An 86,915-nucleotide genomic window follows, 5' to 3' on the forward strand; every position below is an offset into this window, starting at 1 on the left:
CTGCGGGCAGCCCCGCCCGCAGCACACCCGGCACCCGGACACCGACCCACGCCCGCCCAGGCCCCGTCCCAGCGCACCCCGCACCCGGCCGCTGCCCGAAAGCGCAGCCCCCGCTTCCCCCGGGCACGGCCCCGTCGCCCTCCCGTGTGACGCGCGCGCGGGCGCACAGTGGCGGGGCACACCCTGGTGTCCCAAGACTGCGAGGTGGACCGTGAACGGCAGCGCTGGCCCCGGCGGGGAGCGCCGGCTGGGGAGATTCGGTGCGTCGCTGCTCCTGCTGGTCCCGCTGCTCGCGGTGACGGCGGCCGCCGGGCCGGACAGAGCCGAGGCCCGGCCGCAGGCGGCCGCCGACGCCGCCACCCGCATCGCCTACGCCGGCACCGGGCACCGCAGTCTCGGCAGGGTGGTCGGCACCAAGTCCAGCGAGCCGCTGTTCGGCGCGGGTCCGGCGCACTACGACGTCGAGCCGTCGGCGCTCGGCGACACGATGGTGTTCGCGAGCCGCCGCGACTCCAAGAACCCGCAGATCTACCTGCGCGCCCCCGACGGCTCGGTGCGCAAGCTGACCAGCGGCCGGGACGCGGCGCATCCCCGGCTGACCCCCGACGGCCAGGCCGTGGTGTTCGACTCGGCGGAACCCGGCGGCCCGAGCGGCAAGAAGCAGCGCGACCTGTGGCTGGTGCGCACCGACGGCACCGGGCTGACCCGGCTGACCGACACGCCGTACGACGAGGAGAGCCCGACCGTGTCACCGGACGGGCAGCGCCTGGCGTACTCCAGCGACAGCAACGCGGTGCTCGGGTTCCAGATCTATGAGCAGCCACTGGCCGGGGGCACCGCGACCCGGCTCACCACCGTGGTCGGCAAGGCGACGGAGCCGGTCTGGAATCCGGTGAACGACGCGGCGCACCGGGACCTGATCGCGTACACCTACACCTCGGACTCCTCGACGGGCCCGCGGCTGCGGGTGACCGGCGGGCCGGCCGGGGACCAGGTGCTGCTCACCAAAACCTCGATCTACTGGCGGACCCATGGGGCAGCCTGGATGCCCGATGGGGAGGGCGTGCTGTTCCTCAGCCCCGACCGCAGCTGTGGCTGCGAGGGCGACTGGGACCATGTGTACCGGGTGGACAACCGCGCACAGGACCCCCAGTTGGTGCTCATGGAGGACCGCGCGGTCGGCACGCCGACCTGGGTCGGCCCGCAGAACGGCGGTTACGTCGTGGTGGACCGCACCACGGCGAAGGTCCCCGACCCGCCGAACGGCGTGCACGGTCCGCACGTGGTGACCCTCCAGGACGTCCGGACGGACGGCGCCGACCCGCGCGACCTCGGCCTGACCCTCCTGAACGAGGACCCGGCGGCCGACACCAACACCGATCCGGCCAAGGATCCGCTGTTCAACCCGGCGTCCGGATACGACCCGTGGACCGAGCGGCAGAACTACACACCGGACGGCCGCCGCATCGTGGTGACCCGGTTCGAGGGCAGCCCGGACAACAGGATCGAGCGGATCTGGACGGTGGACGCCGACGGCTCGAACCCCGCGCCGATGCCGCTGGCCGGGCGCGGGCCGAAGGACTGGGACACCGACCCGACGTTCTCACCGGACGGCAAGTACCTTGCTTTCACCCGGACTTCGCCGGGCGGTGTCGGATCCGCGTCCGGACCGGGCCGTATCCTCGTCGCCGACGCGACGACCGGGGCGATTGTCCACGAGATCGTCCCGCCGGCGGGACAGCAGACGGGCGGCGACGCCCAGCCCACCTGGTCCTCCGACGGCACCACGCTCGCGTTCACCCGGAACATGACGATCGGCGGGGGCGGCGGCAACAAGCACATCTGGACCGTGCCGGTCGACGCCCTCGACCAGCAGCGCGACCTGAGTGCGCGGATCTGCCCCGGCGACTGCACGGTCATCGACGACAGTCCCGCGTTCTCCCCGGACGGACGCCGGATCGCCTTCAACCGCAAGGACGGCGGCGGCCGTGTCAACGAGCGCAACGGGCTCCTGCTCACCTCCGTGTCCGGCGCCGGCTGCCGGGTGCTGCTGCCCGAGTCGGCCCACTCCACCGAGGACGCCTGCCACCAGCAGCTGCCCGACACCTCCGGCACCGGCCCGCACCAGCCGCGCGACGCGGCCTGGACGGCGGACGGCAACGGGATCGTCTACAGCTCCCGCACCGACACTCCGCCCAACTGTCCTGAGAAACTCCACCTGTTGAACATCACGACCGGTCACCTGACGCCGCTCACCCTGGAGCTGCCGGGACGTCAGAAGGAGCCCAGCGTCCAGCAGTCGGTCGACTTGGCCGTGCACGCGCCGGGTACGGTGCCCGCGGTCACCGTCGGCCGCTCCACGGACATCCGCGTCGACGTCGTCAACAACGGCCCGGCCGCCTCCCCCGGCACCCGGCTGACCGTCGCCCCGCCGGCCGGTGTCTCCGTCACCCGGATCCGCCGGCCCGGCGGCACCTGTGACGCGGCCTCCCTCCAGTGCGACCTCGGTGTGGTGCCGCCCGGTACGACCGTGCCGGTGACCGTGACCGTGACCGGGCGCACCGCCGGCGAGCAGCCCGTGGACTGGTCGGTCACCGGCAGCGTCATCGACCCGCGGCCCGGCGACAACGCGGCGCGGACCGTCGTACCGGTGCACAAGGCCGCCCCGCCGGCCCCCAGCCCGTCCCCGACCCCTCCGGCACCCACACCGCCTCCCACACCGCCGGCACCGAAGGCCGGCCCCGGGGTCCGGGTCACCGCCCAGCCGAACCCGGGCTATGTCGGGGGCCGGGTCGTGCTGACGTACACCGTGCGCAACGGCCGCAACGCGCTGGCCACCGGGCTGCGGCTGCGGATCGGGCTGCCCGCCGGGATCCCGGACGGCGGGCCGCCGGCGGGGTGCGACAGCGGCTGGGTGTGCGCGCTGCCGGACCTGGCGCCGGGGGACAGCACGGTCGTCCGGGTGGTCCTCGCCCCCGACCACGCCACGACCGGCCGGGCCACCGGCGTGCTGACCACGACCGGTACGGACGCCGACCCGACCGACAACCGGACGCGCACCACGCTGCGGATCCTCCAGCCGAAGATCGTCGCCGTGCCGCCGATCGGCAAGCCCGGCTTCGTCACCTCGGTGCGCGGCAAGGACTTCCCGCCGGGCGTGCCGGTGCGGTTCACCTGGCAGCCGGGGATCACCGCGGCCGCCGCGCCGACCGTGCCCGAGCCGGACGGCACGTTCATCGGGCAGCTGCTGATCCTCGCCAAGGACCAGACGGGTCCGCGCACCATCACCGCGCGCGGCCCCGGCTTCTCCCCGGTGAAGACCGGCTTCCTGGTGGTGAACGGCAGTGTGCAGCCGCCCGACGAGGTGACCCGCCGGTGATCCACGAGGTCGACGAGGCGCTGCGCGGCCTGCTCGGCGAGTCCGGGCTGGCGGCGTCCGGGGTCGAGATCGTCTTCGACGCGCCGACCCGCGACTGGGCGGCCCGCCGGACCGCCCCCACCGTCTGCGTGTTCCTGTACGACATCCGGGAGGACGCGACCCGGCGCGGCAGCGGCGCCGGGGAGGTGTACGACGCGGACGGGTATGTGGTGGCGCGGCGCACCCCACCGCGCTGGTACGAGCTGACGTACCTGGTCACGGCGTGGGCGAGCCGTCCGCAGGACGAACACCGGCTGCTGTCGCAGGTGCTGGCCCTGCTGGCGGCCGCCGACGCGCTGCCGGACCGGCATCTCACGGGCTCGCTCGCCGAACTGGGCCTGACCGTGTCCCTGGACACCGCGGGAGCCACGCTGGACGCGCCCGCCGCCTCCGACGTGTGGTCGGCACTCGGCGGCGAGCTGAAGGCGTCCCTCGGCGTACGGGTGCGCGCGCCCCTCGCCGGGACGAGCAGGGCCGCCGCGCCGCCGGTCACCGAGGGGCTCGTGGTGCGTTCCGCGCAGGGACGGCGGGACGGTGGGGACGGGGCTCCGGTGCCGGGGCGCCGGCTGCGATACGACGGGGTGAGCGACCCGGGGCCCGAGGAGGGGTTCGCCGGTCCGCGCGAGCGGCGGCCGGCCCCCGCGCGCCGCCGCCGCGGAGGCCGCCAGCCGTGACGTACCTGGAGGAGACGGTCAGGGACATCGGCGCGGACCCGCTGTGGGCACGGCTGCGCCTGGTCGAGGAGCGGGTCCGGTACGCGGTGGCGGCCCGGCGCGCCGTCGATCCCGACCCCGACGATCCGTACCGGGGGCAGTACCTCACCCCGGAGGCGGCCCAGCGGATCCTGGACGGGCCGGGCGGACTCGACGTACCGGGCTACGACCCGCAGCCCCCGCCGCCCGGTTCCCCGCTCGGCATCCTGGCCGAGCGGTTCGGCCTGGCGCCGCTCGACACGGACCTGCTGCTGATCGCCCTGGCCCCGGATCTGGACGCCCGCTTCGAGCGGCTCTACGGCTATCTCAACGACGATCTGACCCGCCGTCGGCCGACGGTCGGGCTGGCGCTGGAGCTGTACGGGCTCGGGCCGGCGTCGGCGGCCCGGTTCCGGTTCTCGCCCGGGGCGCCGCTGGTCGCGGGCGGCCTGCTGGAGGTCACCGAGCCCGAACGCCCGCCGCTGTCAAGGGTGTTGGCGGTCCCGGACCGGGTCACCGGACATCTGCTGGGCGACACCGCGCCCGACGCCCGGCTCGCCGGAGTCCTCGGCACGGCCGTGGCGGACCCGACGGCGGAGCCGGACGAGGTCCGGCGAGCAGCCCGCGCGGTCCGGTCCGGGCCGGGCCTGGTGCACCTGCTGGACCGGGGCGGGGACGCGCCGGGACTGGCCGCCACGGCGCTGCGCGCGGCCGGACTCGGCACGCTGGTCCTGGACACGGCGGCACTCGCCCGGCGCCCCGCCGACCTGCCCGTGCTCGCCCGGGTCGCGGCGCTGGAGGCCCGGCTCACCGGTGCGGGCGTCATCCTCGGCCCGCTGGAGGACCTGCCGTCCACGCCCGCCGAACGGGCCCGCAGCGCAAGCGAGTTGTGCGCGGCGCTGCGCGACATCCCCCTGTTCACCCACGGCACGGACGGCTGGGACCCGTCATGGGCGGCCGACACCCCGATCGTGCTGCCGGTCAACCCGCCCTCCCCCGCACGACAGGCCGCGCGCTGGCGCCACGCCCTCGCCCTGGCCGGCGCCGACACCTCCGCGACCGGCGCCACGCTTCCCCTGCCGGGGACACCGGTGGACAGCATCACGCTTCCCCTGACCGAAGCCCCCATGAACGGCGACACACTCCCCCAGACCGAGGCCTGCGCGGACGGCGAGGCACTTCCCCCGGCTCGCGACTCCCCGGACGGTCGGACAGCTCCCCCGATCCGTGACTCCCCGGACGCCGACGCCCTCCCGCTGACCGAAGCCTGCATGAAGGGCGACACGCCGCCGCCGGCCGAGGCCTCCGCGGACGGCGAGGCGCTTTCCTCGACCGGCACCCCCACGGCTGGCGATGCCGATGCGCTGGCCCGGGCGGTCGCCGCGCATCGTCTCGACGGCGGGCAACTTCGGCGCGCCGCCAGTGCCGCCGTGCGCAGCGCGGGGCTCGCGGGGCGTCCGGTCTCCCCGGGTGATCTGCGCGCGGCCGTACAGGCGCAGAACGGGGCGGGGCTTGCGCGGCTGGCGCGCAGGGTGGAGCCGGACGTCGGCTGGGACGATCTGGTGCTGCCCTCACCGACCCGGCGCAGGCTGCGCGAGCTGGCCGTACGCGCGCGCCATCGCGATCAGGTACTCGGGCAGTGGCGGATGCGACCGGGCGGCGGCCGGGGGCGCGGGGTGATCGCGCTGTTCGCGGGCGAGTCGGGCACCGGCAAGACCATGTCCGCCGAGGTGGTCGCCGCCGACCTCGGCATGGACCTGTACGTGGTGGATCTGTCCACGGTCGTGGACAAGTACGTGGGCGAGACCGAGAAGAACCTGGAACGGATCTTCACCGAGGCGTCCGCCGTCAACGCGGTGCTCCTCTTCGACGAGGCCGACGCGATCTTCGGCAAGCGCTCGGAGGTCAAGGACGCCCACGACCGGCACGCCAACATCGAGTCGGCGTATCTGCTCCAGCGCATGGAGTCCTTCGACGGGATCGCCGTCCTGACCACGAACCTGCGGGCCAACCTGGACGAGGCGTTCACCCGCAGACTCGACGTGGTGGCCGAGTTCCCCGTGCCCGACGCGGCCCAGCGCCTCGCCCTGTGGGAACGCTGCCTGGGCGAGCGGCTGCCGCGCGCCGCCGACCTCGACCTCCGCTTCTGCGCGGACCGTTTCGAACTGGCCGGCGGCTCCATCCGGGCGTGCGCGGTGACCGCCGCCTATCTCGCGGCGGAGGCCGAAGGACCGCTCACCATGCGGCAGTTGGTGTCGGCAGTGGTGCAGGAGTACCGCAAGCTCGGCCGGCTGGTACTGGAGAGCGAGTTCGGGCCGTATCTGGCGGACGTCCTCGGCGCCTGAAAAGGCAGCGCGGTTGCCCCCGGCAAGGTACCCACGCACCTGTCCGTGAGCCGGACCCGCCTCGGAGACTCGGCATCGACGCAGGTGACCCGATGGAACGTGAAGGAGCGAGCATGCCGACGTACCTCACCCCGGGCGTGTACGTGGAGGAGGTGCAGTCCGGTGCCCGCCCCATCGAAGGGGTCGGCACCGCCGTCGCCGCGTTCGTCGGGTTCGCCCAGCGCGGGCCCTTCCACGAACCGACCCTGGTCACCAACTGGGACCAGTACACCCAGCTGTTCGGCGGCTTCACCGAGGGCACCTACCTCGCGCACGCCGTCTACGGCTACTTCTCCAACGGCGGCGGCGCGGCCTACGTGGTGCGCATCGGCGCCTCCGCCGAGGGCACGTCGGAGGGCGGCCGGGGCTCCCGTGAGGTGCGGACGGCCGAGCCGATCGCGCTCGGCGGGTTCCAGATCACGGCCCGGCCCGGCATGTCCGGCCTGTCGGTGGAGATCGCCGACGCCGACGGCGAGAACCCGCCCGAGGACCGCTTCAAGCTGCTGGTCCGCCAGGGCGAGCAGGTCGTCGAGACATACGACGTCTCCACCCGCAAGAACGTCAAGGGCTATGTGGTCAGCCAGCTGCGCACCTCCAAGCTGATCGAGGTCACCGAGCAGCGCGACGCCGGCCAGACCCGCCCGGCGAGCCAGACGGTGGCCGTGCCCGACGCGCCGGCCGCGCCCGCCGTGCCCGGCTCCGGCGCGGCGAACCGGCTCGACCCGGCCGAGTACGTCGGCGACGCCGCCGCTCGCACCGGGTTCGCCGGGCTGGAGGCCATCGACGAGATCACCATGGTCGCGGTGCCCGACCTGATGGGCGCCTACCAGCGCGGCGACATCGACGCCGAGGGCGTGCGCACCGTCCAGCTCGCGGTCATCTCGCACTGCGAGCAGATGGGTGACCGGGTCGCGGTCCTGGACACCCCGCCCGGCCTCACCGCCCAGCAGGTGCGCCACTGGCGCAACGAGGAGGCGGGCTACGACTCCCGGTACGCCACCCTCTACTACCCGTGGGTGCGGGTCTTCGACCCGGCGGCGGGCCGCAACACCACTGTTCCGCCGAGCGGTCACATCGCGGGCGTGTGGGCGCGCAGCGACGCCGAGCGCGGGGTGCACAAGGCGCCCGCCAACGAGGTGATCCGGGGCGCGGTGGACCTGGACATCCGGCTCAGCAAGGGTGAGCAGGACCTCCTCAACCCGATCGGCGTGAACTGTGTCCGCGCCTTCCCCGGCCGGGGCATCCGGATCTGGGGCGCCCGCACCCTGTCCTCCGACCCGGCCTGGCGTTATCTGAACGTGCGCCGCCTCTTCAACTACCTTGAGGAATCCATCCTGTTGGGCACCCAGTGGGTGGTCTTCGAGCCGAACGACGACCGGCTGTGGTCGAGCATCCGACGCAACGTCACCGCGTTCCTCACCGAGGAATGGCGCCGGGGCGCGCTCTTCGGCCGCACCGCCGACGAGGCGTTCTACGTCAAGTGCGACCGCGACAACAACCCGCAGACGTCCATCGACCAGGGCCGGGTCGTCTGCGAGATCGGTGTCTCCCCCGTCAAGCCCGCCGAGTTCGTGGTGTTCCGGCTGGCCCAGTTCTCCGACAGCACCAGCCTCATCGACGAGTGACCCGCGGGTCGGACAAGGAAAGGTGACAGGCAGTCATGGCAGAGGGCGATGCTCTTTCCACACACGTCTTCGGTGTGCAGCTCGGCGGGTACATGGTCGAGTCGATCCAGGAGATCAGCGGGTTCTCCGTCGAGGAGGAGGTCGTCGAGGTCAAGCAGGTCACGTCGACGGGCAAGCAGATCATCCGGAAGCAGCCCGGGGCACGGCAGGCCGGCGAGATCACGATCACACGGGGACTCGACAAGAGCAGTGAGTTCACCAAGTGGATCAAGGAGACACTCAACAACGGTGCCGTCGACACCGCCCGGCAGAACCTGACGATCGAGATCAAGGACACCAAGGGCGACACGGTCCGCCGTATCCAGCTGATGAACGGCTGGGCCTCCAAGTGGGAGGGCCCCTCCCTCAAGGCCGGCGAGTCCTCGCCCGCCACCGAGACCGTCACGATCGTGTTCGAGGAGATCGTCGTCGAATGAGGCGCCGTACCGTCACGGCCGGCAACCTGGAGGAGCTCCTGGAGGTGACGTCGCCCGCTCAGGCAGCCGACCAGCCCCAGGCTCAGCCTCCGGCACCGGCCCCCGGCCCCACGCCACCGCAGGACCACGGGCTGCGCACGGAGTTCGAGTTCGAGCTGCCGCGCGGGTACGTGGACGAGGCGGGCACCCTGCACCGGCACGGCGCGATGCGCCTGGCCACCGCCCGGGACGAACTGCGGCCCCAGATCGATCTGCGGGTCAAGGAGAACCCGGCGTATCTGAGCGTGGTGCTGCTGAGCCAGGTGATCACCCGGCTGGGCACCATCACGGATGTGCACGCGGGGATCGTGGAGCGGATGTACGCCACCGACGTCGCGTTCCTCCAGGACTTCTACCGCCGCGTCAACAGCGAGGGGCACACCCGCGCTGCGGTGACCTGCCCGCACTGCGAGGGCGCCTTCGAGGTCGACCTCTCGGGTGGGCGCCTGGGGGAATCGTGACGTACGCACTCCCCCGGCTGCGGGAGGAGATCGCGTACATCGCCTACCACTTCCACTGGCAGCGCGAGGAGATCCTCGACCTCACCCACGCCGAACGGCGCCAGTGGGTGACCGAGATCGCCCGTATCAACACCCGTGTGAACGAAGGTGGTTGAGCACATGGCATGGCGGGACAGGCTGCGCCGCCGGGCCCCGGCGCGGACCCCCGCGCCCGGCTCTCCCGCGGGTACGTCCGCTTCCGGTGCGGTCGCCTCCACGGGTTCCAGCGCGGAATCGTCGGTGCCGGGCACGGCGGGTATGTCCTTGTCCGTGCCCGGCGACTGGGACGGCGGCTGGCGCCGCACCGCGCCGCCGACGCTGACCGTGGCCCGCGCCCCGCTCGGCGTGAGCGACGGCCTCACCTTCCGCGCGGGCCTCGCGTCCTGGCAGAACCCCTCCTTCGATGCCGGCCTCGGGCACGCACTGCTGCCGTCCGCGCCGGTGGGCCTGATCCATGGCGTCACCGGGCGCGCCGTAGCAGGTGGCACGTACGCCGACGGCGGACCGCTGCTGTTGCGGGCGCTGCGGACGGATGCCGAGGAGGGCGAAATCCCGGCCGTGCCCGACCGTCCGGCCCCTGCCTCCGCGGAGAGCCCTGCGGGCGACAAGGGCAGCAAGGGGAACAAGGGAGACAGGGGAGACGACGAGGCGGCACGTAAGCGGACTTCGGCTCCGTCACACAGATCCGGGCGTTCTCCCGCCGCGGCCGGCATCCCGTCCGTCCAGCGCTCGGTGACCGCGTCCGCGCCCAGCCGTGCGCTCGTGACCACGGATCCCCTCGTGCCGACGGCCGCGCCAAGGACGCCGGTTCAGCGGGCCGGGGCCGAGGGCGACGCCGCCCGTCCGGTCCGGCCCGCCGATCCCGGCCGCCCGGCACGGGGGCCGGAGATTCCCGTGGTGCGGCGCATTGCCGTGGTGCCGGACACATCGGGCGGCTCCGCTGAACCCGGGGCTCCGGCCGGCCGCCGTACCGCAGCGCAGGCCAAAGACTCCGCGCGGCGGGAGCGGTCGGCGGACGGCCCCGTGCGCCCGGTGGCCGTCGGCCCCTCGCTGACCGTGGCCCGGCGCATGGCCACGCCGGTACGACGGATCACCGCGCTACGGCCCGCTGCTCCGCCCACCGAGGCACCCCCTCCCCCTGCCGCGGGCAAGCACGCGGCATCCATCGGCGTCACCAGTGAGGCTCCTGCACCCACACCCGCTGCGCGGCACGCCGCCGCCCCCGCACGACCCGGCACCCGGCCACCACTGGGCGCGCCCCTGCCCGAACTCCCCTCCAGCGCCCGCCCCTTGCCCTCCCATACACCGGATGCGACACGACCTGAGAACGTCCCACACCCGGCTCCCGGACCGGCACTGCCGATCGTGCAGCGCCACGTGGACACCATCTCCGCTTCCGCTCCGGGCTCGTACGGCAGCGGCCTCGCGACGCCCAGGAGCGAGGAGAGGCCGGCCGCCGCACCGACCGGACCCGAGCCGGCTCGCCGTGCCGCCCCGCCCCGCCCGTCCGACGACCACCCGTCCGACGACCGCCCATCCGACGGCCGTCCGTCAGGACCCCGTCCGTCAGGCGCCCGGGCCCGTGGCGGCCTGGGGGCACCGCTGCCCGCGATGCCACCGACAGCGGACGTCCCGCGCCCTGCCCGCCCCGGTGGCCGGCCGCACATCCCGGCCGATCCGCCCGCTCCGCACCTCCAGCGCACCCCCGCGCGCCCGGACCGGACCGCCGCAAGCACTCCCGAGTCCCCCGCGGCCACCTCCCCGCTGCTGGGCGCAATGGACACCGAATTCAGCAAGCCAGACGTCAGCTCCGTTACCCCACAGTCAACTTCAGCCTCGGCTCCGTCCGCCGCCCCGACTCCCGCCACACCCCTGGTGGCTCGGTCAGCGCCCTCCGCCGGACCCGCGCCGGAGGCCCGAGCGGCCTCCACGGACGGGCCTACGACGCCGGCCGGCACAGCGGCGAGGGCTGTGCCCGCCTCCGCGAGCGGATCGGCGGCACCGGCACGGACGCAATCCGGCGGAGCCATTCCGGTCGTCGTCGCCCGGGCCGTCGGCGCGCCCGTCCACTCCCCCGCCCGCGTCCCCGTCCCCGGCCGACCCCCGGGCACCACCGGCGACCAGCCCTCAGGTGTGATCGGCGTACACCCCCTCACGCGACCGCGTCGGCCGGCGCACCGCAGTCTTTCCCTGCTCCCCGCCCGCCGGCTCACGGTCAACACCCGTGTACCGGAGGGCGTTGCGTCTCCTGCCACGGTCCGCTCCACCGAGCGTCCGGTCGTGGCCGCCTCCTGGCGACGCGACCCGAACTCGCCACCGCCACCAGCACCAGCACCAGCACCAGCACCAGCACTGACAGCGGCACCGGCACCGGCACCGGCACCAACGTCGTCCGCTCCCTATGTGCAGCGAAGCAGCGTCTCCCCGCCGGCGTCGACGACGTACGACTCGCCCTCGCACAGTCCGAGTTCTGCGCAACCTCGCCGCGCTGTCCCCGTCGTACGCCCGAATCCCCCCGTCCAGCGGGCCACACCCATCAGGCCGCAGGCACTGCCGGTGACCGATCCGCAGGCGCCGCCGATGCAGGAGCGCCCGGCGAGCACGGCCTGGCAGACCGGCCCGTCCGTGCCCGTGGTCCGCGCCGCCCGTGCGACGGCCGGGATGCGTACCGGCACCGCCCCCGCCCCGGCGAGACCCGTCGTCCAGCGGGACGTGGCCGGCGCCGGTGGTGTTCCCCCCGGTGTGCCGGTGACCGCCGTGCCCCCGAGGCCGGTGCAGCGGACGCCCGACAAGCCACCGGGGGCGGCAGGGAAGGCCCCGGGCAAGGACACGGTCCGGTCGGCCGGAGCGCCCCAGGACCCCGGGATCGATCTGGACGAGCTGGCGCGGCGGCTGCTGGATCCGCTGGCCCGGCTGCTGCGGGCCGATCTGCGCAGGGGCCGGGAACGTGCGGGCCGGCCGTACGACGGACGGCGCTGAGGAACAGGGAACGGATGGCCAAGGGATGACGGACAACATCTTCGCGACGAGCGTGTTCTTCCGGCTCGCGATCGGCGGCAACGACCTGGGTGCCTTCCACACCTGCTCCGGGATGGGGGCGGAGGTGGAGATGGAGACCTATGCCGAGGGCGGCAACAACGGCTTCACCTGGCAGTTGCCCGGCCGGGTGACCTGGTCGAACATCACGTTCACCCGGCCGGTCACCGCCGACACGGCGAAGATCGGGCGCTGGCTCGACCAGACGCTGCGCCGGGTGGAACCGAAGGACGGGGAGATCGTGGCGCTGAGGCCGGATCTGAGCCGGATCATCAGCTGGCAGGTGCTCGGCATCGTGCCGGTGCGCTGGCAGGGGCCGTCGTTCGATCCCTCGTCCTCGCAAGCCGCCGTGGAGACGCTGGAGATCGCGCATGAGGGACTGAGGCCCTCCTGATGACCACTGTGCGCACCAGCCGGGCCAGGGCGCAGCTGACCCTGAAGGAACCTCCGGCGGCGGTGGGCGCGAAGCCCGGTGGGACGATCGCGCGGCTGGCTCTGCAGTTCAATCCGAACACCCTCCAGCTGCGCAAGACCACCGAGTGGCGGCGCACCCCGTCGCGGATGGCCGGGCAGTCGGCGCTGCCGGAGTTCGTGGGCAGCGGGCCTCGGGAGCTCAGTCTTGAGGTCTTCCTCGACGCGACGTCGACGCATGACAATTCGGTCGAGCAGGCCGTGGAGACGCTGATGAAGGCGTGTGTGCCGAGTCCGGCGAGCCTCGCGCGGAAGAAGCCGGCCAGTCCGTGGGTGCGGTTCGAGTGGGGTACGGCCCGGACGACGTCGTTCGACGGGGTGCTGTCGAGCCTGTCGGTGACGTACACGCTGTTCGACGTGGACGGCAAGCCGCTGCGGGCGACCTGTGCGCTGTCGGTGGAGGAGGCGAGCGTCGACCCGCCGGGGCAGAACCCGACGTCCGGTGCGCGCACCGCCCGCAGCACGCACACGGTGGTGGCCGGGGACAGCCTCGCGCTGCTGGCGTGGCGGGAGTACGGCGACGCGACGGCCTGGCGGGTCATCGCGGAGGCGAACGGGATCGACGACCCGATGGCCCTGGCACCCGGTACCGAACTGGTGGTGCCGGCGCTCGGGGAAGCGGGCGGTGAGGAGGAGCGGTGACCACACCCGAGGCGCGCGGCGGCCGGTCGTTCGCGGCGGACCCCGTCGTGGAGGCGCCCGGTGAGCTACCGCAGATCTGGGCAGCGCAGCTGGTGAGCTGCGTGGTGGACGAGAACGTGGGTCTGCCGGACACCGCCGTGCTGACCTACCGCGATCCCGACCACGAGTTCCTGAGGTCGACCGGCATCACCCTCGGCACCCCGCTGCGGGTGTCGGTGGTGACGGTCGCCGGGCAGGCGCGCGAGCGGCTGTTCAACGGCGAGGTCACGGCCGTGGAGATCGACCGGGACTCCACCGGGTCGTTCACCGTCGTACGTGCCTACTCGGTCGCGCACCGGCTGCAGCGCGGCCGGAAGGTGGTGGCGTACCGCAACATGACGGCCGCCGCCATCGTGCGCAAGGTGGCCGCCGGGGCGGGGCTGCCGTGCGGGAAGGTGGAGGCCGCGCCGGTGACGTACCAGCAGCTGTCGCAGGCCAATGTCTCCGACTGGGACTTCCTGCAGTATCTGGCGGGCGAGAGCGGTGCGCTGGTGCGGGTGGACGACCAGGGGGTGCTGCAGTTCACCAAGCCCGAGAAGGCCTCCGGTGCGCCCGCGCCGTCGACGCCGGCCACGCAGAGCCCGATGGTGCTGGAGTACGGGCGGAATCTGCTCGCGCTGCGGGCCGCGCTGTCGGGAGCGGACGGTGCGGCCCAGGTGGAGGTGCGCGGCTGGGACGTCACCACGAAGACGCCGCTCGTGGCCCGGCAGCAGTCGGTGACCAGCGACACGGTACTGCCCGGTCTGGCCCCGGAGTTCGGCGCCCGGTTCGGGAAGTCGGCGAAACTGACGGTGACGGACACGCCGTACCGGACGCAGGCCGAGACCACCGCGGCCGCCGCTGCCATCGCCGGTCAAGTGAGCGCCGGATTCGGTGAGTTGGAGGCGTTGGCCGAGGGCAATCCGCGGCTGCGGGCGGGCCTGCCGGTGGCGCTCGGCAATGTGGGGCCGGCGTTCTCCGGCCGGTACACGGCGACGGCGGTGCAGCACAGCCTGGAGCCGCACGGCGGCTACCGGACCACGGTATGGGTGAGCGCCAGCCCGGACCGTTCCCTGGCGGGCCTGGTGACCGGCGCGAACGCACCCGGGCGCGGGCCGCGCATGCCGGGTCTGGCGATCGGCGTGGTGACGGACGTGCGTGAGCCGGGCGGCGCGCAGAGCGGCGGGGTCCGGCTCACCTTCCCCTGGCTGGACGACACGTACGTGACCGACTGGGTGCGAACCGTGCAGTGGGGCGGCAAGGGCGGCGGGGGTGTGGTGAGTCCCGAGGTCAACGACGAGGTGCTGGTCGGCTTCGAACAGGGGCTGCTGGACCGCCCGTACGTCATCGGGGGTCTGTACAACGGCGTGGACCGGCCCTCGCCGCACGACGTGCCGCTGGTCGACGGGACCAGCGGCAAGGTCAACCGCCGTTCCTTGGTGTCGCGTTCGGGGCACCGGCTGGAGCTGCTGGATGCGCCCGCACCGGGACCGTCCGGCGTACGGCTGCGCACCGCGGACGAGCGGCTGGAGGTGCTGCTGGACGACCGGCACGACCGGATCGAGCTGACGGTGTACGCGGCCGGCGGCCGGCGGGCGCTGTCCTCACTGCGGCTGGACGAGCACGGCATCACGCTCGACGCGACGACCGGCAAGGTCAGCGTGAAGGGCGGCAGCGTGGAGATCGACGGCACCAGCGCGGTCAAGGTCGGCGGCCGGTCGGTGAGCGTCGCCGGGCAGGCGGACCTCACGCTCGACGGCGGTCTGCTCGGTGTGCTGAAGGCGGATCTCGTGCGCATCAACTGACGTCGACCCGAGCTGTTTCCACGGCCGTCGAGGCCATGACCACCCCTTCGGACTTCGAGGAGCCCGGCATGCCCGCCGCAGCCCGTACCGGCGACCCCACCAGCCACGGGGGTGTGATCGCCACCCCGCCGCCCGGCGCCGCCGCGGCGGTGGCGCGTGTGCTGATCGGCGGCCGTCCCGCCGCCGTCGTGGGCAGCCTGCACACCTGTGTGATGCCCCCGCACGCGGCCCTGGGCCCGGCCAACGTGATCCTGCCGAGCCCGGCCGCGCTCGTCTCGGGCGAGGTGCTCATCGGCGGGCTGCCGGCCGCCCGGATGGGCGACACCACCGCGTGCGGCGCGACCGTTCAGCTCGGCGCCCTGAACGTGCAGATCGGAGGGGTGTGATGAGCGAGCGGTTCATCGGGCGCGGCTGGGCGTTCCCGCTGCGGGTGGGGCCGACCGGCGGGATCGCCATGGTGGAGCGGGAGCGGGAGATCGAGGAGGCGATCCGGCTGGTGCTGGGCACCGCGCCCGGCGAGCGCCCGATGCGGCCCGAGTTCGGCTGCGGCATCCACGACTACGTCTTCGCACCCGGCGACGGTGCCACCGCCGGGCGGATCGCACAGGCGGTGCGGGAGGCACTGGAGCGGTGGGAGCCGCGGATCACGGTGGACGACGTGGCGGTGGCCTTCGACGCGGTGGACGACGGAACCCTCTACATCGACGTGCGCTACACGGTGCGCTCCACCAACGACCGGCGCAATCTGGTGTTTCCCTTCTACACGATCCCCTCCGAGGAGGGGGCCGAGGAAGCGGTCGCGGACTGATGGCCCTGCCCTCCCCCAACCTGGACGACCGGCGGTTCCAGCAACTCGTCGACGAGGCGAAGCGGTACGTGCAGCAGCGCGCCCCGGAGTGGACCGACCACAACGTCTCCGATCCGGGCGTCACCCTGATCGAGACGTTCGCCTATCTCGTGGACCAGCTGCTGTACCGGCTGAACCGGGTGCCGGACAAGAACTACACCGCCTTTCTCGACCTGCTGGGCATCCGGCTGTTCCCGCCGTCGGCCGCCTCGGCCGAGGTCGACTTCTGGCTGTCGGCACCGCAGCCCGACACGGTGACACTGCCCGCCGGGACCGAGGTGACGACGGCGGACGGCGACACGGAGGAGCCCGTGGTGTTCGCGACCACGGGCGAACTGCGCGTCGTTCCCGCCGAGTTGATCCGGCTGGTGACCGCGCCCCGCACCGGCGACCAGGCCGACCGGACGCGTGAGCTGGCCGAGGGCCGGGACGTACGGTGCTTCCAGGCGGCTCCCGAGCCGGGGGACGCGGTGCTGTTCGGGCTGCCCGCGGCGGTACCGCGGTGCATCGTCGCCGTGCGGCTGGACAGCCGGGTGGAGGGCGTCGGGGTGGACCCGCGCCAGCCGCCGCTGGTGTGGGAGGCGTGGGACGGTGTGCGCTGGCAGGTGTGCGAGACCGGCTCGGACACCACCGGCGGTCTGAACCGGCCCGGCGAGGTGATCGTGTACGTCCCGGCCGGGCACACCGCGTCGGTGATCGGCGGCACGCGGGCGGGCTGGCTGCGCTGCCGGGTCACCGAGGCGGAGCCGGGCCAGCCGTTCTACTCGGAGTCCCCGACCGTGCGCGAGGCCACGGTGTTCACGGTCGGCGGCACCATCACCGTCGAGCACGCGGAGACGGTCACGGACGTACCGCTCGGATCGTCCGAGGGGGTGCCGGGGCAGACGTTCCGGCTCGGCCGGCCGCCGGTGCTCCTGGACGGCGAGCCGCCGGTGGTGGAGGTCTCCTCGGCCGACGGCTGGCGGCGCTGGGAGGTGGTCGAGCACTTCGGCCGCTCGGGCCCCACCGACCGGCATGTCCAAGTCGACGCCACCACGGGCGAGTTCACCTTCCCGCCCGCGCTGCGCGAGCCGGACGGCACGCTGCGGCCGTGCGGGGCGGTGCCGGAGAAGGGCGCCCGGATCCGGGTGTCCCGCTATCGCACCGGCGGCGGCCCGGCCGGCAATGTGGCCCGGGGCGCGATCTCGGTGCTGCGCAGCTCGGTGCCGTACATCGCGCGGGTGACCAACCGGGAGGCGGCGCGCGGCGGGGTGGACGGGGAGAGCGTCGCCAACGCCAAGCTGCGGGCCCCGGACGCGCTGCGGATGCAGGAACGGGCGGTGACGGCGGAGGACTACGAGATCATCGCCCGGCAAGCGGCTCCTTCGGTGCGCCGGGTGCGCTGTCTGCCCGCCGCTCAGGAAGCGGGTGCGGTGCGGGTGCTGGTGGTGCCGGACGCGGTGGCCGACGAGGGCGACCGGCTCCGCTTCGAGCAGCTGATCCCGTCGGACCAGGTGCTCGCCACGATCACCGAGAGCCTGGACGAACGGCGGCTGATCGGGACCCGGTTGGTGGTGGAACCGCCGGTCTACCAGGGCGTCACGGTCGTCGCCCGGCTCGCGGCGGCGCCCGGGGAGACCGACCGGGTGCGGGACGCGGCTCTCGCCGCGCTCTTCGGGTACCTCAATCCGCTGCACGGCGGACCGGACGGCACCGGATGGCCGTTCGGGCGGCCCGTGCAGTACGGCGAGATCTTCGGCCTGCTGCAACGCGCCACCGGCAACGCGCTGGTGGAGGAGATCCGGCTGTTCCCCGCCGACCCGGTCACGGGCCGCCGGGGCGCCCCGGCGGACCGCATCGACGTGACCCCGGGCGCGCTGGTGTTCTCGTACCAGCACCAGGTCGTCGTACAGCCCCTGGAGCCGGGAGGCCGGGCATGAGCCGCGCCGCCGTGCCCGGCCTGCCGAGCCGGCACCCCATCGGCGGGCTGCTGCCCGCGCTGTACGCCGACGACGATTTCGCCCAGCGCTTCACCGCCGGTCTGGACACCGTCCTCGCCCCGGTGTTCGCCACCCTCGACAATCTGCCCGCCTATCTCGACCCGCGCATCGCGCCGCTCGACTTCGTGGCCTGGCTGGCGTCCTGGGTGGGCGCCGACGACGACCCCGGGTGGCCGGCTGAACTGCGCCGCGAGGCGGTCGTCCGCGCGGTGGAGCTGCACCGGCGGCGCGGCACCCGGCGTGGGCTGGTCGAGCGGCTGTGGCTCACCCTCGGGGTGAACGCCGACGTCAGCGGCGACGGCACGGCGGTGTGGTCCCGCACCGCGGGCGCCGACCTGCCACCGGAGCCGACCGGTGAGGTAGTAGTCCGGGTGTGGCCGGGGCGCGACCCGGAGGTGGACGAGGGCCGGGTCCGGGCGGTCGTCCGGTCCCTGTGTCCGGTGCATGTCTCGTGCCGGGTGGAGATCCTGCCCGGCCCGCCCGCCGACGAAGGGAGGTGACGCCATGCGCGCCTGTCCCGCGTGCGGGGCGTCCAACGACCCCGCTGACGACTTCTGCGGCAACTGCGGGGCCTACCTGGGCTGGTCCGAGGAGGGTTCTCGGGACACGTCCGCCCCGCCGGCCGCACCGGAACCGCCGGCCTCGTCCACCCCGCCGGCCGCACCGGAACCGCCGGCCTCGCCCGCCCCGGCGGCCGACGAAACCGCCGCTTCCCGTCCTGCGACGTCCCGCACGTCACCCTCTCCCGCACCCCGTACGTCGTCCCTGCGGACCAGGCTGACGGGGCGGTCCCGGCGGAGTTCGGACGACACGCCCGAGCCGGAGCGAGCCCAGGAGGCCCTGACTCCGGTGGCCCCGGTGCCGGCAGCACCGGTCACGGACGGGCCGACGGGAGACAACGACCCTGCAGAGGGCGGGAGTTCGGACCGTGAGATCGGCGCGGGTGGCGCGGAACGCGGTGCGGACGAGCAGAGCCCCACCACATCCCGCACCCCCGACAGCGCCGCCGCCCCGTCCGGCACCCCCGGCATCCCCGACACCGCCACCGCGCCGACGCCCGCTCCGGCTCCGCCGGTCCCCACGGCCGCCCCTGCCCCTCCGGTCCACCCCGCCGCCTCCGTCTCGACGCCGCCCTCGCCGCCGCCGTCCGAGGACGTCGGGCCCGTGCAGCCCGCGAAGCCGGTCGCACCGCGTCCTGTCGTGCGGGCGGCGGCCGTGCCGGAGGAGGAGGTGTCCGGGGTGCCGTGCCCGGTGTGCGGCACACCCAATCCGCCCGGCCGCCGGTTCTGCCGCCGCTGTGCGAGCCTGCTCACCCCGGCGGCGGACCGGGCGCCGCTGCCCTGGTGGCGGACCATCTGGCCGCTGCGGCGCCGGGTGCGGGCGGGGTCCGGGCGGTGGATCCGGGTGCTGGTCACCCTGGCCGTGATTCTGGCGCTGTGCGTGGGCGGGTTCTTCCTGCTGCCCGCCGGGCGCGCCCTGTTCGAGGACACCCGCGACAAACTCGGCGGCGTCAAGGCCGTCACTCCGGTGGCCGTCCACGCGAGTGCCGAGGTGCCCGGCCATCCGGCGAAGAACACCACGGACGGGCTCAACAACCGCTACTGGGGCGCACCCGGCGCAGGGGCCTCGATCACGTACACCTTCGGCAAGCCGTTCCGGATGGTCGACCTCATCGTCACGAACGGCGCGTCGATGGAGCCCGAGGAGTACGACCGTGAGGCGCGGGCGCTCCGGATGGACATGGAGGTCACGTCGGCCGACGGGTCGGTGCACCGCAAGGAGATCGACCTCGGCGACAAGGCGGGAACGCAGACCGTCACGACCGGGATCGACGACGTGGTGAAGGTGCGGCTGGTGCTGGGGTCGGTCACCGGGCTCACGGCTCGGCGTCATGTCGCCGTCGCCGAGGTGGAGTTCTTCCAGCGGAGCTGACACCCGGGCGGCAAGAGCGGGGTCAGCGGGGCGCGTCCATGCACTGGGTGCCGATGACCGACAGCAGCCGGAGCGCCTCCTCGGACCGCGAACCGGGGACGGCGGTGTAGATGACGACCTGCTGGTCCCGGTCGGCGAGGTCGAGGGCGTCGCAGTTGACGGTGACCGCCCCGACCAGCGGGTGCCGGAAGGTCTTGCGCAGGGTGGGTGCCACGGCCACGTCGTGGGAGGCCCACAGCCGGACGAACTCCTCGCTGCCGTCGAGGAGTTCACGGATCAGCCCGGTCACCTCGGGATCGTCGGGGTAGCGGGCGGCGGCGGTGCGCAGCCGCCGGGCCGCGTGGCGGGCGAACGCGTCGGCGTCGGACACGCCGTACAGCCGGCGTCCCCCGGGGCGCGGCCCGAGGAAGGCCCGGCGGGCGAGGTTGCGGTCGCGGCGGGGCAGGGCCGAGAAGTCCTCCATGAGGGCGGCCGCCAGCTCGTTCCAGGCGAGCACCTCCAGCGTGGCGGAGGTGACGAAGGCGGCGGACCCCGGCAGCCGGTCCACCAGATCGAGGATGCTCTGCCGCACCTCGCGCGGGGGTCCGGGCGGCGGCTCCACCGGGGCGCCGGCCAGGAGGTGGAGGTGGTCGCGTTCGGCGTCCGTCAGCCGCAGGGCCTGGGCCAGCCCGGTCAGCACCTCGCGGGACGGGCGCGGGGCGCGGGCCTGCTCCAGCCGGGTGTAGTACTCGGTCGAGATGTACGCCAGCTGCGCCACCTCCTCGCGGCGCAGGCCCGGCGTGCGGCGGCGCGGCCCGGCGGGCACGCCCACGTCGGCGGGGCCGATCCGCTCGCGCCGGCTGCGCAGGAAGGCCGCCAGTTCCGTTCTGTCCACACCCCCAGTGTGCGCGGGCGCCGGGTGGCCGATCCAGGTACCGACGGTGCCTGGATGAGCCCTGCTCACGGGCGCAGGCTCGCTGCCATGGAGAACAACACACAGACCGTCGGGACATCCACCCCGGCCGCTCCCGGCCTGCTGGCGGGCAAGGTCGCCTTCGTGACGGGTGCCGGGCGCGGGATCGGCGCCGCCGCGGCCCGGCTCTTCGCCCGGGAAGGGGCCCGGGTGCTGCTCGCGGCCCGTACGGAAGCCCAGCTGAAGGCGGTGACCGAGGAGATCCGGGCGGCGGGCGGCACCGCGGACTTCGTGGTGTGCGATCTCGCCGAGCCGGAGAGCGTACGGGCCGCGGTGGACCGTGCCGTCGGCCTCCACGGCCGCCTCGACATCGCCTTCAACAACGGTGCGACGATCCAGCGTCCCGGCCCGCTGGACGAGCTGCCGGAGGCCGACTTCGACCATGTCTACACGGTGAACCTCAAGGGCGTGTGGCTGGCCATGGCCGCGGAGGTCGCCGCCATCCGGGCGACTGCGGGGACGGGAGCCATCGTCAACAACTCGTCCGTCGGCAGCCTGCGGGGCAACCCCGAACTGCCGGCGTACGGCGCGATGAAGCGGGCGGTGAACAGCCTGACGGAGTCGGCCGCCGTGACGTACGGGCCCGAGGGGATCCGGGTCAACGCCATCGCGCCCGGCAACACGCTGACCGAGATGATCCGGGCCTGGGAGGCGGAGTCGCCCGGACTCCAGGACCGGCTCACGGCCCTGACCCCGCTGCGCCGCGCGGCCGACCCCGGGGAGATCGCCGAGGCCGCCGCCTGGCTGCTGAGCGACCGCGCCTCCTTCGTGACCGGCACGGTGCTGCGGGTCGACGGCGGCGCTCGGGCCTGAAGTCCCCGGAGGTCAGCCGAGGCCGAGCACGCTCATCGTGTGCTCGGCCATGCGCTGCTCGCCGAGCGCGTTGGGGTGCACGGGGACGATGTTCGTCCCGAAGAGGAGCGGCTCGATCCACCGGGTGCCGAGCGGTTGGCAGGCGTCATGCCCCGCGGAAACCTGGGAGAAGTCCACGTACGTGGCCCCGGTCTCCTCGGCGGCGCGCTCGACGACGGCGTTGAGGTGGGCCTGCAGGGCGTGCAGGTACGGCACGTCGCCTTCGGCGACCGGCAGCTGGGCGAAGCAGGACGGGTCGGCCGTGGCGGGCGTGATCCACGGGTATCCGAGCACCGCCACCCGGGCGTCGGGCGCCTTGGCCCGTACGGCGCTCAGCGCGCTCTTCAGCGCGGGGTAGGTGTTCGTGTCGATCGCGTCTTCGAAGGACGTGCCGTACGTGTCCTTGCAGGGGCTGCCCTTGCCGCCGCTGAGGATCCCCGCGGTGCCGCAGTCCAGGATGGCGTTGATGAAGGTGCCGTTGTCGTTGCCGCCGATGGTCAGGGTCACCAGGTCGGTGTCCGCGGTGACGGCGTCCGCCTGCGGGGCGACCCCGGGGTACTGGGACGCGGTGAAGTCCTTGGTCTGGGCGGCCCCGCAGGTGACATCCGTCAGCCGGGCGCCGGTGCGGGCGGCGATGACGTGGGGGTAGTTGGCCGTGGAGCGCAGGCACAGCAGGTTGCCGAGGTCGACGGGAAGGACGCCGGACGCGGCGCTGTAACTGTCGCCGAGGGCGGCGTAGTTCAGGGGGGTCGCGGCCTGGGCGGGCGCGGCGGTGAGGCCGAGGGCCAGCGCCCCGGCGAGTGCGGAGGTCGCGGCGATGACACGGCGCAGGGCAGGCTTGGGCATGGCAGGTGCTCCCTCTTCTCGGGGTGGGGGTGCGCGAGAAAGCGGCGGCTCGGAGCAAGGGGAGTGCCGGAGCAGGGGAGTTACTTCGGGGTTCTACCGATAAGTAATGTGAGGGTGGCGCACCCTGGAGTCAACGTTGTCGACGGAGATTCTTAAGACGCTGACGACGTGCGAGTTGCCCAGGGATCATGGGGACTTGGGCGAGGGACGGGAGGGGTGCCGTGGGTGGAGCGAGTGGAGTGGGGCGCCGGGGTACGGGACGGGGTGGCTGGGACGACCCGGGGGCGGGCAAGGGGCTGCGGATCGCGGCGGGAGTGGCCACGTGGGGCGGTCTGGCGTGCGTCCTCGCCGGTGTCGCCGGGTTCTTCGTGCGGGAGAGCCGGCCCCGGGTGTGGCACGGATCCTGGTGGCAGATCGGCGGGCTGATCGCCGTAGGACTCGCGGGACTCATGGTCGATGAGGGGATCGGGAGATACGTCCGGCGGATCGAGCGCTTCCTCTCGTACCGGACGATGCTGGAGAACCCCGGCCGTACGAGCGTGCACCCGGATGACGACCCCAGTGTCTTCCGGCTGCTGTCGCCGCTGCACAGCCCCGTGCCCTTCCGCGACCGCGAGGACGAGCTGGCCCGGCTGCGGGCCTGGTGCGACGGCGAGGCGGACCCGCACCCGGTGCTGCTGCTCGCCGGTGACGGCGGGGCCGACAAGTCCCGGCTGGCGCTGGAGCTCGCGCGGGCGCTCGGCGAGGACTGGACCGCCGGACGGCTGCTGTCCGCGCACACGCACACGGTGTTTCCGGCACTGCGCGACCGTGGCAGGCCCGCGCTGGTCGTCGTGGACGACGCCGACATCTGCTCCGACCTCGACAGCCATATGCACTCCCGGGTGCGCGCGGACGTGGTCCCGCTGCTCAACGCGTTTCGCAGGCGCCCCCAGGACGGGCCGCCGATGCGATTGCTGTTCGTCGTACGGCACGCGGAGCGGTTCCGCGCGGTGGTCTCCGAGGAACTGGGCCAGGACCATCGCAGCCGCGACACCCGGTACCTCATCGACGAGGCTCCCGTGCTCGATCTCGCGCCGCCCGTGCTCGACCGCGCCGCCCGGGCCGAGCGCCACGCGCAGGCCCTCGCCGCCTTCACCGCCGTACTCGGGGACGCCCCCGCCGATGCCCCGCGCGGCACGGCCCCCGCGCCTGACGGCCAGACCCTTCTGGACCTGCACGCCCAGGCCCTGGTCACCGCACTGACCGGCGGACCCGCTCCCCGCGCCTTCGAGGACATCGCCGCCGTCCTCTTCGAGCGGGAACGGGACCGCTGGCGGCGCGCCGCCGCGTCCTTCACCGCCCCCGGGGTCGCCGCGCTGCCCGGCTTGTCCGACCACCCCGAGCTGCCCGAACGCGTCATGCTGGCCATGCTGTTGAACAGCCATCGGGAGTACGTCGCCGCCACGCACCTCGTCGAACGGCTCCCCGGATTCGAGGGGCTGGACCGGGACCGGGCCCGGACCGAGACGTACGCATGGGTGCACTGGGCCCTCGCGCTGCACGGCGGAACGCGGACGGCCGAACGCATGGCGGAGCCCTGGATCGGGCCGGAGCGGTTCACCAACTGGTTCCTCACCACGCGGCTGCGCGCCGAGCCGGAGCTGTTCGACCGCCTCCAGTCGGGGCTGAACATGCGCCGGGCCGAGCATGCGGCGGCCCTGCTGTGCCGGGCCTGCGAGGACTTCCCCGAGGCGGGAGAGAACCTGCGGCGGTTCGTCGCGGCAGCCCCGCCGGGGCACGGCTACGGCGCCCTGCGCGCCGCCCTGACGCTCGCGCATCCCGAGCGGGTCGACCCCTGGATCGCCGAGGGCCTGCGGAAGCTGGAGCCCGAGATCCGCACCACCTTCACCAACAGCGCTGTGTACGGCCTGGCACGGGTCACCGATCCCGAGCTGCTGCCGCGTTCCTTCGCCGTCCTGGCCGGCACGTACCAGCAGCTCAAGCGGGCCGAGGCGAAGGAGGAGCGCCGGCGGAAGTGGGACCAGCGACGGCAGGCGCTTCGCAAGAGGGCCTGACGGCCGGCACGGCGAGGCCACCTCTTACGGAGTCATGACGTGCCGGCCACGCCACCCGGTCATGGCGCGGTCCAGGGCTAGCGTGACCGTATGCGTGTACTGGTCACCGGCGGTGCCGGGTTCATCGGGTCCCATGTCGTCGAGGCGCTGCGGGCCGGCGGGCACGAGCCGCTGGTGTACGACGTCCGGGGGGATCCCGGCGCGGACGTGCGCAACCCGGCGGCGGTCGCTCGGGCCCTGGCGGGCGTGGACGCCGTCTGTCACCAGGCGGCGATGGTCGGGCTCGGCAACGGTGTCGCCGACGCGGCGGAGTACGTCTCGCGCAACGACCTGGGTACGGCCGTCCTGGTCGCGGCCATGGCGGAGGCGGGGGTACGGCGCCTGGTGCTGGCCGGGTCCATGGTGGTGTACGGGGAGGGCCGTTACACGTGTCCGCGACACGGTGTCGTACGCCCCGGTCCCAGGACGGTGGCCGACCTCGACGCGGGCCGGTTCGAGCCCGCCTGCCCGCGCTGCGGGGCGGAGCTGAGCCCGGGGCTGGTCGGCGAGGACGCCCCGGCCGATCCGCGGAACGTGTACGCGGCGACCAAGCTGGCCCAGGAACACCTGGCCGCCGCGTGGGCCCGCAGCACGGGCGGATCGGCGGTGTCCCTGCGCTACCACAATGTGTACGGCCCCCGGATGCCGCGCGACACCCCGTACGCCGGGGTCGCCTCCTTCTTCCGCTCGGCACTCGCCCGGGGCGAGGCCCCGCGGGTGTTCGAGGACGGACGGCAGCGGCGGGACTTCGTCCATGTACGGGACGTGGCGGAGGCCAACGCGGCGGCTCTGGAGGCGGAGGCCGCCCCGGGTGTCCTCACGGTGTACAACACCGGCAGCGGCGAACCTCGTACCGTCGGCGAGATGGCCCGGGCCCTGGCCGACGCCTGCGGCGGTCCCCGGCCTGTGATCACCGGGGAGTACCGGCTGGGCGACGTACGGCACATCACCGCGGACTCCTCCCGTCTGCGCGCCGAACTGGGGTGGAAGCCGCAGGTCGGGTTTGCGCAAGGCATGCGCGAGTTCGCGCGGGCGGAACTGCGCGAGGGGTGAACACGGGCCTGCGGTGTGCCCCTTGGGAGGTCAGGCGACGGCGGCCACCTGGTGCCGGCCGGGCTGCCGCGCCCACCGGACCGGCGCCGGCGCCCCACACCCCACGCTCAGGAAGACGCCGCCCATCAGCGGCCGGCCGAGCGTGCCGCCGAAGCGGCAGACGCCCGCATCCTCGCCCTGCGCGTGGGCAGGGCGAGGATGCGGCGCAGCTCGAACGAGCTGGCCGCGCACAGAAGTTCAGCGAGGGTGTGCACGCCTGGGCCGAGCAGGATCAGCACGACGGCACCCCAGGTGGACATCCCGTCGACGAAGCTGACGGTGGCTGACGATTCCCGCGACTCACGCCGTCGGAAAAGGCAGAGTCACCTCGAAACGGCATCCCCCGGGAATGTTGCGGACGCTCGCCCGGCCCTGGTGGGCCTCGACGATGCCTCGGACGATGGCCAGGCCCAGGCCCGCCCCCGCCGGGGGTGTGCGGGCGTCGGTGCCGCGCCAGCCGGTGTCGAAGACGCGGGGGAGGTCTTCCTCGGGGATGCCTCCGCAGCCGTCGGTGACGGAGAGGACCACCCCGTCGGGGGTGCGTTCGGCGGCGATCGCGACCGTGCCGTCGGGCGGGGTGCGGCGGATGGCGTTGACCAGGAGGTTGCCGAGGACGCGGGTCATCTCCTTGGCGTCGACCTCCACGGGGACGGGTTCGACGCGGTCGCCCACCAGCCGTACACCGTGTTCCCGGGCGAGCGGGTCGGCCCCGGCCAGCGCGTCGCCGACGAGGTCGTACAGGGAGATGCGGCTGGGGCTCAGGGGGAGGGTGCCCGCGTGGATGCGGGAGAGTTCGAAGAGGTCGCCGACCATGTCGTTGAGGCGTTCGACCTCGGTGCGGATCTGTTTGAGGTAGCGGTCCGGGTCCGCCGCCACGCCGTCCTCCAGCGCCTCCGACATGGCGCGCAGGCCGGCCAGGGGGGTGCGCAGGTCGTGAGAGATCCAGGCGACCAGTTCGCGCCGTGACTTCTCCAGCGCCCGCTCCCGCTCGCGGGATTCGGCCAGGCGCGCGCTCGTCGTGGCCAACTCGCGGCTGAGCGCGTCCAGTTCGGCGGTGGTCGGGCCGTGCGGGGCCGCGAAGGCGCCCGCGTCGCCGAACGAGCGGGCGGCGTCGGCGAGTTCGCGGCTGCGGGCGACGACCCAGCGGCCGAGGAGCAGCGCGGTGGCGAACGAGACCACCGCCGCCATCGCCACGACGGTGGTGACCACGGTCAGGTCGTGCGGGGACAGGAACATCGCCCAGGCCACCGCCAGCGTGCCGGCGAGCATGGCGACGACACCGACGGCCGCGACCACGGCGAGGGAGGCGGTGAGCGAGCGCCGCCGGATCAGACGCAGCACTACCGCTCCCGTGGCCCCCGCGGCGGCGGCACCGGCGAAGGCGTACAGGGCGATGAGGAGAGTGTCGCGCATGGTCAGGACGCCCCCTCGGCCGGCTCGAAGCGGTAGCCCACTCCCCAGACCGTCTGGATCAGCCGGGGGCGGGCCGGGTCGTCCTCCACCTTGCCGCGCAGGCGGCGGACGTGGACCGTGACGGTCGACAGGTCGCCGAAGTCCCAGCCCCAGACCTCACGCATCAGGTCCTCGCGGCTGTAGGCCCGGCCCGGGTGCCGCAGCAGGAAGGCCAGCAGATCGAACTCCCGCAGGGTGAGGGCCAGTTCTGTGCCGTTCTTGGTGGCCCTGCGGGCGGCCGGGTCGACGGTGAGGCCGGCCGCGGCCAGCCGGTGCCCCGTGCCGCCGGCGGGGCGGCTGCGGCGCAGGACCGACTCCACGCGCAGGACCAGTTCACGGGGGCTGAAGGGCTTGGTGACGTAGTCGTCGGCGCCGACCTCCAGGCCCAGGATGCGGTCGTCCTCGTCGCCGCGTGCGGTCAGCATGACGACCGGCACGGGGCCGTCGTCCCGCATCCGCCGGCAGACCTCCAGGCCGTCCATGCCGGGCAGCATCAGGTCGAGCACCACCAGGTCGGGCCGGTGCGCGGCGGCGCGGGCCAGGGCCATGGGGCCGTCGTCGGCGCGGTCGACCGTGAAGCCGGCGCGGTGCAGATATCCGGTGACGACCTCGGCGACGGTCGGATCGTCGTCCACGACCAGGATCCGGGCCGTCGGCTCGGCGGCTTCGGTCCCGTGGGGCTCGTACGGTGCGTGCATGCCTCCAGCGTCGCACCGCCAGGTCGGCACCACCGGGGCGCCCGGTCCGGCGTCCGCGTTTCGTAAGGTCCTGGAGTCCGAAATGCCCTAGTGACGTTCGTAGGGTGAGACCGTGACGACCACTTCCACGGACGTCGACGTGGTGCTGCCCTGTCTGGACGAGGCCGAGGCCCTGCCCTGGGTGCTCGGCCGGATCCCGGCCGGCTGGCGCGCCCTCGTCGTCGACAACGGTTCCACCGACGGCTCCCCCGACATCGCCCGCGCGCTCGGCGCGACGGTGGTGCACGAGCCGCTGCGCGGCTTCGGCGCCGCCTGCCACGCCGGACTGACCGCGGCCACCGGCGACATCGTGTGCTTCTGCGACTGCGACGCCTCCCTCGATCCCGCGCTGCTCGAACCCTTCGTGCGGCAGGTCCGCGAGGGCGCGGCCGACCTGGTGCTCGGCCGGCGCCGGCCGCAGGGGCGGGGCGCCTGGCCGGCGCACGCCCGGGCGGGCAATCTCGCCCTGGCCCGGATGCTGCGCCGCCGCACCGGGCTGCGCCTGCACGACCTGGGCCCGCTGCGCGCCGCCCGCCGCGAGGCACTGCTCGCGCTGGATCTCACCGACCGGCGCAGCGGCTACCCGCTCCAGATGGTCGTCCGCGCGGCCGACGCCGGCTGGCGCATCACCGAGCGCGACGTGCCGTACCGGCCGCGCACCGGGGCCTCCAAGGTCACCGGCACCTGGCGGGGCACCTGGCAGGCGGTGCGGGACATGAGCCGCGTGCTGGCCGAAGCCCCGGCCGAGGGGAGGTTCGTACGGTGACCACGCTCCTCGTCATCGCCAAGGAACCGGTCCCGGGGCGGGTCAAGACCCGGCTGACCCCGCCGTTCACCCCGCGGCAGGCCGCTCTCCTGGCCGAGGCCGCTCTCGCCGACACCCTGCACACGGTGGCGGCCACCCCGGCGACCCGGCGGGTCCTCGTCCTGGACGGCACGCCGGGCGACTGGCTGCCGCCCGGCTTCGAGGTGCTGCCGCAGTGCGCGGGCGGGCTGGACGAGCGGCTGGCGGACGCCTTCGCGCACTGCCACGGCCCGGCGCTGCTCATCGGCATGGACACCCCGCAGGTCACGCCGGACCTGCTCACCGTGGACCTCACCGACTGCGACGCCTGTCTCGGCCCGGCGGAGGACGGCGGCTTCTGGGCCCTCGGACTTGCGACGCCCGATCCCGCGCTGCTGCGGGGCGTGCCCATGTCGACACCGGTGACCGGGGCCGTGCAGCGGGAGCGCCTGCTGGCCGCGGGACTGCGGGTGCGCGAGCTGCCCCGGCTCCGTGACATCGACACCGCCGCCGACGCCCACGCCGTCGCCGCCCTGGCCCCCCGCGGCCGGTTCGCGGCACGGCTGGCCGACTGCACATCGGTCACCCCGCGATGAGGGGTGGCTCCGTCGCCTGGGCGGCCGCCGACCTTACGCTGCCGCGCTGCGCACGGGCCGGGGCCCGCTGTTCCTGCGCCGCACCGACGGGCGGCTGCTGCCGCTGGAGGTGGAGGGCTGGTGCGCCCGCGCGGACGCCGTGAACACGGCCGTGCCGGACCGGTGCGAGGGCGCCGTCCTGGACGTCGGCTGCGGTCCGGGCCGACTGGTGGCGGAGCTCGCCGCCCGGGGCCGTGCCGTGCCCGGCATCGGCGTCGGCGAGGCCGCCGTCGACCACACGGTCGGCCTCGGCTGGCAGGCGCTGCGGCGCTCGGTCTTCGAGCCGTTGCCCGGCGAGGGCCGCTGGGACACCGTGCTGCTCGTGGACGGCAACATCGGCATCGACGGGGAGCCGTCCGTGCTGCTGGAGCGGGTGGCCGCGCTGCTCCGCCCGGGCGGCCTGCTGATCGCCGAGACCGCGCCGGGACACGCCGACGAACGCGCCCGGGTCCAGGTGGTCGACACCGTCGGCACCTCCCGGGCCACCGGTGCCCTTGCCCTGGGCGCGCCTCGGCACCCCGGCCCTGCTGCGGTACGCGCGCAGGACCGGGTGGCCGTCCGTCGCTCAGCGGTCGGCGGACGGTCGCTGCTTCGCCGCCCTGCGCACCCGGAACGCCCGCGCCGCCAGCAGCAGTGCCGAGCCGCCGAAGAGTACGGCCGTGATCAGCAGCCAGCGGGCGAGGAAGCCGTCCGGGGAGAGTCCGGTGGCGAGCCGGTAGCTCTGGGCCGTCATCCCGCTGATCAGCGGGAACCACACGAGCAGGAGCAGCAGGGACAGCGCGGCCGGGACGCGTACGTACGACGTCCGGCCGCGCCGGCCGACCGCCCCGAGGCCGCGGACGACCAGCCGGTCCGCCAGCCCGTACAGCGGCACCAGCACGAGGTCGTGCAGCAGGGCGGCGCCGGCGATCCACAGCGCCACTCCGAACCAGTCACCGGCGAACAGCCGGACCCCGGCGTAGGAGGCGAGCGCGAACGAGCAGGCGAGCAGCAGCAGTTGGAAGGGGCTGCCGAGGCGTACGCGGCGCGGCATCACAGGTCTCCGAAGGTCAGCCGGGCCACCCACTTGGTGTTGAGCACACCGGGTGCCGCGGGCACGATGATCCGCGCCGGCCGGCCGTGGTCGGGGGACAGTTCCTCGCCATTGACGAACAGGGCGAGCAGCGAGCGCCCGTCGGCCACCTGGTTGGCGCGCAGGGCCGCGCGGCGGAAGGCGCCGTGGCGTTGCAGGGACTCCACGAGCACGTCCGGCGGATCACCGTCGTACCCGACGAGCGCCGCGAGGTCGCGCAGCCGCACCCCGCGCCACCACTGGTCGGCGGTCGACCATCCCTCGACGCACGCGATGGGCAACGACGAGCTGTGCTGCGGCAGTCGGAGCAGCTGGGAGCGGCTGAGCCGGACGGTGCCGGTGCGGCCGGTGACGACGAGGCGCCAGTTGTCCTCATGGGTGTCGGCCGCAGTGATCCCGGCGTAGGCGGCGGTCTTGTTGATCTGGAAGCCGTTCGGGCCGCCACCGGGGTCGGCCGTGCCGTGCGGCGCGAGCAGGGCCGTACGCCGGAAGGGCCCGCCGAGACTCTGTCCGACCGTGGTCAGGAGCAGCAGCAGAGAGCCGCCGCCGACCAGTCCGAGCGCGCCCCGCCGGGACACCGTGGGCGCGTCGGGATGCGGCGGGACCAGGTCGCTCCTCTCCCTCAGCCGGTGCCGTACGGCTCGTACCGCGGTCGGGGTCTTCAGCACGGCGTGGGCCACGAAGGCGGCGAAGAAGACCCAGGCACCGTAGAAGTGCAGTGGGTAGAAGGAGCCGGGGAAGACGTAGTCCAGCTGGACGTTGAGCACCCCGGTGGTGAACTCGAACAGGCCGCCGCCGACCAGCAACAGCAGCGAGATCCGCTCCAGCGCGTGGGCGAGGGAGCGGGCCGGCGGCAGCGCGAACAGCCTCGGCACCACCGACCACAGCTTGGCCAGCAGCACCGGGACCAGGGTGATGCCGAGCGTGACGTGCAGGCCCTGGGTGAAGCGGTACAGCCACACCGGGCCGGTGGGCCAGGCGAAGAGGTAGAAGCCCAGGACGCCCTTGTCCGGTGTCATGTCGTTCACCCGGGACAGGTCCGGGTTGTAAGCGGCGTACGACACCAGGCCGGTCACGAACAGCACGGTGACGCCGACGAGCAGGACGAGGCCGAGCACGGCGGTGAACCAGGGGCCGCGCAGCGGGCTGCGCCAGAAGCCTGGGGAGGTGGGGAGCCGGGGATGGTCGCGCATGTCCCGACCGTAGGCCGGGAAACCCCCGGAAAAGGGTGCGCGACCCATGACGAAACGCTGACGTCCGGCCGGGACAGCGGCCGCTCACCGCTCCCCCGGCCTAGCGTTCCGGTGTGATCCGCTTCCGCCACCTCGACCTGTCCCGCGCCGCACGCCGCGATCTGTACGCCGTCCTCGCCGCCGCTCTGCTCGTGACGGCGGCCGTCCTGGTCGGCCGGCACATCCAGGACACCCGGCACACCCTGTACGTGCACTGGCCGCCGCTGTTCGCCGACTGGGACCCGCACCTCGGCCCCGGCACTCCGGCGGCCCTGGCGGTGGCCGCGGCCGTCGTGGCGTACGGCCCCGCGCTCGCCGCCCGGCTGTCCTGGCGGGCGCTGCTCGCGGCGGTCTGGGCGAGCGCCGTGGCCTGGATCTTCTCCCTCGCGTCGATCGACGGCTGGCAGCGCGGCATCGCGGGCAGGCTCACCACGACCAACGAGTACCTGCGGGTCATCGGCCGCTTCCACGACATCCCGGCCACCCTGCGCGACTTCACCCACCACATCGTCGACGGCACCCCTCACCCCTGGCCCGCGCACATCGCCGGGCACCCGCCGGCCGCCACGCTCACCTTCGTCCTGCTGGACCGGATCGGGCTGCGCGGCGGCGGCTGGGCCGGGGTGTGGGTCATCGTCGCGGGCGCGACGGGGTGTGCCGCCGTGCTGATCGCGATCCGGGCCCTCGCCGACGAGACGCTCGCGCGCCGGGCCGCGCCGTTCCTGGTGTCGGCCCCGGCCGCGGTGTGGCAGGGCGTCTCCGCGGACGGCTGGTTCGCCGCCGTCGCCGCCTGGTCCGTGGCCCTGCTCGCCCTCGCCGTGACGCGCCGCTCCCTGGGGTGCGCGGCGGCCTCGGGCCTGCTGTTCGGCCTGACCTGGTATCTGTCCTACGGCCTCACGCTCTTCGCACTGATCGGTGCGGCGGTGCTGGTGCTCGGCCGGTCCGGGCCGCGGGCGCGCCCTCTGCTGGTGCTGCCGCTGCTGGCCGGACTGGCCGTGGTCCCGGTGATGTTCGCGCTCGCCGGGTTCAACTGGTGGGAGGGCTACCACCTGCTCGTCACGCGTTACCACCAGGGCGTGGGCGGCACCCGCCCGTACGGCTACTGGGTGTGGGCCAACCTCGCCTGTACAGCGATCATCACCGGCCCGGCCACGGTGGCGGGCCTGCGCCGTACGACCGCCGTGCTGCTGCGCCGCCGTGGCTCCCGGACCGCGCGGCCCGCTCCCGCGTCCGTCCGGCTCGCGGTCCTGGTGACGGCCGCCCTGCTCGCGCTGCTGATCGCCGACCTGTCCGGCATGAGCAAGGCGGAGACGGAACGCATCTGGCTGCCGTTCGCCCTGTGGCTGCTCCCGGCCTGCGCCCTGCTCCCCCGCCCCCGCGCCTGGCTCACCGCCCAGGCCGTGCTCGCCCTGCTCATCAATCACCTTCTTTTCACGGGCTGGTGACGTGATGTCAACTGGCCTGCTCCTGCGTGACGGACGGTGCTACCAACCCATACCGCCCGTCACCCTGGCTGCTTGACGTCCTGATTAGCAATCGGTATCCGCGTCCACGTTCTCGCCCTCGCCGGTCCGGTCGGCCAGGCGTTCGTACCGCTGCCGCGCGGCCTGCGGGGTGCCGAGGCCGAGTCCGAAGGCGACCTCGGGCCAGGTCATGCCCCGGCCGCGGGCCATCTTCATGAGACCGGCCTCCAGTTCGTCCAGTTCGGCCCGGACCAGCGGGACGAGGCTCAGCGCGGCCGTGATGTCCGCGTGGTCCACCTCCGGTTCCCCGTCGTCGAGCAGAGCGGCGCCGCTCATCAGGAAGGTCACCAGGCGGACGGCCTCGTGCGGTGCGAGGACCGACGGGTGCGTCTGGCGGCGCCGTTGCCCGTCTGTCGCCGCGTGCCGCTCGGCGATGCGGAAGAGGGAGGCGTGGACCCTTCGGGCGCGCGCCTCTTCCGGCCGCGGCGGAAGGAAGGGGTCGGTGGGGTCGGTGGTCGATGTCATGAGGCAAGCATCGAGTTCAGCATGACATGGCGTCAACTTGTTATTGTGAACGATCTGTTCACACCTGGGTGTCACACCCTCAGGAGGCCGGTGCGGTGATCTCCCGCTTGAGGATCTTGCCGCTCGGGCCCATGGGCAGCGCGTCGGTCAGCCAGACCCGGCGCGGGTACTTGTAGGCGGCCACCCGGTCGCGGACGAACCGCTGCAACTCCTCGGTGTCCGCCCGGGCGCCGGGGCGCAGCACCACCGCGGCCGCCACCTCCTCGCCCAGCCGCTCGTCGGGCACGCCGAGGACGGCGGCAAGGGCGACGGCCGGGTGCTCGTGCAGGACCTCCTCGATCTCGCGCGGGTAGACGTTGTAGCCGCCGCGGATGATCAGGTCCTTCTTCCGGTCCACGATGTAGAGGTAGCCGTCCTCGTCCCGGCGGGCCAGGTCGCCGGTGCGCAGCCAGCCGTCGGGAATGGTGGCGGCCGTCTCCTCGGGGCGGTTCCAGTACTCCTTCATCACGTTCGGCCCGCGCACGGCCAGTTCGCCGGTCTCGCCCGGCGCGACGTCCCGGCCGGTCTCGTCCAGCAGCCGGACCTCGACGTCACGGATCGGCGTACCGACGGAACCCGGCTTGCGCGGCCGGTCGGGGTGGTTGAAGGAAACGACCGGGCTGGTCTCGGACATGCCGAAGCCCTCCAGCACCATGCAGCCGAAGCGCCGCTCGAACCCGTGCAGGACCTCCACGGGCAGGGAGGCGCCGCCCGAGATGCACATGCGCAGGCTGGACACATCGGCCTCGGCCGCGCCGGGGTGCTGGAGCAGTGCCGCGTACATGGTGGGGACGCCCTCGAAGACGGTGGCCCGGTCGCGGGCGATGGCGTCGAGCACCGCGGCCGGCTCGAAGCGCGGGACCAGGGTGAGCGCAGCGCCGCTGCGGACGGCGACGTTCATCGTGCAGGTCTGTCCGAAGATGTGGAACAGCGGCAGACAGCCGACGATCACGTCCTCGCCGGTCAGCCGCTGGACCTCGGTGACATTGACCTCGGTGTTGTGGCGCAGCCCGGCGTGGGTGAGCGCGGCGCCCTTGGGGCGGCCGGTGGTGCCGGAGGTGTAGAGCAGTACGGCGATGTCGTCGCCGGCGGCGGGCGCCACCTCGTACCGCGGCTCCAGACGCGCCAGTTCGGCGGCGAACGCGGCGGGCTCGACCGCCAGGTGCCGCACCCCTGCGGCGGCCGCGCCCGCGCCGCCCTCGCCGGGCGCCTGGTGCCACTCGAAGAGCAGCACGGCACCGGAGTCCCGCAGGTGGTAGGCGGTCTCGCGCTCCTTCAGCAGCGGGTTCATCGGTACGACGATGCCGCCGGCGCGCAGGACGGCGTAGTACAGGACGACGAACTCGGGCACGTTCGGGAGCATCAGCGCGACCCGGTCGCCGGTGCACAGGCCCTCGGTGCGCAGCAGGGCGGCGGCCTGGGCGCTGAGCCGGTCCAGTTCGGCGTAGGTGGTGGTCACCGGCCCCAGGCGCAGCGCCGGACGGTCGGGCAGGCGCCGCGCCGTGTCCACCAGAAAGTCCGCCAGATTGGCCATGATGCCTCCTCGCACCCCTGCTCCCGGCGCGCCACGGGTCCCGCCGCCGACGCTCACGGCATGGTCGCCCGCGCGCTCACGGTCGTCCATGGCGGCGCCCACAGTCCACGACCCCCGCATTTGTCCCTAGGAACAATCAACCCCTCGTAAGCTGCACGTATGGGTCTGCGGAATGTGGGCGCGGCATTGCGTGGCCGCCTCCCGGAGCTGGGCGTGCGCATGGCCGAGCGCATCCGGGCGGAGGTCGAGTCGTACGCGGACGACGCGCTGATCCCCTTCGCGTCGCTCAAGGAGTCCTGCGAGGACAACGCCGATCTGCTCCTCGGCCGGTTCGCCTACGGAAGCGAGCCCGATGTGGGCGCCGCGGTGCAGACCGGGCGCCTGCGCGCGGAGCAGGGGGTGCCGCTGGCGGACACGCTCCACGCCTACCGGGTCGGTTTCGGGCTGTTCTGGTCGGAGGTGGTCGACGAGGCCCGTCGGCATCCGGACGTCACGGACGCCGACCTGGTGGCCGGTTCCTCGGAGGTGTGGGCCCTGTTCGGCCGGTACGCGGAGGCGGTGGCGGCCGCGTACCGGGAGGCCAGCGCGGAGCTGGCGCTGCAGCGCGAGGCACGCCGGTCGGCGCTGGCCGAGGCGCTGTTCACAGGCGCGCTCGCGGACCGTACGACGCCGTGGGAGGCGGCCCGGCAGCTCGGTCTGCCGGAGCGCGGCCCGTACGCGGTCGTGGCCGCCGCCGTGCCGGATCCCGGTCAGGAACCACTGCCCGGCATCGAGGCGGCGCTGCTCCGGTCCGGGGTGTCGTCGGTCTGGCGGCTGCTGCCGGACCAGCAGATCGGGCTGGTCTCGCTCGCGCACCGGGATTCGGAGTCGGTGAGTCTGCGGGCGCTGCGCCGGCATCGTGCCCGGGTCGGGGTCAGCCCGCGCTTCGACTCGCTGCGGGACACCCCGCAGGCGCTGCGCTTCGCGCGGCTGGCCCTGGCCGGACCGCCCGGCGACGGGCCGGGGGTCACGCGCTTCGACGACAGTCCGCTGGCCATGCTGGTCGCCGCGGCCCCGGCGGAGGCGAGCCGGCTGGTCGAGGTCGCCCTGGGTCCGGTGCTCGCCCTGCCGCAGGCGGAACGGGGGCGGCTGCTGCGGACGCTGGGCCACTGGTTCACCGCGGGCGGCGTGGCAGCCGACGCGGCGGACTGTCTCTTCGTCCATCCCAACACCGTCCGCTACCGGCTTCGCCGCATCGAGGAGCTGACGGGCCGCTCCCTCTCGGACCCGTCCACGCTGGCCGACCTGGGCGCCGCACTGTACTCCCTGCGGCTGCTGCCGTCCTGAGCGGGCGTCAACGGGGCACTGGGAGGTCGGTCAGGAGTGCTGTCCGGGCGCCGGAAGCCGGTACACCGACACATGTGAACGCGACTCGGCGGTGAACGCGCCGCCCTCCCAGTCGGCGTGCCGGGACTCCAGCTCGAATCCGGCCAGTTGGGCCATGAGGTCGAGTTCGGCCGGCCAGATGTAGCGATGCGGGCTGCGGTACAGCTCGGCGCGCTCGGTGTCGTCGAAGCGGACGTGGTGCGACACGACGCGCTGGTCGAGGACGTCGTAGGTGTCGAGGCCGATGTAGCCGGCGTCGGCGCGCCAGACGGTGGCTGTCTTGCCCGGCGGGAGGGTGCGCAGCTCGGGCACCCACAGCTCGATCACGAAGCGGCCGCCGGGGCCGAGATGGCGGGCGGCGTTGCGGAAGCACTCGACCTGCTCGGCCTGGGTGAGCAGATTGGAGATCGTGTTGTAGACGAGGTAGACGAGGCGGTACGTCCCCGGGGCGGCGGTCGTCGCCATGTCGCCGATGACCACGGGGATGGCCGCCGCGTCGGCCTTGGTCCGCAGTCGCTCCACCATCGGCTCGGACAACTCGATGCCGGTGACGGGGACTCCGCGCTCGGCGAGCGGGACGGCGACGCGTCCGGTCCCGATCGCGAACTCCAGCGCCGCTCCGCCGCCCGCCAGCTCGGCGAGCCGCGCCACCGTGGGCTCCAAGACCTCCGGTGCGAACATCCCGGTACCTGGTGTGTCGTAGCGCCGGGCGGTGGCGGCGTCCCAGATGTCCTTCTGCTCCATGGCACCAACTCTCGTCGCACGGCTCCGAGTTGTCGACTCGGTTTCGGCCAGGCACTCCTGTCTCTCCCCTGCCATTGACACCAGGAGTCAGTCCTCTACGGTGGATCCCCGCACAGCATGTCGCACAGCTTTCGATATTTCGAACATGCCGTTTCGAACGACGCGCACGTGGGGCGGGGACCGGGACTCCCCGCCCCACGCCATCGACATGCGGAGGACTTCGTGACCCCACCCCTCGGCAGACGCTCTTTCCTGACCGCGGCCGGCGCCACCGCGGCGGCCCTGACGGTGACCGACGGCGTCGCCGCCCACGCGACACCCCACCGGACCGGAGCGCCGCGCCGGCAGGCCGCCCGGGTACAGCCGTTCCCGCTCACCGCGGTCACCCTGCTGGCCGGGCCGTTCCAGGACAACCAGCGTCGCAACACCGCCTACTTGCGTTTCGTCGACATCGACCGGCTGCTGCACACCTTCCGGCGGAACGTCGGCCTGCCCAGCACCGCCCAGCCCTGCGGTGGCTGGGAGGCGCCGAGCGTCGAGCTGCGCGGGCACTCCACCGGGCATCTGCTCTCCGGTCTCGCCCTCGCCTACGCGAACACGGGCGACACGGCGTTGCGCGACAAGGGCCGCAGCCTCGTCGCCGCGCTGGCCGCCTGCCAGGCCGCGTCACCGTCGGCCGGTTACGGCAAGGGGTATCTGTCGGCGTTCCCCGAGAGCTTCTTCGACCGGCTGGAGGCCGGAACGGGCGTCTGGGCGCCGTACTACACAATCCACAAGATCATGGCGGGCTTGGTCGAGCAGTACCGGCTGGCCGGGAACAGTCAGGCCCTCGACGTGGTGCTACACCTCGCTCAGTGGGTCGACACCCGGACCGGCAAGCTGAGTTACGCGCAGATGCAGCAGGTGCTGGAGACCGAGTTCGGCGGGATGAACGACGTCCTCGCCGATCTGCACACGATCACCGGGGACGCCGTCTGGCTGGAGGTCGCCGAACGCTTCACCCACGCCCGGGTCTTCGACCCCCTGGCCGCCGGCCAGGATCAGCTCGCCGGGCTGCACGCCAACACCCAGATCCCGAAGATGGTCGGCGCGATGCGGCTGTGGCAGGAGGGCCTGACCGACCGGTACCGCACCATCGCCCAGAACTTCTGGCAGATCGTCACCGACCACCACTCGTACGTCATCGGCGGCAACAGCAACGGCGAGGCCTTCCACGAACCGGATGTCGTCGCCGGGCAGTTGTCCAACCGCACCTGCGAGAACTGCAACAGCTACAACATGCTCAAGCTGACCCGGCTGCTGCACTTCGAGAACCCGGACCGCACCGACCTGCTCGACTACTACGAACGCACCCTGTTCAACCAGATGCTCGGTGAGCAGGACCCGGACTCGGCGCACGGCTTCAACATCTACTACACGGGCCTCGGCCCGGGTTCATTCAAGCAACAGCCGTCCTTCATGGGGACGGATCCCAACGCGTACTCGACCGACTACGACAACTTCTCCTGCGATCACGGCACCGGCATGGAGACCCAGGCGAAGTTCGCGGACACGATCTACACGCACGACCGACAGCGGCTGCTGGTCAACCTGTTCATCCCCTCGGAGGTGCACTGGCAGGAGCAGGGCATCACCTGGCGGCAGACCACCCGGCTGCCCGACTCCGCCTCGACCGTCCTCACCGTCACCGCCGGAAGCGCGCGGCACGAGCTGCTGGTACGCATCCCGGCCTGGGCCTCCGGAGCGAGCGTCAGGCTGAACGGCCATTCGGTCAAGAGCCGTCTATCAGCGGGTAGTTGGCAGAGCTTCGACCGCGCCTGGAAGACCGGCGACCGGGTCGAGGTCACCCTGCCGATGCGGACGACCGTCGAGGCCACCCCCGACGACCCGGACGTCCAGGCCGTCCTGCACGGTCCGGTGGTGCTGGCCGGGGCGTACGGCACCACCCAGAGCCGCTCGATGCCCCGGCTGGCCCCCGGCACCATCCGGCAGACGTCGGCCGACCCCCTGCGGTTCACGGCGACGGCCGACAACGAGACGGTGACGCTGCTGCCCATCGCCCGGGTCCACCACCAGTACTACAACGTCTACTGGCTGACCGGCCGGCCCCCGTCCCCGCCACCGGCGTTCGCCGCCTGGCACCGCTTCGACGAGACGTCCGGCACGACGGCCGCCGACGCCACCGGGAACGGGAAGACAGCGACCCTGACCGGCGGAGCCTCCTGGACGCAGGGCCACCTCGCGGGCGCCGTCGCCCTGGACGGCACGGACGGCCATGTCGCCCTCGCCGACGACCTGCTGGCGGGCGCCTCCGCCTACTCGGTCGCCACCTGGGTCAACCTCGCCGGGCAACCGGCCACCTGGAGCCGGATCTTCGATTTCGGCACCGGCGTGAACGCCAACATGTTCCTCACCCCGCTCAGCGACGCGGGAACCCTGCGCTACGCGATCACCACGAGCGGCGGCGGCGCGGAGCAGCGCATCGACGCCGGCCCGCTGCCGACGGACCGCTGGGTCCATGTGGCCGTCACCTACGGCGGGGGCACGGCCGTGCTGTACGCCGACGGCCGCGAAGTGGGCCGCAACACGGCCGTCTCCGTCGAGCCCCGCGACTTCGGCAATCACATCCGGGCCAACTACATCGGCCGGTCGCAGTACCAGGACCCGTATCTGAAGGCGGCGGTCGACGACTTCCGGGTCTACGGCAAGACGTTGACCGCGGCCGAGGTCACGGCCCTGGCCGGCGCGTAGCCGAGCACGCGGCACACCTGTCCGCATTCCTTTGCCCAGCAGGAGAGACGGTGACGGGACAGAGAGACGGCCGGGGTGTCACCCGACGGCAGGCGCTCGCGCCCGCCACCGCCGCCCTGATCGGCGTGCGCAAGCCGCAGAACCACTGGCGGGCCGCACGAGCCGCGACGCCCTGGCCCATGTCCAGGTGGAGGTCACGGACCACCGGGGCCGGCTCGTGCCCGACGCGACGGTCGAGGTGGCCTTCGACGTGACGGGCGCGGGCGAACTCGCGGGGGTCGCGAGCGGCAACCCGCACAACGTGGACAGCTTCCGGCAGCCGCGCCGCCACACCTGGCACGGCCGCGCCCTGGCGATCCTGCGCCCCGCGAAGCGACCGGGCCGCCTCACCCTCTCGGCGACCGCCCCGGGCCTGCGCCGGCCACGCTCACCCTGCCGGTGACGGCACTCTGACGGCTCCGGCGCAGGCCCGGCCGACGTGATCCGCCGGCCGGCGCTCCAGCCGCGCGCGTACGACCGCCGCTCACAGGGAGATGTCGATGTCCTCGACGTCGGTGAACTCCACCAGCAGTCCCTGGGCGCGGCGGCCGGCGTCGCGGAAGTACATCTCGCCCAGCCCCTCGGCGGCGATCCGCTGCAGCTGGGACTCGGTGGCGCCCTGGTCGCGGGCGGCGAAGAGACGCTCGGCCCAGCGGGGCGGCAGGGCCTGGGTGATGTGGCGCAGCCGGGCGTCGTCCGTGGTTCCCGGTGCCGCCGTGAAGCCGAACCGGGCGCGCGCCGAGACGATGATGCCCTCCGCCGTGGCGGCCCGGTCCCTGGCCCGCGCCCGCACCTGCGGCTGCCAGCGCTGCCGCACCTCGTGCTCCAGCCGCGCGGCGAGGTCCTTGCGCGGGTGTTTGAGCGTGCCGACCACGTACCGCTCCACGGTGCGCTGCGAGACACCCAGCAGCTCGGCGGCCTGTCGGGTGCCCTTGAGCTGCCGTACCAGGTACTTCATCCGGGCTTGCGCGGACTTGGGGACGGGGCGGGTGAACGCCCCTTCCAGCGCCCGGTCCAGACTCTCCCCGACGGTGTCCACGGGCTTCTCCTCTCCACGTCGAGGCGACTCGCGGCGGCCGTCTCGCTGGTCAGCCTATGCGACGCGGCCGACGCTGCAGGCCACTCGCGCCACACCTTCTTTTGAACACGTTCAAATCGAGGGCTACGCTGGGTCCGACACGAACGGAGGGGGAGCGATGAAGGTGGTTCTGCCCGGGGGAACCGGACAGGTCGGCACGATCCTGGACCGCGCACTGACGGCGGCCGGTCACGAGGTCACGGTGCTGACCAGGCATCCGGAACGCGAGCGCCAGATCGGCTGGGACGGGGTCACGCTCGGTCCGTGGGCCAGGGCGATCGACGGCTGCGACGTCGTGATCAACCTGGCGGGCCGCAGCGTCTCCTGCCGGTACACCCCTGAGAACCTGCGGGCCATGATGGACTCCCGGGTGGACTCCGCGCGGGTGGTCGGCGCAGCGATCGCCACGGCCGTACGGCCCCCGCGGGTCTGGCTGCAGATGAGCACCGCGACGATCTACGCCCATCGCTTCGACGCGGCCAACGACGAGGCGGCCGGTGTGCTCGGCGGCACGGAGACCGGGGTGCCGGACCACTGGCGCCACAGCGTCGAGATCGCGCGGAACTGGGAGCGGGCGCAGCGCGAGGCGCCGACGCCGGCGACCCGGAAGGTGGCGCTGCGCTCGGCGATGGTGATGAGCCCCGACCGGGGCGGCGTCTTCGACGTGCTGCTCGGCCTGGCCCGGCTGGGGCTCGGCGGGCCCGTCGCGGGCGGTGCGCAGTACGTCTCCTGGATCCACGACGAGGACTTCGTCCGCACGGTGGAGTTCCTGATCGACCGGGACGATCTCGACGGCCCGGTGAACCTCGCCGCCCCCGACCCGCTCCCGCACCGGGACTTCATGCGGACCCTGCGGGCGGCCTGGGGCGTCCCGTTCGGGCTGCCCGCGACGCGCTGGATGGCGGAACTGGGCGCGTTCGCGCTGCGCTCGGACACCGAACTGCTCCTCAAGAGCCGCCGGGTGACACCAGGCCGACTACGGGAGGCGGAGTTCCGCTTCGCGTATCCCACCTGGGGGCCAGCTGCCTCGGACCTCGTCCAGCGAGCACCCGGACGGCTTCGGCTGCCCAGGCCCGTGCCGTACCGGCCCGGCCCCCGCTGAGTCCGCGCGCCCCCGGGACGCACGCGTGGCCTCACCCCGCCCCCGCACAGCCCCTCTTTACTTGAAACTACAAGCACCCGGTGTATCGTCCCTCGTGATTCAAATTTGGATCACGAGAACAGCTCACGCCTCCTCGGGAGGACGCCATGCGCGTCGCGATCACCGGGTCCACCGGACTCATCGGCTCCGCACTCACCCGGTCGCTGCTGGCGGACGGCCACCAGGTCGTCCGCCTCGTCCGTGACCGGTCCGCCACCGCCCCTGCGGACGGCAGCGAGACCGCCCACTGGGACCCGGTCGCGGGGCGGGTCCAGCCCGGTGCGCTGGACGGCGCCGACGCCGTCGTCCACCTCGCCGGCGCCGGAGTCGGGGACAGGCGGTGGACGGCGGCCTACAAGCGGGAGATCCACGACAGCCGGGTGTTCGGCACCGGGACCATCGCGCGCGCCGTGGCCGATTCCGCCGCCCCGCCGCGCGTCCTGGTGTCCGCGTCGGCGACCGGCTTCTACGGCGACACCGGCGAGCGCGTCGTCGACGAGAGCGAGCCGGCCGGGGAGGACTTTCTGGCCTCCGTGTGTGCCGACTGGGAGGCGGCCGCCGATCCGGCGCGGCAGATCGGCGTCCGCGTCGTACACCCGCGCACCGGTCTGGTGGTCTCGGCCAAGGGCGGGGCATTCGGCCGTCTCTTCCCGCTCTTCCGCCTCGGCCTGGGCGGCCGGCTCGGCTCCGGCGAGCAGTACTGGCCCTTCATCTCGCTGACGGACCACGTCGCCGCGCTCCGCTTCGCCCTCGACACGGAGGAGTTGTCCGGTCCCGTCAACTTCACGGCCCCCGAGCCGCTGACCAACCGCGAGGTGACCCGGGCCCTCGGCCGCGCGCTGCACCGCCCGGCGTTCGCGGCCGTCCCCGCCGTCGCCCTGCGCGCGGCGCTGGGCGAGTTCGCGGGGAGCATCACCTGCAGCGCCCGGGTCGTCCCTGGTGCCCTGGACAAGGCGGGGTTCGTCTTCGCCCACCCGAGGATCGACGAGGCGCTCGACTCGGTGCTGCGCACGGCCGGTTGAGGTCCCGTGCGGACGAGCGCGCGGAAGTGGATGGCGCCGGCACCCGGTAACTCGTCCGCCGCGCCGAGTGCGCGAACGCCCGGCACGCGGGACCATGGTCGTCCGGCCGTACGGTGACGGGTCCCGGCGTCAGGCCCGGGACAAGGGGCGCCAAGGAGGATGCCGTGTGCCGACTGTTCGGACTGATCAGCTCTCCCCACCGCACACATGCCACGTTCTGGCTGCTGGACGCCCCCGACAGTCTCAGCGCGCAGAGCCATCGCGAACCCGACGGCACCGGGCTGGGGTTCTTCGACGCGGACGGGACACCGGAGGTGCACAAGGCGCCGATCGCCGCGTACGAGGACCGGTCCTTCGCCGAGGAGGCCCGGGAGGTCGAGTCGGCCACCTTCCTCGCCCATATCCGCTATGCCTCGACCGGAGGCCTGGACGTGCGCAACACACATCCCTTCGCCCAGCAGGGGCGGTTGTTCGCGCACAACGGGGTGATCGAGGGACTCGACCAGCTCGACCGGCATCTGGGCGATGACCGGTCGCTGGTGCGCGGCGACACCGACTCCGAGCGCTTCTTCGCCTTGGTGACCCGGGAGACCGCGGCGCACGGCGGCGATGTGTCCGCCGGGCTGGTGTCCGCGGCGCGCTGGGTCGCCGGGCACCTTCCCCTGTTCGCCCTCAACGTCGTCCTCGCCACCGACGACGAATTGTGGGCCCTGCGCTATCCCGCCACGCACGAGCTGTACGTCCTGCGGCGCCCGCCCGGTGGCCATCACGGCTCGCGGCACCTGGACCACGCCGGACGGAACGGCCATCTGCGTGTCCGCTCGGCACGGCTGAGCGTGCTCCCCTCCGTCGTGGTGGCCAGCGAGCCCATGGACGACAACCCGCTGTGGCGGCTCATGGACCCCGGCGAACTGCTCCACGTCGGCCCCGACCTGCACACCACGGCCCGCATCGCCCTGCCCGACCCGCCGGCCCACCCGCTCGCCCTGGCCGACCTGGAACCCACCGCGGCGGCCTCCCAGCGTCCGGCGTAGGTCGTGCCGTCGGGCATTGCGGACGACCGGAGACGACACGAAGTGACCGTCGGGGACAGGGCCGCCGGCATCGCCATGTCCCACCGGGTGGGCTGACGGCGCCCGTGATCGGATTCACGGGATCAAAACTTGCGCAAGCCGTAAACTGTCGCCGTGGAGACTACCGAAGTGACGGGTTGGGAGACCGCCGTACTCGCGGGCGGGCCGGCGGACGGGACACGGATGGAGGTCTCCGGCCGGCCGCGGGTGATCCAGGTGACGTGCCCCTGCAAGGTGGAGGCCGCCTCCGCGGACGGGGTCCGCGCGGAGGCCGTGTACGTGTACCGCCGGGACTACCACGTGACCAGCGAGCCCCTGCGGTACGGCTTCGACATCGCCAGTCCCTGACCGGCACGGTGGACAAGGCCGAGCCGGCCGCCCCCGGCGACGGGGGCGGGGGGGCCGGCTGCCCCATGTCGTCGTTCCCCGGGGCCCGGCCCGGCCGGTCAGCTGTCGGAGTCGGGCTGGCTGCGTGCCGCCGCGTACGCCTGGGACGGTGTCATCGCGATGCCGTTGACACTGACCGTCCTGTACTGGCTGACCTTGGCACAGGTCTTGGCCTCGTCGGCGGTGGAGGCATGGGCGTTGGAGACGGCCGCGTGAGTGTCCGCCGGCGCGGGCGCGGACGTGCCGCCCGGGAAGCTGGTGCCGCTCGGCCAGTCGGCGCCGATCACCAGGGTCAGGCCGGTTCCGGTGCCCTGCTTCAGATGCGCAGAGGACAGACCGAGCGCCTTGGCGACCGTCTGCGCCTCCCCCTTCTGGCCGGTGCCGTAGGTCAGCGTGGTCGTCGCGGAGGCCGGGGCGTAGTGCGTGACCGTGGCGGAACCGAACCCCTGGCCGGTCAGGGCGGTCGCGATGTCCGAGGCCCGGCCGGTGACCGTGGTGCCGTTCCCCACCGTCACGGAGATCTGCGACGCGGGCACGGCCGGGGTGGTGGGCTTGGCGGTGGCGGAGGCCGCCGCGGACTTCCCGCCCGAACCGGTCGTCAGTGACTGGTCGTTGGCGATGGTGGAGAACAGGGTCTGCGCACCGGGGCCCACGACGAGGCGGTCCTTGTTGTTCGGATCGGGGGCCGTCTGCATCGTCGTGAAGGTCATGCGTTTGGTGGGCACCTTGTTCACGTCCGATGCGAGACCGATCAGCTTCTTCACGGTGCCCAGGCCGTCGTCCACGGTCAGCGCCTTGGTCGCGGCGTCGGCGAGGTCGTAGACGGCGGTGGGGTCGGTGAGCGTGCCCGCGCTCTTGAACTTGCGGATCAGCGAGCTGAGGAAGATGTGCTGCGTCGTCGTACGGCCGAGGTCGCTGCCGTCGCCGAAGCCGTGCCGGGAGCGGACGAACTCCAGGGCCGCGACGCCCTTGAGGGTGTGGGTGCCCTTGGACAGCTTCAGGTGCGAGTAGGTGTCGTAGACGTCGTCGTTGACACACACGGAGACACCGCCGACCGCGTCGGACATCTTCACGACGCCGGAGAAGTCGAGCTTGACGAAGTGATCGATCGGGATGCCGGTGAGCTGGTGGACGGTGGCCACCTGACAGGCGGGGCCGTACTGCAGCGCGCTGTTGATCTGGCCGTAGTAGCCGTTCGTGGACTGGTGACTCTCACTGTCCGTGCAGGCGGGCACCTTGGTCATGGTGTCGCGCGGGATGCTCATCACAGTGGCGTTGGAGCGGTCCGCGGATATGTGCAGCACCATCTCCACATCCGCGTTGCTGCCGGTCTGCACACCGGTGTGGGAACAGCCGCCGCCGAGCTTGCAGTCCTCCTGGCTGGTACGGCCGTCCGAGCCCATGACCAGGATGTTGATCGGGGTGCGGCCGAAGGCGTCGGCCTTCTCGGTGCCGCCCTTGCCGTCGAGCGAGACGCTGTGGATGTTGCCGTTCAGGTGCTCGTAGAACCACCAGCCCGCACCGGCCGTGACCACGATCAGGGTCGACATGCCGATGCCGAAGATCTTCAGCGTCTTCTTGCCGCGCCCCGCCGGGCGGGCCCGGCGTCCGCGCCGGGCGCCCTGCGAGCGGGCCGCCGCCCGGGCCGCGGCCCTGCCGCCGCCCTGAGCGCGGCCCCCGTCGGACTCGGACGCCCGCTGCGCGGGCACCACCCGTGCACTACGGCTCCGCGTGGCCTGCCCGGAGGGCCCGTCCCACGGGTCGCTCATCTCCCACTCCCATGAACGGTCGGGCCCGTCAGTCCCTGCCGTGGGGTGTTACGGCCGGGACCGCGCGGCGGCGTAAGGGCAGGTGAAGCGGTATCGCTCCACCTCGCTTGCGTAGTTGCGCAATCTAGCAAACCTGTGGCCCGAACAGCACAGATACACACTCGATTCACAGGCGAGGCACCACTTGGAACCGCCGTGCGACCTGGGACGGTACGGGAGGCGGAGTGTACGCCCCCCGATTAAGAACGGTGTCAGGTGCGCTTCCAGGTGGGGCTTATGCCGGAATAAGTCGGCATCAAATACCCACCCGCGTGGAGTCGGCGGGGACGGATCAGTCCTCGTAGTAGTTGTTCACCACGACCTCCGGCTCATCGTCGTCGAACGCCTCGTTGAGCAGCGCGCCGCCGATGAGACCGGCCGCGCCGGCGCCGATCAGCGCACCGGTACCGAAGCGGCGGCCGCCGCCCTGCTGCTGGTGGTGGTCGTGGTGATCGCCGTACGGCTCGCCGTAGCCCTGCTGCGGGTAACCCTGCTGGGGGTAGCCCTGGGGATAGCCCTGCTGGGGATAGCCCTGCGACACGGGCTGCGGGTAGCCCTGCTGGGGCGGGGTGTAGAAGGGCGGGACCGTGGTCTGCACACGCTGGGCGCAGCCGCCGCAGGTCTGTACGGGCCGGGGCACGCCCCACTGCGGGGACCAGGTCACGGTCGTCGTGCCCGGGCCGTGGTTGGGGTCGAAGAAGCAGGTCACGGTGGAACTCCCGGTGGGTTGCGGTGATGCGGTGAACGCCGGGGCCGCCGAGGCGGCGACCAGCGGCTTGGACGGGGCGGGCGGCACGGGCGCTGCCGCGCTCGCCGGCGGTGCGGCGAGCGGGGCCGGGCTCGGCGCCGGGGCGGGTGCGGCGCTCGGGGATGTCTCCTGGAGCACCGTCACGCCGTAGTCGCCGGCGATGCCGGCGAGGCCCGAGGCGTAACCCTGGCCGACCGCGCGGAACTTCCATTCCGCGCCGTGCCGGTACAGCTCGCCGAAGACCAGCGCGGTCTCGGCCGACAGACCGCCGGACGCGAGGTCGTAGCGGGCAAGTTCGGTGTCGCCGTCCCGGTCGAGGACGCGGATGTGCGCCCGGTGCACCTGCCCGAAGGCCTGGCCCCGGCTCGCGGCCTCGTAGAGGGACACGAGGAAGACGATCTTCTCCGCCTGAGCCGGGACCCGGGTCAGGTCGACCTGGATCCGCTGGTCGTCACCGCCGGCCGGCCCGCCCGCGCCGCCATGGCGGACCGAACCGTCGGGGCTGGTCAGGTTGTTGAAGAAGACGAAGTGCTCGTCGGACAGCACCTGACCGGACCCGTCACAGAGCAACGCGCTGGCGTCCAGCTCGTACCCGGTGTTCGCCTGCCAGCCCAGCCCGACCGTCACAGCAGTCAGGCCGGGGGCCTGTTTGCTCAGCGACACATTGCCGCCCTTGGTCAGGGACACACTCATCCACGTCCTCCGCAGCCGCTCGCGCTTCCCGCGCCCATCACGATCAACGCCACCGGGGCCCTTCCGGTTCCCCAGTTGCGCAATGTCTTAATCATGTAGCAGAACCTCGACGGGACATCTCCAGAGGCCGGTGCGTGCCGGGCGATCACGTCAACCGCCCCTAGTCTGGCCCGAACACGCTACCGACTGGAGGACAACACCGTGGGCATCATCGGCTGGATCATCCTCGGCCTGGCCGCCGGGGCCATCGCCAAGGTACTGCTGCCGGGCCGCGACCCGGGCGGCCTCATCGGCACCACCGTCATCGGCATCGCGGGCGCCTTCACCGGCGGCTGGCTCTCCGCCCGCTTCCTCGACCGCCCGGTGGAGAAGCACTTCTTCGACCTCTACACCTGGGGCGCGGCGATCGGCGGTTCCCTGGTGCTGCTCATCGGCTACCGCATCCTGTTCGGCAACTCCCGCGACTGACCCGGCCCGTGAGGGTCGGCGGCCGGACGGAAGAACACCCACGTTTCACCCCTCCACGCACACGGCCGGACGGCTCCGCCTCCCTGATCCCCTTGAATCTACATCATTGTAGAATCAAGGCGCCCGTACGACACCTCCGTGACTGCCGGATCTGTACGATGTGACGTTCCCCCCGGCACGAGGAGTCGAGGCGAGAGACGCAAGCGAAGGGAGACGCGGGTGACGGACCTCGATCCGCGCCGTCGGCGCAGGGCGCAGGGCGCGCTGGAGACACAGGTGCTCGCGGCGCTGCACGAGGCCGGGGGCCCGGTGACCGCCGGCTGGGTGCAGGATCATCTGGCCGCCGACCTCGCCTACACGACCGTGATGACGGTCCTGGCCCGGCTGCTGGCGAAGGGCGCCGTGACGCGCCGGCGCGAGGGGCGGTCGTTCCTGTGGCTGCCCGCCGCGGACGAGGCCGGGCTGGCCGCGCTGAAGATGCGCAAGGTCCTCGACAGCGAACAGGACCGGCGGGCGGTGCTGGCCAGTTTCATCACCGCACTGCCCGAGGGTGACGAACAAGTGCTGCGCGAACTGCTGGACCAGGCCACCGACGAGGACTGAGGACGAGACCGAGCGCGCATGGGAATCTTCGTCCTCCTCCCCCTGGTGCTGCCGCTGACGGCCTGGCCGGTCGCCCGCCTGGCCGAGCAGCGTCTCCACCCGCACACCGCGACCACCCTGCTGACCTGGGTGTCCACGGTCATGGCGCTGTGCAGCACGGTGTGTCTGGCATTGCTGATGGTGGTCGGCACGGCCCAGCTGCCCGGCAATCCTCTCCCCGACGGTTGGTCGGACCCCGAGGTGCGGGAGAGCGTGCCCCGGCACGAGGTCGCGGGCAAGGCCGCGATCCCGGCGCTGTTCGCGGTCCTCGCCGCCTGCGGCCGGGCCCTGCTGCGCCATCGCCGGGTACGACGGCGAACCCATGCCGCGCTCCGGGGACTGCCGGACACACAGGTCGCGGTCCTGCCCGACGACCGGCCGTACGCCTACGCGCTGCCGGGCGGGCCGCGCGACCGGATCGTGGTGTCCACGGGCATGCTCGGGTGCCTCGCCTCCCGCGAGCGTCGCGCGCTCTTCGCCCATGAGCGCGCCCACCTCACCGCCCGGCATCACCGGCACCTGCTGCTCGTCCAACTCGCCGCCTGCACCAACCCGTTCCTGCGCCCGCTGCGGACGGCGGTCACCTACACGGCGGAGCGGTGGGCGGACGAGTCGGCGGCCCAGGCGGTCGGCAGCCGCAAGGCCGTCGCCCGCGCGATCGGCACCGCGGCACTCGTCTCCCGCCCCGTCCCCGCGCCGACGCTCGCCGCGCTGGCCGCCCCCGGCCCCCTCCCCCGCCGGGTCGCCGCGCTGCTGGCCCCGGCGCCGCACGCACGCTCCTGGCCGTCCGTCTTCACGACCGCGGGCCTGGCCCTGTGGACCGCGGCCGGCGGAGCCGCCCTCTCTGCGATGTTCTCGGCCGACTCGGCCCTGACGCTCCTGCTTCTGCTCCGCGCGGCGACCCCGCTCTGAGCCGGCCCCTATGGGTGTGCCCCCGTCCCCGGAAGGCGGACGGACTGCCGGTGGCGGAAGACGTCGCGGGGATCCCAGTGGGCCTTGGTGCGCTGGAGCCGGTCGTAGTTGTCCTTGTAGTAGAGGCGGTACCAGGGCTGCTCGGCCTCGGGCGGGTTGAGCTCGGGGTCGCTGAGGTCGGCGTCGCAGTAGCCGATGTAGCAGCCGTCGGTGTTCTGTTCCGGTGTCTCGGCCCCGCCGGGCGGGAGGACGGCCGGGACGCCGTCGGCGGCCGCGTACATCGCGCTGCAGAAACGGCGGATCCAGTCGACGTGCGGTGCGGCGATGCCGGGGTCGGCGCGCGCGTCCTGGAAGTCGTAGACACCGTCGTGGTTGGCGTCCCTGTCCCAGGTCCAGTACGTCTGGAACTGGAGCTTCAGCACCGAGGAGCGCTGCGGTACGGCGGTGGCGTCCGCGGGGAGGTCGTTGATCCGGCCGCCGTAGGAGTCGACCTGGAACAGCGCCTGGTCGTTGCTGTAGTCCGGGTCGGTCAAGTAGTCGTAGATGGTGGCCAGTTGATCCTCGGTGAAGCCAGGCCGTGTGGTAGGCGGACTTGTACTTTCCGCAGCGGCTCGGGCCGGACTCGTTGAGGTTCTGTGTGGCCGTCAGCCAGGGCAGCCGGGTCGGGATGTACAGCTCCTCCAGCGCCGGATGCTCGCCCATGCGCAGGTCCAGGGGGTGGCGCGGATAGTCCGGTTCCGGGGCGAGGTAGTCCAGGAACGCCTCCAGGCGGTGCACGGAGTCGGCGCGTGTCGCGTCCAACTGCACGATCAGGCCGACCTTGCCGGCTTTGCGGTGGTTCAGCTTGAGCAGCGTGAACATGTCCCAGTGGTCGTACCGCCCCGGGAAGTCCGAGTCGCCGCCGCTCTGTTCGCCCTCGAAGAAGCTGCCGTAGCGGCGCACCAGACCGAGGAACAGCTCCGGGTTCTCCTCGAACAGCTTCCACTCCCAGGCGACGGTGCGCAGCAGCACCTGGGCGGGCGGCCGGGGCAGGTCACGGAACCAGTACCGGGTGATCACCCCGAAGTTGCCGCCCCCGCCACCGGTGTGCGCCCACCACAGGTCGCGTACGGCGGGGTCGGCGGAGTCCTTGCGGGCGACCGTCACGGCGGCGCGGGTGCGGTCGCGTACGGTGACGACCTCCACGGCGTACAGATGGTCCACGGTGAGCCCGTGCAGCCGGGACAGCAGGCCGAAGCCGCCCGCGGAGATGTGTCCGCCGGCTCCGACGGAGTAGCAGGAGCCGCCGGGCACCGCGAGGCCGTAGGTGCGGTAGAGCTGGGTGGCGATGTGCCAGTTGCTCGCGCCGGCCTCGACGCAATACGCGTCCATCTCGGGGTCGTAGGAGACCCGGTTCATGGCGCTGACGTCGATGATGACCGCGACGTCGTCGCCGCAGACGAAGTCCTCGTAACAGTGGCCGCCGGAGCGGACGGTGATCCGGCGCGGCGGTGTCCCGGTACCCGGATGCCGGTCCAGCCACGCGTTCACGGCGGCCTCGACGTCGGCCGTGCTCGTGGCCACCACCACGTGCTCCGGAGAGGCGATCCACCGCTGGTTGAAGCCCCGGCGGAGCGCCTCGTAGCGGTCGTCGCCCGGACCGACCTCGATCGGGGCGCGCGAGCGGGAGCCAGTGGACGAGGTGGACATGACGGCGCCTCCACAGGGGTTGACCAGCGCTGATCACAGCAAGTTACCGAGCGCTGCCGACCAGGGACTCCGCCGTTCGGGTGAAGCGGGGCGGGCGCGCGGATCCCCGGGCAGGTGGGTGCGGGCGCCGGGGCACGCCGTGGGCCACGAGGGCGCCCGACGGTGTCACGAGGGGCGCGCGCTCCGGCCCGGGCGCTCGCTCGCCCGCGCCCGCAACGGAGGCGCCTGGCGCGATCGCCGTGGCAATGATCAATTGGCCGGCGTGCGGTCGGCCGGATGCGGGCGGCGTACGACGAGCCCGGTCACCTCGAAGGACATCTGCGTCGTCTCCGGATCGGGGGCGGGGTGGTAACGGCCCGCGGAGACGGAGAGGTTGACGATGAGGCAGGCGTGCCAGTCGTGTCCCACGCCCCGCCCGTCGGCGAAGACCCGGGCGCCGTTCACCGACCACACGACGGAGCGGGCCCCGAACTCGGTGCGCAGGTCGATCCAGGCGCCGGGGCTGACGGCGGGGTCGCGGACACAGTGCCCGGTGCCGCGGACGTGGTTCGTGAACTCCAGGAGGTCCGGGTGGTCCGGGTGGTACTCGAATACGTCGATCTCCTGGTCGCCGTCGCGCCAGGTCCAGATCGCCGGCCACGCTCCGACCTCGCGGGGCAGCCGTACCCGGGCCTCCAGCACGTCCCCGGACCGGACCGTGAAGGCCTCCTCGCTGCCCTCGGTCGTCAGCAGACCGGTGTCCCAGTCGCCGTCCGGGCGCCGGGTCGCTTTGAAGACGCCGGAGCGGGAGTAGGAGGGATCGGACACCAGGTGGTCCAGTTTGTCGTCGCCCGGGTTCACCGGGCCGCCCCCGGGATATGCCCAGGAACGGCCCGCGACCCACTGGCGGGGGGAAGTGAAGTCCGCCGTGAAGACGATGCGGGGCCCGGACGGGGGGCGCTGGGCCGGGAGCGGGTGTCCCGGAGCAGGATTCTCCATGCCAGAGGTCTCACCGTCCCGGGCCGGGTCATGCGCCCCAGCGGCCCACGCGGTACAGGAACGCCCCTTTCGGGTGACGTGGACCCGGATCCGGACCGGCAGGGCGGGGCCGTTCGCCCCTGGTGGACCGGCGGTTTCCGTGGTGTGCTGGTAGTGGCGGGAAGGACCGAGAAAGACGCGGAGAAGCGGTCGGGAACCGTGCACCGCGCAATCCGGATCCGCGAGAAGCGGGTGGCCCTTCCCGCCCTGACGTTTTCGGCAACCGCCGGGTGCCGCGTGGGCGGCGGGGGGAGCGCGGGTACCTCGTGGGCGACGGGGTGGAGCGGGCGGGTGCCGCGCGGATCGAGGAGGCACCGGGTGCCGAGTGGGTTCCGGGGCCGGGTGCCGCGTGTATGCCCCCGACAGGCCGGTGCCGCGCAGGGGCCGGGAGGGGGCGAGGGCCGCGTGCAGGGCTGGGCAGGCCGGATGCCGCATGCATAGCCGGGCCAGGCCGGATGCCGCGCAAGGCCCAGGAAAAGGCGGAAGCCACGTGCACGGGCCGGGACAGACCGGTGCCACGTCGACGCGGGGACGGGTCGGTTGGCGTGTGGATCTGGGAACGGTCGAGTGCCGCAGAGGTGCAGCAGAGTGCCGCACCGATTCCGCGAACGGGGCGCCGCACAGGGTCCAGGAAGGCATGAGAGTGCCCGCCTGGGTCCCGGGGAGGGCCGGGTGGCTGACTGGGCATGGGTCCCGGGCCGAGGACCGTGAGGCCGGTGAAAGGAGGGGCTCGTGTCTTCTGGACTACCGGCAGCGGCGGTGCCGGGCGGTCAGCCACGGCCTCCGCTGAGGTTTCCCCACCTCGGCCCTATCTGCTTCCACTCCTCGTCCCACTCGGCCATGCGCCGCCGGATGAGCCGGGTGCGGACTCCCCATCCCACGACCCAGACCGCCGCGCCGGCCGACGGGGCGACGAGGGCGCCGGTCAGGGCCGCCTGGAGGTCCGCCGCGGCGCCGGTGACCGGCGCGGACACGATGCGGCCCGCGCTGTTCGTCCAGATCGTGACCTGGGAGCCGGCGGGGGCGCCGGGCACGACCTTCGCCCGGTCCGTGTGGACCACGCCGTGCGCGTCCGTCCAGCGCACGGACGCCCAGACCCGCCCGTCATCGTAGCCGGTCCCGGTGACGGAGGTGCGCGCCGCGTCGTCGGTGAGCACGGCGTGCACCGCGTGCACCTCCGCCCGCCGGGCGGAGAACGTCGAGTCGGCCGAATGGGCCGCCGCGAGACCGGCGACGGCCCCGCACAGGACGGCGAGCACCCAGGTCGCGAGGACGATCCAGGCCTCGACGACGTCGCTGTGCCGGCGTAGCGGATTGCGCCGCCATCGCCACAGCCGTACCGGGGTGACTGTCGTGGGAGGTGTCCGGGTCATCGTCACCGCCTCCTCTCCACCGCGCCAGGCGTGCCGCGGGGTGCCACCACTCCATCGTGCACCTCATTCGGGATCGCGGCGGCGTGAGTGCCGAAGACACCCGCGACGGGCTCACGCCGAGCCTCCCCGGATCCGTCCGCTTCATCCCCATAGGTACCGTTTCAGCGGATTGCGGGGCGGTGCGCCGGGGGACGTCCGGCCCCCCTGAGCCAGGGCCGAAAGGCACTGGTCCGAACCGTACGAGAGGGGTCACAGTGACATCAGGAGCGGCACCGATCCCCCGCGGTGTCGCTCCGCGCTCCGCTCATGATGTGCCGCCGCGCGTACGGATCATCGGAACCCGCGAGGAGTAGAGTCACATACCCGCGAAGAAGCCGGCCATGATCTGTGACAGCGTCCCCACCGACCGGCGCATCCGCCCCGACCTGGTCACGGGCGTGCTGCTCGCCGACGCGGTCGGACCGGCTACGAGGGCGTGAGCGGCAGGTCGTCCGTGTAGGCGTTCACCGGCTGGGCGATGGGCCGGGCGTCCTGCACGTCGAGCGCCGCCTGCGCGGTCCTCGTGCCGAGCACGCCCTGGGGATGCCAGGTACCGGTCACCGCGAGCCAGGTGTTCGCGGCGGGTGCCTCGGTGCCGCCGTACATGCGGATCTTGACGGTCTGCGAGTCTGCTGCGCAGCACGTGAAGATGATGCGGGTCAGGTACCAGCCGTCGCCGTCCTCGGCCGGGGTGACGAAGCCCGTGAGCTGGACGGCGCGGCGCTTGATGGCCAGGCTGCGGTCCTGCTGGACGCGCTTGGTGAAGTCCGTGAGGGTCAGGGGCAGGGGTGAGGTCGCGGGCAGCGGGGCGAATCCTTTCTTCTGCGCGGTGACCGGCTTGGCGTTCGAACGTGCCGCGGTGTACGCGCCGAGGGCGGGTGGGGCGTAGAAGAGCAGGCTGAGGGCGGGGAGGAACAGCAGCCAGGCGATGCGCGGTGCGCCGGAGTGGCCGTGGCCATGGCCGTCCCGGCCCTGGTCATGGCCGTCTTGGCCCTGGTCATGGCCGTGCTCGTGCCTGTGCGCGTCGTGAGTGTGGCCCGGCAGATCCCTGACGTCCCTGGCGTCCCTCGGGTCCCTCGCGTCCCTCGCGTCCCTGATGTCCCTGATGACCGCCGACGCCACGCCGAGCAGCAGCAGGACCACCCCGGAGACGATGAGCAGCGGGCGCAGGCCGGCCTTGACGTAGCGCAGGTAGATGTCGGTGAACAGGGCCGTATGCAGCAGGCCGGCACCGGTCAGGGCCAGCAGCAGGGTCTGTACCGGGCGTCTCACAGCAGCGCCCCTCCGATCAGGGCGCTCGCGGCGACCGCCACGGCAGTGGTGGCCGTGGAGAACCGCCAGGCGAAGGCGCGCCCGAAGGTGCCCGCCTGGAGCGCGATCAGCTTCAGGTCGACCATCGGGCCGACCACCATGAAGGCCAGCCGGGCGGTCGGCGAGAACCCGGCGAGCGAGGCGGCGACGAACGCGTCCGCCTCCGAGCAGACCGCCAGCAGCACGGCGAGCCCGGCCAGGAAGAGCACCGACAGCCAGGGCGAGCCGGAGAAGGTGTCGAGGACGGCGCGCGGCACCGCGACGTTGAAGGTGGCGGCGGCCATGGCGCCGAGCACCAGGAAACCGCCGGCGTGCAGGAAGTCGTGCTGGAAGCCGAGCCGGAACTCGTTCCAGCGGTTGCCCCCGTACCGGTGGCCGGTGTGCCGTTGCCGCAGGACGGGCCGCAGCCACTTCTCCTGGCCCAGCCAGAGCCACAGCCAGCCCATCACGGCCGCGGTGGCGAGGGAGGCGAACAGCCGGGCGGCGACCATCGCGGGGTTGCCCGGGAAGGCGACGGCGGTGGCGGTCAGCACGACGGGGTTGACGGCCGGTGCGGAGAGCAGGAACGCGAAGGCGGCGGCCGGGGTGACGCCCCGCCGGATCAGGCTGTTGGCGACGGGGACGGAAGCGCACTCGCAGCCCGGCAGCACGGCGCCCGCGACCCCGGCCACCGGCACGGCGAGCGCGGGCCGCTTCGGCAGCACCTTGGTGAACAGTTCGGCCGGCACGAAGGCGTTGATGGCACCGGACAGGGCGGTGCCCAGGAGCAGGAAGGGAAGCGCTTGGACGGTGATGGCGAGGCAGACGGTGCGCCAGGCCTGGACGGCCGGCTGGTCCAGCCACTCGGTGCCGGCGAGGAGCTGTACGGCGACGGCTCCGGCCCCGATCGCCAGGGCGGCGCCGTGCGGCCATGGCCGGACGCGGCGCACGGGCGGATCGACGGGTGCGACCGTCACGCCCTCGGCCACACCAACCAATTCATCCGTTTTTTCCATTATCACTCCGGATGTCGGTGTCCGGCCGACGATAGGCGAGAGGCGCCGCCCGGACCCCGCATACACGCCGCCGGCCCATCGACATACACGCCGCCGGCCCGTCGACCCACGCGAGGATTGGGCCCCACGGGTGGACAAAGGGCCGTCCGCGGGCCGCCGCCTGGCAGCTCAGCGGTGCGCCGGGCGCCGGGGCCGGACGACGGCGGTGGCCGTGAGCGCCGTCGGCGCGGCCAGGCAGAGCCAGGCACAGGTGTCCCGGATGCGGTCGTAGACGGTCCGCACGCCGCACACGGGGACATGGGCCACCATCCGGCACCCCATCGACACCGTCACCGCGCTGCCGCCCGCGCTTCTGCCGACGGCGCCGACGCCCGCCGGGGCACCGGTCGACGGCGGACCCACCGAGCGCGAGGTGCAGGTTCTGGCGCTGGTCGCGTGTGGGCTGCCCAACGCGCGCATCGCAGTGGACCTGGGCCTGAGCGAGACGACGGCGAAGAGCCGGGCCAACCGGATCCTGACCCGGCCGGCCCTGGAGAACCGGGTGCAGGCGACCCTGTACGCCCACCGGACCGGGCTCGCCGGGGATACGCCCGAGCCGCCCACGGCGGAGCCCGCCCGCTGACGTCGGTCAAACCGCCCACCCGCCCCTGTGACACTCCTGTGACAGTCGGCGGACAGGCTCATGAAGTACGACGCGCAGCGTGGAGGAACAAGGGCAAATCACCCTAATCGGTCAAAACATTCCGCTGGAGGACAGCCTCATGAGTGCCACTCTCGTCGCACCGCACTCCGAAGCTCCCGCGTCCGCTGCCGCCACCGCGCCCCAGCCCTCGCTGGCGCCGCGTGAGCGGGAGACACTGCGGCACATCGCCGCCGGCCGCACCTACCTCCAGACGGCTCGCCACATGGGCCTGTCCAAGCACACCGTGGATGCCTATCTGCGCCGCATCCGGGCCAAGTTCAATATCACCAACACCGCCGAGCTGACCCGCGTGGCCATCGCCCTGGGCCTGTGACCGGCCGGTATCCGCCGTTGCAGCGCGCCGTGAACCCGCTCGCCCCATGCTGTGGCCCGGCACGATTCGCCGGGCCTCGCGCACTGCGCGGCTTCCCACCCGTGCCGGACCTCGGCGACCCCGGCCGGCGCCTGCTGACGACGCATGTGCGCCGGCCGCTGCGGGAACCGGCCGGGGCGCCGGCCCTCTGCGGGCCGTCAGCCGACGGTCACGGTGAACGGTCCGGCCAGGACCGAGTAGCCGTCATCGGCCAGGTAGTACACGTCGTACGTCCCCGCGCCGCCCATCTTGCCGGTCGAGAACGTCAGCGCGCCGCTGGCGTTCGGGGCATAGGCCCAGGTGCGCGACGACTGCCCGCCCGGGGTGACGCCCGCCGGGTAGACGCCGACCCAGTTCTTGGCGTTCACCTGCGCCGCCGACGGCACCGCGTAGCGGAAGGTGACGTTGCCGCCGTTCGCGACCGCGTTCAGGCTGCCGGTGAGCGTCGGCGTGGTCGCGGTGGACGGTACGAAGGCGTCGTCGAGCGGGGTGGCGTAGGTGTCGTTGGCCGTGAGACCGGGCAGGCCGAGCGCGCCTTCGATGGTGCGGGCGATGCCGTAGTGGTCGTAGTGGGCCGGGCTGCTGGTGCCGGCCGGGACGGTGCCCTGGGACCCGAGGACCGTGGTGGCCACGTGGTCGTAGGCTTCGTTCTGGCTCTCGTCCCAGGTCAGGATGAGCAGCGAGCGCGCTTGCGTCCAGGCCGGGGAGGAGAGGACCGGGGCGAGGGTCTGCTTCAGCCAGCCGTCCTGGGCCTTCAGGCTGGTGGCGTTGCCGTTGCCGGAGGCCTCGCCGTCGTAGTAGTCGTCGGCGGCTATCCAGGAGAAGTCCGGGGTGGTGGCCGCGGACTTCAGATCGGTGGTGAGCTGCGTGGTGTCGAACAGGTGGGCCGCGCAGCGTGCGGCATCACCGCTGATGTCGGTGTAGTTGATGAAGGGCGCGTCGTCGGGCTGGTAGTAACTGTCATTGTTGTTCTTGGTGTTGCAGGGGGTGCCCATGCCCTGCTCGTAGGCCTTCCAGGTCTTGCCGGCCGCCTCGATGGTGTCGCCGAGGTTGCGTTCGGGAGAGTTGATGTTCGGGAAGTACGTGGCGCCCTTGGCGTAGGTGTCGCCGCCGGCGACGGCCAGGTAGTTCTCGTCGCTCGGGTGGTAGACGGCGTGGTGGTCGGTGAGCGTGGCGCCCTGGGCCATGAGGCTGTGCATGTACGGCGTGTCCGCCGGGTCGTTCATGACCTCGGAGTAGTCGGTGTTCTCCATCATGACCATGAACACGTGGTCGTAGCCCGGGACCTTGGAGACGGGCGGCGCGAGCGGGGCGGGCGCGGTGACCGGGGTGTCCAGGGTGAGGGAGAGGTTGTCGAGGTAGCCGGTCTCGTTGCTCGTCGACAGGAACTGCACCTCGACCTGGATGGTCCGGGTGCGGACCGGCACCGCGCCGGTGGTGCTGCGCGCGAGGAACTTGGTGGCGAGGCCCCGGTCGGTCGCGGAGACGGTCGGCAGCTCGGCGGAGGCGCCGAGGGGGTGTCCGGCGGCGTCGTGGAAGTGCAGGCTGACCGCGGCATAGCCGCTGTAGGTGGTCCAGCCGCCGAGCCACCCGGAGAGGTCGTAGTGCACTCCGCCGGCGTCGATGGCGGAGGCGGCCGAGGAGACGTCGACGGTCTGGGTCATCGCCCCGTCGCCGAGGTTGCCCGGTCCGAAGAAGGCCTTGCCGGGTGTGTTGCCGTCGCTGGGCAGCCCGAAGGAGGCGACGGAGTGGCACATGACGTCCGGGCCGCCGGCCTCGGTCGTCCAGCCGGGCATGGTGGTGGCGGCCGACCAGTCACCTGTGCAGTAACCACCGCTCTCCGCATCGCCGTTGATGATGAGATTGCCGCTGCTCCCGGCCGCCTGGGCGGGTGCGGGAGCGGAGACGATCAGCGCGCCGAGGAGGGCGAGCAGCCCGCCGATGGATCTCCAGCGCAGTCGCATACGTGGTACCTCGTCCCGTTGGTGAGGGTGCCGTGAGGAGTGTGGTCTCACGGCCTGACTGTGCACGACGAACGGGACATGAGTAGTGGCCGCCGCTGTCGGAGGGAAGAACCACGACCAAACTTGACCAGACAAGTTGGGGGCGGGGCGCCCCCTGCCGCACCGGGGAGGCCGGTCGCCGTACCGGGGTCGGCGGCGCAGTGCCGCCAGGTTGCGGTAGCCGATGGCCGCGTGTCGCAGGGACTGGCCCGGGCCTGCCGGGCTCGGGCGTTGTCCTGTTCGACCATCGGGTGGTGAGAGGTGCGGTGGCCCACGCGAGAGAGGACGGTCCGGCGGTCGATCACCCGGTGCCGAACGGGACCGTCGTGCAGCCCATCCCATTGCGTGCAGCCCATCCCATTGGTGGTGTCGACGACGCCGTCCTTGGCCTGGAACGGCGGGTGGCGCTTGTCGTGGCGGGCGACCCGGCCCGCCGGGACGAGCACCTCGCCGCCGGGACCACGGCGCAGCCGGTCGTCGTGATTGCCGTCCGCTTTCTCCACTCCGAGGGCAAAGGGCCGGGAAGGCGGTCGGGTCAGCAACTCGACCCCAGTGTCCGCGTGGTGCGGGCGCACTCCGTGTAGATGCAGCCGGACCGGAGCTCGGCGGTGTCCGAGGCCGGGCTCGTGGTGCTGCCGCCGTCGGGTTTGTGGACGAAGCAGGTGGTGCCCACCGGGAGGCCGAGGGTGCGCTGCGGACAGCCCTTGCCGCCGTACCTCGTGCACGCGGGCGAGGTGCGCCCCTGTGAGCCGGATCCCCCGGGGGCGCCGCTCGGGCTCGGCGATCTGCTGACCGCGGAACCCGCCGCCCAGACCGTGCCGTTCGGCCCCGGTGACCGTCTCGTGCTGTACACCGACGGCTTCATCGAGGCCCGCGACCGCCTCGGCCGCTTCCCTGACCTGGCCGCCCGGATCCACGCGCACGCGGGCCGGCCGCTGGCGGCGATGGTGGCCGCGCTGCGCCGTGACCTCCTGCACCACGTCCGCGGCGACCTCGACGACGACGCGGCCCTGGTGGCGCTGGAGCGGCTGCGGTGACCGCTCCGGTCAGCGGGCTGCCGCCAGGGTCAGCGCGCCCGCGGCCAGCGCGAGGAACAGTCCGGGGAAGGCGATGTTGTGGAACACCCGCGCCCGGACGTGGGCGGTCAGGGCGCCGACGTAGAACAGCACCAGTCCGGCGCCTGCCGCGATCCCCAGGGGCCGTATGCCGAACAGGCCGAGGAGCAACCCGGCCGCTCCCGCCACCTTCAGCAGTGCCAAGGCGGGGAGCCAGGTGCGCGGCACGCCGACCTCGGCCGAGTTGGCGAGCACGAACGGCGCCCTGGCGACATCCGCCGCCGCGATGCCGACGTTGGCCAGGACGGCCGCGCAGGTGACGACCACAGAGGCGATATCCATGCCTCCACCTCACCGGACGGCTATTGTGCCGTCCAATACCCGCTTCTATAACCTGTGGGAATGGATATCGACACGCGTCTGCTGCGTTCGTTCCTCGCCGTCGCCGAGGAGGGCAGCCTCACCCGTGCCACGGAGCGCGTGTTCGTGTCCCAGCCGGCCCTGACCAAGCAGGTCCGCCAGCTGGAGAGCCAGCTCGGCGTACGGCTCTTCGACCGCTCGCGCACCGGGATGGCACTGACCGACGCGGGCCGTGAACTGGCCGACCGGGTGCCGGAGTTGCTCGCGTCCTGGGACGAGGCGCTGCGCACCACGCGGGCCGCCGGGCGGCGTTCGGCGCGGGTGCTGCGCGTGGGGTTCGTGGCGAGCGCGGCCAACGAGGCCACCCAGGAGATCGTCGCCGAGTTCGCCCGGCGGCGGCCCGGCTGGCGGGCCGAACTGCGGCAGGCGGCCTGGACGAACCCGAGTGCGGGGCTGGCCGACGGCGAGGTGGACGCGGCGCTGCTCCGGCTGCCGTTCCCGGGTCAGGGCGCGCTGCGGGTGGAGGTGCTGTTCAGCGAGGCGCGCTGGGTGGCACTGCCGAGCGGGCATCCGCTCGCGGGGCGCAGCGAGATCGCCTTCCGTGAGCTGTGGGACGAGCCGTTCGTCGCCGCGCCGGCGCAGACCGGGGCGTGGCGCGACCACTGGCTGGCCGCCGACGAGCGCGCGGGCCGTCCGGTGCGGATCGGGGCGGTCACCGAGCAGCCGGACGACTGGCTGAGCGCCATCGCGAGCGGCTACGGCATCGCCCTCGCGCCGGAATCCGCCGCGCGGTTCTACGCCCGCCCCGGCGTGGTCTACCGGCCGGTCACGGGAGTGGGGCCGACGTGGGTGGGCGTGGCCTGGGCCCGGGCCGACGACCGGAATCCGGTCGTACAGGACTTCGTGCGCTGCTGTCTCGACCTCGCGCGCTCCCCGTGACCGGTGCGCACACCCGGGGTCAGTGCTTCTTGCCGTTCTCGCCCAGCTTCTCGACGAGGTCCTGCGCCTTGTCGACGGCCGTGTCGATCGTGTCGCTGTGCTTACCGCCGGTTCGGTCGTCGATGAAGTCGCCGGCCTTCTCCAGACCGTCGGCGATCTTGTCGCCGTGGGCCTCGGCGATGTCCTCGATCGTGTCCTTCAGGTTCTTCAGAGCGTCGAACATGTGCGGATCCCCTCTCCTCCGGCTGCCGGGGCGGACCCGGTCCATGATCCCATGCGGAGGGGGGCCGGAAAGACGGCGTTCGAGGCACCGGGGAGGGCGCGTTCGAGGCATCGGGTCGGCGGCAGCGCGCGAAAGCCCGTCGGCACGGCGGCCGTTGCGCCGTGCCGACGGTGCGCGGGCCGGGTCAGCCCGTGGGAGCGACGGCGTGGCCCGTCTGCGGGGAGATCATGCCCGCGCACAGGCCACGGCTCGCCAGGGTCTGGGCGATGCGCGGGATCGCGGCCAGGGTGTTGGCCGGCCATTCGTGCATGAGGACGACCTGGCCGCTGGTCAGCCGGGACACGGCCTGGACGATGGCGTCGGTGGTCGCGCCGTTCCAGTCCTGCGAGTCGACGTCCCAGATGACCTGGGTCAGGCCGTACTTGGCCGCCACCGCCTTGACCGTGGCGTTGGTCTCGCCGTACGGCGGGCGGAACAACCGGGGTGTGCCGCCGCCTGCCGCCGCGATAGCCTGCTGGGTGCGGGAGATCTCGGAGTCGATCTGCGCCTGGCTCAGCTGGGTCAGATGCGGATGGGTGTAGCTGTGGTCACCGATCCACATCCCGGCAGCCGCCTCGGCCCGGACCTGGGCGGGGTAAGCCGCCGCGTACCGGCCCTCGTTGAACATCGTGGCCCGCAGTCCGTACTGCTTGAGCGCGCTCAGCAGGGCCGGGGTGTGGGCGTCGGACGGGCCGTCGTCGAAGGTGAGACCGACATAGCCGGAGCAGCCGGCCGCGTGGGACGGGGCGGCGCCGGCGGTGAGCGCGCCGGCGGCGGCCAGTAAGACGGCCGTGGCGGCCCCGACGGCCGCGGCCGTCGGACGGGACGCGAGCGGTCGTACAGCCCTCATGACATCACCGTGATGTTCGTGTTTCCGCTGCTCTGGTACCCCTCGGTCGCCAGGATCATGTAGTACTTGAAGCTGCCGAGGGGCATCCCGGCGCGGGCCCAGGCGTCGAAGTGGTTGCCGGTGGTGATGGTGCCGCCGGTCCGCTTCGACTGCCGCACGCTCCAGTACTGGTTGAAGGTCCTGGTGCCTTCGACGGACGGGGCGTTGTACCGCGTCGTCTCGTAGATGTCGTACGTGCCGCCGTCGCTGGTGACGCTTCCCTTGTACGCGCCCGTGGGCCGGTAGGTGCCCCAGTTGTCGACGATGTAGTACTCGACGAGCGGGTTCGACGTCCATCCGTAGAGGGACAGGTAGCCGTTGCCGGACGGGTTGAAGCTGCCCGAGTACGTCACGCTCCGGCGTCCGCCGGTGCTCCAGCCCTTGCCCGCGACGAAGTTGCCGGTGTTGCTCCAGCTGGTGCTGTAGTTGCCGCCCGAGCCCAGGGTCATGGAGACCGTGCCCTGGGCGTCGGTCCAGAACGAGTAGTAGTAGCCGTTGTTGGTGCCTGTCTGGTTCGTGGTGATGACCGTGGCGGCGCGGGCGGTGCCGGGCAGGGCCAGTGCGGCCCCGGCGCCCAGCAGCAGGGCGCCTGCGCTCCGGCGGCTCAGTGCGTGGTCGAACGCGTTCATGTCGTGCCTCCTCCTCGTACGGCCTGTGCGGGTGTGGCTAGGAGGGGAGTGTTGGCCTGGGCATGTCAGCTGTCAACAGTTTCGGTGATTATTTCGAAACATTCGTCTACGTGATCAAGTGGCCTGATTCTTATTCCAGCATTTCAAATGGCTTGTCAAAGAAAGAATTTCAACAAGAGAGCCGGCACCCCGGAAGGCAAGATCGTAATTTGAGCTCCGCCCTTCGAATGTTTCGAAGAACTGTTCGTCATCCCCTGAGCGGCCCAATGACAGTCCTCCGGAGGGGCGAGCGGCCGTGACGGGTGTGACCGTGAGGGATAGGGATCCGCGCGTACACCGGCGACGAGGAGGCGGCATGACGGACGGACTCGGGCCCGAGGGCTTCGAGCAGGTCGGCGCCGTCGCGGACGCGGTGCTCTACGAGGGCTACCTGCTCTATCCGTACCGCCGGTCCTCGCCGAAGAACCGGGTCCGCTGGCAGTTCGGGGTGCTGCTGCCGCGTGCCTGGGCGGAGCGGGACGGCCCGGTCGAGCCCGGGATCGCCGGTTCCGCGGACTCCTGGTACCAGCGGACCGAGTGCCTGCTGCGGGTGCGGCGGGCCGACGCGGTCGTACGGGTTCGGGTGCGGTATCTGCAGATGCGGGACAAGCAGGTCGAGGCGCCCGGCGGCGACGGCCGGCACCGCCCGGTCGCGTCCCTGCGGTCGGCCGACGGTGCCGCGCATCTGTCGTTCGAGGAGGCGGTGCCGCGCGAGACCGACCTCGTGCTGCCGTTGCGGGACCTGCTGCACGGCGGGCGCACCGTCGAGGTCGGGGCGCCCGCCGGCACGGAGTACGAGCCGTTGCCGTCGGACGCCGGACGGACCGTGCGGCGGTGCCGGGAGGTGCGGGCCCGGACCACCGTGGCGGCCGAGCCGCTCGCACCGGACCTGTACCGGCTGCGGGTGCGGACCGAGAACACCGGCGAGCCGGCGGATCCCCGGGCCCCCCGGGGCGAGGCGCTGCGGCAGGCGCTGATCGCCACGCACACCCTCGTCGGCGGGGACGGCGTGGAGTTCGTGTCGCTGATCGATCCGCCCGAGGGTCTCGCGGAGCACGCGCGCGGCTGCCGCAACGCCTTCACGTTCCCCGTGCTGGGCGGCGCGCCCCGGGCGGACGGCACGGGCGCCGTGCTGCTCTCCGCGCCGATCATCCTGCCGGACTTTCCGCAGGTCGCTCCGGAGAGTCCCGGCGATCTGCACGACGCGGCGGAGATCGACGAGATCCTCACGCTGCGCACGATGCTGCTGACCGACGAGGAGAAGGCCGAGGCGCGGGCCACCGACGCGCGGGCCGCACAGATCCTCGACCGGGTGGAGGCGCTGCCCCAGGAGGTCCTCTCCCGGCTGCACGGCGCGATCCGTTCCCTGGCCCCCGCGCAGCCACGGGCGGACGCCGCGCAGACCCCGCCTTCCGGGCGGCCCGCGTGGTGGCAGGAGGGCGGCGACGAGGGACTGTCCCCGACCACCGACTCGGTGCTCGTGGCCGGGGTTCCCGTCGGTGCCGGCAGCCGGGTGCGGCTGTGCCCGCGCGGCCGGGGTGCGGACGCCCAGGACATGTTCCTGGCGGGGCGGACCGCGCAGGTCGCCGCGGTCCTCCACGACGTGGACGGCAGCGTGCACCTGGCCGTCACGGTCGACGACGATCCCGCTGCCGAACTGCACGGCTGGTACGGCCGTTTCCACTACTTCCGGCCCGCCGAACTCGAACCGCTCGCACCCGCGGACGGCCCGGACCCGGCGGTCCACCACCCACTCGGCGACCGGTTCCGACGGAAGGCGCAGACATGACGACACAGCGCGACACCACCGATGTCCGCGACGAGCCCGGCGGGGCCGAGGCGTCCAGCGGGTTCGACGAGATCCACATCCTCTGGATCTCGGAGGGCATGAGCTGCGACGGCGACACCGTCTCGCTGACCGCCGCGGACCAGCCCTCGCTGGAGGACGTGGTGCTCGGTCTCATCCCGGGCCTGCCGAAGGTCCATCTCGTCAACAAGGTGCTCTCGCCGAGCCTGGGCGGCGAGGACTTCCTCGCCCCGTACCGGGCGGCGGCACGGGGCGAGCTGACCCCGTTCCTCCTTGTGATCGAGGGCTCGGTCCCGAACCAGAACGTCATCAAGGGCGACGGCTACTGGACGTCGTTCGGCAACGACCCGGATACGGGCGAGCCGCAGACGCTCAACTGGTGGATCGACCAACTGGCGCCCAAGGCCTGGGCGGTGGTCGCCGCCGGGACCTGCGCGGCGTACGGCGGCATCCACGCGATGGCGGGCAATCCGACCGGCTGCATGGGACTCGCGGACTACCTGGGCTGGGACTACCGGTCGCAGGGCGGGCTGCCCGTGGTCAACGTGCCCGGGTGTCCCATCCAGCCGGAGAACTTCATGGAGACCCTGATCTGGGTGCTCCAGCACGCGGCCGGTGCCGCTCCCCCGCCGCCGCTGGACCACATGCTGCGTCCGCAGTGGCTGTTCGGCAAGACCGTGCACGAGGGGTGCGACCGGGGCGCGTACTACGAGCAGGGCGACTTCGGCCTGGACTACAACTCCCCCAAGTGCCTGGTGAAAACCGGGTGTTGGGGCCCTGTCGTCAACTGCAACGTGCCCAAGCGGGGCTGGATGGCCGGGATCGGCGGCTGCCCCAACGTCGGCGGCATCTGCATCGGCTGCACGATGCCCGGCTTCCCCGACACCTTCATGCCGTTCATGGACGAGCCGCCCGGCGGCGCCCTGTCGTCGCTCGTCATCAAGCCGTACGGCGCCGTCATCCGCCGGCTGCGCGGGCTGACCAACGACATGGTGAACCACGAGCCGCGGTGGCGGCACAACAAGCGCAAGCTGACCAGCGGTTACGACCCGCACTGGCGTGCCTGACATCGTCCGTCCCGCATCCCCGACCCGCCCGCACCACCACCCCAACAGCGAGGGGCAGCACCGCAGATGACCACCACCGAGTCCCGGCCCACAGCACGCAAACCCGCCCAGCTCGTCGACATGTCCTGGGATCCGATCACCCGGATCATCGGCAACCTGGGCATCTACACGAAGATCGACTTCGCCAACCGGGAGGTCGTCGAGTGCCACAGCACCTCGTCGCTCTTCCGCGGCTACTCGGTGTTCATGAAGGGGAAGGACCCCCGCGACGCGGGCTTCATCACCTCCCGCATCTGCGGCATCTGCGGCGACAACCACACCACGTGCTCCAACTACGCCCAGCAGATGGCCTACGGCGTCAAACCGCCGAAGCTGGCCGAGCACATCACCAACCTCGGCGAGGCCGCCGAGTACATGTTCGACCACACGCTCTTCCAGGACAACCTGGTGTTCGTGGACTTCTGCGAGGCGATGGTCAAGGCCACCAACCCCGGAGTGCTGGCCCGCGCCGAGCGCACGGCCGCGCCCCGCGGGGACGTCCACGGGTACCGGACCGTCGCCGACATCATGAAGGCCTTCAACCCCTTCGAGGGCGAGGTCTACAAGGAAGCGCTGAAGATGAGCCGGGTCACCCGGGAGATGTTCTGCCTGATGGAGGGGCGGCATGTGCACCCCTCCACGATGTATCCGGGCGGTGTCGGCACGATGCCGCAGCCGAACACCTTCACCGACTACCTCTCCCGGCTGATGCGTGTCATCGACTTCGTGAAGAAGGCGGTGGCGATGAACGACGACGTCTTCGACTTCTTCTACGAGGCCCTGCCCGGCTACGAGGAGGTCGGCCGGCGCCGCGTCCTGCTGGGCTGCTGGGGCGCCTGGCAGAACCCCGACGTGGTCGACTACCGCTACGCGACGATGAACGAGTGGGGCCGGGCGATGTACGTCACGCCCGGCATCGTCGTGGACGGTGAGCTGGTCACCAACAACCTGATCGACATCAACCTGGGCCTGCGCATCATGCTGGGCAGTTCCTACTACGAGGACTGGGTGAACGAGCAGCCGTTCGTCACCCACGACCCGCTCGGCAACCCCGTCGACATGCGCCACCCCTGGAACCAGACCACCGTCCCGGTGCCGCAGAAGCGGGACTTCGACGGCAAGTACAGCTGGGTGATGAGCCCGCGCTGGTACCACCCGGAGACGGGACAGCACCTCGCGCTGGACACCGGCGGCGGGCCGCTCGCCCGGCTGTGGTCGACGGCGCTGAGCGCCCTGGTCGACACGCCGTACGTCAAGGCCACCGGCGACAGCGTGCGCATCTCCCTGCCCAAGGGCGAGACGCTGCCGGAGACCACGCTGGAGTGGCGCATCCCGAAATGGAGCAACACCATCGAACGGGATCGCGCCCGGCCCTACTTCGTCGCCTACGCCGCCGCCATGGCCCTGCAGTTCCTGGAGGAGGCGATGGGGATGCTGCACTCGAGGGACACCAAGGTGTTCGAGAACTTCGAGGTGCCGGACGAGTCGATCGGCTGCGGCTTCCACGAGGCGGTGCGCGGTGTCCTCTCCCACCACCTGGTGATCAGGGACAAGAAGATCGCCAACTACCACCCGTACCCGCCGACCCCGTGGAACGCGAGCCCCCGCGACATCTACGGCACACCCGGCCCGTACGAGGACGCCGTGCAGGGCCAGCCGATCTTCGAGGAGAACGGCCCGGACGACTTCAAGGGCGTCGACATCATGCGCACGGTGCGCAGCTTCGACCCGTGTCTGCCGTGCGGTGTGCACATGTACATGGGCAAGGGCCGCACGCTGTCCACGGTGCACTCGCCGACGTACGGAGCGAACCATGGCTGACGCCCTACGGCTCGCCGACCCGGCGGTGGAGGCACGGCTGGCCCGGCTCGACGAGGTGCTGGCCGGGCTGGAGTCCGCACCCGGCCCGGCGCTGGAGGCGGTCTCGCTGCTGACCGAGGTCTACGGCGAGGCGCTCGGCCGGGTGCTGGACCACGCCGACGCGCCGCTGCGGGCGAGGCTCGCCGAGGACGAGCTGGTGGGGCATCTGCTGGTGCTGCACGCGATCCATCCCGAGCCACCGGAGCGCCGGGCGGCCCGCGCGGTCGAACGGCTGCGGCCCGCGGTGCGCGAGCGCGGCGGCGACCTTCAGTGGGCCGGCATCGACGGGAGTGTGGCCCGGGTCCGGCTGGACGCGGGCGGTGGGTGCGGGGCGGGGTGCGGCGGCGGGGCGGACGACGCCCTGGCGGCCGTCCGGGCGGCCGTGCTGGCCGCGGCGCCCGAGCTGACGGCCGTGTCCCTGGTGCCGGAGGCCGCCGGGCCGCGGACGGCGCCGGCGTTCGTCCCGCTGGCGACGGTGACCCACCGCGCGGTACGGCCGCAGGAGGCGCGATGACCATGGACGGGGCGCTGGCCCGGGTCATCCGGTCCGCCGCGGACCGCGCGGCGGCCGCCGAGGCCGAGCGCTGTGACCTGTGCGCCGCTGCCGTGGCGGACGGCCACCCGCACCTGTACGACACCGGTGCGGCAGCCGTGCGGTGCGTGTGCGCGCCGTGCTCGGTGCTGTTCCCCGGGGACGCGGCGGGCCGGTACCGGCTCGTGCCCCGGCGCCGGGTCCGGCTGCCGTCCGTGGACACGGCGGTGCTGGGCGTCCCGGTGGGGCTGGTGTTCTTCGTGCCGCACGAGGACGGCACGGTCAGCGCCGAGGGCCCGAGCCCGGCCGGGGTCATGCGCTGGGAGGTGAACACGGCGGCCTGGCAGCGGCTGTCCGCCGGGTGTCCGCCGCTCGCCTCCGTGGCACCCGAGGTGGAGGCGCTGCTGGTGAACACCGTGCGGGGCCTGGACGAACACTGGATCGTGCCGGTCGACGACTGCTACCGGATGGTCGCCCTCGTACGCCGTGAGTGGCGGGGGCTGTCCGGCGGCGGTCGCGTGTGGCCGGCCGTGGAACGGTTCTTCGCGGAGCTCACCGAGCGGTCGTGAAGCCGGAAAGGAGATGACCATGGGCAGCATCCGAGTGGGCCGAGCCCAGGCGAGGCCCGACACGCCCACGCACGTACCCGGTCTGCACCAGGGCAACAAGGGCCCGTACGGCCGGCAGGGCGGACACCACGAGGACGGCACCGCGGACGCGCGCCGCTCCACGGGGATCCACTCGAAGCGGCATGACGCCGTGCTGAAGGTCATGCCGAACATCTCACCGGGATGAGGAAACAGGGAGTGACCGTGAGGAAGCGCTGCCCGACCGCGAGGTCGGCGATGTCCGGCCGTCAGGTGCTGATCGCCCAGGCGGCTGTGGTGGGCGGCCTGCTACTGGCTCTGCTCATCAGGCAACTGCCCAGTGTGAGGCGCGAGTTGAGGATCTATCGGATGACCGGTGGCCCGTGCGCCGACCGCCGCCACCGCTGAGCCGGCCGTGCACGAGTTGTCGATCGCGACCGCGATCGTGGAGCAGGCCGAGGAGATCGCCCGCGCGGACGGGGCCGGCGGCGTCTCGTCGGTGACGGTACGCGTGGGCGAGCTGTCGGGTGTCGTTCCCGACGCGCTGGACTTCGCCTTCGAGGTCGCCCGGGAGGGTACCGCGCTGGCCGCCGCCCGGCTGGTGGTCGAACAGGTGGCCGCCCAGGCGTACTGCGCGCCGTGCGCCGAGGAGTTCGCGGTCGGCATGCCGCCGTACTTCTGGTGTCCGCGCTGTGACCGGCCCTCACAGGACCTGCGCAGCGGGCGGGAGTTGGAGATCACGGGCGTCGAACCGGCGCGCTGAGCGGGCGGCCGGCCCCCCCCGGGGCCGGCCGCCTCGCCGGTTTCTCAGCAGATGCGGGGCAGTTGCTCGCCCAGCGGCAGGTCGACCACGCGGGTGCCGCCGAGGCCGGTGGCGGCGACCACCATGCCGGGGTGATCGGCCACGCACGTGCCGATACGGGCCGCTCCGGTGCCCTGCGGATGGGACTGCATCGCCGCCAGCACGGCGTCGGCATGCTCCGCGGGCACGAAGGCGACGAGCCGGCCCTCGTTGGCCACGTACAGCGGGTCCAGCCCGAGGAAGCCGCAGGCGCTGCGGACCTCGTCCGGGACGGGGACGGCCCGCTCGTCCAGCCGTACCCCGGTGCCGGAGGCGCGGGCGATCTCGTTCAGGGACGCGCCGAGCCCGCCGCGGGTCGGGTCGCGCAGGACGTGGAGGTCCCGGGTGACCGCCAGCATCGCCGCGACGAGGCCGGCCAGCGGCGCGGTGTCGGAGGCGATCTCGACGCCGAACTCCAGGCCCTCGCGCACGCTCATGACGGCGACACCGTGCAGGCCGATGGGCCCGCTGACGAGGACGGCGTCGCCGGGCCGGGCGCGCTGCGGGCGGATGTCGACCGCGTCGGGCACGAGGCCGACGCCGGCGGTGGTGACGTACACGCCGTCGCCGTGTCCGGCCTCGACCACCTTGGTGTCGCCGGTGGCGACGGTGACGCCGGCGGCCCGCGCCGCGGCGCCGATGGCCTGCGCGACGCGCCCGACGACGCTGATCTCCACCCCCTCCTCCAGGACGAAGGCGGTGGAGAGGAACGCGGGCCGGGCGCCGCTCATCGCCAGGTCGTTGACCGTGCCGTTGACGGCCAGGTCGCCGAGACTGCCGCCGGGGAAGAACAGCGGCCGCACCACGTAGGAGTCGGTGGAGAAGGCCAGCCGGGTTCCGGCGAGGTCGAGGACGGCCGAGTCGGTGAGCGCGGCCAGCGTGGGGTTGCCGTAGGCCGGTGCGAAGACCTGCTCGATCAGTTCGGCGGACAGGGCACCGCCTCCGCCGTGGCCCATGACGACGACCGGCTGGTCGCGCAGGGGGGCGGGGCAGGTCCAGTTCGAGGGGTCGACGACCGCATCGGTGGCCAGGTCAGCCAACGGGATTCACCTCCGTCTGCGGGATCCGGGACCCTTGTCGTGCCGGGCCGTCGGTCATCCGCCGATACAGGTAGTAGGCCGCGCAGGCGCCCTCGCTGGAGACCATCGTGGCCCCGAGCGGGGTACGCGGTGTGCAGGCCGTGCCGAACGCCTCGCACTCGGTCGGCTTGATCAGCCCCTGGAGCACCTCGCCGGCCCGGCACACGGCGGGCTCCTCGGTGCGGATGCCGGTGACGTCGAACCGGTGCTCGGCGTCGTACGGCCGGTAGGCGTCGGACAGCCGCCAGCCGCTGGCGGGGATGCGGCCGATGCCGCGCCAGTTGCGGTCGGTCACCTCGAAGACCTCCTGCAGCATGCGCAGGGCCGCCGGATTGCCCTGTTCGCGTACGGCGCGCGGGTAGGCGTTCTCCACGAGGTGCTCGCCACGCTCCAGTTGGCGCACGGCGCGGCGGATGCCCTCCAGGATGTCCAGCGGCTCGAAACCGGTCACCACGATCGGCACCCGATGCCGGTCGGCCAGGTCGGGATACTCGGCGGTGCCCATCACGCTGCACACGTGTCCGGCGGCGAGGAAGCCCTGCACCCGGCAGTCAGGTGCCGTCATGATGGCCTCGATCGCCGGCGGCACCCGGACGTGGGAGACCAGCAGGCTGAAGTTGCCGACACCGAGACGTCGGGCCTGGTGGACGGCCATGGCGTTGGCGGGGGCGGTCGTCTCGAAGCCGATCGCGAAGAAGACGACCTCGCGGTCCGGGTTCCTCCGGGCGAGGTCGAGGGCGTCCAGCGGCGAGTACACGACGCGTACGTCACCGCCCTCACCCTTGACCCGGAACAGGTCGCGGTCGGTGCCGGGCACGCGCAGCATGTCCCCGAAGGAGCAGAAGATCACTCCGGGGCGGGCGGCGATCTCCAGGGCCTTGTCGATGACGTCGAGCGGGGTGACACACACCGGGCAGCCCGGGCCGTGGATCAACTCGACCTCGTCCGGGAGCAGTTGGTCGATTCCGTGGCGGATGATGGAGTGGGTCTGGCCGCCGCAGACCTCCATCAGCGCCCAGGGCCGGGTGGCGGTGGCGTGGATCTCGTCCAGCAGCCGCCGGGCCAGCTCGGGATCGTTGAACTCGTCGATGTACTTCACCGGGCCTCACTCCCGTTCCGCTGCCGGGCCGCCTGCTCCCAGGCATCACCGAACTCCTCGTCCAGCAGCCCCAGTTGCTCGAACAGTTCCAGGGACGCGCGGGCTGACTCCTCGTCCAGACGCTGGAGGGCGAACCCGACGTGGACGATGACGTACTCCCCCACTCGCACGTCGGGCAGGTATTCCAGGCATGCCTGTTTGCGCACACCGCCGAAGTCGATCAGCCCGGTCAGCGGACTGGCATCGCGGTCGATGGACACGACCTTGCCGGGCACTGCGAGACACATGGGTCACTCCGTCCGTCGGTTCCTTGCCGTTCCCGCGACCATGAGCTGACCGAGCGCCAGTCCTCCGTCGTTCGGGGGGACTTCGCCGTGCCTGAGGACCGTGAAGCCGTCCGCGGCCAGCAGCGCGGTGCATTGCCGCTCCAGCAGGCCGTTGGCGAAGACGCCGCCCGTCAGCGCGACCGTGCGCAGGCCGGTGTCGGCGCGGGCGCGGCGGCAGATCCGGGCGACGACGTGCGCGACACCCCGGTGGAAGCGGGCGGCGAGCACCGGTGCGGGGGTGCCGCGCCGCCGGTCCGCGAGCAGGTCCCGCAGCATCGGCACGGGACTGCACACGAGGACACCCCTGCCGGTGAGGCCGAAGGGGTACGCCACCGCGTCGTGGTCCGCGGCCTGGAGCGCCGCCGCCTCCAGTTCCAGCGCGGCCTGCGCCTCGTACCCCGCCCGCTGGCACACCCCCGCCAGGGACGACACCGCGTCGAACAGGCGGCCCATGCCGGACGTCGGGACGCAGGCCGTCCTCCTGGTCAACTGCTGCCGGAGCAAAGCAAGTTCGGTCTCGGTGCAGGCCCGTACGCTCGGCAGGTCCGGTTCCCAGGCCAGCCCGGCCGCCCACAGCCTGGCCAGCGCCTGCCGGCACGGGTTGGCCACGCCCGCGTCCCCACCGGGCAGCGGCGCGGGCGCCAGATGCGCGTAGCGCCGGTATCCGCTGTAGCCGGCGAGCAGGACCTCACCGCCCCACACCGTGCCGTCGTCGCCGTACCCGGTGCCGTCGAAGGCGACCCCGATGACGGGGGCGGTGCCGTCGAGGCCGTGTTCGGCCATCGCGGAGGCGATGTGGGCGTGGTGGTGCTGGACCAGCCGCAGACAGCCGCCCGGCAGTCCCGCAGCCCGGTGCCGGGCCCGGCGAGTGGAGTGGTAGCCGGGGTGCCGGTCGGCGGCGACCAGGGCCGGGGTGACCCCGGTCAGGCGGGCCAGGTGCCGCTCGGCGCGCTCGGCGGCTTCCAGGGTGGCCAGTTCGCCCATGTCGCCGATGTGCGGCCCGAACCAGGCGTGGTCGCCCTCGCCCAGGCAGAGGACGTTCTTCAGGTCGCCGCCGACCGCGAGCGTGGGGCGGACCGGGACCGGCAGGCGCAGGGGGCGCGGCACGTATCCGCGGGAGCGGCGCAGCACCTGGGTACTGCCGTCGGGGCGCACCCGCAGCACCGAGTCGTCGCAGGGGCAGGCGATGGGCCGGTCGTGGGTGAGCCAGGCGTCGGCGAGCCCGGCCAGCCGGGTGAGCGCCTCGGTGTCGTCGGTGACGATGGGTTCGCCGGAGCGGTTGCCGCTGGTCATGACGAGCATGCGGGGGCCGGGGTGATCGCCGGGCAGCCCCAGCAGCAGCGTGTGGACGGGGGTGTAGGGCAGCATGACCCCCACGTGCGGGCTGCCCGGACAGACCTGGTCGGCCAGGCCGGGGCCGTCTGCCGGGGTGCGGCGGCGCAGCAGGACGATGGGGCGGTGCGGGCCGGTCAGGGCCGCCCGCTCCGCGTCGGAGACGACCGCGATCCGCTCGGCCGTGGGCAGGTCCGCGCACATCACCGCGAAGGCCTTGCCGCCCCGTTCCTTGCGGCCGCGCAGGGTGGCCACGGCCCGGGCGTCGGTGGCGTCGCAGGCCAGGTGGTAGCCGCCGAGTCCCTTAACGGCGACGATCCGCCCGGCGGCCAGCAGCGCCCGCGCGGCCGCGAGGGCGTCCGCGTCCCGGGCCGGGCGCACCCCGAGGCCGTCGGCCGGGATCAGGGCGAGCCTCGGGCCGCAGTCGGGACAGGCGACGGGCTGGGCGTGGAACCGCCGGTCGGCGGGGGCGCCGTACTCCCGGGCGCAGGCGGGGCACATCGGGAAGCCGGCCATGGTGGTGGCCGCGCGGTCGTACGGCATGCCGGTGGCGATGGTGAACCGGGGGCCGCAGTGGGTGCAGGTGACGAACGGGTGCCGATGGCGCCGGTCGGCCGGATCGGCCAGTTCGCGCAGACAGTCGGCGCAGGTGGCGGTGTCGGGCGGAAGCTCGGTGCGGCCGCCGGCCCGCTCGGTGGAGCGGATGGCGAAGGGGCCGGTGTCGCCCGTGGCGGGCAGGTCCGCGCAGTCGACGGCGGTCACGGTGGACAGCGGCGGCGGCTGTTCGGCGAGGCGGACACAGAAGCGGTGCACCTCCTCCGCGGGGCCCTCGATCTCGATGTGCACGCCGTCGCCGGTGTTGCCGACGAATCCGGCGAGGCCGAGTCCGGCGGCGAGGCGGTGCACGTACGGCCGGAAGCCGACCCCCTGCACGGTGCCCCGCACGATGACGACGCGGCGCACGAGGCCGGCGGCGGGGGCGGTCATGCGAGGGAAGCGGGGGAGGCGGGGTGATGGCCGTGCGGACGCGGGGCGAGGGGCGGGCGGTGCGGGATGCCGTCCCGGGCGGCGAGGGCGCGGTCCAGGAGGGTGTCGACACCGGCGCCGGTGCGGGCGCAGGACCGGACGATCTCCACGCCCGGGTTGACCCGGTGCACGTTCGTCCGGAAGGCGCTCTCGTCGAAGCCGGCCGGCTCGGCGAGGTCGGTCTTGGTGATGACGACCAGATGGGCCGAGCCGAACGCGGTCGGGTACTTCAGCGGCTTGTCCTCGCCCTCGGTGACCGCCATCAGCACGATCCGCAAGGTCTCGCCGAGGTCGTACGCGGCGGGGCAGACGAGGTTGCCGACGTTCTCCACGAAGAGCAGCCGGGTGTCCGGCGGCAGCCAGCCGTCCAGCCGGGCGCGTACCTGGCGGGCCTCCAGGTGGCACAGTCCGTCGGTGAGCAGCTGCTGGACGGGCGCCCCGGACCGGGCGAGCCGTACGGCGTCGTTCTCGGTGGCGAGATCCGCGGTCAGCGCGGCCACCGGCACGCCCCGCCCGACCGCGCGGGCCAGGACCCGGCCGAGGAGTTCGGTCTTGCCGCTGCCGGGGCTGGACAGCAGGTTGACGACGCTCACGCCCTGTCCGGCGAGGTCGCCGCGCAGGCCCGCGGCCAGGTCGTCGTTCTTGGCCAGGACGGCCTGGCGGACGTCGGACCGGCACATGGGCGCTGCTCCTCGGATACGGCGGCGGGGACCGGGCCGCATCGGATGCGGCCCGGGGTCTCACCGATCTTCGGCCCCGCCGGCTGCGCTGCCGGGCAGCACAGCCGGGCGCGGGGGCCCGGATTCCACCGGGCGGCCCAACGCCGGGGCGGGACCGGCGGGGATCGGGCGACCCGAGGCGGGGACCGGACCGGAGGGGACCGGGCTACCCGATGCAGGCACGGGACCGGCGGAGACCGGGCTACCCGACGCGGTGACAGGCCCGGCGGGGATCGGCACGGGCCCGGCGGGGTCGGCGAGCAGGGCCGGGATCAGGGTGTGCAGGGCGGCCACGGCATGGTCGACGGCGGCCCGGACCGGTGCGCTGAGCCCCGGGAGGATGTCGTCGTCCCCGCTCGGCAGCACGGCGGGCTCGCAGGCCAGCAGGAGCACCCGGGGCAGTGGCTCGTCGCCCAGGTGCCGGGCCAGGGCGAGCACCTTCGCGGGGTCCATGCCGTGGGCCTCGGGTACGACGGTGGCGTCGGGCGGTTCGGTCTCGATCAAGGTGAGGGTGCCAGGGCGATGGCCGCGCCGCGCGGTGTCGACGAGGACGGCGGTGTCGTATCCGTCGAGCAGGTCGTAGGCGAGGTCCATGCCCCGGATGCCGTAGTCGCGCACGCGCACCTGGGACGGCAGCGGGCGCTGATCGAGGGCGCGGATCACCTCGGGGCCGAAGGCGTCGTCGGCGAGGAACACGTTGCCGACGCCCGCCACCAGCAGGCGGGCCGTCACCGGACGTCCCCGGCGGGCGCGGCCAGGGGCCGGGGCGAGCCGGTGGGTGTCTTGCGCACGAAGGCCGAGCGCAGCGCGTGGTAGGGGGCCCGCGGGTCGTAGAAGAGGGCATGCATGCGGGCGAGTTCGGCCGCGCGGTAGTCGGCGAGGGGGCGCTCGTGTTCGTCCGCGGCGCGGGCGGCGGCCTTGCCGGCGATCCGCCGGTCCAGGCCGGGTGCGGCGGCGAGTCCGGCCGCGAGCCGCTCGACCTCGGCCGGGAAGTCACCGGTCGTGGCCGGTACGACCCGGTCCACCAGCCCCAGCCGCGCGGCGGACGCGGCGCTGACGGGCAGGGCCTCGGTGGTCAGCCGGCCGGCCTGCTCGGCTCCGGCGCGGCGCGGCAGGGTGTAGGTCCAGAACTCGGAGCCGTACAGGCCCATGCGCCGGTAGTGCGGGTTGAGGACGATGCCGGTGCGGCACCACACCTCGTCGGCGGCGAGGGCGAGCATGGCTCCGCCGGCCGCCGCGTTGCCCGCGAGGGCGGCCACCACCAGCCGGTCGGTGGTGCGCAGCACCGCCTCGACCAGGTCGTCCATGGCGTTGAGGTTGGTCCACGACTCCTCGGCCGGGTCGGGGGCCGCCTCGATGACGTTCAGATGGATGCCGTTGGAGAAGAAGTCACGCTCCCCGCCGAGCACGAGGACCCGAGTGGGGCGGGTCAACGCGTCACGGTAGGCGGCGAGCAGACGGCGGCACTGGTCGGTGCTCATCGCACCGCCGGGAAAGGTGAAGCCCAAGAAGCCGACGTCACCGCGCTGCCGGTAGCGGATGTCGGTCCAGGTGCGCCGGCCGGCCGGCAGTTCCAGCGGGGCGGCGGCGTCCGGGAGGCGCAGGTCGGGCTCCCAGGCGGCGAGGACGGAGGCGGCCGGGCGCCGGAAGGGTGCGGGGTCGCCGGAGCTCTTGCGGGGGCGTAGTTCCGGGATCCAGACGGCGCCGTCCCGGGTGGCCCGGCAGACAGCGCCCGCGCGCTGTGCCAGCAGCTCGCCGGGCCGGCCGCGCAGCTCGTCCTCGGGGTGTCCGCCGTGCAGGAACACCTCCCGCCCGAGGAGCTCGTCCAGGACGCCCGGCTGCGAGTCGGCACCGCGGAGTTTGCGCAGGACCGTCCCGGTGTCGTCGCCTGCCCAGTCGATGCGGCGCCGCTCCTGCTTCAGGGCGCCCCGCCAGACCATGCTGACGGACTCGTCGGTCTGCGGGCGGGGCTTGTAGGACCCTTCGGCGTAGCGCCGTACGGCCGTGAGGACGGCGGTGACGGCGGCGTCGGAGACCTCGTTGCGGTACAGGTCGCTCTTGCCGACGGGCGGCACGGGGAACGCCTGCGCGGCCCAGATGTCGCCCGCGTCCATCGCCGCCTCGGCCTGCAGGACGGTCACTCCCCACTCCGCCGCCTGTCCGTCGATGGCCCAGTCCAGCGCGGACGGGCCACGGTCGCCGGGCGGCCCCGGGTGCACGATCAGGCAGGTGTGCTCGCGCCACACGTCCTCCGGCAGGGCCGTTCTGAGCATCGGCGCGACGACCAGATCCGGCCGCGGGTCGCGCACGGCGGCCCGGACCGGGTCGGGGCCGTGCGAGGCGAGGACGACGTCGACGTGGTGACCGAGATCCGACAGTTCGGCGTACAGACGCTGGGAGAGGCTGTTGAACGCGCTGGCCACGAGCAGAATGTTCATGACATGCCATGGTCGTCGCTGTTCCGGGTGCGGTGAAGGACCGCTGCGGCGTTTCGTCCGCGCGGCTCAGGTCTCTTCCTCCATCCGGATCGCCTGGCGCAGGTCCTCGAAGGCCTGACCGTGGTCGTCCTCGTGCCCCTCCGGCTGGGGTGACAGCCGTCATGGACTGACCGGCGAGCAGCAGCAATTGCGACAGCGGCGAGCGCGGGGCTCGCCTCCCGTGGCCTCGGGGTGACGGCCGTCAGGTCCGCCGTGGCTTCTTGAGTGCGCCCCGCGAGGGCAGCGACAGCGGGCGCGGCCGGTGCCGGCTCGGTGAGCAGCGCCGCCGCCCGGCCGGCCACCACCTCGTCCACCCAGGTGTGCCAGGCCCGGTCGTCCTCGGCCGTCGCGTCGCCGTCCGGTACGGCGCCGGTGATCCCGTCGGGGCGGCCGGCGCCCCGGAACCGGTCACGCCGACCAGGCCTGCGTCGATCTCGGTGGGACAGCGCAGCCAGGCCGCGACCGTCGCGGCCTGCCGGGCCCGCACCTCGCGCAGCGCGGAGGCCGGCGCGCCGCCGCTCGGCGGGGAGGCGGTCACCGCGTATCAGGTCATGTACGGCTTCGCCCACGTCACGCGTTCGCCCATGTGCCGCCGGTGCCCGTGTCGCTCGCGCCCGCGTGTCGCCCGCTCACCCCGGGGAACCCGGTGCGCACCGCCGCAGGTCCGGACAGGCACCGGAGGTCCCATGACGACGGACACCGCACGCGACGACGACCAGGGTGACGTCCCGCTCGCGCGCTATGGCTCCCTCACCTCCTTGTTCACGGCTCCGGCCCTGCGGTGGCCTCGGTGCGCCGACCGTGCCTGGGAGAACTTCATCCGGAAAGGACCGGCCTCATGCGGCACGACGAGATGATCGGAAAGGTGCAGGCACTCGCCCAGTTGCCCGACCGGGGGTCTGCCGAGCGGGCCGCGCACGCCGTGGTGTGCACGCTGTCGGAGCGGCTCCCGTCCGGCCTGGCCCGGCATGTGGCCGCTCAGCTGCCGCCCGACATGGCGGCGGCGATGCGGGAGGCGGCCGACGCCTGCGCGGGGGCCGACGCCGGCACCGCGGGCGAACGGTTCGGACTGACCGCGTTCGCCGGCCGTATCGCCGACCGGGCGGGCACGGACGAGGACACGGCGCTGCGGGAGGCCGCCGCCGTGCTGGAGGTGCTGGACGCCGCTGTCGCCCCGGAACTGACCGGGCGGATGGCGGCCGCGCTGCCCGCGGACATCCGCGCGCTGCTGCCGGTGGGCCGGGCGGCCGAAGAGACCGAGGGCACCGAAGGCGCCGAAGGCACCGGGAACGCGGGCTGAGCCGAGGCTGGCGGCAGGCCGGTGCGGGCGCACGGCGCGGTGGCGGGGCTGTCGCGGGGCAAGGTCGCAGGGCGCGGTCCGGAGCGTGACCTCCGACGCCGTCATCGACCAGGTCATCGGCACCCGCCATCGTCGACCAGCTCATCGGCACCCGCCGCCGTCGACAGGTCATCGGGACCAGGTCATGCGGGTGAGGCCGGAGCCGCTGGATCCGGACCGCTCATCAGCCGCAGGCGGACGCGTCCCCGCGACCGCTCAGCGCCGGCCGGCCGGGAAACGGCCCCGGCGGCGGTGGCGGGCGTGGTGGGGGGTCGAAGGCCGGGCGATCCACCGGTCCTCGACCTGGTCGAGGCCGAAGAGCAGAAAGGTCAGGACGGGCAGCAGCAGAACCGCGACGATGATCACTGGAGGCTCTCCCTCCGTGCGACGACATCTCCCGAGTCCCCCGGTCCGCGGGCACCCACCGTCCGCCGTTGTGAAGGTCCTGTGACCGTCTTCTGCGGACCCCGGCCACAGGCGATGATCTGTCTGACAGATGCGCAGGCGAGGGCCGCCGGGGCGGACGGATGTACGGAGGGGGACATGTGGAGGCTGGGATCGGCGCGGAGGCGGCGGCCGGGCGGGCCGCCCCGTTGGTCGGCCGGGCCGCCGAACTCGCGCGGCTGGCGGAGGTGCTCGCGGGCGGGGGTGAGCGCGGAACGCCGTCGGTGGTGGACATCACCGGGGAGGCCGGCATCGGCAAGAGCCGGCTGCTGAGCGAGGTGTGCCGGCGGGCCCGGCAGCGCGGGTTCACGGTGCTGCGCGGCCGGGCGACGGAGTACGAACGGCATCTGCCGCTCCAGCCGTTCACCGACGCCTTCGCCGACCTCGACCCGCGCGCGCCGGACGGCTTCGCCGCGGTCACCGACGCCGCCCCCGTGCTGCACGGCTGTGCCCGCGGGGGCGTGGACCGGTTCCGGCTGCACCGGGCGACGGCCGCACTGCTGGCCCATGTCAGCGGCCCGGGGCTGCTGTTGGCGCTGGACGACCTGCACTGGGCGGACCCGGCGTCCTGGGATCTGCTGGACCATCTGGTACGGCACCCCGCGCCCGGACCCGTCGTCCTCCTGGTCGCCCGCCGGGCCCGGCAGAGCCCGGCACCGCTCGCCGCGTCGCTGACCCGGGGCGTCGAGGCCGACACCGTGCTCCGGCTGGACCTCGGCCCGCTGCCCCGGCAGGAGTGCGCCGAACGCCTCGCCCCCGATCTGGCGCCCGCGGAGCTGGACCGGCTGCACGCGGCGAGCGAGGGCAACCCGCTCTATCTGCTGGCCCTGCTGCACGCCCACCGCACAGCCGGCGCCCGACAGGCCCTGCCCGCCCTGGGGTTGACGTCGCTGCTGCTGGAAGAGCTGAGCCCGCTGACCGAGGACCAGCTGCGCGCACTGGAGACGGTCGCGATCCTCGGCGACCAGGCGACCCCCGCTCTGGTGCGGGCGGTCAGCGGCCGTCGGGAGGCCGAACTGCTCGACGACCTGGGCGTGTTGGCGCGCCGTGATCTGCTGCGCTCGGGCAGCGGCGACCGGCTGGCCCTGCGCCACCCGGTGCTGCGCTCCCTCGTGCACGACGGCATGGAACCCTGGCGGCGCGCGGCCGTGCATCGCCGGGCCGCCGCCGAACTGGCCCGGACCGGTGCTCCCCCGGCCGAGCAGGCGCACCATGTGGAGCGTGCCTTGACCGGCTGGGACCCGGACGCGGCGGGTGTACTGGTGCGGGCGGCCCGGCAGACCGCGCGGACGGCACCGGCGAGCAGCGCGCACTGGTGGGAGGCGGCGCTGCGCCATCTCCCGCACACCGCGGAGCACGCGGCCCGGCGCCGGGGCTGGCTGCTGGAGCGGGCCCGGGCGCTCGGCGCCGCCGGGCGGCTGCGGGACAGCAGGGACCTGCTGCACGAGGTGATCGCCCTGGCGCAGGGCCCGGACGACGGCCCGGTGCGGGTGCCGGCCGTGGTGAGCTGCGCGGACATGGAACGGCGCCTGGGCCGCTACGCGGAGGCGGTCGCGCTCTTGCGCCGGGAGCTGGACCGGCGGCCCGGCCCGGCGCCGGCCGACATGGTGGCGCTGGGCCGGGAGCTGGGCTCGTCGGCGTCCCGGGCCGCCGCCTACGGGGAGGTCCGGGCGACCGTCGTACGGGCGCTCGCGGCGGCCCGGTCGCTGGGCGACGAGGTGGCGGAGGCGGGCGTGCTCGCGGTGTCCGCGCTCGGTGAGGCGTACGAGGGTGACATGGCGGCGGCGCGCCAGGCCGCCCGGCGGGCCGCCGCGCTGGTGGACGCGCTGCCCGACGACGAGCTGACCGGGCTGTGCGAGCCGCTCGCCCGGCTGGCCTGGGCGGAGACGCTGCTGGAGGATTTCGCCGACGCGGGCCGGCACGCCGATCGGGGTCTCGCCGTCGCGCGGCGCACCGGGCAGGTGGCCCAGCTGCCGTATCTGCTGCTGGTCAAGGCGCACATCGGCAATCAGACCGGGGAGCTACGTACGGCGCTGGAGCAGGTCGCCGAGGCCGAGGAGGTCGCACGCGGGCTGGGCAGTGACGAGGCGCTGTCGTTCGTGATGGCGCTGAAGGCGCAGGTGCTGACCGCGGCCTGCCCGCCGGGTGATCCGGCTCCGGTGGCCGCGGCGCGTGAGGCGGTGGCCGTGTCGGGTCCGGGCGTGGACTGGTGGGCGTCGACGGCGTGGAGCGTGCTCGGCTACACGGCGTTCCTCAGCGGCGATCCGGAGGGCGCCCGGGACCTGGTGCTGCGGGCGGGCGGGCCCGGTCTCGAACGGTTTCCGCCCTCCCGGCACGTGCTCTTCCTGGAGATCCTGGTCCGGGCCTGTCTGGCCCTCGGTGATCTGCCGGGGGCCCGCGCGTACGAGGGGCGGGCCCGCGAGGTCGCCGGCCGGCTGGGCCTGCCGCTGCCACGGGCGCTGGCGCTGCGCATCTCCGCGCAGCTCGCGGTGGCCGAGGGCAGGCCGGGCGACGCGGCCGGGCTGCTGGCCGAGGCCGCTGCCGAGTGCGAGCGGTCGGGGGCGCGGTTCTGGGAGGCGTACTGTCTGCTGCTCGGCGCCCCGCTGATGGCGGCCTCGCCGCAGCACGCCGGCCGGGCCGGACAGGCGTGGCGGCGCGGCCGGCGGCTGGCGCTCGACGGTGGTGCCGCGGCGCTCGTGGGCCTGGCCGACGCGACCCGGGACGCCGTACTCGGCGCCGCGGACCGGCCGGACGCCGCGCTGGCCGGACTCACCGCGCGCGAACGGGAGATCGCCACCCTGGTCGCCGAGGGGCTGACCGGCAAGGACATCGCGGGCAAGCTGGTGCTCAGCACGCGCACGGTGGAGACCCATCTCTCCCGCATCTACCGCAAGACCGGTGTGTCGTCCCGTGCCGCCCTGGCCGCGCTCGTACCGCGTCCCGACAGGTCTTCGGGCCCGCACACGCCGTACCAGGGTCTGCGGGGCACGGAATGACACCGGGCTGCCCCGCCGGCGCCGTCCGCCCGCGGATACGTAGGAAGTTACGTGGTGACACGGACGTAGGAGCCCGCTGTGATCTGCGAGATTGGCTGGTGCCGCGGGGCTGGGGAAGGTGTCGTGCGGTGCTGCGGGGGCGGCGGACACGCGGGCCGAAGGGATCGTACGGAGCGACCCGCGAGGGTGCCCGGGGGGCGCCGGCCGCGTCGCATGCCGTGTCCGGTGACCGGTGGCCCTGGGGACCGGTCCGGCCGGTCCGGCAGGACGGCCGCCCCCTTCCCGGAAGGCCGCGGCGGGAAGGTCGAGTTGATCCCGCTCCTCGCCTCCGGGCGCCCGCCCGGTGTGGCGGAGCCCGGAGGCGAGGTGGGGAACGGAACGGAGAACGGTGGGAAACGCAGGGGCGCGAAGGCACGGCGGGCGGGCGGGCGTCGCGCTGGCCGTCTGCGGGGTGCTGCTCGCGGGGTGTTCGGGATCGGGCGGCGGATCCGGCGGGCCGGGTACGGCGAGCCCGCCCGCGTCGGGTTCCGCGAGCGCGCGGGTGGACGACGGCTCGACCGCCGCGGCCACGCCACGCTTCACGGCGGACCCGGCGAAGCTGCCCGGGACCCGGTCCGCGGCGCTGGAGCTGCTGCGTGCGGTGACCGCCGGCCCGGACAGCTACGGACCCGGCTACCTCAGGCGCAGCCCGTTCGAGAGCGACCCCGCCGACTGGCCGGTACTCGGCACCGACTGTGTATGGCAGCAGCAGCCGCTGCCGGGTGACGTGCTGGCCAGCCTGACCCGTTACAGCAGGCTCCCGGCCGGCGGCGGCAAGGGCGAGGTGCACACGGCGGCGACCGTGACCGTCCACCGGACCACCGCACAGGCCGACCAGGAGATCGCCGAGACGCTGGAGGAGGCGCTGCGCTGCCCCGACCAGCAGCTGCGCGCCACCGAGCGGATCGCCGGGCTGAACTCCGTCGGCTCCGGCTACGGCACCAACGGCAACACGTCCGCCGACGACGTGCTGGAGGAGGTGGGCGCCTACTACAACTCCGCTTTGGACAAGGGCCCGTTGTTCTACCTGTGGGACCAGGTGCGGCTCGGTCCGGTGACGATCGCCGTCGCGGTCCAGGGCGGCAAGGGGTTCACGCAGGAGGATCTGCTGATCGTGCAGGCGCGGGCGGTCGCGGACATGGAGACGAGAGTGCGCAACCAGCTGGGGGCCAAGAAGTGACCGACCGTTCGCTGCGTCCCTCGGACCCGTCCTTCGTCGGCGGCCACCGGCTGCTCGCCCGGCTCGGCGAGGGCGGCATGGGTGTGGTCTATCTGGGCCGTACGGAGTCCGGGGCGCTCGCCGCCGTCAAGGTGATCCAGGCAGAGTTCGCGCACGACGAGGAGTTCCGCGGCCGGTTCCGCCGTGAGGTGCGGGCCGCCCAGCGGGTGACGAGCCCCTGGGTGGTGAAGGTGACCGGCGCGGACGCCGAGGCCGAACAGCCTTGGCTGGCCACGGCGTTCGAGCCCGGCCCCGCCCTCGCCGACGCCGTACGACAGCACGGCCCGCTGCCGCCGCGGGCCGTGCGGGTGCTCGGCAAGATGCTCGCGCGGGCGCTCGCCGCGGTGCACGAGGCCGGTCTGGTGCACCGGGACGTGAAGCCGGGCAACATCCTGCTGGCCGCCGACGGCCCGCGGCTGATCGACTTCGGCATCGCCCGTTCCCCGCACGACACCGCCTTCACCTCCACCGACCTGGTGGTCGGCACACCAGGTTTCCTCTCCCCCGAACAGGCGGCGGCCGGGGAGCTGTCCCCCGCGAGCGATGTGTTCTCGCTGGGCTGTGTGCTGGCGTACGCGGCGACCGGGCGGCCGCCGTTCGGCGCCGGGGCGACCGACGCGCTGCTCTACCGGACCGTGCACGACGAGCCCGATCTCGACGGCGTGGACGCGGAGTCGGCGACCGTCCTGGCCCGCTGCCTGGCCAAGGATCCCGCCGCCCGGCCGACGCCGGCCGAGCTGGACGCCGCGCTGGTGGAGGACGTGCCGTCGGGGACGGCGGACTGGCTGCCGGCCGACGTGGTCCGCATGATCGCCGAACGGTCGGCCGAAATGCTGGCGCTGCCCGAGATCGAGGCCACCCTCGCCGAGCCGCCGACCGTCCCCGCACCGTCCCGGTCCCGCCGGGGATTCCTCACGGCCGCGTCCGCCGGGGCGGCCGTCCTCGCCGTCGGCGGCGGGGCGGCGGCCTGGGCCGCGCTGCGCGGCACCCACGGCGGGTCGGGCACACCGGCCGCGCCCGGCTGGGCGATCGGTGTGCAGGCGGATCTCAGCGGTCCCGGCAAGGTGGCCGGGCAGGCGCAGGAACAGGGCGCACGGCTCGCCGTGGAGCAGTTCAACGCCCGCCGTGACAAGCCGTTCACGCTTCGCCTGCGCAGCGCCGACGACCGTGGCAGCAGCGCCGGCGCGACGACGGCGGCCCGCCAACTCGCCGACGACAAGGACGTGTTGGCCGTGATCGGGTCGAGCACGGACGCCACGACACAGGCTGCACTCCCGGTGTACGACGCCGCCCTGCTGCCCCTGCTGAGCATGTCCGCGGGCCAGAATCTGCTCCAGAACACCCGCTCGTTCCTGCGCGGCCGCCCGCTGCACAACGCGGTCGCGATGAAGCTGGCGTTCCAGTGGGCGGCCACCAGCACGGCGGCGCCCGTCGGGGTGCTGTTGGACCGCAGCGGCGGCGATCTGTCCTGGATGACCATCCAGATGGTGAACCTGATCGTCCGCAAGTACGGCCGCGCCACCCACCCCCGGGTCGTGCCCGCCGGTACGACCGACTTGAAGCCGGTGCTCGACGAGATGCGCGCGGCCGGCATCGCGGCCTTCGTGTACGCCGGTCCGCTGGACGGCGCGCTGCGTGCCGCGCGGGGCATGGCCGATTTCAAGGGCCCCAAGTACGCGGCGGAGCCCGCGCTCGACACCCGCTTCGCCGCCGAGCCGGCCGCTGACGGCTGGACGGTCGTGGCGAGCGCGATCGGTCCGGGCGCGGCCCAGGTCCGGTCCTTCGCCGAGGCGTTCCGCAGCCGGTACGGACACGCACCCGGGTTCTGGGCGGCCGAGGGGTACGACGCGGCGAACCTGCTGATCGACAGGCTCCTGGCGACGAAGGGCGGACGTCCGGCCCCCAGGGACCTGATCGCGCCCCTACAGAAAACCAAGTACCGGGGCCTCACACGGGAGTTCGTCTTCGACTCGACGACCGTGGGGACCCCGATGCTCGCCACTCCGGCCACCTTCGTCCACCAGGTGCGCGGCGGCGCCCTGCGCTATGTCGGCCCGGCTCCGGACAAGGCGCCCGTGCCCCGGGGGAAGTGACGGTGCGTCCGCTTCTCACCACCGACCCGGAGGCCATCGGCCCGTACCGGCTGCTCGCCCGGATCGGAACCGGCGGCATGGGCGTGGTCTACCTCGCCCGCTCCGAAGGCGGCACCCTGGCCGCCGTCAAGGTGATCCGGGCGGAACACGCAGCCGACCCCTCCTTCCGGGCCCGCTTCCGGCGCGAGGCACGGGCGGCGGCGCGGGTCGACGCTCGCTGGACCACTCCGGTGCTGGCCGCCGACCCGGAAGCCCCCGAGCCGTGGCTCGCCACGGCGTTCGTGCCCGGCCCC

80 protein-coding genes and 4 pseudogenes are annotated in these 86,915 nt (G+C 73.2%); 50 read left to right on the forward strand and 34 right to left on the reverse strand.

The window, feature by feature from the left end; all coding sequences use genetic code 11:
• Positions 1-211: 211 nt before the first annotated feature.
• The 15 genes from LE548_RS01815 to LE548_RS01885 all read left to right on the forward strand — a co-directional run bounded on the left by LE548_RS01815 (position 212) and on the right by LE548_RS01885 (position 18,432).
• Positions 212-3,379: a DUF11 domain-containing protein gene (locus tag LE548_RS01815; RefSeq protein ID WP_225094780.1), complete on the forward strand. Its 3,168-nt coding sequence runs from the start codon at positions 212-214 to the stop codon at positions 3,377-3,379.
• Positions 3,376-4,092 carry a DUF4255 domain-containing protein gene (locus LE548_RS01820; protein WP_225094781.1) on the forward strand — a complete coding sequence of 239 codons (717 nt, stop codon included), beginning with the start codon at positions 3,376-3,378 and terminating at the stop codon, positions 4,090-4,092. Before LE548_RS01815 ends, LE548_RS01820 begins: the two co-directional genes overlap by 4 nt.
• Entirely contained in the window at positions 4,089-6,455 is a 2,367-nt protein-coding gene (locus LE548_RS01825; RefSeq protein WP_225094782.1) for an ATP-binding protein, read from the forward strand. The genes LE548_RS01820 and LE548_RS01825 overlap by 4 nt, the downstream gene beginning before the upstream one ends.
• A 113-nt stretch (positions 6,456-6,568) precedes the next feature.
• Positions 6,569-8,119, forward strand: a complete 1,551-nt coding sequence (locus LE548_RS01830; RefSeq protein WP_225094783.1) for a phage tail sheath family protein — start codon at positions 6,569-6,571, stop codon at positions 8,117-8,119.
• Positions 8,120-8,154: 35 nt separating this feature from the next.
• Entirely contained in the window at positions 8,155-8,595 is a 441-nt protein-coding gene (locus LE548_RS01835) for a phage tail protein (RefSeq protein WP_067043798.1), read from the forward strand.
• On the forward strand, positions 8,592-9,095 hold the full coding sequence (locus tag LE548_RS01840; RefSeq protein ID WP_225094784.1) for a hypothetical protein: 504 nt from the start codon (positions 8,592-8,594) through the stop codon (positions 9,093-9,095). Before LE548_RS01835 ends, LE548_RS01840 begins: the two co-directional genes overlap by 4 nt.
• Positions 9,092-9,250: a DUF6760 family protein gene (locus LE548_RS01845; RefSeq protein ID WP_177235491.1), complete on the forward strand. Its 159-nt coding sequence runs from the start codon at positions 9,092-9,094 to the stop codon at positions 9,248-9,250. The genes LE548_RS01840 and LE548_RS01845 overlap by 4 nt, the downstream gene beginning before the upstream one ends.
• Before the next feature lie 2,440 nt (positions 9,251-11,690).
• The gene (locus tag LE548_RS01850; protein WP_225094785.1) at positions 11,691-12,113 is read left to right on the forward strand and encodes a hypothetical protein; all 423 of its coding nucleotides are present in this window, start codon (positions 11,691-11,693) and stop codon (positions 12,111-12,113) included.
• 25 nt (positions 12,114-12,138) lie between these two features.
• A complete protein-coding gene (locus tag LE548_RS01855) occupies positions 12,139-12,564 on the forward strand; it encodes a phage tail protein (RefSeq protein WP_225094786.1) in 426 nt (141 codons plus the stop codon).
• Positions 12,564-13,283 (forward strand): LysM peptidoglycan-binding domain-containing protein, encoded by a 720-nt coding sequence (locus tag LE548_RS01860; protein ID WP_374116001.1) that lies wholly within the window; start codon positions 12,564-12,566, stop codon positions 13,281-13,283. Before LE548_RS01855 ends, LE548_RS01860 begins: the two co-directional genes overlap by 1 nt.
• Complete coding sequence (locus LE548_RS01865) at positions 13,280-15,106, forward strand: VgrG-related protein (RefSeq protein ID WP_225094787.1); 1,827 nt, start codon at positions 13,280-13,282, stop codon at positions 15,104-15,106. Before LE548_RS01860 ends, LE548_RS01865 begins: the two co-directional genes overlap by 4 nt.
• 68 nt (positions 15,107-15,174) lie before the next feature.
• Positions 15,175-15,492: a PAAR domain-containing protein gene (locus LE548_RS01870; protein WP_225094965.1), complete on the forward strand. Its 318-nt coding sequence runs from the start codon at positions 15,175-15,177 to the stop codon at positions 15,490-15,492.
• The gene (locus LE548_RS01875; protein WP_225094788.1) at positions 15,492-15,914 is read left to right on the forward strand and encodes a GPW/gp25 family protein; all 423 of its coding nucleotides are present in this window, start codon (positions 15,492-15,494) and stop codon (positions 15,912-15,914) included. Before LE548_RS01870 ends, LE548_RS01875 begins: the two co-directional genes overlap by 1 nt.
• Positions 15,914-17,872, forward strand: a complete 1,959-nt coding sequence (locus LE548_RS01880; RefSeq protein ID WP_225094789.1) for a putative baseplate assembly protein — start codon at positions 15,914-15,916, stop codon at positions 17,870-17,872. Before LE548_RS01875 ends, LE548_RS01880 begins: the two co-directional genes overlap by 1 nt.
• Entirely contained in the window at positions 17,869-18,432 is a 564-nt protein-coding gene (locus LE548_RS01885; protein ID WP_225094790.1) for a phage tail protein, read from the forward strand. Before LE548_RS01880 ends, LE548_RS01885 begins: the two co-directional genes overlap by 4 nt.
• 72 nt (positions 18,433-18,504) lie before the next feature.
• On the opposite strand, the gene LE548_RS01890 is transcribed toward LE548_RS01885, so the two are convergent.
• The gene (locus tag LE548_RS01890; protein ID WP_225094791.1) at positions 18,505-18,744 is read right to left on the reverse strand and encodes a hypothetical protein; all 240 of its coding nucleotides are present in this window, start codon (positions 18,742-18,744) and stop codon (positions 18,505-18,507) included.
• A gap of 46 nt (positions 18,745-18,790) precedes the next feature.
• Between LE548_RS01890 and LE548_RS01895 the strand changes: the two genes are divergently transcribed.
• Positions 18,791-19,864, forward strand: a complete 1,074-nt coding sequence (locus tag LE548_RS01895; protein ID WP_225094792.1) for a zinc ribbon domain-containing protein — start codon at positions 18,791-18,793, stop codon at positions 19,862-19,864.
• Positions 19,865-19,886: 22 nt separating this feature from the next.
• On the opposite strand, the gene LE548_RS01900 is transcribed toward LE548_RS01895, so the two are convergent.
• On the reverse strand, positions 19,887-20,738 hold the full coding sequence (locus tag LE548_RS01900) for a helix-turn-helix transcriptional regulator (RefSeq protein ID WP_225094793.1): 852 nt from the start codon (positions 20,736-20,738) through the stop codon (positions 19,887-19,889).
• A gap of 54 nt (positions 20,739-20,792) precedes the next feature.
• Between LE548_RS01900 and LE548_RS01905 the strand changes: the two genes are divergently transcribed.
• Positions 20,793-21,629: an SDR family NAD(P)-dependent oxidoreductase gene (locus tag LE548_RS01905; protein ID WP_374116002.1), complete on the forward strand. Its 837-nt coding sequence runs from the start codon at positions 20,793-20,795 to the stop codon at positions 21,627-21,629.
• Positions 21,630-21,641: 12 nt separating this feature from the next.
• Here LE548_RS01905 and LE548_RS01910 read toward each other — a convergent pair whose 3' ends face one another.
• Positions 21,642-22,514 (reverse strand): SGNH/GDSL hydrolase family protein, encoded by an 873-nt coding sequence (locus tag LE548_RS01910; RefSeq protein ID WP_225094795.1) that lies wholly within the window; start codon positions 22,512-22,514, stop codon positions 21,642-21,644.
• A 221-nt stretch (positions 22,515-22,735) separates the two neighbouring features.
• Between LE548_RS01910 and LE548_RS01915 the strand changes: the two genes are divergently transcribed.
• Together LE548_RS01915 and LE548_RS01920 are read left to right on the forward strand one after the other, a co-directional pair.
• On the forward strand, positions 22,736-24,571 hold the full coding sequence (locus tag LE548_RS01915; RefSeq protein ID WP_225094796.1) for a hypothetical protein: 1,836 nt from the start codon (positions 22,736-22,738) through the stop codon (positions 24,569-24,571).
• 90 nt (positions 24,572-24,661) lie between these two features.
• A complete protein-coding gene (locus LE548_RS01920) occupies positions 24,662-25,663 on the forward strand; it encodes an NAD(P)-dependent oxidoreductase (RefSeq protein WP_225094797.1) in 1,002 nt (333 codons plus the stop codon).
• A 125-nt stretch (positions 25,664-25,788) separates the two neighbouring features.
• On the opposite strand, the gene LE548_RS01925 is transcribed toward LE548_RS01920, so the two are convergent.
• Genes LE548_RS01925 through LE548_RS01935 form a run of 3 tightly spaced genes read right to left on the reverse strand, consistent with a single transcriptional unit; the run spans position 25,789 to position 27,852 of the window.
• The gene (locus tag LE548_RS01925; RefSeq protein ID WP_225094798.1) at positions 25,789-25,962 is read right to left on the reverse strand and encodes a hypothetical protein; all 174 of its coding nucleotides are present in this window, start codon (positions 25,960-25,962) and stop codon (positions 25,789-25,791) included.
• A 40-nt stretch (positions 25,963-26,002) separates the two neighbouring features.
• On the reverse strand, positions 26,003-27,115 hold the full coding sequence (locus LE548_RS01930; RefSeq protein ID WP_225094799.1) for a sensor histidine kinase KdpD: 1,113 nt from the start codon (positions 27,113-27,115) through the stop codon (positions 26,003-26,005).
• Between the two features lie 2 nt (positions 27,116-27,117).
• On the reverse strand, positions 27,118-27,852 hold the full coding sequence (locus LE548_RS01935) for a response regulator transcription factor (protein WP_225094800.1): 735 nt from the start codon (positions 27,850-27,852) through the stop codon (positions 27,118-27,120).
• A 112-nt stretch (positions 27,853-27,964) separates the two neighbouring features.
• On the opposite strand from LE548_RS01935, the gene LE548_RS01940 reads away from it, so the two are divergent.
• The 3 genes and pseudogenes from LE548_RS01940 to LE548_RS01950 form a co-directional block, all read left to right on the forward strand.
• Positions 27,965-28,657, forward strand: coding sequence for a glycosyltransferase family 2 protein (locus LE548_RS01940; RefSeq protein WP_225094801.1), 693 nt, complete (start codon positions 27,965-27,967; stop codon positions 28,655-28,657).
• On the forward strand, positions 28,654-29,271 hold the full coding sequence (locus LE548_RS01945) for a DUF2064 domain-containing protein (protein WP_225094802.1): 618 nt from the start codon (positions 28,654-28,656) through the stop codon (positions 29,269-29,271). The genes LE548_RS01940 and LE548_RS01945 overlap by 4 nt, the downstream gene beginning before the upstream one ends.
• A 151-nt stretch (positions 29,272-29,422) precedes the next feature.
• Positions 29,423-29,671 (forward strand): annotated as a pseudogene (locus LE548_RS01950) (SAM-dependent methyltransferase); the annotation flags it as partial.
• 204 nt (positions 29,672-29,875) lie between these two features.
• Here LE548_RS01950 and LE548_RS01955 read toward each other — a convergent pair.
• Together LE548_RS01955 and LE548_RS01960 are read right to left on the reverse strand one after the other, a co-directional pair.
• Entirely contained in the window at positions 29,876-30,343 is a 468-nt protein-coding gene (locus LE548_RS01955) for a hypothetical protein (protein WP_225094803.1), read from the reverse strand.
• A complete protein-coding gene (locus LE548_RS01960) occupies positions 30,343-31,575 on the reverse strand; it encodes a molybdopterin-dependent oxidoreductase (protein ID WP_225094804.1) in 1,233 nt (410 codons plus the stop codon). Before LE548_RS01960 ends, LE548_RS01955 begins: the two co-directional genes overlap by 1 nt.
• Before the next feature lie 113 nt (positions 31,576-31,688).
• On the opposite strand from LE548_RS01960, the gene LE548_RS01965 reads away from it, so the two are divergent.
• Positions 31,689-33,059 carry a hypothetical protein gene (locus LE548_RS01965; protein ID WP_225094805.1) on the forward strand — a complete coding sequence of 457 codons (1,371 nt, stop codon included), beginning with the start codon at positions 31,689-31,691 and terminating at the stop codon, positions 33,057-33,059.
• An 84-nt stretch (positions 33,060-33,143) separates the two neighbouring features.
• Here LE548_RS01965 and LE548_RS01970 read toward each other — a convergent pair whose 3' ends face one another.
• Together LE548_RS01970 and LE548_RS01975 are read right to left on the reverse strand one after the other, a co-directional pair.
• Positions 33,144-33,602 carry a DNA-binding protein gene (locus tag LE548_RS01970; RefSeq protein ID WP_225094806.1) on the reverse strand — a complete coding sequence of 153 codons (459 nt, stop codon included), beginning with the start codon at positions 33,600-33,602 and terminating at the stop codon, positions 33,144-33,146.
• Between the two features lie 79 nt (positions 33,603-33,681).
• On the reverse strand, positions 33,682-35,175 hold the full coding sequence (locus LE548_RS01975; protein WP_225094807.1) for a long-chain fatty acid--CoA ligase: 1,494 nt from the start codon (positions 35,173-35,175) through the stop codon (positions 33,682-33,684).
• A 159-nt stretch (positions 35,176-35,334) separates the two neighbouring features.
• Between LE548_RS01975 and LE548_RS01980 the strand changes: the two genes are divergently transcribed.
• Positions 35,335-36,501 carry a CdaR family transcriptional regulator gene (locus LE548_RS01980; RefSeq protein ID WP_225094808.1) on the forward strand — a complete coding sequence of 389 codons (1,167 nt, stop codon included), beginning with the start codon at positions 35,335-35,337 and terminating at the stop codon, positions 36,499-36,501.
• Positions 36,502-36,531: 30 nt separating this feature from the next.
• Here LE548_RS01980 and LE548_RS01985 read toward each other — a convergent pair whose 3' ends face one another.
• A complete protein-coding gene (locus tag LE548_RS01985; RefSeq protein WP_225094809.1) occupies positions 36,532-37,284 on the reverse strand; it encodes a class I SAM-dependent methyltransferase in 753 nt (250 codons plus the stop codon).
• A 222-nt stretch (positions 37,285-37,506) separates the two neighbouring features.
• Between LE548_RS01985 and LE548_RS01990 the strand changes: the two genes are divergently transcribed.
• Together LE548_RS01990 and LE548_RS01995 are read left to right on the forward strand one after the other, a co-directional pair.
• Positions 37,507-40,035, forward strand: a complete 2,529-nt coding sequence (locus LE548_RS01990) for a beta-L-arabinofuranosidase domain-containing protein (protein ID WP_225094810.1) — start codon at positions 37,507-37,509, stop codon at positions 40,033-40,035.
• Positions 40,036-40,066: 31 nt separating this feature from the next.
• A complete protein-coding gene (locus LE548_RS01995; RefSeq protein ID WP_225094811.1) occupies positions 40,067-40,477 on the forward strand; it encodes a hypothetical protein in 411 nt (136 codons plus the stop codon).
• Positions 40,478-40,558: 81 nt separating this feature from the next.
• On the opposite strand, the gene LE548_RS02000 is transcribed toward LE548_RS01995, so the two are convergent.
• The gene (locus LE548_RS02000; protein ID WP_225094812.1) at positions 40,559-41,113 is read right to left on the reverse strand and encodes an XRE family transcriptional regulator; all 555 of its coding nucleotides are present in this window, start codon (positions 41,111-41,113) and stop codon (positions 40,559-40,561) included.
• 157 nt (positions 41,114-41,270) lie between these two features.
• On the opposite strand from LE548_RS02000, the gene LE548_RS02005 reads away from it, so the two are divergent.
• The 4 genes from LE548_RS02005 (at position 41,271) to LE548_RS02020 (ending at position 44,736) form a co-directional block, all read left to right on the forward strand.
• Positions 41,271-42,254, forward strand: coding sequence for a TIGR01777 family oxidoreductase (locus LE548_RS02005; RefSeq protein ID WP_225094813.1), 984 nt, complete (start codon positions 41,271-41,273; stop codon positions 42,252-42,254).
• A gap of 146 nt (positions 42,255-42,400) precedes the next feature.
• Positions 42,401-43,315: a TIGR01777 family oxidoreductase gene (locus LE548_RS02010; protein WP_225094814.1), complete on the forward strand. Its 915-nt coding sequence runs from the start codon at positions 42,401-42,403 to the stop codon at positions 43,313-43,315.
• A gap of 164 nt (positions 43,316-43,479) precedes the next feature.
• Positions 43,480-44,349 carry a class II glutamine amidotransferase gene (locus tag LE548_RS02015; protein WP_225094815.1) on the forward strand — a complete coding sequence of 290 codons (870 nt, stop codon included), beginning with the start codon at positions 43,480-43,482 and terminating at the stop codon, positions 44,347-44,349.
• A 153-nt stretch (positions 44,350-44,502) separates the two neighbouring features.
• Positions 44,503-44,736, forward strand: a complete 234-nt coding sequence (locus tag LE548_RS02020; protein ID WP_225094816.1) for a hypothetical protein — start codon at positions 44,503-44,505, stop codon at positions 44,734-44,736.
• A gap of 98 nt (positions 44,737-44,834) precedes the next feature.
• On the opposite strand, the gene LE548_RS02025 is transcribed toward LE548_RS02020, so the two are convergent.
• A complete protein-coding gene (locus LE548_RS02025; RefSeq protein ID WP_225094817.1) occupies positions 44,835-46,544 on the reverse strand; it encodes an LCP family protein in 1,710 nt (569 codons plus the stop codon).
• 331 nt (positions 46,545-46,875) lie between these two features.
• The gene (locus LE548_RS45910) at positions 46,876-48,024 is read right to left on the reverse strand and encodes a TerD family protein (protein ID WP_308029694.1); all 1,149 of its coding nucleotides are present in this window, start codon (positions 48,022-48,024) and stop codon (positions 46,876-46,878) included.
• Between the two features lie 201 nt (positions 48,025-48,225).
• On the opposite strand from LE548_RS45910, the gene LE548_RS02035 reads away from it, so the two are divergent.
• The 3 genes from LE548_RS02035 to LE548_RS02045 all read left to right on the forward strand — a co-directional run bounded on the left by LE548_RS02035 (position 48,226) and on the right by LE548_RS02045 (position 50,046).
• Positions 48,226-48,492: a GlsB/YeaQ/YmgE family stress response membrane protein gene (locus LE548_RS02035; RefSeq protein ID WP_225094818.1), complete on the forward strand. Its 267-nt coding sequence runs from the start codon at positions 48,226-48,228 to the stop codon at positions 48,490-48,492.
• Between the two features lie 219 nt (positions 48,493-48,711).
• The gene (locus tag LE548_RS02040; RefSeq protein WP_225094819.1) at positions 48,712-49,095 is read left to right on the forward strand and encodes a BlaI/MecI/CopY family transcriptional regulator; all 384 of its coding nucleotides are present in this window, start codon (positions 48,712-48,714) and stop codon (positions 49,093-49,095) included.
• An 18-nt stretch (positions 49,096-49,113) separates the two neighbouring features.
• A complete protein-coding gene (locus tag LE548_RS02045) occupies positions 49,114-50,046 on the forward strand; it encodes a M56 family metallopeptidase (RefSeq protein ID WP_225094820.1) in 933 nt (310 codons plus the stop codon).
• An 8-nt stretch (positions 50,047-50,054) separates the two neighbouring features.
• Here LE548_RS02045 and LE548_RS02050 read toward each other — a convergent pair whose 3' ends face one another.
• The 7 genes and pseudogenes from LE548_RS02050 to LE548_RS02080 form a co-directional block, all read right to left on the reverse strand.
• On the reverse strand, positions 50,055-50,579 hold the full coding sequence (locus tag LE548_RS02050; RefSeq protein ID WP_225094821.1) for a BBE domain-containing protein: 525 nt from the start codon (positions 50,577-50,579) through the stop codon (positions 50,055-50,057).
• A gap of 694 nt (positions 50,580-51,273) precedes the next feature.
• Positions 51,274-51,735 (reverse strand): annotated as a pseudogene (locus LE548_RS02055) (FAD-binding oxidoreductase); the annotation flags it as partial.
• 249 nt (positions 51,736-51,984) lie between these two features.
• Entirely contained in the window at positions 51,985-52,713 is a 729-nt protein-coding gene (locus tag LE548_RS02060; protein ID WP_225094822.1) for a family 16 glycosylhydrolase, read from the reverse strand.
• Positions 52,714-53,522: 809 nt separating this feature from the next.
• Positions 53,523-54,125 (reverse strand): hypothetical protein, encoded by a 603-nt coding sequence (locus LE548_RS02065; RefSeq protein WP_225094823.1) that lies wholly within the window; start codon positions 54,123-54,125, stop codon positions 53,523-53,525.
• A 465-nt stretch (positions 54,126-54,590) separates the two neighbouring features.
• Positions 54,591-55,436, reverse strand: coding sequence for a TIGR03943 family protein (locus LE548_RS02070; RefSeq protein WP_225094824.1), 846 nt, complete (start codon positions 55,434-55,436; stop codon positions 54,591-54,593).
• Positions 55,433-56,470 carry a permease gene (locus LE548_RS02075; RefSeq protein WP_225094825.1) on the reverse strand — a complete coding sequence of 346 codons (1,038 nt, stop codon included), beginning with the start codon at positions 56,468-56,470 and terminating at the stop codon, positions 55,433-55,435. The genes LE548_RS02070 and LE548_RS02075 overlap by 4 nt, the downstream gene beginning before the upstream one ends.
• 168 nt (positions 56,471-56,638) lie before the next feature.
• Positions 56,639-56,872 carry a hypothetical protein gene (locus LE548_RS02080; RefSeq protein ID WP_225094826.1) on the reverse strand — a complete coding sequence of 78 codons (234 nt, stop codon included), beginning with the start codon at positions 56,870-56,872 and terminating at the stop codon, positions 56,639-56,641.
• 10 nt (positions 56,873-56,882) lie between these two features.
• On the opposite strand from LE548_RS02080, the gene LE548_RS02085 reads away from it, so the two are divergent.
• On the forward strand, positions 56,883-57,092 hold the full coding sequence (locus LE548_RS02085; RefSeq protein ID WP_225094827.1) for a response regulator transcription factor: 210 nt from the start codon (positions 56,883-56,885) through the stop codon (positions 57,090-57,092).
• A 139-nt stretch (positions 57,093-57,231) separates the two neighbouring features.
• Positions 57,232-57,486: a response regulator transcription factor gene (locus LE548_RS02090; protein WP_225094828.1), complete on the forward strand. Its 255-nt coding sequence runs from the start codon at positions 57,232-57,234 to the stop codon at positions 57,484-57,486.
• A gap of 197 nt (positions 57,487-57,683) precedes the next feature.
• On the opposite strand, the gene LE548_RS02095 is transcribed toward LE548_RS02090, so the two are convergent.
• On the reverse strand, positions 57,684-59,489 hold the full coding sequence (locus tag LE548_RS02095; RefSeq protein WP_225094829.1) for an alkaline phosphatase family protein: 1,806 nt from the start codon (positions 59,487-59,489) through the stop codon (positions 57,684-57,686).
• A gap of 440 nt (positions 59,490-59,929) precedes the next feature.
• Here LE548_RS02095 and LE548_RS02100 point away from each other — a divergent pair, with 440 nt between their 5' ends.
• Both LE548_RS02100 and LE548_RS02105 read left to right on the forward strand, forming a co-directional pair.
• Positions 59,930-60,112 carry a hypothetical protein gene (locus LE548_RS02100; protein WP_225094830.1) on the forward strand — a complete coding sequence of 61 codons (183 nt, stop codon included), beginning with the start codon at positions 59,930-59,932 and terminating at the stop codon, positions 60,110-60,112.
• A gap of 24 nt (positions 60,113-60,136) precedes the next feature.
• Positions 60,137-60,565 carry a PP2C family protein-serine/threonine phosphatase gene (locus tag LE548_RS02105; RefSeq protein WP_308029700.1) on the forward strand — a complete coding sequence of 143 codons (429 nt, stop codon included), beginning with the start codon at positions 60,137-60,139 and terminating at the stop codon, positions 60,563-60,565.
• A gap of 9 nt (positions 60,566-60,574) precedes the next feature.
• Here LE548_RS02105 and LE548_RS02110 read toward each other — a convergent pair whose 3' ends face one another.
• Complete coding sequence (locus tag LE548_RS02110) at positions 60,575-60,925, reverse strand: DoxX family protein (RefSeq protein WP_225094831.1); 351 nt, start codon at positions 60,923-60,925, stop codon at positions 60,575-60,577.
• A 60-nt stretch (positions 60,926-60,985) separates the two neighbouring features.
• Here LE548_RS02110 and LE548_RS02115 point away from each other — a divergent pair, with 60 nt between their 5' ends.
• A complete protein-coding gene (locus LE548_RS02115) occupies positions 60,986-61,882 on the forward strand; it encodes a LysR family transcriptional regulator (protein ID WP_225094832.1) in 897 nt (298 codons plus the stop codon).
• A 19-nt stretch (positions 61,883-61,901) separates the two neighbouring features.
• Here LE548_RS02115 and LE548_RS02120 read toward each other — a convergent pair whose 3' ends face one another.
• From LE548_RS02120 to LE548_RS02130, 3 genes and pseudogenes are all read right to left on the reverse strand, one after another.
• Complete coding sequence (locus tag LE548_RS02120; protein WP_225094833.1) at positions 61,902-62,105, reverse strand: antitoxin; 204 nt, start codon at positions 62,103-62,105, stop codon at positions 61,902-61,904.
• A 187-nt stretch (positions 62,106-62,292) separates the two neighbouring features.
• Positions 62,293-62,994 (reverse strand): annotated as a pseudogene (locus LE548_RS02125) (polysaccharide deacetylase family protein); the annotation flags it as partial.
• Positions 62,991-63,662, reverse strand: a complete 672-nt coding sequence (locus LE548_RS02130) for a glycoside hydrolase family 11 protein (protein ID WP_225094835.1) — start codon at positions 63,660-63,662, stop codon at positions 62,991-62,993. The gene LE548_RS02130 and the pseudogene LE548_RS02125, both read right to left, overlap by 4 nt.
• Before the next feature lie 355 nt (positions 63,663-64,017).
• On the opposite strand from LE548_RS02130, the gene LE548_RS02135 reads away from it, so the two are divergent.
• From LE548_RS02135 to hypA, 7 genes are all read left to right on the forward strand, one after another.
• Positions 64,018-65,490: a hypothetical protein gene (locus tag LE548_RS02135; protein WP_225094836.1), complete on the forward strand. Its 1,473-nt coding sequence runs from the start codon at positions 64,018-64,020 to the stop codon at positions 65,488-65,490.
• Positions 65,487-66,575, forward strand: a complete 1,089-nt coding sequence (locus tag LE548_RS02140) for a hydrogenase expression protein HypE (RefSeq protein ID WP_225094837.1) — start codon at positions 65,487-65,489, stop codon at positions 66,573-66,575. Before LE548_RS02135 ends, LE548_RS02140 begins: the two co-directional genes overlap by 4 nt.
• Before the next feature lie 66 nt (positions 66,576-66,641).
• Positions 66,642-68,435 (forward strand): nickel-dependent hydrogenase large subunit, encoded by a 1,794-nt coding sequence (locus LE548_RS02145; protein WP_225094838.1) that lies wholly within the window; start codon positions 66,642-66,644, stop codon positions 68,433-68,435.
• The gene (locus LE548_RS02150) at positions 68,428-68,988 is read left to right on the forward strand and encodes a NifU family protein (protein WP_225094839.1); all 561 of its coding nucleotides are present in this window, start codon (positions 68,428-68,430) and stop codon (positions 68,986-68,988) included. The genes LE548_RS02145 and LE548_RS02150 overlap by 8 nt, the downstream gene beginning before the upstream one ends.
• Positions 68,985-69,575, forward strand: coding sequence for a DUF5947 family protein (locus tag LE548_RS02155; protein WP_225094840.1), 591 nt, complete (start codon positions 68,985-68,987; stop codon positions 69,573-69,575). The genes LE548_RS02150 and LE548_RS02155 overlap by 4 nt, the downstream gene beginning before the upstream one ends.
• A 19-nt stretch (positions 69,576-69,594) precedes the next feature.
• Positions 69,595-69,801, forward strand: a complete 207-nt coding sequence (locus LE548_RS02160) for a hypothetical protein (protein ID WP_225094841.1) — start codon at positions 69,595-69,597, stop codon at positions 69,799-69,801.
• Positions 69,802-70,008: 207 nt separating this feature from the next.
• Positions 70,009-70,356, forward strand: coding sequence for a hydrogenase maturation nickel metallochaperone HypA (hypA, locus tag LE548_RS02165; RefSeq protein ID WP_225094967.1), 348 nt, complete (start codon positions 70,009-70,011; stop codon positions 70,354-70,356).
• Positions 70,357-70,400: 44 nt separating this feature from the next.
• On the opposite strand, the gene hypE is transcribed toward hypA, so the two are convergent.
• From hypE to LE548_RS02200, 7 genes are read right to left on the reverse strand one after another with little or no spacing between them, the layout of a single operon-like run.
• Complete coding sequence (gene hypE / locus LE548_RS02170) at positions 70,401-71,474, reverse strand: hydrogenase expression/formation protein HypE (RefSeq protein WP_308029705.1); 1,074 nt, start codon at positions 71,472-71,474, stop codon at positions 70,401-70,403.
• On the reverse strand, positions 71,467-72,612 hold the full coding sequence (hypD, locus tag LE548_RS02175; protein ID WP_225094842.1) for a hydrogenase formation protein HypD: 1,146 nt from the start codon (positions 72,610-72,612) through the stop codon (positions 71,467-71,469). The genes hypE and hypD overlap by 8 nt, the downstream gene beginning before the upstream one ends.
• Positions 72,609-72,899, reverse strand: coding sequence for a HypC/HybG/HupF family hydrogenase formation chaperone (locus LE548_RS02180; protein ID WP_225094843.1), 291 nt, complete (start codon positions 72,897-72,899; stop codon positions 72,609-72,611). Before LE548_RS02180 ends, hypD begins: the two co-directional genes overlap by 4 nt.
• Before the next feature lie 3 nt (positions 72,900-72,902).
• Positions 72,903-75,257 carry a carbamoyltransferase HypF gene (gene hypF / locus LE548_RS02185; RefSeq protein ID WP_225094844.1) on the reverse strand — a complete coding sequence of 785 codons (2,355 nt, stop codon included), beginning with the start codon at positions 75,255-75,257 and terminating at the stop codon, positions 72,903-72,905.
• On the reverse strand, positions 75,254-75,976 hold the full coding sequence (gene hypB / locus LE548_RS02190) for a hydrogenase nickel incorporation protein HypB (RefSeq protein ID WP_225094845.1): 723 nt from the start codon (positions 75,974-75,976) through the stop codon (positions 75,254-75,256). The genes hypF and hypB overlap by 4 nt, the downstream gene beginning before the upstream one ends.
• Positions 75,977-76,036: 60 nt before the next feature.
• A complete protein-coding gene (locus tag LE548_RS02195; RefSeq protein WP_374116003.1) occupies positions 76,037-76,747 on the reverse strand; it encodes a hydrogenase maturation protease in 711 nt (236 codons plus the stop codon).
• The gene (locus LE548_RS02200; RefSeq protein WP_225094846.1) at positions 76,744-78,453 is read right to left on the reverse strand and encodes a hydrogenase maturation protein; all 1,710 of its coding nucleotides are present in this window, start codon (positions 78,451-78,453) and stop codon (positions 76,744-76,746) included. The genes LE548_RS02195 and LE548_RS02200 overlap by 4 nt, the downstream gene beginning before the upstream one ends.
• An 877-nt stretch (positions 78,454-79,330) precedes the next feature.
• Here LE548_RS02200 and LE548_RS02210 point away from each other — a divergent pair.
• Complete coding sequence (locus tag LE548_RS02210) at positions 79,331-79,792, forward strand: DUF2267 domain-containing protein (protein ID WP_225094847.1); 462 nt, start codon at positions 79,331-79,333, stop codon at positions 79,790-79,792.
• 255 nt (positions 79,793-80,047) lie between these two features.
• On the opposite strand, the gene LE548_RS02215 is transcribed toward LE548_RS02210, so the two are convergent.
• Positions 80,048-80,197, reverse strand: coding sequence for a hypothetical protein (locus tag LE548_RS02215; protein ID WP_225094848.1), 150 nt, complete (start codon positions 80,195-80,197; stop codon positions 80,048-80,050).
• Between the two features lie 179 nt (positions 80,198-80,376).
• Here LE548_RS02215 and LE548_RS02220 point away from each other — a divergent pair, with 179 nt between their 5' ends.
• From LE548_RS02220 to LE548_RS02235, 4 genes and pseudogenes are all read left to right on the forward strand, one after another.
• Entirely contained in the window at positions 80,377-83,271 is a 2,895-nt protein-coding gene (locus tag LE548_RS02220) for a LuxR family transcriptional regulator (protein ID WP_225094849.1), read from the forward strand.
• A 388-nt stretch (positions 83,272-83,659) separates the two neighbouring features.
• Positions 83,660-84,490 (forward strand): hypothetical protein, encoded by an 831-nt coding sequence (locus LE548_RS02225; protein ID WP_225094850.1) that lies wholly within the window; start codon positions 83,660-83,662, stop codon positions 84,488-84,490.
• Entirely contained in the window at positions 84,487-86,622 is a 2,136-nt protein-coding gene (locus tag LE548_RS02230; RefSeq protein ID WP_225094851.1) for a bifunctional serine/threonine-protein kinase/ABC transporter substrate-binding protein, read from the forward strand. Before LE548_RS02225 ends, LE548_RS02230 begins: the two co-directional genes overlap by 4 nt.
• Positions 86,623-86,624: 2 nt before the next feature.
• Positions 86,625-86,915: pseudogene (locus LE548_RS02235) on the forward strand (serine/threonine protein kinase); the annotation flags it as partial.

The organism is Streptomyces sp. CoH27, assembly GCF_020181035.1.
Taxonomy (GTDB): Bacteria; Actinomycetota; Actinomycetes; order Streptomycetales; family Streptomycetaceae; genus Streptomyces; species Streptomyces camelliae.

Bases quoted from the DNA above. Each gene is read 5' to 3' on its own strand.
- LE548_RS01830 (WP_225094783.1), top strand. From the start codon at position 6,569: ATGCCGACGTACCTCACCCCGGGCGTGTACGTGGAGGAGGTGCAGTCC.
- LE548_RS01835 (WP_067043798.1), top strand. From the start codon at position 8,155: ATGGCAGAGGGCGATGCTCTTTCCACACACGTCTTCGGTGTGCAGCTC.
- LE548_RS01840 (WP_225094784.1), top strand. From the start codon at position 8,592: ATGAGGCGCCGTACCGTCACGGCCGGCAACCTGGAGGAGCTCCTGGAG.
- LE548_RS01855 (WP_225094786.1), top strand. From the start codon at position 12,139: ATGACGGACAACATCTTCGCGACGAGCGTGTTCTTCCGGCTCGCGATC.
- LE548_RS01860 (WP_374116001.1), top strand. From the start codon at position 12,564: ATGACCACTGTGCGCACCAGCCGGGCCAGGGCGCAGCTGACCCTGAAG.
- LE548_RS01870 (WP_225094965.1), top strand. From the start codon at position 15,175: ATGCCCGCCGCAGCCCGTACCGGCGACCCCACCAGCCACGGGGGTGTG.
- LE548_RS01875 (WP_225094788.1), top strand. From the start codon at position 15,492: ATGAGCGAGCGGTTCATCGGGCGCGGCTGGGCGTTCCCGCTGCGGGTG.
- LE548_RS01880 (WP_225094789.1), top strand. From the start codon at position 15,914: ATGGCCCTGCCCTCCCCCAACCTGGACGACCGGCGGTTCCAGCAACTC.
- LE548_RS01885 (WP_225094790.1), top strand. From the start codon at position 17,869: ATGAGCCGCGCCGCCGTGCCCGGCCTGCCGAGCCGGCACCCCATCGGC.
- LE548_RS01905 (WP_374116002.1), top strand. From the start codon at position 20,793: ATGAGCCCTGCTCACGGGCGCAGGCTCGCTGCCATGGAGAACAACACA.
- LE548_RS01910 (WP_225094795.1), bottom strand. From the start codon at position 22,514: ATGCCCAAGCCTGCCCTGCGCCGTGTCATCGCCGCGACCTCCGCACTC.
- LE548_RS01920 (WP_225094797.1), top strand. From the start codon at position 24,662: ATGCGTGTACTGGTCACCGGCGGTGCCGGGTTCATCGGGTCCCATGTC.
- LE548_RS01925 (WP_225094798.1), bottom strand. From the start codon at position 25,962: ATGTCCACCTGGGGTGCCGTCGTGCTGATCCTGCTCGGCCCAGGCGTG.
- LE548_RS01930 (WP_225094799.1), bottom strand. From the start codon at position 27,115: ATGCGCGACACTCTCCTCATCGCCCTGTACGCCTTCGCCGGTGCCGCC.
- LE548_RS01935 (WP_225094800.1), bottom strand. From the start codon at position 27,852: ATGCACGCACCGTACGAGCCCCACGGGACCGAAGCCGCCGAGCCGACG.
- LE548_RS01955 (WP_225094803.1), bottom strand. From the start codon at position 30,343: ATGCCGCGCCGCGTACGCCTCGGCAGCCCCTTCCAACTGCTGCTGCTC.
- LE548_RS01960 (WP_225094804.1), bottom strand. From the start codon at position 31,575: ATGCGCGACCATCCCCGGCTCCCCACCTCCCCAGGCTTCTGGCGCAGC.
- LE548_RS01970 (WP_225094806.1), bottom strand. From the start codon at position 33,602: ATGACATCGACCACCGACCCCACCGACCCCTTCCTTCCGCCGCGGCCG.
- LE548_RS01975 (WP_225094807.1), bottom strand. From the start codon at position 35,175: ATGGCCAATCTGGCGGACTTTCTGGTGGACACGGCGCGGCGCCTGCCC.
- LE548_RS01980 (WP_225094808.1), top strand. From the start codon at position 35,335: ATGGGTCTGCGGAATGTGGGCGCGGCATTGCGTGGCCGCCTCCCGGAG.
- LE548_RS01985 (WP_225094809.1), bottom strand. From the start codon at position 37,284: ATGGAGCAGAAGGACATCTGGGACGCCGCCACCGCCCGGCGCTACGAC.
- LE548_RS02005 (WP_225094813.1), top strand. From the start codon at position 41,271: ATGAAGGTGGTTCTGCCCGGGGGAACCGGACAGGTCGGCACGATCCTG.
- LE548_RS02010 (WP_225094814.1), top strand. From the start codon at position 42,401: ATGCGCGTCGCGATCACCGGGTCCACCGGACTCATCGGCTCCGCACTC.
- LE548_RS02025 (WP_225094817.1), bottom strand. From the start codon at position 46,544: ATGAGCGACCCGTGGGACGGGCCCTCCGGGCAGGCCACGCGGAGCCGT.
- LE548_RS45910 (WP_308029694.1), bottom strand. From the start codon at position 48,024: ATGAGTGTGTCCCTGACCAAGGGCGGCAATGTGTCGCTGAGCAAACAG.
- LE548_RS02045 (WP_225094820.1), top strand. From the start codon at position 49,114: ATGGGAATCTTCGTCCTCCTCCCCCTGGTGCTGCCGCTGACGGCCTGG.
- LE548_RS02060 (WP_225094822.1), bottom strand. From the start codon at position 52,713: ATGGAGAATCCTGCTCCGGGACACCCGCTCCCGGCCCAGCGCCCCCCG.
- LE548_RS02065 (WP_225094823.1), bottom strand. From the start codon at position 54,125: ATGACCCGGACACCTCCCACGACAGTCACCCCGGTACGGCTGTGGCGA.
- LE548_RS02075 (WP_225094825.1), bottom strand. From the start codon at position 56,470: ATGGAAAAAACGGATGAATTGGTTGGTGTGGCCGAGGGCGTGACGGTC.
- LE548_RS02090 (WP_225094828.1), top strand. From the start codon at position 57,232: ATGAGTGCCACTCTCGTCGCACCGCACTCCGAAGCTCCCGCGTCCGCT.
- LE548_RS02095 (WP_225094829.1), bottom strand. From the start codon at position 59,489: ATGCGACTGCGCTGGAGATCCATCGGCGGGCTGCTCGCCCTCCTCGGC.
- LE548_RS02110 (WP_225094831.1), bottom strand. From the start codon at position 60,925: ATGGATATCGCCTCTGTGGTCGTCACCTGCGCGGCCGTCCTGGCCAAC.
- LE548_RS02115 (WP_225094832.1), top strand. From the start codon at position 60,986: ATGGATATCGACACGCGTCTGCTGCGTTCGTTCCTCGCCGTCGCCGAG.
- LE548_RS02120 (WP_225094833.1), bottom strand. From the start codon at position 62,105: ATGTTCGACGCTCTGAAGAACCTGAAGGACACGATCGAGGACATCGCC.
- LE548_RS02130 (WP_225094835.1), bottom strand. From the start codon at position 63,662: ATGAACGCGTTCGACCACGCACTGAGCCGCCGGAGCGCAGGCGCCCTG.
- LE548_RS02135 (WP_225094836.1), top strand. From the start codon at position 64,018: ATGACGGACGGACTCGGGCCCGAGGGCTTCGAGCAGGTCGGCGCCGTC.
- LE548_RS02140 (WP_225094837.1), top strand. From the start codon at position 65,487: ATGACGACACAGCGCGACACCACCGATGTCCGCGACGAGCCCGGCGGG.
- LE548_RS02145 (WP_225094838.1), top strand. From the start codon at position 66,642: ATGACCACCACCGAGTCCCGGCCCACAGCACGCAAACCCGCCCAGCTC.
- LE548_RS02150 (WP_225094839.1), top strand. From the start codon at position 68,428: ATGGCTGACGCCCTACGGCTCGCCGACCCGGCGGTGGAGGCACGGCTG.
- LE548_RS02155 (WP_225094840.1), top strand. From the start codon at position 68,985: ATGACCATGGACGGGGCGCTGGCCCGGGTCATCCGGTCCGCCGCGGAC.
- LE548_RS02160 (WP_225094841.1), top strand. From the start codon at position 69,595: ATGGGCAGCATCCGAGTGGGCCGAGCCCAGGCGAGGCCCGACACGCCC.
- LE548_RS02180 (WP_225094843.1), bottom strand. From the start codon at position 72,899: ATGTGTCTCGCAGTGCCCGGCAAGGTCGTGTCCATCGACCGCGATGCC.
- hypF (WP_225094844.1), bottom strand. From the start codon at position 75,257: ATGACCGCCCCCGCCGCCGGCCTCGTGCGCCGCGTCGTCATCGTGCGG.
- hypB (WP_225094845.1), bottom strand. From the start codon at position 75,976: ATGTGCCGGTCCGACGTCCGCCAGGCCGTCCTGGCCAAGAACGACGAC.
- LE548_RS02200 (WP_225094846.1), bottom strand. From the start codon at position 78,453: ATGAACATTCTGCTCGTGGCCAGCGCGTTCAACAGCCTCTCCCAGCGT.
- LE548_RS02210 (WP_225094847.1), top strand. From the start codon at position 79,331: ATGCGGCACGACGAGATGATCGGAAAGGTGCAGGCACTCGCCCAGTTG.